At 54.1% G+C, this 115,343-nt stretch carries 99 protein-coding genes, 1 pseudogene and 1 riboswitch (2 of these 101 only partly in view); of the genes and pseudogenes, 54 read left to right on the top strand and 46 right to left on the bottom strand.

Annotated features, from left to right (window positions below; translation table 11 throughout):
• The 4 genes in view from KGP16_RS25265 to KGP16_RS25250 are tightly spaced (at most 18 nt apart) and all read left to right on the top strand, a layout consistent with a single transcriptional unit that may run on beyond the window.
• Positions 1 to 1,296: the end of a fimbrial biogenesis usher protein gene (locus KGP16_RS25265; RefSeq protein WP_223500517.1), read on the top strand. It extends 1,314 nt beyond the left edge of the window; only the last 1,296 of its 2,610 coding nucleotides appear in the window; its start codon lies off the left edge, out of view; the stop codon is at positions 1,294 to 1,296.
• Positions 1,296 to 1,817 carry a fimbrial protein gene (locus KGP16_RS25260; RefSeq protein WP_021807393.1) on the top strand — a complete coding sequence of 174 codons (522 nt, stop codon included), beginning with the start codon at positions 1,296 to 1,298 and terminating at the stop codon, positions 1,815 to 1,817. The genes KGP16_RS25265 and KGP16_RS25260 overlap by 1 nt, the downstream gene beginning before the upstream one ends.
• A gap of 18 nt (positions 1,818 to 1,835) precedes the next feature.
• On the top strand, positions 1,836 to 2,339 hold the full coding sequence (locus tag KGP16_RS25255; protein WP_037376519.1) for a fimbrial protein: 504 nt from the start codon (positions 1,836 to 1,838) through the stop codon (positions 2,337 to 2,339).
• A gap of 15 nt (positions 2,340 to 2,354) precedes the next feature.
• Positions 2,355 to 3,281: a fimbrial protein gene (locus KGP16_RS25250; RefSeq protein ID WP_223500516.1), complete on the top strand. Its 927-nt coding sequence runs from the start codon at positions 2,355 to 2,357 to the stop codon at positions 3,279 to 3,281.
• Positions 3,282 to 3,431: 150 nt separating this feature from the next.
• Here the strand turns inward: KGP16_RS25250 and KGP16_RS25245 are convergent, their stop codons facing one another.
• From KGP16_RS25245 to KGP16_RS25190, 12 genes are all read right to left on the bottom strand, one after another.
• Positions 3,432 to 4,796, bottom strand: a complete 1,365-nt coding sequence (locus tag KGP16_RS25245; protein ID WP_209530091.1) for a cation-efflux pump — start codon at positions 4,794 to 4,796, stop codon at positions 3,432 to 3,434.
• A gap of 149 nt (positions 4,797 to 4,945) precedes the next feature.
• The gene (locus KGP16_RS25240) at positions 4,946 to 5,113 is read right to left on the bottom strand and encodes a hypothetical protein (protein WP_181817539.1); all 168 of its coding nucleotides are present in this window, start codon (positions 5,111 to 5,113) and stop codon (positions 4,946 to 4,948) included.
• Positions 5,113 to 5,184: a protein MgtS gene (gene mgtS / locus KGP16_RS25235; protein ID WP_235166922.1), complete on the bottom strand. Its 72-nt coding sequence runs from the start codon at positions 5,182 to 5,184 to the stop codon at positions 5,113 to 5,115. The genes KGP16_RS25240 and mgtS overlap by 1 nt, the downstream gene beginning before the upstream one ends.
• Before the next feature lie 286 nt (positions 5,185 to 5,470).
• Positions 5,471 to 5,642: riboswitch (M-box (ykoK) riboswitch) on the bottom strand.
• A 239-nt stretch (positions 5,643 to 5,881) separates the two neighbouring features.
• Entirely contained in the window at positions 5,882 to 7,234 is a 1,353-nt protein-coding gene (gene gorA / locus KGP16_RS25230; protein ID WP_021181790.1) for a glutathione-disulfide reductase, read from the bottom strand.
• A gap of 123 nt (positions 7,235 to 7,357) precedes the next feature.
• Entirely contained in the window at positions 7,358 to 8,146 is a 789-nt protein-coding gene (locus tag KGP16_RS25225; RefSeq protein WP_024527643.1) for a DeoR/GlpR family DNA-binding transcription regulator, read from the bottom strand.
• A gap of 128 nt (positions 8,147 to 8,274) precedes the next feature.
• Positions 8,275 to 9,324, bottom strand: a complete 1,050-nt coding sequence (gene gatD / locus KGP16_RS25220) for a galactitol-1-phosphate 5-dehydrogenase (protein WP_059199418.1) — start codon at positions 9,322 to 9,324, stop codon at positions 8,275 to 8,277.
• A gap of 51 nt (positions 9,325 to 9,375) precedes the next feature.
• Positions 9,376 to 10,758 (bottom strand): galactitol-specific PTS transporter subunit IIC, encoded by a 1,383-nt coding sequence (locus tag KGP16_RS25215; protein WP_021807401.1) that lies wholly within the window; start codon positions 10,756 to 10,758, stop codon positions 9,376 to 9,378.
• Between the two features lie 3 nt (positions 10,759 to 10,761).
• On the bottom strand, positions 10,762 to 11,046 hold the full coding sequence (gatB, locus tag KGP16_RS25210) for a PTS galactitol transporter subunit IIB (RefSeq protein WP_021181786.1): 285 nt from the start codon (positions 11,044 to 11,046) through the stop codon (positions 10,762 to 10,764).
• A complete protein-coding gene (gene gatA / locus KGP16_RS25205; RefSeq protein WP_021807402.1) occupies positions 11,043 to 11,540 on the bottom strand; it encodes a PTS galactitol transporter subunit IIA in 498 nt (165 codons plus the stop codon). Before gatA ends, gatB begins: the two co-directional genes overlap by 4 nt.
• Entirely contained in the window at positions 11,533 to 12,834 is a 1,302-nt protein-coding gene (gene gatZ / locus KGP16_RS25200; protein WP_094982418.1) for a tagatose-bisphosphate aldolase subunit GatZ, read from the bottom strand. Before gatZ ends, gatA begins: the two co-directional genes overlap by 8 nt.
• Before the next feature lie 450 nt (positions 12,835 to 13,284).
• Positions 13,285 to 14,139 (bottom strand): tagatose bisphosphate family class II aldolase, encoded by an 855-nt coding sequence (locus KGP16_RS25195; RefSeq protein ID WP_223500515.1) that lies wholly within the window; start codon positions 14,137 to 14,139, stop codon positions 13,285 to 13,287.
• A gap of 192 nt (positions 14,140 to 14,331) precedes the next feature.
• The gene (locus tag KGP16_RS25190) at positions 14,332 to 15,174 is read right to left on the bottom strand and encodes a 23S rRNA (adenine(2030)-N(6))-methyltransferase RlmJ (RefSeq protein WP_021181782.1); all 843 of its coding nucleotides are present in this window, start codon (positions 15,172 to 15,174) and stop codon (positions 14,332 to 14,334) included.
• Between the two features lie 302 nt (positions 15,175 to 15,476).
• Between KGP16_RS25190 and KGP16_RS25185 the strand changes: the two genes are divergently transcribed.
• From KGP16_RS25185 to KGP16_RS25175, 3 genes are read left to right on the top strand one after another with little or no spacing between them, the layout of a single operon-like run.
• Positions 15,477 to 16,352, top strand: a complete 876-nt coding sequence (locus KGP16_RS25185) for a hypothetical protein (protein WP_223500514.1) — start codon at positions 15,477 to 15,479, stop codon at positions 16,350 to 16,352.
• A complete protein-coding gene (locus KGP16_RS25180) occupies positions 16,349 to 16,834 on the top strand; it encodes a hypothetical protein (RefSeq protein WP_223500513.1) in 486 nt (161 codons plus the stop codon). Before KGP16_RS25185 ends, KGP16_RS25180 begins: the two co-directional genes overlap by 4 nt.
• Before the next feature lie 30 nt (positions 16,835 to 16,864).
• Positions 16,865 to 17,341: a DUF1240 domain-containing protein gene (locus tag KGP16_RS25175; protein WP_094982414.1), complete on the top strand. Its 477-nt coding sequence runs from the start codon at positions 16,865 to 16,867 to the stop codon at positions 17,339 to 17,341.
• A gap of 31 nt (positions 17,342 to 17,372) precedes the next feature.
• Here the strand turns inward: KGP16_RS25175 and KGP16_RS25170 are convergent.
• Positions 17,373 to 17,853: pseudogene (locus tag KGP16_RS25170) on the bottom strand (Hcp family type VI secretion system effector).
• Between the two features lie 443 nt (positions 17,854 to 18,296).
• Here KGP16_RS25170 and prlC point away from each other — a divergent pair.
• From prlC to KGP16_RS25155, 3 genes are all read left to right on the top strand, one after another.
• Positions 18,297 to 20,339 carry an oligopeptidase A gene (gene prlC, locus KGP16_RS25165; protein WP_223500511.1) on the top strand — a complete coding sequence of 681 codons (2,043 nt, stop codon included), beginning with the start codon at positions 18,297 to 18,299 and terminating at the stop codon, positions 20,337 to 20,339.
• 8 nt (positions 20,340 to 20,347) lie between these two features.
• Positions 20,348 to 21,094, top strand: coding sequence for a 16S rRNA (guanine(1516)-N(2))-methyltransferase RsmJ (gene rsmJ, locus KGP16_RS25160; protein ID WP_094982413.1), 747 nt, complete (start codon positions 20,348 to 20,350; stop codon positions 21,092 to 21,094).
• Positions 21,095 to 21,224: 130 nt separating this feature from the next.
• The gene (locus KGP16_RS25155) at positions 21,225 to 23,117 is read left to right on the top strand and encodes a bifunctional UDP-sugar hydrolase/5'-nucleotidase (protein ID WP_223501569.1); all 1,893 of its coding nucleotides are present in this window, start codon (positions 21,225 to 21,227) and stop codon (positions 23,115 to 23,117) included.
• Between the two features lie 68 nt (positions 23,118 to 23,185).
• On the opposite strand, the gene gdhA is transcribed toward KGP16_RS25155, so the two are convergent.
• Together gdhA and uspA are read right to left on the bottom strand one after the other, a co-directional pair.
• Positions 23,186 to 24,529: an NADP-specific glutamate dehydrogenase gene (gdhA, locus tag KGP16_RS25150; protein WP_021807409.1), complete on the bottom strand. Its 1,344-nt coding sequence runs from the start codon at positions 24,527 to 24,529 to the stop codon at positions 23,186 to 23,188.
• A 182-nt stretch (positions 24,530 to 24,711) separates the two neighbouring features.
• Positions 24,712 to 25,146, bottom strand: coding sequence for a universal stress protein UspA (gene uspA, locus KGP16_RS25145; RefSeq protein WP_021181773.1), 435 nt, complete (start codon positions 25,144 to 25,146; stop codon positions 24,712 to 24,714).
• A 553-nt stretch (positions 25,147 to 25,699) separates the two neighbouring features.
• Here uspA and uspB point away from each other — a divergent pair.
• Positions 25,700 to 26,029 carry a universal stress protein UspB gene (uspB, locus tag KGP16_RS25140; RefSeq protein ID WP_223500509.1) on the top strand — a complete coding sequence of 110 codons (330 nt, stop codon included), beginning with the start codon at positions 25,700 to 25,702 and terminating at the stop codon, positions 26,027 to 26,029.
• A gap of 69 nt (positions 26,030 to 26,098) precedes the next feature.
• Here uspB and pitA read toward each other — a convergent pair whose 3' ends face one another.
• Positions 26,099 to 27,604 carry an inorganic phosphate transporter PitA gene (gene pitA / locus KGP16_RS25135; RefSeq protein WP_179245982.1) on the bottom strand — a complete coding sequence of 502 codons (1,506 nt, stop codon included), beginning with the start codon at positions 27,602 to 27,604 and terminating at the stop codon, positions 26,099 to 26,101.
• Positions 27,605 to 27,908: 304 nt separating this feature from the next.
• Between pitA and KGP16_RS25130 the strand changes: the two genes are divergently transcribed.
• The 7 genes from KGP16_RS25130 to fetB all read left to right on the top strand — a co-directional run bounded on the left by KGP16_RS25130 (position 27,909) and on the right by fetB (position 34,706).
• Positions 27,909 to 29,111, top strand: a complete 1,203-nt coding sequence (locus KGP16_RS25130; RefSeq protein ID WP_223500508.1) for an NAD(P)/FAD-dependent oxidoreductase — start codon at positions 27,909 to 27,911, stop codon at positions 29,109 to 29,111.
• Between the two features lie 177 nt (positions 29,112 to 29,288).
• Entirely contained in the window at positions 29,289 to 29,633 is a 345-nt protein-coding gene (locus KGP16_RS25125) for a helix-turn-helix transcriptional regulator (RefSeq protein ID WP_059201935.1), read from the top strand.
• Positions 29,620 to 30,882 carry a type II toxin-antitoxin system HipA family toxin gene (locus tag KGP16_RS25120; RefSeq protein ID WP_321147196.1) on the top strand — a complete coding sequence of 421 codons (1,263 nt, stop codon included), beginning with the start codon at positions 29,620 to 29,622 and terminating at the stop codon, positions 30,880 to 30,882. Before KGP16_RS25125 ends, KGP16_RS25120 begins: the two co-directional genes overlap by 14 nt.
• Positions 30,883 to 31,086: 204 nt before the next feature.
• Positions 31,087 to 31,827 (top strand): lipoprotein, encoded by a 741-nt coding sequence (locus KGP16_RS25115; RefSeq protein WP_021807411.1) that lies wholly within the window; start codon positions 31,087 to 31,089, stop codon positions 31,825 to 31,827.
• Between the two features lie 619 nt (positions 31,828 to 32,446).
• A complete protein-coding gene (locus tag KGP16_RS25110; RefSeq protein ID WP_094982411.1) occupies positions 32,447 to 32,749 on the top strand; it encodes a hypothetical protein in 303 nt (100 codons plus the stop codon).
• Positions 32,750 to 33,268: 519 nt separating this feature from the next.
• Positions 33,269 to 33,946, top strand: coding sequence for an iron ABC transporter ATP-binding protein FetA (fetA, locus tag KGP16_RS25105; protein ID WP_021181766.1), 678 nt, complete (start codon positions 33,269 to 33,271; stop codon positions 33,944 to 33,946).
• The gene (fetB, locus tag KGP16_RS25100) at positions 33,933 to 34,706 is read left to right on the top strand and encodes an iron export ABC transporter permease subunit FetB (RefSeq protein WP_021807413.1); all 774 of its coding nucleotides are present in this window, start codon (positions 33,933 to 33,935) and stop codon (positions 34,704 to 34,706) included. The genes fetA and fetB overlap by 14 nt, the downstream gene beginning before the upstream one ends.
• Positions 34,707 to 34,772: 66 nt before the next feature.
• Here fetB and KGP16_RS25095 read toward each other — a convergent pair whose 3' ends face one another.
• Positions 34,773 to 35,609 (bottom strand): TIM barrel protein, encoded by an 837-nt coding sequence (locus KGP16_RS25095; protein ID WP_223500507.1) that lies wholly within the window; start codon positions 35,607 to 35,609, stop codon positions 34,773 to 34,775.
• Between the two features lie 27 nt (positions 35,610 to 35,636).
• A complete protein-coding gene (locus KGP16_RS25090; RefSeq protein WP_021807415.1) occupies positions 35,637 to 37,073 on the bottom strand; it encodes a sugar porter family MFS transporter in 1,437 nt (478 codons plus the stop codon).
• Between the two features lie 560 nt (positions 37,074 to 37,633).
• Here KGP16_RS25090 and KGP16_RS25085 point away from each other — a divergent pair.
• Both KGP16_RS25085 and iolB read left to right on the top strand, forming a co-directional pair.
• A complete protein-coding gene (locus tag KGP16_RS25085; RefSeq protein ID WP_024482786.1) occupies positions 37,634 to 39,139 on the top strand; it encodes a CoA-acylating methylmalonate-semialdehyde dehydrogenase in 1,506 nt (501 codons plus the stop codon).
• A 110-nt stretch (positions 39,140 to 39,249) separates the two neighbouring features.
• Positions 39,250 to 40,059 (top strand): 5-deoxy-glucuronate isomerase, encoded by an 810-nt coding sequence (iolB, locus tag KGP16_RS25080; RefSeq protein WP_021807417.1) that lies wholly within the window; start codon positions 39,250 to 39,252, stop codon positions 40,057 to 40,059.
• 46 nt (positions 40,060 to 40,105) lie between these two features.
• Here the strand turns inward: iolB and KGP16_RS25075 are convergent, their stop codons facing one another.
• A complete protein-coding gene (locus KGP16_RS25075; RefSeq protein WP_021807418.1) occupies positions 40,106 to 40,942 on the bottom strand; it encodes a MurR/RpiR family transcriptional regulator in 837 nt (278 codons plus the stop codon).
• Positions 40,943 to 41,149: 207 nt separating this feature from the next.
• Positions 41,150 to 43,090 (bottom strand): 5-dehydro-2-deoxygluconokinase, encoded by a 1,941-nt coding sequence (iolC, locus tag KGP16_RS25070; RefSeq protein ID WP_218520169.1) that lies wholly within the window; start codon positions 43,088 to 43,090, stop codon positions 41,150 to 41,152.
• Positions 43,091 to 43,683: 593 nt separating this feature from the next.
• On the opposite strand from iolC, the gene iolD reads away from it, so the two are divergent.
• The 3 genes from iolD (at position 43,684) to iolE (ending at position 47,705) form a co-directional block, all read left to right on the top strand.
• A complete protein-coding gene (gene iolD / locus KGP16_RS25065) occupies positions 43,684 to 45,624 on the top strand; it encodes a 3D-(3,5/4)-trihydroxycyclohexane-1,2-dione acylhydrolase (decyclizing) (protein ID WP_223500506.1) in 1,941 nt (646 codons plus the stop codon).
• A 109-nt stretch (positions 45,625 to 45,733) separates the two neighbouring features.
• A complete protein-coding gene (locus tag KGP16_RS25060; protein WP_059199437.1) occupies positions 45,734 to 46,747 on the top strand; it encodes a Gfo/Idh/MocA family protein in 1,014 nt (337 codons plus the stop codon).
• A gap of 61 nt (positions 46,748 to 46,808) precedes the next feature.
• Positions 46,809 to 47,705, top strand: coding sequence for a myo-inosose-2 dehydratase (gene iolE / locus KGP16_RS25055; protein ID WP_021807422.1), 897 nt, complete (start codon positions 46,809 to 46,811; stop codon positions 47,703 to 47,705).
• 72 nt (positions 47,706 to 47,777) lie between these two features.
• Here the strand turns inward: iolE and KGP16_RS25050 are convergent, their stop codons facing one another.
• On the bottom strand, positions 47,778 to 48,275 hold the full coding sequence (locus KGP16_RS25050; protein ID WP_021807423.1) for a GNAT family N-acetyltransferase: 498 nt from the start codon (positions 48,273 to 48,275) through the stop codon (positions 47,778 to 47,780).
• A gap of 387 nt (positions 48,276 to 48,662) precedes the next feature.
• Between KGP16_RS25050 and KGP16_RS25045 the strand changes: the two genes are divergently transcribed.
• Positions 48,663 to 49,358: a pirin family protein gene (locus KGP16_RS25045; protein ID WP_021807425.1), complete on the top strand. Its 696-nt coding sequence runs from the start codon at positions 48,663 to 48,665 to the stop codon at positions 49,356 to 49,358.
• 135 nt (positions 49,359 to 49,493) lie between these two features.
• Entirely contained in the window at positions 49,494 to 50,489 is a 996-nt protein-coding gene (gntR, locus tag KGP16_RS25040) for a gluconate operon transcriptional repressor GntR (protein WP_071681484.1), read from the top strand.
• Between the two features lie 36 nt (positions 50,490 to 50,525).
• On the opposite strand, the gene KGP16_RS25035 is transcribed toward gntR, so the two are convergent.
• Positions 50,526 to 51,032, bottom strand: a complete 507-nt coding sequence (locus tag KGP16_RS25035; RefSeq protein WP_021807427.1) for a gluconokinase — start codon at positions 51,030 to 51,032, stop codon at positions 50,526 to 50,528.
• A 305-nt stretch (positions 51,033 to 51,337) separates the two neighbouring features.
• Here KGP16_RS25035 and gntT point away from each other — a divergent pair, with 305 nt between their 5' ends.
• Positions 51,338 to 52,654, top strand: a complete 1,317-nt coding sequence (gene gntT / locus KGP16_RS25030) for a gluconate transporter (RefSeq protein ID WP_021807428.1) — start codon at positions 51,338 to 51,340, stop codon at positions 52,652 to 52,654.
• Between the two features lie 43 nt (positions 52,655 to 52,697).
• Here gntT and KGP16_RS25025 read toward each other — a convergent pair whose 3' ends face one another.
• A complete protein-coding gene (locus KGP16_RS25025; RefSeq protein ID WP_181817540.1) occupies positions 52,698 to 53,291 on the bottom strand; it encodes a YhgN family NAAT transporter in 594 nt (197 codons plus the stop codon).
• Positions 53,292 to 53,493: 202 nt separating this feature from the next.
• On the opposite strand from KGP16_RS25025, the gene asd reads away from it, so the two are divergent.
• Positions 53,494 to 54,600: an aspartate-semialdehyde dehydrogenase gene (asd, locus tag KGP16_RS25020; protein WP_021181748.1), complete on the top strand. Its 1,107-nt coding sequence runs from the start codon at positions 53,494 to 53,496 to the stop codon at positions 54,598 to 54,600.
• Between the two features lie 204 nt (positions 54,601 to 54,804).
• Here asd and KGP16_RS25015 read toward each other — a convergent pair whose 3' ends face one another.
• Complete coding sequence (locus KGP16_RS25015) at positions 54,805 to 55,290, bottom strand: heme-binding protein (RefSeq protein WP_021807430.1); 486 nt, start codon at positions 55,288 to 55,290, stop codon at positions 54,805 to 54,807.
• Positions 55,291 to 55,916: 626 nt separating this feature from the next.
• On the opposite strand from KGP16_RS25015, the gene glgB reads away from it, so the two are divergent.
• The 5 genes from glgB to glgP all read left to right on the top strand — a co-directional run bounded on the left by glgB (position 55,917) and on the right by glgP (position 65,363).
• Positions 55,917 to 58,100, top strand: coding sequence for a 1,4-alpha-glucan branching protein GlgB (gene glgB, locus KGP16_RS25010; RefSeq protein ID WP_094982404.1), 2,184 nt, complete (start codon positions 55,917 to 55,919; stop codon positions 58,098 to 58,100).
• Positions 58,100 to 60,085 carry a glycogen debranching protein GlgX gene (gene glgX, locus KGP16_RS25005; RefSeq protein WP_223500504.1) on the top strand — a complete coding sequence of 662 codons (1,986 nt, stop codon included), beginning with the start codon at positions 58,100 to 58,102 and terminating at the stop codon, positions 60,083 to 60,085. The genes glgB and glgX overlap by 1 nt, the downstream gene beginning before the upstream one ends.
• Before the next feature lie 12 nt (positions 60,086 to 60,097).
• Positions 60,098 to 61,375 (top strand): glucose-1-phosphate adenylyltransferase, encoded by a 1,278-nt coding sequence (gene glgC / locus KGP16_RS25000; RefSeq protein WP_094982402.1) that lies wholly within the window; start codon positions 60,098 to 60,100, stop codon positions 61,373 to 61,375.
• 82 nt (positions 61,376 to 61,457) lie between these two features.
• Positions 61,458 to 62,891 carry a glycogen synthase GlgA gene (glgA, locus tag KGP16_RS24995; RefSeq protein ID WP_179253241.1) on the top strand — a complete coding sequence of 478 codons (1,434 nt, stop codon included), beginning with the start codon at positions 61,458 to 61,460 and terminating at the stop codon, positions 62,889 to 62,891.
• Positions 62,892 to 62,915: 24 nt separating this feature from the next.
• Positions 62,916 to 65,363 carry a glycogen phosphorylase gene (gene glgP, locus KGP16_RS24990; RefSeq protein ID WP_218520172.1) on the top strand — a complete coding sequence of 816 codons (2,448 nt, stop codon included), beginning with the start codon at positions 62,916 to 62,918 and terminating at the stop codon, positions 65,361 to 65,363.
• A gap of 96 nt (positions 65,364 to 65,459) precedes the next feature.
• On the opposite strand, the gene glpD is transcribed toward glgP, so the two are convergent.
• From glpD to ulaG, 7 genes are all read right to left on the bottom strand, one after another.
• A complete protein-coding gene (gene glpD, locus KGP16_RS24985) occupies positions 65,460 to 66,968 on the bottom strand; it encodes a glycerol-3-phosphate dehydrogenase (protein ID WP_021807436.1) in 1,509 nt (502 codons plus the stop codon).
• A gap of 363 nt (positions 66,969 to 67,331) precedes the next feature.
• Entirely contained in the window at positions 67,332 to 68,090 is a 759-nt protein-coding gene (locus KGP16_RS24980) for a DeoR/GlpR family transcriptional regulator (protein WP_021181740.1), read from the bottom strand.
• 33 nt (positions 68,091 to 68,123) lie between these two features.
• Entirely contained in the window at positions 68,124 to 68,960 is an 837-nt protein-coding gene (gene glpG / locus KGP16_RS24975; RefSeq protein ID WP_021807440.1) for a rhomboid family intramembrane serine protease GlpG, read from the bottom strand.
• A 158-nt stretch (positions 68,961 to 69,118) separates the two neighbouring features.
• Positions 69,119 to 69,445 carry a thiosulfate sulfurtransferase GlpE gene (glpE, locus tag KGP16_RS24970; RefSeq protein ID WP_021807441.1) on the bottom strand — a complete coding sequence of 109 codons (327 nt, stop codon included), beginning with the start codon at positions 69,443 to 69,445 and terminating at the stop codon, positions 69,119 to 69,121.
• 114 nt (positions 69,446 to 69,559) lie between these two features.
• Positions 69,560 to 70,489, bottom strand: coding sequence for an autotransporter outer membrane beta-barrel domain-containing protein (locus KGP16_RS24965; protein ID WP_094981675.1), 930 nt, complete (start codon positions 70,487 to 70,489; stop codon positions 69,560 to 69,562).
• Between the two features lie 300 nt (positions 70,490 to 70,789).
• The gene (gene ulaR, locus KGP16_RS24960) at positions 70,790 to 71,545 is read right to left on the bottom strand and encodes an HTH-type transcriptional regulator UlaR (protein WP_094981674.1); all 756 of its coding nucleotides are present in this window, start codon (positions 71,543 to 71,545) and stop codon (positions 70,790 to 70,792) included.
• Positions 71,546 to 71,688: 143 nt separating this feature from the next.
• On the bottom strand, positions 71,689 to 72,753 hold the full coding sequence (ulaG, locus tag KGP16_RS24955; protein ID WP_094981673.1) for an L-ascorbate 6-phosphate lactonase: 1,065 nt from the start codon (positions 72,751 to 72,753) through the stop codon (positions 71,689 to 71,691).
• A gap of 410 nt (positions 72,754 to 73,163) precedes the next feature.
• On the opposite strand from ulaG, the gene ulaA reads away from it, so the two are divergent.
• Genes ulaA through KGP16_RS24925 form a run of 6 tightly spaced genes read left to right on the top strand, consistent with a single transcriptional unit; the run spans position 73,164 to position 77,592 of the window.
• Complete coding sequence (ulaA, locus tag KGP16_RS24950; RefSeq protein ID WP_021181734.1) at positions 73,164 to 74,561, top strand: PTS ascorbate transporter subunit IIC; 1,398 nt, start codon at positions 73,164 to 73,166, stop codon at positions 74,559 to 74,561.
• A 14-nt stretch (positions 74,562 to 74,575) separates the two neighbouring features.
• Positions 74,576 to 74,881 (top strand): PTS ascorbate transporter subunit IIB, encoded by a 306-nt coding sequence (gene ulaB, locus KGP16_RS24945; RefSeq protein ID WP_094981671.1) that lies wholly within the window; start codon positions 74,576 to 74,578, stop codon positions 74,879 to 74,881.
• Positions 74,882 to 74,891: 10 nt separating this feature from the next.
• Entirely contained in the window at positions 74,892 to 75,374 is a 483-nt protein-coding gene (gene ulaC / locus KGP16_RS24940; RefSeq protein WP_021181732.1) for a PTS ascorbate transporter subunit IIA, read from the top strand.
• A 5-nt stretch (positions 75,375 to 75,379) separates the two neighbouring features.
• A complete protein-coding gene (locus KGP16_RS24935; protein ID WP_021181731.1) occupies positions 75,380 to 76,036 on the top strand; it encodes a 3-keto-L-gulonate-6-phosphate decarboxylase UlaD in 657 nt (218 codons plus the stop codon).
• A gap of 5 nt (positions 76,037 to 76,041) precedes the next feature.
• Entirely contained in the window at positions 76,042 to 76,893 is an 852-nt protein-coding gene (locus tag KGP16_RS24930; RefSeq protein WP_021181730.1) for an L-ribulose-5-phosphate 3-epimerase, read from the top strand.
• 12 nt (positions 76,894 to 76,905) lie between these two features.
• Complete coding sequence (locus KGP16_RS24925) at positions 76,906 to 77,592, top strand: L-ribulose-5-phosphate 4-epimerase (protein WP_223501567.1); 687 nt, start codon at positions 76,906 to 76,908, stop codon at positions 77,590 to 77,592.
• 122 nt (positions 77,593 to 77,714) lie between these two features.
• On the opposite strand, the gene malT is transcribed toward KGP16_RS24925, so the two are convergent.
• Positions 77,715 to 80,429 (bottom strand): HTH-type transcriptional regulator MalT, encoded by a 2,715-nt coding sequence (gene malT, locus KGP16_RS24920; protein WP_223500503.1) that lies wholly within the window; start codon positions 80,427 to 80,429, stop codon positions 77,715 to 77,717.
• A 593-nt stretch (positions 80,430 to 81,022) separates the two neighbouring features.
• On the opposite strand from malT, the gene malP reads away from it, so the two are divergent.
• Together malP and malQ are read left to right on the top strand one after the other, a co-directional pair.
• Positions 81,023 to 83,428, top strand: coding sequence for a maltodextrin phosphorylase (malP, locus tag KGP16_RS24915; protein ID WP_059199448.1), 2,406 nt, complete (start codon positions 81,023 to 81,025; stop codon positions 83,426 to 83,428).
• 9 nt (positions 83,429 to 83,437) lie between these two features.
• Positions 83,438 to 85,519 (top strand): 4-alpha-glucanotransferase, encoded by a 2,082-nt coding sequence (gene malQ / locus KGP16_RS24910; protein WP_223500502.1) that lies wholly within the window; start codon positions 83,438 to 83,440, stop codon positions 85,517 to 85,519.
• A gap of 72 nt (positions 85,520 to 85,591) precedes the next feature.
• Here malQ and nfuA read toward each other — a convergent pair whose 3' ends face one another.
• Together nfuA and gntX are read right to left on the bottom strand one after the other, a co-directional pair.
• The gene (gene nfuA / locus KGP16_RS24905; protein WP_021181724.1) at positions 85,592 to 86,167 is read right to left on the bottom strand and encodes a Fe-S biogenesis protein NfuA; all 576 of its coding nucleotides are present in this window, start codon (positions 86,165 to 86,167) and stop codon (positions 85,592 to 85,594) included.
• Between the two features lie 58 nt (positions 86,168 to 86,225).
• Positions 86,226 to 86,909: a DNA utilization protein GntX gene (gene gntX / locus KGP16_RS24900; RefSeq protein ID WP_223500501.1), complete on the bottom strand. Its 684-nt coding sequence runs from the start codon at positions 86,907 to 86,909 to the stop codon at positions 86,226 to 86,228.
• 31 nt (positions 86,910 to 86,940) lie between these two features.
• Here gntX and bioH point away from each other — a divergent pair, with 31 nt between their 5' ends.
• Positions 86,941 to 87,711 (top strand): pimeloyl-ACP methyl ester esterase BioH, encoded by a 771-nt coding sequence (bioH, locus tag KGP16_RS24895; RefSeq protein ID WP_021807448.1) that lies wholly within the window; start codon positions 86,941 to 86,943, stop codon positions 87,709 to 87,711.
• Positions 87,712 to 88,011: 300 nt separating this feature from the next.
• Positions 88,012 to 88,296: a YdgH/BhsA/McbA-like domain containing protein gene (locus KGP16_RS24890; RefSeq protein WP_021181721.1), complete on the top strand. Its 285-nt coding sequence runs from the start codon at positions 88,012 to 88,014 to the stop codon at positions 88,294 to 88,296.
• Positions 88,297 to 88,338: 42 nt separating this feature from the next.
• Here KGP16_RS24890 and KGP16_RS24885 read toward each other — a convergent pair whose 3' ends face one another.
• The 6 genes from KGP16_RS24885 to greB form a co-directional block, all read right to left on the bottom strand.
• A complete protein-coding gene (locus KGP16_RS24885; RefSeq protein WP_021807449.1) occupies positions 88,339 to 88,578 on the bottom strand; it encodes a FeoC-like transcriptional regulator in 240 nt (79 codons plus the stop codon).
• A complete protein-coding gene (gene feoB, locus KGP16_RS24880; protein ID WP_071681371.1) occupies positions 88,578 to 90,890 on the bottom strand; it encodes a Fe(2+) transporter permease subunit FeoB in 2,313 nt (770 codons plus the stop codon). The genes KGP16_RS24885 and feoB overlap by 1 nt, the downstream gene beginning before the upstream one ends.
• 75 nt (positions 90,891 to 90,965) lie before the next feature.
• Entirely contained in the window at positions 90,966 to 91,190 is a 225-nt protein-coding gene (gene feoA / locus KGP16_RS24875; RefSeq protein ID WP_021807451.1) for a ferrous iron transporter A, read from the bottom strand.
• 590 nt (positions 91,191 to 91,780) lie between these two features.
• Complete coding sequence (locus tag KGP16_RS24870; protein WP_115159399.1) at positions 91,781 to 92,323, bottom strand: RNA 2'-phosphotransferase; 543 nt, start codon at positions 92,321 to 92,323, stop codon at positions 91,781 to 91,783.
• Positions 92,324 to 92,585: 262 nt separating this feature from the next.
• Positions 92,586 to 94,916 (bottom strand): Tex family protein, encoded by a 2,331-nt coding sequence (locus KGP16_RS24865; RefSeq protein WP_021807455.1) that lies wholly within the window; start codon positions 94,914 to 94,916, stop codon positions 92,586 to 92,588.
• Between the two features lie 125 nt (positions 94,917 to 95,041).
• Positions 95,042 to 95,524 (bottom strand): transcription elongation factor GreB, encoded by a 483-nt coding sequence (greB, locus tag KGP16_RS24860; protein ID WP_021181715.1) that lies wholly within the window; start codon positions 95,522 to 95,524, stop codon positions 95,042 to 95,044.
• A gap of 377 nt (positions 95,525 to 95,901) precedes the next feature.
• On the opposite strand from greB, the gene ompR reads away from it, so the two are divergent.
• On the top strand, positions 95,902 to 96,621 hold the full coding sequence (gene ompR / locus KGP16_RS24855; RefSeq protein WP_004709363.1) for a two-component system response regulator OmpR: 720 nt from the start codon (positions 95,902 to 95,904) through the stop codon (positions 96,619 to 96,621).
• The gene (envZ, locus tag KGP16_RS24850) at positions 96,618 to 97,988 is read left to right on the top strand and encodes a two-component system sensor histidine kinase EnvZ (protein ID WP_094981664.1); all 1,371 of its coding nucleotides are present in this window, start codon (positions 96,618 to 96,620) and stop codon (positions 97,986 to 97,988) included. Before ompR ends, envZ begins: the two co-directional genes overlap by 4 nt.
• Positions 97,989 to 98,172: 184 nt before the next feature.
• Here envZ and pckA read toward each other — a convergent pair whose 3' ends face one another.
• From pckA to KGP16_RS24825, 5 genes are all read right to left on the bottom strand, one after another.
• The gene (gene pckA, locus KGP16_RS24845; RefSeq protein WP_021807458.1) at positions 98,173 to 99,792 is read right to left on the bottom strand and encodes a phosphoenolpyruvate carboxykinase (ATP); all 1,620 of its coding nucleotides are present in this window, start codon (positions 99,790 to 99,792) and stop codon (positions 98,173 to 98,175) included.
• Between the two features lie 200 nt (positions 99,793 to 99,992).
• Positions 99,993 to 100,871 (bottom strand): Hsp33 family molecular chaperone HslO, encoded by an 879-nt coding sequence (gene hslO, locus KGP16_RS24840; RefSeq protein WP_021807459.1) that lies wholly within the window; start codon positions 100,869 to 100,871, stop codon positions 99,993 to 99,995.
• A gap of 25 nt (positions 100,872 to 100,896) precedes the next feature.
• Complete coding sequence (gene hslR / locus KGP16_RS24835) at positions 100,897 to 101,304, bottom strand: ribosome-associated heat shock protein Hsp15 (RefSeq protein WP_021181711.1); 408 nt, start codon at positions 101,302 to 101,304, stop codon at positions 100,897 to 100,899.
• Complete coding sequence (yrfG, locus tag KGP16_RS24830; protein WP_218520175.1) at positions 101,301 to 101,981, bottom strand: GMP/IMP nucleotidase; 681 nt, start codon at positions 101,979 to 101,981, stop codon at positions 101,301 to 101,303. Before yrfG ends, hslR begins: the two co-directional genes overlap by 4 nt.
• Before the next feature lie 84 nt (positions 101,982 to 102,065).
• Positions 102,066 to 104,198, bottom strand: coding sequence for an intracellular growth attenuator family protein (locus KGP16_RS24825; protein WP_223500500.1), 2,133 nt, complete (start codon positions 104,196 to 104,198; stop codon positions 102,066 to 102,068).
• Positions 104,199 to 104,646: 448 nt separating this feature from the next.
• Between KGP16_RS24825 and nudE the strand changes: the two genes are divergently transcribed.
• Positions 104,647 to 105,201 (top strand): ADP compounds hydrolase NudE, encoded by a 555-nt coding sequence (nudE, locus tag KGP16_RS24820; RefSeq protein WP_021807462.1) that lies wholly within the window; start codon positions 104,647 to 104,649, stop codon positions 105,199 to 105,201.
• 104 nt (positions 105,202 to 105,305) lie between these two features.
• On the opposite strand, the gene mrcA is transcribed toward nudE, so the two are convergent.
• Entirely contained in the window at positions 105,306 to 107,864 is a 2,559-nt protein-coding gene (gene mrcA, locus KGP16_RS24815) for a peptidoglycan glycosyltransferase/peptidoglycan DD-transpeptidase MrcA (protein ID WP_059199458.1), read from the bottom strand.
• 121 nt (positions 107,865 to 107,985) lie between these two features.
• Here mrcA and pilM point away from each other — a divergent pair, with 121 nt between their 5' ends.
• The 9 genes from pilM to dam all read left to right on the top strand — a co-directional run.
• Positions 107,986 to 108,828 carry a type IV pilus biogenesis protein PilM gene (gene pilM / locus KGP16_RS24810; protein ID WP_021807464.1) on the top strand — a complete coding sequence of 281 codons (843 nt, stop codon included), beginning with the start codon at positions 107,986 to 107,988 and terminating at the stop codon, positions 108,826 to 108,828.
• Positions 108,828 to 109,364 carry a PilN domain-containing protein gene (locus KGP16_RS24805; protein WP_094981662.1) on the top strand — a complete coding sequence of 179 codons (537 nt, stop codon included), beginning with the start codon at positions 108,828 to 108,830 and terminating at the stop codon, positions 109,362 to 109,364. Before pilM ends, KGP16_RS24805 begins: the two co-directional genes overlap by 1 nt.
• The gene (locus KGP16_RS24800; RefSeq protein ID WP_218520178.1) at positions 109,357 to 109,866 is read left to right on the top strand and encodes a hypothetical protein; all 510 of its coding nucleotides are present in this window, start codon (positions 109,357 to 109,359) and stop codon (positions 109,864 to 109,866) included. The genes KGP16_RS24805 and KGP16_RS24800 overlap by 8 nt, the downstream gene beginning before the upstream one ends.
• Positions 109,859 to 110,215 (top strand): DNA utilization family protein, encoded by a 357-nt coding sequence (locus KGP16_RS24795; protein ID WP_166733580.1) that lies wholly within the window; start codon positions 109,859 to 109,861, stop codon positions 110,213 to 110,215. Before KGP16_RS24800 ends, KGP16_RS24795 begins: the two co-directional genes overlap by 8 nt.
• A complete protein-coding gene (gene hofQ / locus KGP16_RS24790; RefSeq protein WP_223500499.1) occupies positions 110,215 to 111,462 on the top strand; it encodes a DNA uptake porin HofQ in 1,248 nt (415 codons plus the stop codon). Before KGP16_RS24795 ends, hofQ begins: the two co-directional genes overlap by 1 nt.
• A gap of 552 nt (positions 111,463 to 112,014) precedes the next feature.
• Entirely contained in the window at positions 112,015 to 112,536 is a 522-nt protein-coding gene (gene aroK, locus KGP16_RS24785; RefSeq protein WP_005271698.1) for a shikimate kinase AroK, read from the top strand.
• A 94-nt stretch (positions 112,537 to 112,630) separates the two neighbouring features.
• Positions 112,631 to 113,728, top strand: coding sequence for a 3-dehydroquinate synthase (gene aroB / locus KGP16_RS24780; protein ID WP_094981658.1), 1,098 nt, complete (start codon positions 112,631 to 112,633; stop codon positions 113,726 to 113,728).
• A gap of 281 nt (positions 113,729 to 114,009) precedes the next feature.
• Entirely contained in the window at positions 114,010 to 115,002 is a 993-nt protein-coding gene (locus KGP16_RS24775; RefSeq protein WP_223500498.1) for an SPOR domain-containing protein, read from the top strand.
• A gap of 84 nt (positions 115,003 to 115,086) precedes the next feature.
• On the top strand, positions 115,087 to 115,343 hold the 5' portion of the coding sequence (gene dam, locus KGP16_RS24770) for an adenine-specific DNA-methyltransferase (RefSeq protein ID WP_021807471.1). It continues 565 nt past the right edge of the window; the window shows 257 of its 822 coding nt (coding positions 1–257); its start codon is at positions 115,087 to 115,089; the stop codon falls past the right edge of the window.

The following is a 115,343-nucleotide window of genomic DNA, read 5'->3' as shown; positions in this document are numbered from 1 at the left end:
CTACCCGACGACAGCGAGTATCAGGGGCAGTCGCTACGTTTCCTCTACAACAAGTCGTTTAATGAGACCGGTACAAATATTCAGTTAGTGGGCTATCGGCACTCGACACGGGGTTACTACAGCTTTGCAGACACCACTTACCGGCGAATGGAGGGCTACAGTATAGATACCCAGGATGGGGTTATACAGGTGCAACCCAAATTCACTGATTACTACAATCTCGCCTGGAACAAACGCGGCACATTACAGGCCAGTTTGACCCAGCAGTTGGGGGGGGCAGCCACCTTCTATCTGAGCGGCAGTCGCCAGACCTACTGGGGGACCGGCAAGGCTGACGAACAGCTGCAAATGGGACTGAATGCCGCAGTGGACAACATCAACTGGACGCTGAGTTACAGTCTGACCAGAAGCGCCTGGCAGACAGGCCGCAACCAGATGTTGGCTTTCAACGTCAACATCCCCTTCAGCTACTGGCAGCGCTCCAACAGCCAGTCAGTATGGAACAGTGCCAGTGCAAGTTACAGCATGTCCCATGATCTGAACGGTCGGATGAACAACTTTGCCGGCCTCTACGGTACGCTGCTGGAGGATAACAACCTGGGTTACAGCGTGCAGACCGGTTACGCCAGCGGAGGCGATAGCCGTAGTAACGGTACGGGCTATGCGGCGCTGAACTACCGTGGCGGTTACGCTAACACCAATATTGGCTACAGCCGCAGCGACGGTTTTAAGCAGCTGTACTACGGCGTCAGCGGTGGTGCACTGCTTCATGACAATGGCGTCACCTTGAGCCAGCCGCTGAACGATACGGTGGTGCTGGTGAAAGCGCCTGGCGCGGGCGGCATCAAAGTTGAAAACCAGACCGGTGTTCGCACGGACTGGCGCGGTTACGCCGTACTGCCTTATGCCACCGACTATCGCGAAAACCGGATAGCGCTGAATACCAATACTCTGGCCAATAACGTCGAGCTTGATGATCCGGTGGTCAGTGTTGTACCTACCCACGGCGCGGTAGTGCGCGCTGATTTCAACGTCAGAGTCGGGATAAAAATTCTGATGACGTTGATATACAACGGCAAGCCAGTGCCATTCGGTGCCCTTGTAACATCCGAAACCAACCAGGGCGGCAATATCGTCGACGAGAACGGTCAGGTTTATATGAGCGGTATGCCGCTAGTGGGCAAGGTTCAGGCAAAGTGGGGCCATGGACAGGACAACAGTTGTGTGGCTGATTATCGCCAGCCGAAAGATAGCCTGAACAAAGTGCTGAATCAACTGACGGTGGTGTGTCGTTGATGAAACTTAACCTGTTTAGTGCGCTATTGGCTTGTTACATATGCTCGGCCGTTGCCACCGATAACTCCATTTCTCTTTACGGAAACATCCTGAATAACACCTGCGCAGTGGCAGGTGAATCGAAAGATTTTACTGTCGATCTGAGGCATAACGTCGCTAAACAATTTCACACAGTAGGCGCGACGACATCACCAGTACCATTCCGTATCGTGCTTTCCCCGTGCGGAAGCTCGGTAACGGCGGTAAAAGTCAGTTTTACCGGTACTGCGGATAATGACAACACAAGTCTGTTAAAGCTCGACAGTGGCGCGGCTGCTGCTGCGGGAATAGGCGTACAAATTCTGAATAGCCAGCAGACGATGTTGTCGCTCAATGCCACATCGTCATCAATATCATGGACGACGCTGACACCAGGACAAACCAACGTACTTAATTTTTATGCCCGTTTGATGGCTACCCGGATGCCGGTCACCGTCGGGCATGTCAATGCAACGGCAACCTTTACGCTTGAATTTCAGTGACAGGAAACTGATATGAATATGAAAAATAGGAATGTGTACCCTCTGCTATTGTCCGGGCTACTGAGCCTCGCCAGCCCATTACAGGCTGCTGACGTGACTATCACGGTTAGCGGTAAAGTGGTAGCCGGCCCTTGTACCGTTTCAACCTCCAAAGCTTCTGTTGCACTAGGTGACATATACAGTTCGGATATGATCTCCGCGGGTGCCGCATCGGAGTGGAAACCCGTTACCCTAAGCCTGACGGGTTGCCCCATCGGAACGTCACAGGTGACAGCGACATTTAGCGGGACGGCTGATGCGACCGGTTATTATAAAAATATGGGGACCGCGGGTAATATTCAGATCGAACTGCAGGACGATAAAGGAACCAAGCTGAATAATGGCATTAAAAAGGCAGTATCGGTCGTCGATGCTACCAAGTCGGCAAGTTTCCCACTCAAAGTCAGAGCACTGTCTGTAAACGGTGCGGCTACCCAGGGAACTATTCAAGCGGTAATTAGCATTACCTATACCTATGCCTGATTGATGAGTGTTTTTATGGAAAAAATCATATTAATAATATTATTGATGGGATGCTCTTTTAATAGTTTGGCAACTACGTGTATAGATTTGACTGGTCAGACTATAAGTGATAAAGACGAGAGCGTCGTGAATGTCTATGTTGATATTAGGCCGAGTATTTCTGCTGGGGAAAACATGGTAGTAAACCTTTCCAACTCTATCAGTTGTAAAGATCGCTACAAAATTAATGGTGGGAACGGGAGCCAAGTTTTTTTTTATTTTGCACGCAACTCAGGCTTCACGGGGGAACTATCTAAATATGCTGGTTATTTAGAATTCGTTAGAACTAAGTATTCATTGCCGTTAGGTACCGAAACTTTCTCATATTATTCTTCTAACTATAATTATACACCACTCTCCGCTAAGCTTATTATTACGCCTGACTCATCTGCCAGAGGAGTTGTGATACCAGCTGGGAGCAATTTTGCTGTTTTGTATGTGCATATGATGGATAGAGGCCCTGATAATAACGGCCCTGTAACACTCGAAACGTACACATGGAATCTAATAGCTAATAACAGTGTCGTCATTCCTACAGGAACCTGCGATGTTTCAGCACGTAATGTTACGGTCTCATTACCTGATTATCCTGCTAGTACTCCTGTGCCCATTTCTGTGAATTGTTTGAAAAATCAACAGTTGAGCTACTACCTTTCAGGAACGACTGAGGATGCCGGCAACACCGTTTTCCGCAATACGGCTTCAGCCTCTGCCGCACAAGGGGTTGGCATACAGATAACGGGCAACGGCAAGGTTATCCCTGCGAACAGTAATGTATCATTGGGTAACGTTGGAGAATCGTCAGTGGAGCTTGGGTTAACGGCGAGCTATGCACGTACCAGTGGGCCGTTGACCGCAGGAAACGTTCAGTCAATCATTGGGGTGACGTTTGTTTACCAGTAAATGTTAGCGAATATTCCATGGCTATTTAAACCTTCTTAACCCCCTGATGCTGGCTGCTCAGCATCGGGAGGCTTGATTTTTGGGGCACATCACACCGGCAATTTCTACTTCGATGCTGACTGTGCCCACTCCCTATTCCGCTGTGAGGGATCACAGCGGTTCAACATGCCCCACCACCCGAGATACCATCGGGAATTGTATTCTCAATTGCCGTTCAATATGGTCCACCGCATCGTGCACCGCAGAAATCGACAAGGCCGGAAGGGCCCGACAGTGAAAATTCACAATCACGCCCTGTGGCGTTTCTCGCGCCCGGATATCATGGATGTCTTGCACCAATCCGCTGTTTTGCGCCGAAACCGTCAATGCTTGTTCAATCTTTGCCAGTTCGCCGTGTTCCACATCCTGGCTAGTCAGCCAATCCAGCATCTGGGGCTCCAGGTGGGTTTCGATCTCGGTATTTTCGCCCAAGGTCTGGCGTAGAGCCTCCTCCACCTCGCTGGCAATATCATGCGCCTGCTCTACGCTGGCATTGGCCGGAACCAGCAGATCCATCCCGATCGCCACACGGTCTGCCAATTGTTGTAGCGAAAGGCTCTGCACCACGGCCCCATGGTTGGCGGCCAGCATGCGAATACGGGTTGCCAGATCTTCATCACTTCTGGCTTGAGGGAGGGCAATCACCCTCACTTCCGAGTTGGCGTATTGCTGCGCAAGTTTGGCGGTAATCGCCAGCTTCAATTCCTTGATCCGCTCTAGCGGTAGCGTACGGCATACCCCAACGCTCACCTCGATAAACAGCGTGGCTCCGCCACTGCGCAGACGAATATTCTCCGTAGACAGCACCGCGGGGAAGTCATTAAGTATGGCAGCTATATCTTCCCGCGTGCCAGCAGGTGCAGTATCAATCAGGGAATCAAAGGAGCGTTTCCCCAGCTTCAATGCGGCAGTCAGGATAAAGCAGGCGACGATCAATGCTGCCAGCGCATCTGCACGGGCAAAACCAAAAAGCACAAAAACCATGCCCAACAGCACCACACCAGAAGACAACATATCGGAGAAGAAATGCAAAGCATCGGCTTCCAGAGCCGCGCTGTTGGTGGCTTTGGCCACGCGGTTCAAGGCTCGGACACGGAAGAAATCAACCACAATGGACACCAGCAGTACCGCAATCACTACCGGTGCAGCTACAATCTGGTTGGCCTCACCTATCAGGCTGCTTACTGCTTCAAAGACGATCCAACCGCCTGCCGCCAACAGGAGCAGTACCTCAAACAGTGCGGCCAGATTCTCAACCTTGCCATGACCGAAGTGATGGTCATCATCAGCAGGTTTATCGCTGACGCTCACCGCCCACCAGGTGATGCTGGTGGCTATAAAATCGGTAAATGAATGAATGCCTTCGGAGATCAGGCCAATACTGCCGGTAAATATACCTGCGATAAATTTACCTAACGCCAACAATCCGCTGATAATCATCGAGTTTCTGGCGACGGCCTGTTTTTTATTTTGCATAGCACAGCTCATAGTTGAATTAAAAAAATCAGCGTTTGGTTTTTACGGAACATTGCCAGACAAAAGCGACGAGCAGCAAGCTTGCGGTCGCTGTCAGCAATAAACAGGAAAGAAAGGCAGTTTGACCGGTGGAATACAAATAAATCTCATTAATACCTACCGAGATCATAAAAATAGCGTACAGCAACCCAAGAATAAAAATTATCATCATTATCACGCGCGGTAAATACCGTCCGTTTATTGCGGTTATTCATCCTCCCCGCAATGATTGATGAGGCTACGGGGAGGATGATGCTAGGCGGATCTTTTTCGTTCATTAGTCATCCCATTTGGTGCTCAGATAGGCTGCGATCAGCCCCAATGAGCTGACGAAAAACAAAAATCCCATAAAAAACATCATATTTCCCATAATCTTATCCTCGGTTAACTGTAATCGATAACGACCTCTGTGGTTAAAAGTAAGTGTGTAACGTAGTCTCTGGCTTCATTCACCGTCCTGGTGCCAGCGGCGGTGAAAAAGTCAGCGTTCAAAGCGTTAGCAATGGCTGATCCGCCTGTGCTGCTGGCGTGGTAGCGGTCATCGCTGAGGAGTCTGGAAGTGATTGACCCTATTGCTGTTTAAACTTCAACAGTGCATCGCATAGGGGAGTAAACCAAAGAGGGGGAGTGCAGAAAGCCTATCTCCGCGTCCAGGTTTTAGCACTATACAACGTATCTGAACAATCTCAGAAGTTACCTTGGGCTGAACCTTAATCCGATAAAGCCTGTCTTAACCTTGGGCATCTCTCGATGTCGTCAGATCAGTAACCTGTGTTTGTATAGGAGCCTCGCCAAACGAGATACTGCATATAACTACGCGGTGATTATAGGCGCGTTGGGAGCGATTGTGCTCGAAAATCGGCATCTCGTTGAGGTTATATTTAAGAAGTTATATTTAAAAGAACGATTTATCTTAATGAATGCTAATTTTGCAGTGATAAAAACATTATGGCGGGGATATTCAATTGCCTTAATCAGCATTTATAAGCTGAATAAAAGCAAAAACCGACCTTTTACAGTCGGTTTTACAGTAAGGAATGCACCATTTACCGCATGGTCACGAATTCTTCCGCAGCGGTTGGGTGGATCGCCACGGTGTTGTCAAAGTCTTTCTTGGTCGCGCCCATCTTGATTGCCACGGCGAAGCCCTGCAGGATTTCATCCATGCCGAAGCCAATCCCGTGCAGACCAACAATCTTCTCTTCTTCGCCCACACACACCAGCTTCATACGGCATGGTTGGCGATGCTGAGTCACAGCGCTGTACATGGCGGTAAAGGACGATTTATAGACCTTCACTTTGTCCTCACCAAACTGCTCTTTCGCCTGCGGTTCGGTCAGGCCGATGGTGCCAATTGGCGGGTGGCTGAACACCACGGTGGCGATATTGCTGTAATCCAGGTGTTCGTCCGGCTTGTTGTTGAACAGGCGCTCAGACAGTCGACGGCCAGCGGCAACGGCAACCGGGGTCAGCTCAACCGCACCGGTGTTGTCACCTACCGCGTAGATGCCTTTCACGTTGGTGTTCTGGAATTTGTCGACCTCGATGTAACCTTTGGCATTGGTTTTCACGCCGGTGACCGCCAGGTTCAGATTGTCGGTCGCTGGTTCGCGGCCGATGGCCCAGACCAGGCTGTCCACGGTGAACTCTTTGCCGTTTTCCAACGCCAGCGTCAGGCTGCCGTCGGCATTCTTGACGATGGATTTTGGAATGGATTCGGTGTGCAGGGTTGGCCCTTCGGTGTTCATCACCTCAACCAGGGTTTCTACAATCATCGGATCGAAGGTACGCAGCGGGGCGTGTTTACGCACGAACAGATGCGTTTCTGCTCCCAGCGCGTTCATCACACCGGCAATTTCTACCGCGATGTAGCCAGCACCCACTACTGCCACGCGTTTTGGCATGGCATCCAGTTCAAAGAAGCCGTCGGAGTCGATGCCGTATTCGGCACCTGGGATCGACGGATGGCTCGGGCGGCCACCGGTCGCGATCAGAATATGGTCGGCGGTGATTTTCTCGCCGTTGACTTCTACGGTATGCGCGTCGATAAAGCGGGCAAAACCTTTGATCACGTCGACCTTGTTTTTGCCCAGCACGTTGTCGTAGGAAGTATGAATACGATCGATGTAGGCGGTGCGGTTGGCGATCAGGCGTTTCCAGTCGAAGGCGTTAACGGTGGTATCGAAGCCGTAATCCGGGCCGTACTGGTGAATGGCCTCGGCGATCTGTGCCGCATGCCACATGACTTTTTTCGGGACACAACCCACGTTAACGCAGGTGCCGCCAAGCTCTTTGGCTTCAATCAGTGCGCATTTCTGACCATACATGGCTGCCCGGTTGATCGATGCGATACCGCCGCTGCCGCCGCCAATTGCTAGATAATCGTAATGTTTCGTCATCTGGGTTTTCCATGAGTTGTGTGATTCGAGAAGGGTAAGAGTTTAACGCCTGACTGGGGGTTGTCGCAAAGATTGCGTCGATGGCTGTAATAGGCAGAGGCTTGATCCTCTGCCCGGTTGATTTTACACGATAACCAGTTCGGGTTTTGCCCGATCGAGCGCTTGGCGATCGGCACTGCTGATGCCGGTATCGGTAATGATCATGTCGATCTGGCTCATCGACAGTACCAGGTTGAACCCCCTGCGGCCGAACTTGGTAGAGTCGACCACCGCGACTACGCGCTTGGCTGCCTGAGCCATCACGCCGCTGATAGAGTAGCCTTCATTAAAGGTGGTAATGCCGTTGGTGGCGTCCAACCCGTCGGCCCCGACGAACATCACGTCACCGGCAATGCCCTGTAAGGAGAGCTCCGCGATGGAGCCGTGCATGGAGCGCGTCTTATGGCGCAGCGTGCCACCACACAGCACCAGCGTGATGTCTTTATTGTCGGAAAGCGCAAAGGCGGCGGGCAGGTTATTGGTGATCACCGTGATATTGCCCATCTTCACCAGCTCTTCGGCGATCAGCATGGTGGTGCTGCCGCTGTCGAGGATCACCGTATCGCCGGGATTGACCATGGCCGCCGCTTTTAACGCAATGCGCTTTTTCGGGTCTTTAGCCAGCTGGTAGCGTTCCTCCAGGATGACTTCACCGGTGGTTTTCGGTACCTCGGCTTCCTGCTCCAACTGGCTGCCCGGCCTGGCGGCACCGCCGTGGAAGCGGATCAGCAGGCCTTTTTCTTCCAGCAGGCGCAGGTCAGCGCGGATGGTAACCTCAGAAATTCCGAAGGAATTCGAAAGATCGCTGACCAAGATGCTGCCGTTCTGCTGAACCAAGTCGACAATTTTGTTTCGTCTTTCAAAAGAGTTCATCATCCTGACCTATCGAAATGTTTTGCTTTTATTTTATGCGAAAGGGATATGAAAGGGGAGCATAAAGATCAAGGAGATGGGATTTGAGGCAAAATAATGGCTGCACCAGGGCAGCCATTGGCTAAATATCACTCTTCGCCGAGCTTAAGCATGATTTTTCCCTGCATCGGCATACCGGCCAGGGCCGCAACGCTGGCGGCGTATTGCTGCGGGCGATCGATGCTGGCAATCAACGGCTCCAGAGCCAAATCTGCCGATTGGAACAGCTTCATGGCCTGCTGCCACTCTTCCCCTGGCCACGGGGCCGAATAGTTCATCCAACTGCCCAGCAGCGTTAGCTCCTTGCGCAGGATCTGGCTAAAGGTGCTGTAAGACAGGTGCAGGTCCTTATGGAGAGTCCCCACCAGCGCGATTTGTGCCCGTGGCCCGGCGATATCCAGCGCCAGGCCAACCGTTTGTGGCGTGCCGGCGGTTTCCAGGATCAACTGATCAAAACGCCTTTCCTGCAAGCGTTCGGCTATCTGGGCGGGACTGAGTTCTGCGCTGTTAAACGCGTTTTCTGCGCCGATCTGGCGTGCCAGCTTGAGCCGGTCGTCATTGATATCGATCGCCGTGACGCTGCGTGCGCCCATCGCGCGGGCACATTGGATCGCCAGTTGGCCGATGGTGCCGGCACCAATGATGATCACCTCTTTGCCTTGGCAGCCCCCAGCCAACTGAATGGCATGCAGGCCGACGGTGATGGGCTCAATAAACGCCCCCTGCAACAAGCTGACGTTGGCAGGCAATTTCACCAGATTGGCGCGTTTGACTACGATAAACTCGGCGTTGCCGCCATGGCTGCGTGAACCGACGAACTGGTAATGCTTGCACAGCGAATAGTAATGGCGCTGGCACTCCGGGCAGTTAAAGCATGGCAACAAAGGAACGCAGGCCACGGCATCATGCTGTTGCAGATCGGTAACCCGATCGCCACAGGCCACGACCCGGCCACTGAACTCATGCCCCAGGGTAATCGGGTAGAAATGCGCTCCCTTGGCGAATATGCGGGGGATATCCGAACCGCATAGCCCGGAATAAGCCACCCGAACCAACACCTCATCGGCGGCCTCAATAGCAGGGGCGGGGCGTTCTTCAACGCGCACTTCTCCCTCCGTGTGGATCACGACTGATTGCATAACTTGAACTCCGTAGAAATAGAGAGGGGGGAGATAAGCTCCCCCGAAGGATCAGGACATAGCGTTGAGGCTTTGGGCGGCCTGTTGCTTGGCGGTGGCTTCAGCCTGGGCAAATTGACGGGCACGGCGCCAGGTGAGGAACACCCCAATGGCGTAAATGACGCCGATAACCACCAGACCCACCACGTTTTGCCAGGTGAGCAGTTGGATCAGCAGGTAGGTGATCGGTGAGCCGCCTTGGTCCATGGAGGCCACCACTCCGCCCGCTTTCAGGGCACCGGCATTGGCCGCCAGTTGGGTATGTAGCCCGATGGTTTGGGTCGCGATCCACAGCGTGATGCTCATGATGATAAAGCCCGAGATCAGCGTGCGGAACAGGTTGCCCTGATGTACCGCGACGGCGAGGGCCACAAAGAAGCCGATGGTTGCCAGATCGCCGAACGGCAGCACCTGGTTACCTGGGACGATCACGGCGATCAGAATGGTCAGCGGGATAAAGATCAGGCTGGCGGAGACCACGGCGGTATGGCCCAGCAGCAGCGCCGGATCGAGGCCGATAAGGAACTCCTGGCCACCAAAGCGTGCTTGCAGGCGTTTACGAGCGTGCTTGGCGATCGGCGTCAGGCCATCCATGATCGGTTTGATCACCCGTGGCATCAGCAGCATCACGGCAGCGGTTTTCACCGCCAGTTGCAGAATGCCCTTCAGGTCATAACCGGCCAGCGCACCGATAATCAGCCCCATCACAAAGCCGACGGTCACCGGCTCGCCGAACGGGCCAAAGCGTTTCTGTACGTCGTCCGCGCTGAAGTGAATACGGTTCAGGCCGGGGATCTTCTCGATAATGGTGTCCACCAGTACGGCGATCGGCCCCATATAGGCGGAGGTGCCGTGCGGAATGGCAATCCCTTCCAGCCCGAAGAAGTCGCGGGTGTCTTTGGCGAACCAATCCCCCAGCTTGTAGACGAAGGCGGCATGCACCACCACGCCCAGCATACCCAGCCAGTATGAGCCGGTGGCCAGATGCACCATGGCACCGGTAAAGGTCATATGCCAGATGTTCCAGATATCCACGTTAACCACGCGGGTCATACGCATCAGCAGCATCACGATGTTGACCGCAATCGCAACCGGGATGGCGATCAGGGCAATCTGTGAGGCCCAGGTCATTGGTGATGAGCCTGGCCAGCCGATATCCACCACGTGCAGGTTGATCTGGAACTGTTCGGCCATCGATTTTGCTGCGGGGCCGATCGAGTCCAGCATCAGGCCGATAACCAGCCCGATACCGACAAAGCCAATGCCGATATGAATGCCGGATTTAAATGAATCCCCTAACTTCATCCCTAAAATCAGCGAGAAGATGATGATCACGATGGGCAGCATCACCGTAGGGCCGAGATCGAGGATGTAACGCATGATGTCGGTAAACATGGGCTACTCCGTCAGAATGGTCAGTATTTTTTGTTTCAGCGCATCGATGCCGACGCCGGAAATAAACGGCATGCCGTGGACCAACGGTATATCGCCAAACTGCCGGTCGACACGGGCGGTGGTGCAGATCAAATCGGCATCGTCCATATAGGTTTCAATCTCGGTCACGCGGCACTGCACCAAATCCAACTCGATGTTGTGCTCCGCGCACAGCTCTTTGATCTCTTCTGCGGCCATGGTCGAGGTGGCAACGGCACCGCCGCAGGCAACGATAATTTTACGTTTCACAGTGTGGCTCCTTCATATTCTGTTTTTTGTTGTGGTCGGGAGGGCGGAGTGAAAACCCGCTGGGCAAAAATTTCGCCCAATTGGTCCTCGGGGGCGGTCAGTAGCGCAGTGATAAACTCGGGGTGCTGCAACTGGCCAAACAGCGTGCGCAGTAAAACCAACTGCGCAGCCGGGTCGGTGACGATCAGCGCGATAATCAGCGCAACGTCGATCGTGCCGTCATCATCCGCCTGAGCGAAGGGAACGGCATGGTCAGGGCGGATCAGATAAATAGCCGGAGCACGTGCATGCTCCGCTTCACAGTGGGGGATGGCGACCGCGTGCTGCTCAAGGGCTATGCCGGTGGGATAAGCGCTCTCACGCACCAGCAACGCCTGCGGGTAGCTGTTGTGAACGACCCCGGCGTTGAGCATGGTGACGCCAATGTGCTCCAGCGCCTGCTGCGCGTCGGCAAAGCTGATGCCAGTGCGAACGAACAGTTGGCTGTTATGCATGGACCATCTCCTCGGCGTTTTTAGCCCGCTCTGCGGGGGCACAGCCGAAGCGATAAGCGCGCAGCACATCCTGAATCTTGTCGATCATCAGTGCGTGGGGTTGCTTCGCCAGTTTGCGCTCCATCACGCGCTGATATTGCAGCGGGAAGTATTGGCTAAGCAGGCCCGCGGGGATCTCTTGCTGGTCGAGGTTATTGAGCAGCGTCGTCATACTTTGGGCAATACGCGGATGAGGCCAGTAGTAGCGGATACGATCCGACAGGCTGAAATGCAGATCGATCAGCGAGCGGCTGAACGTCGGGTGATAATACTTTTTCCAGTAATCCGGTTCGTCGAGCATTACGGCGTCAATCACCGCCAGGATCTGGCTGCGTTTTTCCGGGGCAATCAGGGCCTGTTCGATATTGGCCAAGGCAAACACCGCTTCGCGTAGGGCAAACGTAAGAGCCGGGCCAACCTTGAGAATGGCGAAGTGATCGCGCACCAGTTGCTGATAGGCTTCACGCGTTTGATAATCGGTAGAGTGCGCCTCATAAACCAACGGCGTGGTGGTAATAAATTGGGAGAGCTCACGGGCAAGCTGTGGTTGGTAGGCGATCACTTGTGAGTGGTCGAACTCCACCCCTGGCTGCACTACCACGGCGATGATCCTCGGGATCGCCGCTGCCAACCCAGCCTTGCGGAACGCCTGATAGTGAGTTTCCAGCGTGGCGGCGGCATCCGTCGCGTGAGTGATATGTACGCTGCCAATGGCGGAAGACTCTCCGCCTGGAACCGGCACCTCGGTCCCAATCACATAGGTTAGCTGCTGTTTTTGCTCTGGGGTAGCGACCCGTTCGGCGACCTGGCACAAACGGGCGGCGCGTTCTGCCACCACATTGGGATCTAACGGGATCGGATCGTCGGCGCAGGACATGGATGCATCCAGATGGATCTTGCTGAATCCGGCGGTAACGTAGTCGGCGATCAGCACTTCCGCTTTCGCCATTGCGCTGGCGGCGGGTTCATTTTGCCAACAGTTCGGGCCTAGATGGTCGCCCCCTAACAGCAGCCGGGAGAGCGGAAAGCCGACGGTTGCCGCAATATCGCAGACAAACTGCCGGAAATCCGCCGGTTTCATGCCGGTGTAACCGCCAAACTGATTAACCTGGTTGGATGTGGCCTCGATCAGCACCTGGCGATCGCTGTGCAGATCCAGGCGTAATGCGGCCTCAATGACTAATGGGTGTGCCGAACAGACAGAGCAGATCCCGATCGGCTCCCCTGCTTTATGTCGTGCGATGATATTTTTCATTCTACCCTCCGTTTTCTTACGAATATAATCGTAATGTTTCGAAAGGTTAGCAATGCACTTTTCTATTATTCGTGATCAAGATCGAAAACTTTACCGCTATTTTTCCGTGCTAGTGCTTTCAGTGTGAGGAAATAAGTTAACGAGTAGGATAGGTTTAGTTATTTAAAATCAGTTAATTATAGAGGATTGATAAAGAGAGGCGTCGGCATACGCAATAAAGTGAAAGCCGTTATTGTGACGAGAGGATGCCCTCACTCCAACCCTCTCCCATAGGGAGAGGGAGTGGTCCGGCGTTGTGGTTGGGAATGGAGTGCATTGTTGGATCGCCTCAATTGCCCTTCTTTGTGGGAGTTGGTGAGGTAGTATGCAAGGCTTAATTTGTAGCACGTGCTGTCCCCTCTCCCTGTGGGAGAGGGTTAGGGCGAGGGGCCGTTACCATGCTGGTGTATTTCACAGCCTGCCTTCGCAGCCACAAACCTGAATCACCTTTTGCACCACCTGCTGCATCGCCAGCTTGGCGGGCTGCATATAGTGGCGCGGATCGTTGGCCTGCGGATGCTCCGCCAGATGCTGTTTCAGCGCATCGGAAAAGGCGATTTTAAGCTCCGTCGCCACGTTCACCTTGCAGACACCCAGCCGAATCGCCTGCTGAATATCGGCGTCCGGCAAACCCGACGCACCATGCAGCACCAATGGCACGCTGACCCTGTCGCGGATCTGTCCAAGGCGGATGAAATCCAGCTCTGGCTTGCCCTGGTAAAGCCCATGTGCCGTACCAATCGCCACCGCCAGTGAATCGATACCGGTGGAACGCACAAACTCCTCGGCCTGTTGCGGCGAGGTATAGCGGGCATCCTTGGCATCGACGCTGATGCCATCTTCAACGCCACCAAGCCGCCCCAGCTCTGCCTCAACGCTGACATCATAACGATGGCAAAACTCGGTCACCTGCCGCACCAGGGCGACATTTTCCGCAAAGGGCAGGTGTGAGCCATCAATCATGGCCGAGCGGATCCCAGCATGCACTTTAGTTTCAATATCTTGCAGGGTTTCATGGTGATCCAGATGTACCGCCAGCGGGATGCGGTATTCGGCGGCCAGCTGTTTGACAATGGCGACCACGTTAGCCGTTCCCGCATAGAGATAGGTGCCCGGTGTACCGGCCAGGATCACTGGCGAGCGCATGTGTGCGGCGGTTTCTGTCACCACCTGCATGGTTTCCAGGTTATGAATGTTGAAGGCAGGTACGGCATAGCCCTGTTGTTGTGCCTTCTTCAGCATATGGTTGGTCGAAATGATATACACCGCCTGCCTCCTGTTTTCTTTTATTACGGTATCTTTCGATATTCATCATCTGATCGAAAGGTAAAATAAGCAAACAGTTATTTTGCGGTTGTGATGAGGATCGGCAAAAGATCGGGGGAAAATGAGGCTGAAGCAGGGGGGATGGAGAAGGGAAAAGTGGATGGCCGCCCAGGCAGGCGACCATCATCGAACTTATTCTGGTACGACCCAGTTCACCAGGTGGTGACCGATACCGGACGGCACCAGTACCTTGTGTAGCCACGGCAGCACGTTGTTCATCTGCTGTTCCAGCTTCCAAGGTGGGTTAATCACGATCATGCCTGAAGCCGTCATCCCGCGTTGATCGCTGTCGGGTTTCACCGCCAGCTCAATTTGCAGGATACGGCGGATGCCGGTCGCTTCCAGCTCTTTGAGCATGCGTTTGATCTGCTGGCGCATCACCACCGGATACCACAGGGCATAGGTGCCGGTAGCAAAACGTTTGTAGCCTTCCTGAATACCTTTCACCACGTCTTGATAATCGGTTTTCATCTCATACGGTGGGTCCATCAGGATCAGGCCACGGCGTGACGGAGGTGGCAACTGCGATTTTAGCTGCTGGTAGCCATCGGCACGCTGCACTTTGGCGCGCTCGTCTTTCTGGAATTCGTTACGCAACAGCGGGAAATCACTTGGGTGCAGCTCTGTCAGATGGATTTTATCCTGCGGGCGCAGCAACTGGCGGGCGATCAGCGGTGAGCCTGGGTAGTAACGCAGGGTGCCGGAACGGTTGAAGTTGTGCACCACGCTCATGTAGGCCGCCAGCTCTTCTGGCAGATCGTCACGTTGCCACAGTAGGCCGATGCCTTCCAGGTATTCCCCGGTGCGCTCGGCATGCTCACCGCTCAGCTGATAGCGCCCGGCACCGGAGTGGGTATCCAGATACAGCAGCGGCTTATCTTTTTCTTTCAGCGCCTCAATGATCAGGCTCTGAACGGTGTGCTTGAGCACGTCGGCGTGGTTGCCGGCGTGAAAACTGTGGCGGTAACTTAACATGGCGTTTTGTGTTTCCTGATTTTCGAGTTATTTTCAATAAAATCAACTCATTAAATGCAAAAGAGTTCTGCGTGTTTACTGCAAACTCGTAGATCAACGAATTTAAGCTACCAAGTATAAACCGCCTTGCTGGTAAAAAGCGAAAAGCGTTGCAGCCTGCAGGGATCTACGCCGGTATAGTCAAGAATAGGTGATAGCTATGAGGAATTTGCCTTGATTGTTCTTTATACAATGCCGAATTTCAATTATATTAGTGGATGAGTAAATGGAAATACTTTCTTATAAGGCAACCGGAGGCCGCGATGAAAGATAGAATATACCCCAACTATCTCACGGGAAATAATTCCACTCTCTTCCCCACACCACCCGATCATGGCGCCTATGTCCGACGAATTGCGGAAGAAAAATTCCAGGCTTGTATGAATGCCGAACAGCGCCACATCATGCTGCTTACCAAAGAAGAAGCCTATGATGTTCTGGAGTGCTTTGGAGAGTTTGGCAGAGGCGATCGGCAGCATGATGAGGGTTTTCTAAATATCACACGTGATGAAGGGTTGGACTATCTGGGATATGCTGCAACCTATAGCGGCAACGCAAAGGATTTCTACTCTGCGGCGGACCTGGTCAGGAAGTTGGGGGGCTTTGGGATTGCCGCCATCATTTATGTCGGAAGAAACGGCGAGAAGTTAATCAAGATCACCGGCTACCCAGGTATTAGACGGATCTTAAATGGAACGCGTTATTCGTTAAATAATATGCAGGTTGTACAAACTGGGGTCGGGGTAAAAGGGCTTAATCATACTGCTATACAGGGCATGAAATGGAGTATATATGTCTCTTTGGCCTACCGTAGCCTGGAGTTTATACTAAAGGATGAAAGCACTGCGGCTAGTTTTTTAGGAAATGTAACTAGTGATATTGTCAAAGCGGTTGTCGTTACTGTTATCATGAGAGCAACATCGTCCGCGTTGTTAATAGGGGCGGCTGTTTCCTTAGGTGGTGCTATTATTGGTGTCGCCATTGTAGCGTTTTTTATTACGATGGGTCTAGAGTATTTAGACCGGGAGTATGGAATCACTAATAAAATTATAGAAAAAATAAAGGAAATGGAAGCGCAGACACCAAGGGTTTCAAGTGTGTTAGGAACAAATAGCCAAATTTTATACAATAAACCATGAAAAATAAATCAATAACCAACGTGGGCGAGACAGTTACAGTAAAAGAGCGTTTAAGTTCTTTGCTTGTCGCCGGGATTTTTTCTTTAGGTTGCATTTTTGCACCAAGTATTATTAGCAACTATATCATCAGCTTTACCTATCCTGATGTTGTTTCATTTAACAGGTTGGAAACTTTCATTTTAGCAATTATTCCTGCAAGTGCCGTATATTTCCTTATGTTTTTCCATTTGTCTATTACCGGCAAAAATTATCTAGCTAAATTCAAGCCTATACTTATATACTCTTTACGCCTTACCGCTTTTTTGCTTGTTGTCGCCTTTATTTTTAATTGGCATTTTACCACAGTGTTGGATCAGCATGGCTATGGCACCTGTTGGAAAAGAAGCTTGTATTCGGAGACGCTCTATATTAAAGATGCCGAGGAATGTAAAAAAAGAGGATCAGAGGTACTTAGAAAGCCAAGACCAGCTTACCAAAAATAGAATCACCGGTTGATATGATGATAGTGAAGTATGAAAAATAAAATTGATTTAGAAATAACCTTTACTGAGATACTTAGCTTTCTCTTTACCTTTGTTTTTGGGTTGCTTGGGGTTTTATTTACACCATATATTTTAAAAAACGAACTATTACCTTACTTATCATACCCAGATGTTGTGTCATTTTATCGAATGGCGAATTATATGGTGGCAGGTTTCTTTGGATTCGTAATGATGATGGTGATGTCAGGTTATATCTTGGTTACAAGAAGGAAAGATTTAACGAAAATAAAGAAATTTAGCATGTTGTGTATATATTTAACGGTTTTATTGTTTGTGCTTGTGACTGTTTTTAATTTTTATTTTACTAGCTCCCTATATCAAAAAGGTTATGGCACTTGTTGGAAAAAAAGTTTATATTCGGAGGCGCTCTATATCAAAGATGCCAGTGAATGTAAAAAAAGAGGAACCCAAGTGCTTAAAAGACCCAGCGCTGTTTATAGCCGTTAGGGCCTCTTGGTAAGAGAGACCCTGCTAGTCGTTAATAAACTCTGTCGTCCCATACGCTATAACCTGAGGTGCCAGCGATATGGTGTTGGCAAATAATATCTTTATAACGTACGGAAATAATTTCTTCGGGTTGTGCACTGGAATGCGTTAAGCTGTGGGGATAGTTTATGTTGAAATCTACGATGGTTGCCTCTCTGAGTTCGATCGTGTAGTACAACTCTTGGGCACCATTTTGTGATGTGCGGTAAAAATCAAATTTAAGGTTAAGCAAACTCGTTATTAGAAATAGCCAGCAAAAACAAAGGAGATGATTTATCCTGCGGTTTAACAAAAATCACTGGGTTATGCATCACATTCTCGCCCCGGCTGATGTTATGCGCGAGTTTAAGAACCAGTATCTGGTTTTCGTGGCCTAATTGGTGCTTGTTACCGATCGAATCCGCTGTAGAACACCCTGCCGATATCAACCCTTGTTGTTTTCCATTAATCGTTGCGTAGATATTATTTGCCATGATGAACTCCTTGTCATGTAATTCGTGGCTGGGGTTGGTTAAAAATAGACCGAACCATTTTGTATCAAAACAACTTCAATTAACATGGTTTTTAGCGCACAGGCTGATTTTTTAGCTAGGAATAATAATATTCATCAATAAATAAAAATGACTCATAAAGTATGCTGTATGTATGTGAGCGTGTTTGAAACGTGTATTAACGCAAATGAGAGCATTTTATAGGTACTTAGCGGGGAGGTATTCTTGTCGCTTTCCTACTTAATCTACTTAATGCAATTGTGGCCTATCTTCCTCACTAAACGATCCGCGTGAGTGAAGAAACAGGTTCAATCACACGCATGACCATTGATTTTCCCGCTGGTTGGCACCATGTTAGAAAGAAGCTTATCTTTGTCTGGCCTGATGTGCGCATCGGGTCCACCACCCTAATCAGGACTGCCTCTATGACCAATGCGTTGCTGACACCGTTTGCCTTACCGCCGTTTTCTGCCATTCGCCCTGAAGATATCGTCCCTGCGGTGACATCCGCACTGGCCGACTGCCGTGCTGCGGTTGAGCGTGTCGTGGCACAACCAGGGCCGTTTACCTGGGAAAATCTGTGTCAGCCGCTGGCCGAATCTGACGATCGCCTGTCACGCATCTGGTCACCTGTTGGTCACCTAAACTCGGTGAAAAACAGCCCGGAACTGCGCGAAGCTTACGAGCAGGCGCTGCCGCTGCTTTCCGAATACGGTACTTGGGTGGGCCAGCATGAAGGGCTGTACCAGGCCTATCGTAATCTGAAAGACGGCGAAGGCTTTGCCAAACTGACCGCGCCACAGCGCAAGTCGGTAGAAAACGCGCTGCGTGATTTTGAGCTATCGGGCATTGGCCTGCCAAAGGAAAAACAAAAGCGTTACGGCGAGATCGTGGCGCGTCTGTCTGAACTGGGTTCGACCTACAGCAACAATGTGCTCGATGCCACCATGGGCTGGAGCAAGTTGATTACTGATGTGAATGAGCTGAGCGGCCTGCCGGAAAGCGCACTGGCCCAAGCCCAGGCGATGGCACAGGCCAAAGAGCAGGAAGGCTGGTTGCTGACGCTGGACATGCCGAGCTATTTGCCGGTGATGACCTATGCCGATAATCAGGCGCTGCGTGAAGAGATGTATCGCGCCTTCACCACCCGTGCCTCCGATCAGGGGCCGAATGCTGGTAAGTGGGATAACAGCGAAGTGATGGCGGAAACGCTGGCTCTGCGCCACGAACTGGCACAGCTGCTGGGTTTTGCCAGCTATGCGGACAAATCATTGGCGACCAAGATGGCAGAAAGCCCGGAGCAAGTGCTCGGTTTTCTGAGCGATCTGGCCAAGCGCGCTCGCCCACAGGCAGAGCAAGAACTGGCACAGCTACGAGCCTTTGCCAAACAGCACTATGGTGTGGATGAGTTAGAGGCTTGGGATATCAGTTATTACGGAGAAAAGCAGAAGCAACATCTGTTCTCCATCAGTGATGAGCAACTGCGCCCCTACTTCCCGGAACAGCGCGTGCTGGAAGGGCTGTTTGAAGTGGTTAACCGTATTTACGGTATCACCGCCAAAGAGCGTCAGGGTGTTGATACCTGGCATCCAGAGGTGCGTTTCTTCGATCTGTTCGATGCCAAAGGTGAACTGCGCGGCAGCTTCTATCTGGACTTGTATGCCCGCGAGAACAAGCGCGGTGGTGCATGGATGGATGATTGCGTCGGTAGCCTGCGCAAAGCCAATGGCGAATTGCAAAAGCCGGTTGCCTATCTCACCTGTAACTTTAACCGCCCGCTGGGTGACCAGCCGGCGCTGTTTACCCATAACGAAGTCACCACGCTGTTCCATGAGTTTGGCCACGGTCTGCACCATATGCTGACGCAGATCGATACCGCCGGGGTTTCTGGCATCAACGGTGTGCCTTGGGACGCGGTGGAGCTGCCAAGCCAGTTTATGGAAAACTGGTGCTGGGAGCCGGAGGCATTGGCGTTTATCTCTGGTCACTTCCAGACCGGCGAACCACTGCCGAAAGCCCTGCTGGACAAAATGCTGGAAGCGAAAAACTATCAGGCGGCGCTGTTTATCCTGCGTCAGCTGGAGTTTGGCCTGTTCGATTTCCGTATGCACGCCGAATACAGCCCGGAAAAAGGGGCGCAGATCCTGCCAACCCTGGCCGAGGTGAAGAAAATGGTGGCGGTGATCCCTTCGCCGGGCTGGGGCCGTTTCCCACACGCATTCAGCCATATCTTTGCCGGTGGCTATGCGGCGGGTTACTACAGCTACCTGTGGGCGGAAGTGTTGTCGGCAGACGCCTACTCGCGTTTTGAAGATGAAGGGATTTTCAACGCTGAAACCGGTCAATCCTTCCTCGATAACATCCTGTCACGCGGGGGTTCCGAAGAGCCGATGGAATTGTTCAAACGCTTCCGTGGCCGTGAACCGAAGCTGGATGCTATGCTGCGCCATTACGGTATTAAAGGGTAACCCGCCAAGTGAGCGTGTTTTTATTGTGTGAAGCAGGCGCCGATCCCGGCGCCTTGTCTATTTTGGCCGATCGTTGGCAGCTAACCAGCGACGAAAATGCGACGATGGCGCTGGTGCTGACGCCAGAACGGTTGGAGCTGCGCAAGCGCGATGAGCCAAAGCTTGGCGCTATCTACGTCGATTTTATCTCTGGCCCGATGGCCCATCGGCGGCGTTTCGGCGGTGGCCGTGGTGAAGCGGTGGCCAAAGCGGTAGGCATCAAAGGCAGCTATGTGCCTAACGTGGTGGATGCCACTGCCGGGTTAGGGCGTGATGCGTTTGTGTTGGCATCGCTGGGTTGCCAGGTTCGCATGTTGGAGCGTGATCCGGTCGTCGCTGCGTTGCTGGAAGATGGTTTGCAACGGGGCTATCAGGACGCGGAGATCGGTCCTTGGCTGCGTGAACGCATGACGTTGCTTCATGCCTCCAGCCTGACGGCGCTGAGCGATCTCGATCCACGCCCGGAAGTTGTGTACCTCGACCCAATGTATCCGCATAAGCAGAAGAGTGCGTTGGTGAAAAAAGAGATGCGGGTATTTCAGTCGCTGGTGGGCAGTGATGATGATGCCGACGGCTTGCTGGAGCCTGCCCGCAGGCTGGCGACCAAAAGGGTCGTGGTGAAACGACCGGACTATGCCCCTCCGCTGGCCGATGTTCCCGCTCATGCTGCCACGACCACCAAAAATCACCGTTTCGATATTTATATGCCGCTGTAGGATAAACGTGAGGGGGCATTCATTGAGCCTCCTCACATTTCCCATGTTCATTCTGCAATGTCACTGGTAACGCTGAGATGTGCGTCGCATAATCCTGTTTAATTACAATCAACTATAATGAAACAACATGATGAAAAAGACGCTGCTTTCCCTGCTGCTTTGCTTGAGTACCTCTGCCATGGCCGCTGAACCGGTAAATATCACCATTCTGGGCACCTCCGATCTGCATGGCACCTTTGTGCCTTGGGATTACTCTACCGACACCGAGAACCTGGCGGGCAGCCTCAGCCAGATAGCCACTCAGGTGCATAAAGTTCGTGCCCAGCAGCCGAACGTGATCCTGGTCGACGCCGGGGACACCATTCAGGGCAATTTTGTAGAAACCTTCAAGAACGACAAGACCAGCCCGATGATCCTCGGCTTTAACGCGCTGGACTATGACGTGTGGGTGATGGGCAACCACGAGTTCGATTTTGGCCTGAAGGCGCTGGCAACCCCACTCAGCCAGTTCAAAGGCACCGCGCTGGCGGGCAATATCGTCTGGGACAGCGGCAAGCCTTATCTGCCTGCCTATAAGATCGTTGAGCGCCAGGGGGTGAAGATTGGCATTATCGGCATGGATACGCCGATGACCGCTGAGTTTGCCAAGGGCACCGATCGCATCGACGGCCTGACGTTTACCGATCCGGTGCAGGCGGTGAAAAAGGTGATCCAGCAGATCCACGGCCAGGTGGATGCCATCGTGCTGGTGGCCCACATGGGGATCGATAATGAGAACCAGCGGCCGGGCACTGGCGTGGGCGATATCGCTCGAGCCAACCCGGAGCTGGCGGCGATCGTGGCCGGGCATATGCACGTCAAGGTGGATAAAGAGGTGATCAACGGCGTGATCGTCACCGAGCCGGACAAATACGGCCGTGCGCTGTCGCGTATCGATCTGCAATTTGAGCAGCAAAATGGCAAATACGTACTGATCAATAAAGACAGCTACACCTATCCGATCAAAGGCATCAGCTCCGATAAAAAGCTCGAAGAGATCTACCAACCGTTCCATACCATCCTGCGTGCCAATGCCAACCGGCCGATTGCGCAACTGACCGGTCAGGATCTGGTGCCGCCGGATGCGGTAAAAGGTATTCCACAGGTACATATTCAGGATACCGGCATCAGCGCCCTGTATCAGGAGGCTGCTCGTCACTACGCACCTAAGGCGCAGGTGATCGCGTTGCAGATTGATAACGACAGGCCGAAGCTGAACGTGGGCACCATCACCGCCAAGGATATCGCCTTCAACTATCAATATGCCGGTGGTGAAATCACCGTCTACCAGTTGACCGGTAAAGAGCTGAAAAAGTACATGGAGTGGTCAGCGGACTACTTCAACCAGCAGCATGATGGCGATGTCACCTACAGCTTTAATCCACAGCGCCGATCGTCCAAATACTCAACCAATGACTTCTTTGATGGTGTGACCTATACCATCGATCTGCGTAAACCCGTTGGGCAGCGCATCACCGAGTTGAAGTTGAACGACGGTACCCCGGTGACCGACAACACGCCGATCCAGTTGGGGATGAACAGTTATCGCATGGGCCACCTGACACAAAAAGGCGGCGTACTGGAAGGTATGCAGTTCCCGGTGCTGTCAGATACCAAGGCGGAATTTGGTGAGGAAGCGGGGACTATCCGTAATCTCACCATTCGCTATCTGACCGAGGTGAAGAAGGGTGAATACCAGGGCAAAGCGATGCACCGCTGGAAGCTGGTGGGGCTGGAAGGGTATGAACGTGAGCGCAAGATTGTGGACAAGTTGCTCAATGACGGCAAGATCAGCGTACCAACCACCGATGATGGGCGCTATACCAACGTAGCCTCCATCAACGTCAAAGAATTACTGTTTAGCGATCCGCAAAAGATGAAGCAGCAGGTTGCGGCACTGCAACAACAGGCGCAAGCAGCGACCGATCCGGTCATCAAACAGCGGCTCAACGATCGGTTGGTGATTATCGAAGCCATTAATTGAGGTAATACTCAGTTAACCAGATAAAAAAATGCCGGCGAATCTGCCGGCATTTTTCATTCAGGATAAGGTTAGAGCACGCCCTGAGCCAGCATCGCATCGGCAATCTTAACGAACCCGGCAATGTTGGCGCCGTGAACGTAATGCGTTTGCTTGCCTTCGCCGCCGTATTCGACGCAGGACTGATGGATATCCGCCATGATGTGACGTAAACGGATATCGACCTTCTCTGCCCGCCAGTTAAGGCGCGCGGCGTTTTGCGCCATCTCCAACCCGGAAGTGGCAACACCACCGGCGTTGGCGGCTTTGCCCGGTGCGAACAGCACGCCCGCTTCCAGGAAGGCATCGGTGGCCTGGATGGTGGTTGGCATATTAGCGCCTTCTGCCACGGCTTTGACCCCGTTGCGGATCAGCACCTGTGCGGCTTCCAGATCCAGCTCGTTCTGGGTGGCACAAGGCAGGGCGATATCCACCGGCACGTTCCACGGGCTTTCACCGGCCAGATAGGTCAGGCCACGCTCGCGGGCGTAATCGGCAACTCGGCCATAGCGCTGGTTCTTGATTTCGGCCAGATGCGCCAGTTTTTCAGTGGTGAAGCCAGCTTCATCCACCACGGTACCGCCGGAATCGGAAACGGTGATCACCCGCGCGTCCAGCTCCAACGCTTTCTCAATGGTGTATTGCGCCACGTTACCGGAGCCGGAAACCGCGACACGCATCCCTTCAAAGCCCAGGCCATGGCGCTGCAGCATTGAATCGGTGAAGTACACCAGGCCGTAACCGGTCGCTTCCGGGCGGATCAGGCTGCCGCCGAACGACAGGCCTTTACCGGTGAATACGCAGCTGGTGTTGTTGGACAGCTTTTTCATCATGCCGGCCATAAAGCCTACTTCGCGGCCACCTACGCCAATATCCCCGGCTGGCACGTCGGTATCTGGGCCTAGGTGACGATAAAGTTCGGTCATCAGCGATTGGCAGAAGCGCATGATTTCGCCCTGGCTTTTGCCTTTGGGATCAAAGTCTGAACCACCTTTGCCGCCGCCCATAGGTAGCGTGGTCAGGGCATTCTTGAAGGTCTGCTCGAAACCCAGGAACTTCAGAATGGAGGTGTTAACCGAAGGGTGGAAACGCATCCCCCCTTTATACGGCCCAATGGCGGAGTTGAACTGGATACGGTAGGCGCGGTTTACCCGTACTTTGCCCTGATCGTCGACCCAACTGACGCGAAACTGAATGATACGCTCAGGCTCTACCAGGCGCTCTAACAGGGCATGGTCACGATAATGAGGGTTACGCTCGATGAATGGCCACAGAGAGGTAAAGACTTCACGCACTGCCTGCAGATATTCCGGTTGATGCGAGTTATGACGTTGTAAGGATTTTAGAAAGGATTCTAGCGATACAGCCTGTTCCATGGATAGCTCCTGTTTAGCATATTGGTTCCCCTGTTTTTATGATGTGTCTCACAGTTGGGGAGGATGTTGTGTCTACCTCGACTATATCACTGTGGGGTGGCTGATTAACAAGCAATAAATAGCAGGAAACCATGAAAAACGCCCGCGCAGGGCGGGCGTTGGCCAAACAGGTTAGCGAATACTTACTTTTCTTCGTCGCGCAGCGGCACAATCAGCATATCAATATGTACCGTATTGATTAACTGGCGCGCAGAGGACATCAACTTGCTCCAGAAATCCTGGTGGTGTCCACACAATACCAGGTCCATATCGTATTTCTTAATCGCATCAACCAGCACCTGCGCCAGATCGCCGCTGCCGCTCAGGGTTTCGGTGATGGGATAGCCCGCATTTTGCGACAGCTCGGTTAACGCATGGTGGGTTTCTTCGGAAATACGCTTTTGCATATCGCCAAGGTTGACGTCGATCAGGCCGGTATACAGATCGGAATAGTTTACATCAACGTGGATCAGAGAGACTTTGGCATTGTACGGCCGCGCCATTGATACCGCTTTCTCGACCAGGATTTTACTTTCCGGTGATAGGTCAACCGCAATCAGTATGTGTTTGTAAGCCATGAGAATACTCCTTCCATATAATGCCGATTAAAGGGGGCAGGCATTCAGTGTTCCAGCTTGGCGCTTTCGCCTTACCTGCATAGTACCATCCAGATAACACAATGATATGTTGGGGCGATCACACTGCACCGCATCAATCACCCTTGTTTATACGTTTACCCCACCCGTTTTACACCGACGGGGCAAAAAATCCTATGGCTTATACGGCTATTCGCCGTTTGAACGATTGAATTATAAGCATTGTTGCTCAAAGTATAGCTTATGACGGTTATCCGAGCGGAGAGTGGGTAGATGAAGAATTTGGCCCTGACTGTAAATTTTATGCGGCACCGGGATCTGTTTGCGTTTCATTATTCTACACTAGTGAATGTGGACCCCACTTATTTCCTCTGATCGCTGTAAGGCCTGTTCATCAAGCGGTCAGAGGTTGTGGGTAGCAACGGGTCCGTAAGATGCTAGGGGGATGGGAGCCAAGGCTCCGGCAGCATAAGGTATGAAGTAGGGCCGTTGGCCCGGCGGGTGTCCGGGATAACAACGCCTTGAGGGGGCTATCATGATTAGTACCGTCGCGCTGTTTTGGGCATTGTGTGTGGTCTGTGTGATTAACATGGCCCGGTATTTTTCTTCTCTGCGTGCGCTGCTATTTGTTTTACGCGGCTGCGACCCGTTACTTTACCAATACGTCGATGGCGGAGGGTTCTTTACTTCGCACGGCCAGCCGAGCAAGCAGATACGGCTGGTGCGCTATATCTTTACGCAACGCTATATGGAGCACCACGACCCGGAATTCATCCGCCGCTGTCAGCGTGTTCGCAGCCAGTTTGTGCTGACTTCATCGCTGTGTGGGCTAGTGGTGATCAGCCTGGTGGCGTTGGCCATCTGATATTAGCTGGCGATAGCAAGGCAAAAAAATGGCGGCCACTTTGGCCGCCATTGTTGTATCGAGCAATCGTCAAATCACTTTCAGCGCCAGCCAATACAGGCCACCGGAAAGCAAAATCGAGACTGGCAGGGTCAAAACCCAGGCCAACAAGATGCTCTTGATGGTTTTGCTCTGCACGCCACCGCCATCTACCAGCATCGTTCCGGCAACCGCCGAAGACAGTACTTGGGTAGTGGAAACCGGCATACCGGTATAGCTGGCCACGCCAATCGACAGGGCGGCCGTCATCTGTGCCGACACCCCCTGAGCGTAGGTCATGCCTTTCTTACCGATTTTCTCACCGATAGTGGTAGCAACGCGTCGCCAGCCCACCATGGTACCGAGGGACAGCGCCAGGGCTACCGCGACGATAATCCAGGTTGGTGCATATTCAACGGTTTCCAACAGGTCTGAACGCAGGTTCTTCAGGAAGCGTTGATCATCCACTGAGGTTTCTGGCAGCTTGGCCACCTTGTCTGCAGTCTCGGTCACGCACATCAGCAGGCGGCGCAGATGGCTGCGCTGCTCTACCGTCAGTTGATCGTAGTTTTGCAGATTGTTCAGCAGGTCCAGAGAGCGCTCAACGGCGATCAGGGCACGTGAGCTGTCGCAGTGGAACTCAACCGGTTGATCAGACGTTGGAGCCGCATTCTGAGGCGCAGGAACCAACGGCGTCTGTGTGGCCACATGTGCCAGAGAATCGCCATGCTTTTGGTAGAATTGCTGCAGGTGGCTCACGGCATCGCGGGTACGGGTGATGTCATAACCGGTCGCGCTCATGTTGAGGACGAAGCCGGCAGGGGCAACACCGATCAGCACCAGCATAATCAGGCCGATACCTTTCTGACCGTCATTGGCACCGTGTGAGAAGCTCACGCCGATAGCCGACAGGATCAGAGCGATACGTGTCCAGAACGGTGGCTTACGTTTGCCATCGACCTTTTCACGTTCCGCCGGTGTCATATGAATACGCTGACGTTTTTTGGTATTGCTCCAATAGCGGCGCAGCATGAACACCATCAGCCCGGCAATGATCATCCCGATCAACGGGGAGAAGATTAACGACAGGAAGATGCTGATCATTTTTGGCACGTTCAGCGCGTCGACCACGGAGGTGTTGGTCACCAACGCATTGGTCAAGCCGACACCGATAATGGCGCCAATCAAGGTGTGGGAACTGGAGGCCGGTAACCCAAGATACCAGGTACCGAGGTTCCAGATAATTGCCGCCAACAACATGGAGAAGACCATGGCTAACCCATGTGCTGAACTGACGTTCAACAACAGATCGGTTGGTAGCAGGTGCACAATGGCGTAGGCAACACTCAAACCGCCGAGCATCACGCCAAGAAAGTTGAACAGGCCAGCCATAACGACCGCAAGTTGCGAGCGCATAGCACGGGTGTAAATTACAGTAGCGACCGCATTGGCCGTATCATGGAAGCCGTTAATGGCCTCATAGAACAGCACGAACAACAATGCGAGAATTAACATCAGGCCGGTATGGAAATCCAGGCCAGTGAACAAATGCAGCATAAGCGTTACGCCAGGTTTGTGGACATGAACGCCGCGCATTATCGGCGACAACGGGTGTCGGGGAAAAGGAAAATATGACGTTTTTTTGATTTCTCTGATGTACAAGGGGTTTGAACACTGTTGAATCGATGCAATTTCAGCATGTTACTGCCGTTTATGTCCGTTACATTTTCTTACGTTGGCGTTGTCCTGCCGATGCCTTTACAATCCCCCACCGCGGATTTAGCGGTATACAGGCACGTAAAAGGCGTAAAATACGCTCTTGTTGCCGCGATTGTTGTGGTTATTGCAAAGAGAGGTTTGGGTGGAACAGTTTGATGTTGTCGTCATTGGCGCGGGTGCCGCAGGGATGTTTTGTGCTGCGCAGGCAGGGCAACTGGGTTGCCGGGTGCTATTACTCGACAACGGCAAAAAACCGGGCCGCAAGATCCTGATGTCTGGCGGTGGGCGCTGTAACTTCACCAACATGTCCGTTGAACCGGCGGCCTACCTCTCGCATAACCCCCATTTCTGCAAATCGGCATTGGCACGCTATACCCAATGGGATTTTATCGATCTGATTAACCGCTACGGCATCGCCTACCACGAAAAAACCTTGGGGCAGCTGTTCTGTGATGATTCTGCACAGCAGGTCGTCGATCTGTTGGTGCAAGAGTGCGAACTGGGTCAGGTGGTAACGCGCCTGCGCAGCGAGGTCCTGAGCGTAGAAAAAACCGACCAAGGCTTTGAATTGGCACTTAATGGCGAGAGTGTGAGTGCTCACTCACTTGTGGTGGCGAGCGGTGGGCTTTCCATGCCGGGTTTGGGGGCCACCCCCTTTGGTTATAAGCTGGCGGAACAGTTTGGCCTGAAAGTGTTGCCGACCCGGGCCGGTTTGGTGCCCTTTACGCTGCATAAGCCGCTGTTGGAGCAATCCCAGGCGCTGTCTGGCGTTTCGGTTCCCGCAGTGGTCACAGCGGAAGATGGCACCAGCTTTCGTGAAAGCATCTTGTTTACGCATCGGGGGCTTTCTGGTCCGGCTATCTTGCAGATCTCCAGTTACTGGCAGCCTGGTGAGTTTGTGAGCATTAACTTACTTCCAACGCTAGACCTGGTGGGCTTCCTTAACGAACAGCGCCAGGCACATCCTAACCAGAGCCTGAAAAACACCCTGGCTTTGCACTTGCCAAAGCGCCTGGTGGAATTGCTGCAAGAATTGGGGCAACTGCCGGAAGCGACGCTCAAGCAACTCAATCCAACGCAGCAGGCGGCGTTGGTTGATAGTTTGCAAAACTGGCGTGTACAACCCAATGGCACTGAGGGTTACCGTACAGCAGAGGTAACTTTGGGTGGAGTGGATACCAATGAGCTTTCTTCCAAAACCATGGAGGCGAGTAAGGTACCTGGCCTGTACTTTATCGGTGAGGTGGTGGACGTCACGGGCTGGCTGGGGGGTTATAACTTCCAGTGGGCCTGGAGTTCTGCTTGGGCCTGTGCACAGGCTTTGTTTGCTATACAAAGATCTTAAAAGTGATTTGCGATAAGCTCACATTAATGAGCTACATATGATTCATTAAGAGACTTTTTGGTTCATATATGACTCACTGCATACAGTTGATAGGGTGACCATTTAATCCTCATATGGTTTACATATAGCCCATTATCACCTTTAATGAACCTTATATGAATCATGTGGGGCATAAGAATGCCAAAGTCTATTGTAAGAGCCTATTCGCGTTACACAGAGGAAGCTCTGGGGCTGCTTGCTGTGTCTATTCGTGCGGCAAGGCTCGAGCGAAAGCTGACGACCAGTGAGGTAGCTGAACGCGCGGGCATTTCTAGAGGCCTACTGCAGCGCATTGAGAAAGCGGATCCTCGCTGCGGGATTGGCGTTGTCTTCGAGGTGGCCAAAATTGTCGGAGTCAGCTTATTTGACGAAGACGCCGAGGTGAGCACGATTATCGGTCACCGTACCCGAACTGAAGAAAAGCTTAGCCTTCTGCCACGGCGCGCCAGGAAAATATCCAAGGAGGTGAATGATGATTTCTAATAGGGAATATAACGAAGCTTATGTCTGGATCTGGTTACCGAATGAAACTCAACCCGTTGTCGCAGGATTAGTCACCCGGGAGGGGGAAAGTCTGCTATTCAACTATGGTAAAAGTTATCTGGAGCGCATTCGTGATGAGCCTCGTGCTATTTCCATCTATGAACCTGAACTTCCTTTGAAAAAAGGGTTTATCCCTCTGCTGCCAGGGTTGAGTATGCCAGGCTGTCTCAGAGATAGCTCTCCTGACGCGTGGGGACGGCGGGTTATTCTTAATCGCAAACTCGGAAGAAAAGGTGCTGATACTGATACAGCCGCTTTGGATGAATTAACCTATTTACTTGAATCAGGCTCGGACAGGATCGGGGCTCTGGACTATCAACGCTCCCCCTCAATTTATGAACCCCGCTCAGCGATTAATGTCACCGTTGAAGAGTTAATGCATTCTGTTGAGCGAGTTGAAAAAGGGATACCTCTGACTCCTGAGCTTGATCAAGCCCTCTTTCATGGGAGTTCTATTGGTGGGGCGCGTCCAAAAGCGCTGATCGAAACGGAGGGTGAAAAGTACATAGCAAAATTTTCGGCCAGTTCAGATCTCTATAGTGTGGTTAAGGCTGAATATATTGCCATGCGGCTAGCTGCGTTGGTTGGTTTGAACGTAGCGCCGGTTAGTCTGCTCAAAGCGGCCAAAAAAGATGTGCTGCTCATCAAGCGATTCGACAGGGAGAGAACAAAGCGGGGATGGACACGTCGCTTGATGGTATCTGCGCTGACTCTGTTTGAGCTGGATGACATGATGGCGAGATATGCGAGTTATGAAACACTGGCAGAAATCATTCGTACGCGTTTTCAACAGCCTAAGGAAACGCTGAAAGAGCTGTTTTCTCGATTGTGCTTTAATATTTTATGCGGGAATACGGACGATCATGCCAGAAATCATGCGGCGTTCTGGGATGGTAGCACCCTGACACTCACCCCCGCTTACGACATTTGCCCACAAGGCCGCGCAGGAAACGAAGCATCACAGGCGATGCTCATTGTTGGCAATACCCGGCTCAGTAAGCGAAGTTGTTGCATTGAGGCGGCCCATGCTTTTCTTTTGACCGCGTCGGAAGCAGAAAACATCTTTGATCAGCAGTGTTCAGTCATTGAGAATCATTGGCAGCAGGTATGCGATGAGGCTGAGGTTTCAGAGGTTGATTGTAGGCTGCTGTGGCACCGGCAATTCTTAAATCCTTTTTCAAGGTTATGATCCTACATTGATGGGATCGCAGGGTGTCTGCATTGGCAAAGTGGAAGCCAATTTTCTCTATTAATTGATCATTATCAGTTTTGGATCGCCCACTTTAGGAGCTTTGGAGATAGAAACATCAGAAATAACTCAGAATAATGGGCTCGGCTTGTGCGTTGAGGCAAGCGCACTCTTATTCAAATAATAACAAGGAAAGTTCTGCTGATGAAAATCAAATGCGGTTTGGCATTACTGGCTTCTCTGGTGCTGGTTTCCGGCTGTAGCCAAAAGATTTCCTCTTCACGCGTGGCGGCTGATCCTGCCGCTGCACCGGCTCCAGTCGCCCAAGAACATAAACTGGGAACGGCATGGGGTGAGGACGTTTACTCCAAAGTGACCACTGTTGACGCGAAGCGTTTGCATTCCTCTCCAGACAGTGTCGCCAAAGTGTTGTACAGCGCGGCCGCTTCCAATAATGGGCAGTACACCAATGAGATCGTGTTGTCTTCCGTCAGAATGCGGGTGCAGACCGAAAACAATCGGGATTTCGCGCTCAATCGCTATAAAAATGGCGAGTTTTCATTCTCTGCCAATGACGGCGAGCGCTACCAGCTGTTCTTCTATAACACCAGCCCCAGCAAAACCTATGAGGTGGTAACCGCTGTTGACGGTCTGGACGTGATTTCTGGCCGCAGTGGTTCACTGCGTAATTCCGGCTATCTGGTCTCCCCAAAAGGAACCCTGGTGATTGAGGGCTTCCGTAAAAGTGATTCGTCCGTTGCCGCATTCCGTTTTGCAAAACCGGATGACTCCTACGCTGCGAGTTCACTGGCGGGGGAAAAAGAGAATGTCGGCGTGATTGGTGTGGCGGTTTATGAAATGGCCCTGCCGGGCCTGCCTGATTGCCAACCGCAGGCGTTCCCTGCGGATGCTAAATACGCCCCTGCTCCCTGCAAGAAACCGTAATTGCGTGAACGTGGCCTCAAAATCTGAGGCCACGTTCAGGCTTCGGGCCTGTTTACAGCTTCCTCAGACACCCTAGACATACCGGCAGCTCCTGATCCCCGTAGCGGCTATCGCCTCATCGCAGGGTGAACGCTTACCTTTCGGCCAGCAAGACCTTGCTCTTGGCCGTTTTCGAGACAATAAATGGCGTACAGGAATAATCTGGTTGGTAATAACTTTACAATTACAACTATCGTGTTTATTCAGAATATCCTTCTGCATCATGCGAACGCATTTTCCTATTGTTTTTAATCGGTAATTTACCGAAAAGTCTGGTTTTTTTTACCCAATTTAGGTTAGGGATAGATAGATTTCGCAGTAGGAATTTTATCTTTTCTAAGTGAAAAATGTGGCGTTATAGAAATTCTGCGAATTATCTTAGCCATTGACGGGATATAAAAATTTGGCGATCTTTATGCAATGTGACCTATATCAATAAACCATGGCCGGAAAAACCTATCTTGTATAGGGCCAGCTTGGTTAGGGGCGTTTGTGGTTTGTTGTTAGTCGTTAATGCATGTTAACGTGCTGATTATTAATCATATCTAGGCAAGGCAATCAGTCTCAGAGGAAAGTGGTTATGCCATGGAGTCATGAAATTCAACAGGCAATTACCTTGTTACAGGCATGCCAACATCGCCATTCGGACAGCCTGCCCTGTCCGGCCAGGGGGGATGAACCTGGCGCAGTAGGCACTTGCGCAGAAAAAATCATGCCGTCAATCATCCTGCTTAATGCGTTTGCCGATGTACTTCCGCAGCATCAGGAATTACATCGTCTTGGTATGGTGCTGGAGGCCCAGGGCCGGATCAACAAATTGACTCAAGGGGAGAGCTACAGCCAAAGCGCACTGGCGTATTTACGTGCGCAAATCGAACCCTGACAGTTCCATCTCTACCCCTTGTATTTTAGCGAGGGGTTGCTTTTTGGTTCGTATGGTACCGGCTCATTATTAACGAGCTATTTATTTCACCGTACTTTGAACTTATGCTGTTGGATAAGGGGGGAGGGCCAATATAGGGTAGAACGCCCGGGTATTTTATCGATATAATTCTATTTCCGCAGAAAGTATTATTAATTGCTTTTACACGTATACCTATTATCGTGCCGTTGGGGGCGAATGGGGCTAAACTACTACATTATTAACACGGCCAGCCGTACATGCGTAGTATTATTAATGTGCCAAGAGCGACCTTGACTCCTCTCGGCTCAGCAACATTTTATTCAGCTTGGTTCTATACTGCATCAACCGCTCTCCACATGCGCTGAGCTGGCCGGTTTGCAGAGCGATTAACAACTTGCCTGAATTTTTTTACTGGCAGAAAATACCCTCATGGATTTCAGCTGGCAGCCAGCAGTTCGCCGCTGAAAGAGGAGAGTCGCGCAACAAGCCGGAGTGAGCATGAAGGGCAGTAATGAATTACTGGTATTGGAAGGCATCCATTATCAAATTGACGAGCAGGTTATTCTGGATGCCGTTTCTTTCACCCTGAAGTCGGGCGAATTTAAGTTGATCACCGGGCCTTCGGGGTGTGGCAAGAGTACTTTGTTGAAGATCGTTTCCTCATTGCTTAGCCCAACTCGTGGCAACATCATTTTCAACGGTAAAAATATTGATGACGTTGCCCCAGAAGAGTACCGCAAGCAGGTTTCTTACTGCTTCCAAACGCCAGCCCTGTTTGGTGACACCGTCTACGATAACCTCGCGTTACCCTATCAAATTCGTAAACTGAAACCCGATGAGAAGAAAATCCGCCAGGATCTGACACTGTTGGCCTTGCCGGATAGCATGTTGAAAAAAGGTATCAACGAGCTCTCCGGCGGTGAGAAACAACGTATTTCCTTGATCAGAAATCTGCAATTTATGCCAAAGGTACTGCTGCTTGATGAGATCACCAGTGCTCTGGATGAAGATAACAAACGTAACGTCAATGAGTTGATCCGCCGCCTGGTGGCCGAGCAAGGTCTGGGGGTACTATGGGTTACACACGATAAGGATGAAATTGCGCATGCGGACGAGGTGATCACCCTGCCGCTGAGCCGCATCGATAGCCAGGAGAAAGCTCATGAGTCAGCATAATATCACCAACGAATCATTAGGCTTGTCGATGCTCCTGGTGATTGTCGCCATTCTGATCAGCCACAAAGAGAAGCTGGCACTGGAAAAAGACATTATCTGGAGCATTTGCCGTGCGGTGGTACAGTTGGTTATCGTCGGCTACGTTTTAAAATATATCTTTGATTTGGATAATGGACTATTAACGGTGTTGATGGTGCTGTTTATCTGCTTCAATGCAGCATATAACGCGAAAAAGCGCAGTAAGTATATCGATAACGCGTTTACCATTTCGTTTATTGCCATTACTGCAGGGGCGACGTTGACGCTGGTAGTGCTGGTACTGAGCGGCTCGATTGCCTTTACGCCAATGCAGGTGATCCCCATTTCCGGCATGATTGCTGGCAACGCGATGGTGGCGGTGGGTCTGTGCTACAACAACCTTGGGCAACGTTTTAAAGACCAACAGCAGAAGATCCAGGAAATGCTCAGCCTGGGAGCATCCCCCAAATTCGCTTCTGCGGCTCTGATCCGTGACAGTATTCGTGCATCGCTGATCCCGACGATAGACTCCGCTAAAACGGTTGGTCTGGTAAGCCTGCCAGGAATGATGTCCGGTTTGATCTTTGCTGGTATCGATCCGGTAAAAGCCATCAAGTATCAGATTATGGTGACATTTATGCTGCTTTCTACCGCCAGCCTGTCAACCATCATCGCCTGCTATCTGGCTTATAGGAAGTTCTACAACCAGCGTGAGCAACTGGTGGTTCATACGCTCAAATAGGCACTTCTCGCCCTACGCAGTATGTGTAAAGCGAGGCTCTCTGTAGCCTACGGGCAGCTTGTGCGTTTATCCTTGCAGCAATGCAATACTGTGGCGTATCTCGCGTTCGATATCGCCCTCTGTCCAGGTGTTTAGCTGTGACGAGAACGGCTCGAAGGCATAGATCCCCCGGTAGCCCAAACGTTCCAGGTTCTGTACCTGGGCTACGCTTGCCAACCGATCTTTATCGCTCAGCATAATGCGTTGTTCATCGCTTAATGCGCCTTTGACGAGCGGATCCTCAACGTCAGAGAGATGCACCAAACCAATCTGCTCAACCCGGATCTGAGCATCAAACTCTGGTTGTGCTACGTCGCTCAGATAGTGGTGGAACGTATCCAGCACTATCTTATAGGGTGCGCCAGAATCACGAATGATTGCCTGTGCCAGCAAGGAAGAGCGCAGTGAACTTATGCCAAACCCCAATGGTTCCACGTAGCCCTCAACGCCGTACTGTTTGAACAGCGGAGCGAGTAACCGTAGTGCAGCCAGCGTATCTTCCCTCTTTTGTGATTCACTGCGCCGGTCGCTCGCGTTGCAATGTGGGCACATCACCACCGCCTTGCTATGGATGGCTTTTGCCTGAACCAGCAACGCTTCAGCGTTTTTCAGCAATGCTGCTTGATCTTCCAGCAGGTTGAACATTCCCAGCGCGTTGATGGTGACGATCTCAATGCCGAACTCTTCGGCCAGCGCGTTTAACTGCTCGTTGCTCAGGTTGTCGGACACTTTGCCACCCGACATATCGTTGCGCAGTTCGACCTTGTTTAACCCACATCTTTTCACCAGGCGGAAGAAGTTCTCCAGAGTGAGGTTGGGGGCTATCTTACGGTTGATACAAAAACGTGCTAACGCAATGGCCATGTTGCATCACTCCTGGATTTGTGGGCTTTAGGCTTTGCCATCTTCTGCCGTGACGATTTCAGATAGCGGTTGGCGATAGCGTTTTGCCATCACGACGTCTTCCATTCTTTCCAGTGAAACGCCCTTGGTTTCTGGAATAAAGCGGGCAATAAACCAATAGCTGAACAGGCAGCAGGCGGCAAACACCCACATTGGGAACGCCCCGTGGAAGGTGGAGAACAGATAAGGTTGGTCATTGATCATCGGGAAGCTCTGGGCCACGACGAAGTTGGCCAGCCACATACAGCCAACGGCAATGCTCATCCCCTGTGAACGCATGCGGTTGGGGAAGATTTCGGAAACCAGCACCCAGGCACCCACGCCCCATGACATGGCGTAGAACACCATAAAGAACAGCATGCCAAACAGCGCAAAGTAGCCAGTTGCCTGGGTATACAAGGCATAAGAGGTGATCAGCAGACCAACGATGGTGCCCAGGGTGCCCCAGCGCATCAGTGGAATACGGCCTAAGCGATCCATCAACATCGCGCCGATCACCGAGCCGACCAGTTGCAATACGCCGATCCAGATGGTCTGGAACAGGGCTTCTTGCGCGTTTTCGGTCACGGTTTTCAGCACCACCGGGGCGTAATACATCATGACGTTAACCCCCGTCACCTGTTGCAGCATGGCGATCATACAGCCGACAAACAGAATGAAGCGTACGCGCACGTCGCCATAATTCAGCTTTTGCTTGCGGTGCTGCTCGTCCTGGCGAAGCGACTCCTTGATTTCTCTCAAAACGCTTTTAGCATGCTCAGCATTTGAAACTCGGGTCAGCATGGCTAAAGCCTGATCGTCGCGGCCTACCATTACGCTCCAGCGTGGTGATTCGGGGATGACAAAGACCAAGGCGGTGAACAGCAGGCAGGGGATCACCTCTGAGCCAATCATCCAGCGCCAGCCCATCTCAATCAGCCAGGCTTCGCTGGCATAGCTGGCAATCTTGAAGTTAACGTAAAAAATCACGATCTGACCGAACACGATGGCGAACTGCTGCATGCTGAGCGCCCGGCCCCGCATATCCTTCGGTGAGACTTCTGACATGTACATGGGGGATACCGTTGCGGCCAGCCCGACGGCGAGACCCCCGATGATGCGATAGATAACAAACCAGGTGAAGGTGGTGGCCAAAGCGGCACCGACTGCAGAGACGGTAAACAGGAGGGCGGCGACCACCAGGGCCTTTTTTCGGCCATAGCGCCCGGCCAGCGGCCCAGCGCCGAAGGCACCGACCACGCAGCCGATCACTACGTTGGACACGGCCCAGCCGGTTTCTGCCGGGCTGAGGTCAAAGTAGGCTTTAAGGGCCTCGATAGCGCCAGAAATCACGGCGGTGTCATAACCAAACAGAATGCCGCCGAGTGCCGCAATCCCGCAGATACGCAGAATATACCCAGTATTGTGTTTACGCTGATGTGACATATGTTGCTCCGATTTTTATCCAGGCTTCTGCCTACTTAAGTGACTTGTAGGGGGTAGGGAGGCAGAAGGGTGAACCGTGCCTGTCATCAAGGCGGTGTTTTTCAGGGGGCCTTTGGCAGACAAGAACATTTATTTCATATTTAGTGAATAATGAAATATTGATTTTTAGATCCAGTTCAAAAAATTGAGCATAAATAGGGCAAATGTTCTGCCCGATTTGCATAGCAGATTGGAAAATTGACTCCTCCAGGCGGGCAAGTGTATCTGTTTAAAAAATAGAGATTACTGCGTAAGGCCACGCAGCTGGCGGATCGCGGATAGCATCGTTTGCCATCATCCGCTCTGCCTACGGGAATGGCAAATTTGCGATCGGCGGCACTAAAAACAAATTTTCTAAAAACTTTTATTTGAAACTTTTTTTTCAATAGAATAGAGTTTGATTCATCTGGTCAGGATTTAATCTGCCTGTGGGCCGTACTCTTGCAGACGGCACGATGAACGTCACGGTATGCGGCAATGCTTCAGGTCGTGGCGATAGCGGACTTAAAAGAGGGTGAAACATGAAAACCGTGGGTAACTTTATTGGTGGGCAGGTTTGCCTGAGCAGCAGTAATCAAACCGTCGACGTGCACAATCCGGCTAGTGGCCAGGTTGAACGCCGGGTGACGCAGAGCACCGCCGCCGAGGTGAAACAGGCTATTGATGTCGCCCATCAGGCATTTACCGACTGGGCGCGTACCACGCCGCTGCGCCGGGCGCGTATCATGTTCAATTTCAAAGCATTGCTAGAGCAGCACCGCGAAGAGTTGGCGCAACTGATCGTCAGTGAACATGGCAAAGTCTATTCCGATGCGCTGGGTGAATTGACCCGTGGCATGGAGGTGGTGGAGTTTGCCTGCGGTATTCCGCACCTGATCAAAGGGGAATACTCACCGGATGTCGGCACCGGCGTGGACAGTTTCTCGTTGATGCAGCCACTGGGTGTTGTGGCCGGGATCACGCCGTTTAACTTCCCGGCTATGGTGCCGATGTGGATGTTCCCTATCGCGCTGGCCTGTGGTAATACCTTCGTCTTGAAGCCTCCGGCGTTGGTGCCTTCGGCCTCCGTGCGCCTGGCAGAACTGCTGAAAGAGGCGGGCCTGCCGGATGGGGTGTTCAACGTCGTGCATTGTGGCAATGAAGAGGCCTCGCAGCTATGCACCGATCCACGCATTCAGGCGGTGAGCTTCGTTGGCTCATCTACGGTTGCAGAGCATATTTACACCACCGCCAGTGCGCATGGCAAGCGTGTACAAGCCTTTGGGGCCGCCAAAAATCAGGCTATCGTCATGCCGGATGCGGATCTGGATGCCACGGTCAATGCGCTGATGGGAGGGGCATTTGGCTCGGCCGGTGAACGTTGCATGGCGCTGCCGGTGGCCGTCGTGGTTGGTGATAGCACCGCGGATAAACTGATTGCCAAACTCAAACCGCTGATCGCCCAACTGCGGGTTGGCCCCGGCATGCAGCAAGGCGGCGAGGAAAATGAAATGGGGCCGTTGGTCTCATCCGCCCATCAGAAAAAAGTGCTGGGGTACATTGATATTGGCGTTAAAGAGGGCGCAACGCTGGTGGTCGATGGCCGCGATTATCAGGTGCCGGGTTATCCAGAGGGTTACTACGTGGGCGGCACCCTGTTCGACAACGTACAACCTGATATGCGCATCTATCGCGAAGAGATCTTTGGGCCGGTGTTGGGCATTGTGCGTGTGGCCGATTACCAAACGGCCATCGATACGGTGAACAGCCACGAGTTTGGTAACGGCAGCGCCATTTTCACCAATAACGGCCACTATGCTCGCCAGTTTGTGCATGAGGTTCAGGCGGGGATGGTGGGGGTTAACGTGCCGGTACCGGTGCCGATGGCTTTCCACAGCTTTGGCGGCTGGAAACGTTCAGTATTCGGTGCGCTTAACGTACATGGCACTGACGGAGTGCGATTCTATACCCGCATGAAGACGGCCACCGCACGTTGGCCAACCGGCCAGCAAACGGTATCCGAATACAGTATGCCAACGCTGGGCTAAACCGCAGCCAGGTATGCCGAGGCCGTTATTCCATCGGGATAGCGGCCGTTGTCGCTGGTATCAATGCATTGCAGCCACACTCACAAGCACGGGATTTAAGGAGCATTGTCATGTCATCATTACTTGCGAAATGTCAGCAACCGGATGCGCAGGGGCGTATTCAGTCCGTCACCCCGGAAAATGCCGGCTGGCGTTTTGTCGGGTTTGAGGTCTATCGGTTAGCGGCCGGGCAGTCGTTGCGGTTGGAGAGTGGCGACAAGGAGCTTTGCCTGGTGCTGGTGGCGGGAATTGCCTCTGTGGTAACGCAACGAGCGGAGTATCCACACATTGGTAAGCGGATGAGTCCGTTTGAGCGCACTCCACCTTACTCCGTTTATGTACCGCATCACGACCATGCTGAAGTCCGGGCAGAAACCGATCTGGAATTGGCGGTATGCAGTGCACCGGGTAACGGACATCTGCCTTCACGCTTGATCACCCCGGCAGACGTCGGCGTGGAGCGGCGGGGTAAAGGCCGTAACCAACGGCTGGTACACAATATTCTGCCTGATAGCCAACCGGCTGACAGCCTGCTGGTGGTTGAGGTTTATACCGACGAAGGCAATACCAGCTCCTACCCAAGCCATAAGCACGACCAGGAAAACTCGCCGGACGAAACCTACCTGGAAGAAACCTATTACCACCGTCTTAACCCTGAACAAGGGTTCTGCCTGCAACGTGTCTATACCGACGATCGTTCGCTGGATGAGTGTATGCCGGTCTATAACCGCGATGTGGTGAAAGTGCCGCGCGGTTACCATCCGGTGGCAACCCTGGCCGGATATGACAATTACTATCTCAATGTGATGGCGGGGCCGGTACGCCTGTGGAAGTTCACCTGGGAAAAAGATCACGCCTGGATCAACAGCGAGAGCTATTGATACTGACAAGGTAGGGGCCGCCGCACACTGCGGCCCTTTTCGAATATTACAGCTCTTTGGCGTTATTCAGTGCCAATGATACCGCCAGCGTCTGTGCCAGACACATGGAGGCCACCTGCGAGCGGAAACCATCTACCTGCGCTTCGCGCACTACAAAACAGACATCGCTGAAGGCGGCAAGCGGGCTGACCTGGCTGTCGGTAATGGCGATCAGCTGTGCGCCCTGCTTGGCACCCAACTCCACCAGTTCTACCGCTTCTTTGGCATAAGGCGAATAGCTTATGGCGATCACCACGTCCTTGGGCTTCACCATGCTGAGCTGTTCGGTAAACATCCCGCCTAACCCGTCGATCAGGAAGGCGCGCCTTTCCAGGTGGCGCAGGGCATAGGTGAGATATGAAGCCACGCTGAACGAGCGGCGCAGGCCGATCACATAGATATTTTCCGCGCTATTCAGCAGCTCTACCGCCCGATCCAACTGCTCGGCACTGGTTTGCATCGCCAACTGTTGCAGCGCCTGCGAGTTGACCATCGTAAACACGTTAAGGATTTCTGCCGGCTTTTCCGGGGCAACGCTGTCGTCGGTAGAGGTTTGGCGGAACAGGCGTGCGCGCTCGGTATAGTTCACCGTTTCTTCCATCAGATGCTGGCGGAAAACCTGCTTCATTTCGTTGAAGCCGCTAAAGCCAAAGGCGTTGGCGAAACGGATCAGGGTAGATGGCGGCACGCTGGCCTGTGCGGCGATGGAGGCAACGGTATCGAAAGCAATGCTGTTACTGTTATCCAGAATGTATCGTGCTACCTGTTTCAAGCGCTTGCTCAGCGTTTCATAACGGCGGCGGATCTCGTCCTGTAACAGCGAAAGTTGAGTTGGGTTAGTCATCCATTCGGCTCGCAGTATTGGCTGAGGCGTATTGGGTATACGCTGAAGATATTGTCCGGTTATTCTAACAGATGGAGTGGACATTTCATTTCTACAAAAAGCGATTTATTTCGTCGCCAGTTGCGTTACTTCACAGAAAATGGGCAAAAAAATCCCCTTAAAGCAGCGAAAATCACTTTAAGGGGCAGGTTCATTAACAACGCCAGCTTAACTCCGGCTGGTTTTACTCGCAGGCTGCGGGCGATATTGCCGCCAGAAACCGATCAGCGTCAGGTATTTCTGTTTCACCTGTTCGACCAGCCCGAGGTCATCGATCTCACCTTGTAGCCAAAGGCGTGAAGAAGTGCCAAAAATGGTGCGGCCAACCGCGAAACCTTTTACCCAGTGGGCATCTGCGGCTGCGGCGAACCCGGCTTTCAGCGTTTCCTGTGGGGAGTCTAGCCCGAGGATCAGCACCCCGCGGCAGAATGGGTCGTGAGTTTCAATCAATTCCCCCACTTTTTGCCAGTTGGCGGCACTCAGCGGCGGCAATTTCCACCAGTCTGGCAGAACGCCCAACCGGTAGAAATGTTCCATCACCTGCAGATAGTTGCGCTCGTCTTTGTCGGCATGACCTTCTGGCAAAATGACTTCCAGCAACAGCTCATGGCCCGATTTGCAGCAGCCACGATACACGTCAACGATCAGCTCATCCTGCTCACGGCGCAGCGTTTCGGCATCCTGTGGATGATAAAATACCAGGCATTTGACCACGTGCTCTTGGGGCCAGTCGATCAGCTGCGAGCCAATGTTGCCGTGCTCCAAACGCAAAGGGCGGGAGCTCGGCAACTCCACCGGGCGGCCAATCCACCAGCCTTGGCCAGTAATGGCATTCAACGCCGCCTGGCCGTAGGTAGTATCTGCCAGAATACCGCTGTTGCCGTGTAACCCCGCTTCGGCAGCTGCAGCCTGTGCGGCGGCCAACAATAACGTTTTTAACTGTGGGATCCGCTCTGTACTCACTCCTGCCTCTCGCGCCATTTCTGCCAACTGCTTGCGATGATCAAAGGCAAATACGCACAGTTCCGGCCACTGCTGTTTACGTGTGGTAACGCGGTGTAAATGGTTCAGACGGGCATCCAGATCCGGGCGTTTCACCTCTTGTTCGCGTTGCAGGTAATCGTCCAGCTCCAGCTTGGTCGGCATCGCGGGGGCGCAGCCGTGGCGTGACACTACCAGCGCACCGCAGGCATTGGCGTAACGGCAGGCCTGCTCCCAACCCTCATCATTAAGATAGCCACGTAGCAGGCCAGACATAAAGGCATCACCCGCGCCGAGCACGTTTAAAACGTCAACGCGAACGCCAGAATGCAGTTTGACTTGCTGCCAATCTGTGGGGATATCCCCTTCAAATACCGAGCACCCCTGCGCCCCTCGCTTGCACACCAACGTGGCCTGGGTGACCTTACGGACGTTTTGCAGCGCGACCAGCGTATCGGTGCTGCCGCCAGCGATATGGAACTCTTCTTCAGTCCCCACGATGAGATTGAAATGGTGCAGAACTTCCTGCAACTCGCGGGTCACCTTTTCCGATTCGATAAAGCGGGTCTCGCCATCGCCTAACGAGGTCAACCCCCACAGCACTGGCCGATAATCGATATCCAACGCGGTACGCAGCCCGTGGCGGTGGGCGTATTCCAACGCTTGAAGTACCGCTGCGCGCGTTTTGGGATGGGAAAGGTGGGTGCCGGTGATCGCCAGGGCCCGTGATGATGCGATGTAGTTTTCATCGATATCTTCGGGTGTCAGCGCCATGTCGGCACAGTTTTCGCGGTAGAAAATCAGTGGGAAGGTTTCCTGATCCTTGATGCCCAGGATCACCAGGCCAGTCAGGCGCTGCTTATCGGTGATCAGACTCTGCGTGTCCGCGCCGACGCGCTGGAGTTCTTCACGCAGAAAGCGGCCCATGTGCTCATCCCCTACGCGAGCCAGCATGCCGGATTTTAACCCTTGGATCGCGGTGCCATAGGCCACGTTGCCGGAGGAGCCGCCAAGATATTTGGCGAATGAGCTGGCATCTTCCAGGCGTGCGCCGATTTGTTGAGCATAGAAATCGACAGCGATGCGCCCGAGGCAAATGACATCAAGCTGCTTTTGTTGTGTGGCCATACCCGTTTCCTTCTGTCATTAAGCAAAACCGATTGCGACCCGGTAAAGGAGCTAAGTAGGAAGCATGGTTCGAAGTATGAGGAATAAAAATTTCAATTTCAATACGAAATGAAATTTACACCCCGTAAACGTGATGCATTTAAAAGCAGCCTATAACGGACGGCCTGCCGATCTGGCATATTATTATTGATATAACAGTACATTGCGGAAATTTCCTGCACAAGCGAGCGCCATCTTGATGGTTGCTGGTTCGATCGGCGAGTGAGCGCATCGATCGAAAGAGAGTGATGATGAATTTATACTTAATCAATTGAATTATATAAATAACTTAAGCTTGGGTGGTTTGGTAATATGCGATCTTTATCGCAAAATGAAATGTTTTTTCTGTATTGATATTTTATGAAAAATATATTTGTTTATAATCAATGCACGTTTCAAACCGCTTATTGCATGAGCAGTGTGTAACAACCCAGACAAGATTATCACTGCTTTTGTGTAACGACGTCAGCGCTACGCCACCGGCTACACCTGTCTGCTCGCACACCACCATCTGCAGCAGGCTCGGGATAACGCCAAATGAAAGGGTGAGTAAAATGGGTAAGATCAAGTTGACCATGGCACAGGCGTTGGTCAGATTTCTCGACAACCAGTACCTGCTGGTAGACGGTGTCGAAACCAAATTCGTCAAGGGTATCTTCGCCATTTTCGGCCACGGTAACGTACTCGGCCTGGGGCAGGCTCTGGAGCAAGACTGTGGCGATCTGCTGGTGCATCAGGGGCGCAATGAACAGGGAATGGCGCATGCCGCTACCGGGTTTGCCAAGCAGAAGCTGCGCCAGCAGATCTACGCTTGCACTTCTTCCATCGGCCCCGGCGCAGCCAATATGATTACCGCTGCGGCCACTGCCACGGCTAACCGCATTCCTTTACTGCTGCTACCGGGCGATGTGTACGCCTCTCGCCAGCCCGATCCGGTATTGCAACAGATCGAACAATCCTACGATTTAAGCATCAGTACCAACGACGCATTTCGCGCTGTCAGTAAATATTGGGATCGCATTGTGCGCCCAGAACAGCTGATGAGCGCCTGCATTAATGCCATGCGTGTGCTGACCGATCCGGCAGAAACTGGTGCCGTCACGCTTTGCCTGCCGCAGGACGTTCAGGGCGAAGCCTACGATTACCCAGACTATTTCTTCCACAAACGGCTGCATCGCCTTGAGCGCCGTCCGGCCAGCCAAGAATCTCTGGCAGAGGCTTTGGCGTTGGTGGTGGGTAAACGCAAGCCGTTGATAATCTGCGGTGGCGGGGTGAAGTATTCGCAGGCTGGGCAGGCGTTGCAGCAGTTTGCTGAACGCTTCCATATTCCGTTTGCCGAAACTCAGGCTGGTAAAGGTACGGTGCTTTCCGCTCATCCTTATAACGTGGGGGGCATCGGTGAAACCGGCTGTCTGGCGGCCAACACGCTGGCGAAGCAGGCAGACCTGGTGATCGGCATCGGTACCCGTTACAGCGATTTCACCACCTCGTCCAAATGGCTATTCCAAAATCCGGATGTGGCCTTCCTTAACATCAACGTCAGCGCGTTTGATGCTGGCAAGCTGGACGGTCTGCAAGTCTTGGCAGATGCCCGTGCGGCTCTGGCCTCTCTCAGCCCGCTGTTGGCTCAGGCGGATTATCGTGCTGATTGGCAAGACACTATCAGCAAGGCGCTTGGCGAACAGCAGAAAGAGACCGAGCGTGTCTATCAAGTGACCTATACCGGCGAAGGCTTTGTGCCGGAAGTCGACGACAGCCTCGATCGTGAACAGGTGTTTGCCGAGTTTATCGAAAAAACCGGCTCCGTATTAACCCAAAGCCGAGTGCTGGGGGTGCTGAATGAGCATTTACCGCAGGACAGCGTCATCGTTGCCGCCGCTGGCAGTTTGCCGGGCGATTTGCAGCGAGTGTGGCAAAACCGGGGTGAGCACGGCTATCACGTGGAATACGGCTACTCCTGTATGGGCTATGAGGTTAACGCCGCGTTAGGCGTCAAGCTTGCGGAGCCGCAGCGCGAAGTTTACGCCATGGTGGGGGATGGGGCGTTCATGATGCTGCATTCTGAGCTGGTCACCTCGATCCAGGAAGGTTGCAAAATCAACGTGGTGTTGTTCGACAACATGACCAACGGCTGTATCAACAACCTGCAGATAGGGCACGGCATGGTGAGCTACACCACCGAGTTCCGCTTCCGTAATCCGCAAGGCAACAAACTGGATGGCAAGCTCGTTCCGGTTAACTTTGCCATGTTGGCGGCGGCCTATGGTTGCAAAACCTACAGCATTACTACAGAACAACAGCTGATCGATGCGCTGGCAGATGCCCGTAAGCAACAGGTTTCCACTCTGCTCGATATCAAAGTGCTGCCAAAAACCATGGTCCACAACTATCTCAGTTGGTGGCGCGTGGGGGGGGCCCAGGTGGCTGAAAGTGAAAAAATTATTGCCGTCGCCCGCAAGCTGCAGGAGAACATCGATAAAGCCCGCGACTACTGATAACGCAATGCCTTGGCAATCGTAGGTGCGGCGGAGAACGCCGCGCATAAATAATCCGATCTACTTCAGACCTTGCGTCTGCCGTTTACAGTCCACGAGGATAACGAAAATGACATTGAACATTGGGGTTATTGGTACCGGTGCTATTGGTAGGGATCATATCCGCCGTTGCAGCCAGGTGTTGCAGGGTAGCAGAGTGGTTGCGGTGAATGACATCAATCGGGACAGCGCGGCCAAGGTGGTCAGCGAACTGAAACTGGACGCCAAGGTTTATGACAATGCTCACGATCTGATCAACTCCTCAGACGTCCAGGCGGTGTTGGTCACGTCATGGGGGCCGAGCCATGAAGAGTTTGTGCTGGCCGCCATTGCTGTGGGTAAACCCGTGTTTTGCGAGAAACCGCTGGCGGTCACGGCACAGGGTTGCAAAAACATCGTGGATGCCGAAGCCAGGCATGGCAAACGCCTGGTACAGGTGGGCTTTATGCGCCCTTACGATCAGGGCTACCGGGCGCTGAAACAGGTACTAACCAGCGGCCAGATCGGCGAACCGCTGATGCTGCATTGTGCCCACCGTAATCCAAGGGTCGGTGAAGCCTACACCACGGATATGGCCATTACCGATACGCTCATTCACGAGTTAGACGTGCTGCGTTGGCTGCTGGACGATGATTACGTCTCGGTGCAAGTAGTGTTCCCACGCAAGAGCAGCAAAGCCCTGCCGCATTTGAGAGACCCGCAGATTGTGCTGATGGAAACGGCCAAGGGCACCCGTATTGACGTCGAAATTTTTGTTAACTGCCAATACGGCTACGACATTCAGTGTGAGGTGGTGGGGGAAACCGGCATTGCCAAGCTACCAGAACCTTCCGCGGTGCAAATGCGCAGCGGTGCCAAACTGTCCACCGAGATCCTGGTCGACTGGAAAGACCGCTTTATCGGTGCCTATGATGTTGAACTGCAAGCCTTTATCAATGACGTTCAGGCCGGCAATCTCACCGGGCCTTCTGCTTGGGATGGCTTTGCCGCTGCGGTGGCGGCGGATGCCTGTATCGCCGCGCAGACCAGTGGTGAAGTGGTGCCAGTGACCTTGCCTGCCCGTCCTGGCTTCTATGGTAAATAACTTTCTTGGCCAAGCCGGTGGGAAAGATAGCCGGTAAGTGCCAACATGACTGAGGCTGAAAATGAACAAAGACCACGTAAAGCTGGCAATCGCCCCGATTGGTTGGACGAATGACGATATGCCTGAGTTAGGGGACGAGAACACGTTCCAGCAGTGCGTCAGCGAAATGGCGCTGGCCGGGTTCACCGGCAGCGAAGTGGGCAGCAAATACCCGCGCGATCCCAAGGTGCTGAAGCCGATGCTGGATATCCGCGGGATCCAGATCTGTAATGCCTGGTTCAGCACGTTTTTTGCCGATGGGCTGAAGGAAAAGACTATCGATGAGTTTATTAACCACATGAATTTCCTGCATGCAATGGGGGCCAAAGTGATTGGCTGCTCCGAGCAGAGCAAGAGCATTCAGGGCACCACCAAGGCGGTATTTGAAGAGAAGCCCTATTTTAGCGATGAAGAGTGGCAGCGGGTGGCGCAGGGGTATAACGAGCTGGCGAAAATTGCCGCCGGAAAGGGGATGCAGGTCTGCCTGCACCATCATATGGGCACGGGCATCCAGACCACCGAAGAGATAGACCGCTATATGAGTATGGTGAACGACGATGTTTACCTGCTGTTTGATACCGGGCATGCCTATTACTCCGAAGGCAGCCAACAGGCAATGTTGGCAATCCTGGAGAAATACCTGCCGCGCATCAACCATGTGCACTTGAAAGACGTGCGTGACGAGGTGGTGGCAGAGGTTAAGGCCAAGCGCCTGAGCTTCCTGGACGGGGTGAAAAAAGGCACCTTCACCGTGCCGGGGGATGGCGTGATCGATTTCCGGCCGATATTCAAGCTGTTGGATGAGCGTGGCTATAAGGGATGGATGGTGGTGGAGGCCGAGCAGGATCCGGCGCTGGCCAATCCTTTTGAATACGCTGTGAAAGCACGCCGCTATATTCGCGAAACGGCCGGGCTTTAAGTTAGTTGTTGGTTTGCTGAGTCTAACTGGTGGGGCGTTGGTATTAGCGCCCCACCTACAAAGCAGTTCTGATTACGGGGTTTTAAACCGAGCCATATGATAAGCATCCACCAACTCGCCATCGCGCATGGCAAAGCGGCGGCTGGTGCCTTCAATCTCAAAACCGAACTTACGATACAGCGCAATGGCACCCTGATTGTCGGTGAATACCGTGAGCTCAATGCGCTCAATACCGGCCCAGTTGTCGCAGATATCGATCATCGCCTGCATCAGCGCGCTGCCAACGCCTTTGCCGTGGTAACCGGCATCCACGCTGATGCCAATAGTGGCCACATGGCGGCGGCGCACCCGCTGATTGAGTTCCACGAACAGCTGCCCCACCACGCGATCGTCAATGCAGGCCACCATGTTGTAGGTTCCGGGTTGCACGTTAGCAATACGTTGCTGCCACATGGCTTTTGACGGTAGCGGTAGTTGTAGCGTGTCACGGTAAACGGCCGGGTGGGAATATAGCTGGTGCAAGGCTTCAGCATCGTTACTTTCCACGTGACGAACTACAATCTCGCTCATTCTTTCCTCTCTTTGGCGTTTACCGTTTGAATAACCTCCCAAATTATCCGTTTACTCCCCTGAGTCAATATAATTTCCCATTGGTCAAAAAAACGCTTTACAGGTGCGAATGATAATGATTATTATTGTCATGCGTTCAGAGAGAGTATCAACCTTTGATACTGTTTGCTGAAGGCACGACATTGCTCACATTGCTTCCAGTGTTTACTTAGCCAGCTCGGGTGCTGGCTTTTTTTTTGCCCAAATTCAGCGGCTAAACCATCCCACAAATCCTTTGCTACGTGCTGGCAAACTCCACCTAATTTTTTGAACAGAGGGGTGAGATTTTTGCGCTTTCATATTCCTCCGTCAGGTCTAGACTGTAGAAAACGTTGAGGAGAGTTGAATATGATTTATTTACGTAAGGCACAAGATCGCGGTCATGCCAATCATGGTTGGCTCGACAGCTGGCACACTTTCTCATTTGCTGACTATTACGATCCCGACTTTATGGGGTTCTCGGCGCTGCGAGTGATCAACGAAGACGTGATTGATGCAGGCCAGGGGTTCGGTACTCATCCCCATAAAGACATGGAAATCCTGACCTACGTGCTGAGCGGCACGGTGGAGCATCAGGACAGCATGGGCAACAAAGAACAGATTAATGCCGGTGAGTTCCAGATCATGAGTGCAGGGACCGGTGTGCGTCACTCTGAGTACAATGCCAATAGCGATCGGCCATTGCATCTCTACCAGATCTGGATTATTCCGGATCAGGTTGGGCTGGAGCCACGTTATGAACAACGGATGTTTGATGCGCCTCAGGGCCGCCAGTTGGTGCTGTCGCCAGACGCCCGTGAAGGTTCGCTGAAGGTGTTCCAGGATATGACGTTGTCTCGCTGGGCGCTGAAGAAAGACGAGCAATCGGTTTATCCAATCCAGGCAGAACGCCGCGTTTGGATCCAGGTGGTGCATGGCAATGTCTCTATCAATGGCCACAAAGCAGGTATTAGCGATGCGTTTGCCATCTGGGATGAGACAGCACTGTCTATCCATGCTGATGAAGACAGCGAGATTTTACTGTTCGATCTGCCGCCGGTGTGATGACAAAGTAATGGCGAGGGCTTGGTGCAATGCCGGGCCCTTTTTTGTGTCTGCTGGCCGGATAACCAACAATATCGGAAAGGCGTTTTATTTGCTAAAATGGCCGCCCATTCACGGTTAGCCAGTTCAGTGATAATGAAGAAAAAACGGCCGGTGCTTCAAGATGTTGCAGATCAGGTTGGCGTCACCAAAATGACGGTGAGCCGCTATTTGCGCAATCCCGATCAGGTTTCTGCCGCTTTACAGCAAAAAATTGCGGTAGCGCTGGACGAACTTGGCTACATTCCCAATCGTGCCCCGGATATCCTTTCCAATGCGACCAGCCGGGCAATTGGCGTGTTGCTACCGTCGCTGACCAACCAGGTATTTGCCGAAGTGTTGCGGGGTATCGAAAGCGTTACCGATGCACACAACTATCAAACCATGCTGGCGCACTACGGCTATCTGCCGGAGCGTGAGGAAGAGCGTCTGACGTCGCTGTTTTCTTATAACATCGATGGGTTGATCTTGTCCGAACGCCACCATACCCCACGTACCCTGAAGATGATTGAAGTTGCAGGCATTCCAGTGGTGGAGCTGATGGACTGTGTGTCACCCTGTATCGATCTGGCGGTCGGGTTCAACAACTTTGAAGCGGCCCGCCAAATGACCCAGCAGATCATCGCTCGCGGCCATCGTCATGTGGTGTACTTTGGCGCGCGTCAGGATGAACGCACCATTATCAAACAGCAGGGCTACGAACAGGCCATGCGTGAGTCTGGTCTTGAAGCCTACAGCATCATGACCTCACGTTCTTCTTCCTATTCGGCCGGTGGTGAGATGTTGCGCGAGGCGCAGCGAGATTATCCGCAGGTTGACAGTATCTTTTGTACCAACGATGACTTGGCGATCGGTGCGGCATTCGAGTGCCAGCGCCAGGGGTTATCTATCCCGCAGGATATGGCGATTGCCGGTTTCCACGGCCACGATATCGGCCAGGTGATGGTACCAAAGCTGGCGAGTGTGCTGACGCCGCGTGAGCATATGGGGCAGATCGCCGCTGAGCGCCTGTTGGCACGGCTGCGTGGAGAGGTTGTTTCCCCACGTATGGTGGACGTGGGCTTCACCGTGGCACCCGGTGGCAGCATCTGAACCTGGGCGCAACAGCCAGCGCCCAGCACGGCTAACTTATTGCTTTAGCGCTGCAACACAGCGGCCAACTACGCCTTCAACGTCGGTATCGATATCCACGCAAATCACATCTTTTTCGTCGGCCCCTGGCTCTTCTAATGCCTCAAACTGACTTTTTAGCAGCTCGGTGGGCATAAAATGCCCAGAGCGGGCTTGCAGACGGGCCAGGATCGTCTCGAAGCTGCCTTTTAGATAGATAAACACCATATTGTCATTGTCTTTGCGTAGCAGATCGCGATAGCGGCGCTTTAGTGCCGAGCAGACAATAATCCCGCTCTCGTTCTTGTGATTAAGGCTGTACGCGGCGTCGTTGAGGCGTTGCAGCCAGGGCGCGCGGTCCTCGTCATTCAGCGGCTGGCCGCTGGCCATCTTCTGGATATTGGCGCGTGGATGCAGATCGTCGCCATCGATAAATTTTGCCTTGATTTCCCGTGCTACCGCCGCGCCAATCGTGGATTTGCCGCTGCCGGAGACGCCCATCAGGATGATGCTTTTTCCCGCCATAAGTTTGATCTCTATCTCAGAATGCGAATTTTGCTGGGTTACCTGGTTCCGGATCTTATCATGTTACCGGTATCATGATACGGGTAACAAATGGAGATGTGATTGTCATCACACAGCACAGAACAGGGAACATGCCCGGCGTTTTCATGTCGCCACGTGGCGGGCTGCAATCTGCATCCATTGGCTACCACTGTACTCAGCTGCCTACTTAGACCACCAGGATAGGGTCGTACAATAAAACAAAGCACCTTCTTTCGCTGCCGTTGCGTAAAGAGGCCAAGTGATAAAAGGGTTGGAGAAAAATTATGCCACTAGTGATTGTTGCCATCGGCGTAGCCATGCTACTGCTGCTGATGATCCGCTTTAAGCTGAACGGCTTTATCTCGTTGATTCTGGTCGCTCTGGCGGTTGGTATCATGCAGGGAATGCCGGTAGACAAAGTGATTGGTTCTATCAAGGCCGGCGTGGGCGGAACGCTGGGCGGTCTGGCGCTGATCATGGGCTTTGGTGCCATGCTCGGTAAGCTGCTGGCGGACTGTGGTGGTGCGCAGCGGATTGCGACCACGCTGATCGACAAGTTCGGTAAACAGCATATCCAATGGGCCATCGTGCTGACCGGTTTTACCGTCGGTTTTGCTCTGTTCTACGAAGTGGGCTTCGTGCTGTTGCTGCCTTTGGTGTTTACCATTGCTGCCTCTGCACGTATCCCGCTGCTGTATGTCGGCGTGCCGATGGCTGCGGCGCTGTCCGTTACCCACGGTTTCCTGCCGCCACACCCAGGCCCAACAGCCATTGCTACCATTTTCCATGCGGACATGGGTAAAACCCTGTTGTATGGCACCTTGCTGGCAATCCCAACCGTGATCCTGGCAGGCCCGGTGTATGCCCGCTTCCTGAAAGGTATCGATAAGCCGGTTCCAGTCGGTCTATATAACCCAAAAACCTTTACCGAAGAAGAAATGCCTGGGTTTGGCGTCAGCGTAGCGACTGCACTGGTGCCGGTGATCCTGATGGCGTTGCGTGCCGTGGCGGAAATGGTGTTGCCAAAAGGCCACCCGATCTTGGCTTACGCCGAGTTCTTTGGTGACCCGGTAATGGCAACGCTGATCGCGGTGCTGATCGCCATCTTTACCTTCGGCCTGAACCGTGGCCGCACCATGGACGAAGTGATGGGCACCGTCAGCGACTCCATCAAAATCATCGCCATGATGCTGTTAATCATCGGCGGTGGTGGGGCGTTCAAACAGGTGCTGGTGGACAGCGGCATTGAGCAATACATTGCTGGTATCATGCATGGCAGCAATGTGTCACCGATCCTGATGGCCTGGTCAATTGCCGCAGTGCTGCGTATTGCACTGGGTTCCGCGACCGTAGCGGCAATCACCGCCGGGGGCATTGTGGCTCCGCTGATTGCTACCACCGGGGCTAGCCCGGAGCTGATGGTTATCGCCGTTGGTTCGGGCAGCGTGATTTTCTCTCACGTAAACGATCCAGGCTTCTGGCTGTTCAAGGAGTATTTCAACCTGACCATTATGGAAACCATCAGGTCCTGGTCCGTGTTGGAAACCATCATTTCAGTCTGTGGCCTGATTGGCTGCCTGCTGTTGGCGATGGTGGTTTAAGTCTTAACGGCGGGGCGCAGCAATCTCTGCTGCGCCCTGACTGCTAAAGGTTCAGATAGGCCCGAACGCCGTCCAGGAACATCTGGGTGGACAGCATCACCAGAATCAACCCCATCAGTCGTTCCAGTGCACTCACCCCTTTGCTACCCAGTAACCGCAGGAACACGTTCGACATCAGCAGGATCGCCGCCGACAATCCCCAGGCAATCAGCAAGGCCACGACCAGATGCGAAATCTGGTTGGGGTACTGGTGTGAAAGTAACATCAAGGTTGCCAGAATCGACGGCCCGGCCACTAACGGAATAGCGAGCGGCACCAGGAAAGGCTCCTCTCCTGCGGAAAGATCGCTGCCGCTGCCCTCCTGCGAAGGGAAAATCATCTTGATAGCGATCAGGAACAGGATTATCCCGCCGGAGATCGACACGGTTTCGGTGCGCAGGTTGAGGAACGCCAAAATATGTTCGCCCGCGAACAGGAAAATCAGCATCAATATCAAGGCTATCAGCAACTCGCGGATCACCACCGCCCGGCGACGGCGCGGTTCCAGGTGTTTCAGCACCGACATGAAAATCGGCAGGTTACCCAGCGGATCCATAATTAAAAACAGCAACACCGTTGCCGCAATCATTTCTGTCATTTAAGGCCTCAAAATCAGAAAAAACGACGGATATAAGCGGCGTTACTGAGAATTGCCTGCTCATTGAATAAATTCACTTTGCGCTCGCGCCGACTTTTTGTAAGGTGGGTAGATATTGCACACAACATATAACTTAACTCTATCTCATATCCTTCCTGAAAGGGTATAGAGCATAGCCATCCTCCAAGGCAGGACAGTAAATATGAAAAACGTTGGTTTCATTGGTTGGCGTGGTATGGTCGGCTCGGTTCTCATGCAACGCATGACTGAAGAGCGCGATTTTGACGCCATTCGCCCGGTATTCTTCTCCACTTCGCAGCTCGGTGCTGCCGCCCCGGCTTTCGGTGGCCAGCAGCAAGGTACGCTGCAAGATGCGTATGATGTCGAAGCATTAAGCGCTCTCGATATTATTATTACCTGCCAGGGCGGCGATTACACCAATGAAATCTATCCAAAGCTGCGGGCTGCCGGCTGGCAGGGCTATTGGATTGATGCGGCCTCTTCTCTGCGTATGAAAGACGAGGCGATTATCATCCTCGACCCAGTGAACCATGCGGTGATCCAGGAAGGGCTGAACAAAGGCATCAAGACCTTTGTTGGCGGTAACTGCACCGTCAGCCTGATGCTGATGTCGCTGGGCGGCCTGTTTGCCAATGACTTGGTGGAGTGGGCCTCTGTTGCCACCTACCAGGCTGCCTCTGGCGGGGGCGCGCGCCATATGCGTGAGCTGTTGACCCAGATGGGCATGCTGCATGCGGATGTAGCGAAGGAGTTGCAGGACCCGGCCTCGGCGATCCTGGACATCGAACGTAAAGTCACGGAGGCCACCCGTTCCGGTAAGCTGCCAACCGATAACTTTGGCGTTCCTCTGGCAGGTAGCCTGATCCCTTGGATCGACAAGCAGCTGGATAACGGCCAAAGCCGCGAAGAGTGGAAAGGCCAGGCGGAAACCAACAAGATCCTCAGCACCTCAAGCATCATCCCGGTTGATGGTTTGTGTGTGCGCGTCGGTGCGCTGCGCTGCCACAGCCAGGCATTTACTCTGAAGCTGAAGAAAGACATCCCGCTGCCGGAAATCGAGCAACTGTTGGCCACGCACAACGACTGGGTACGGGTGATCCCGAACGACCGCGAACTGACCATGCGCGAGCTGACGCCTGCTGCCGTAACCGGTACTTTGAACACGCCAGTTGGCCGTCTGCGCAAGCTGAATATGGGGCCGGAATACCTCTCCGCCTTCACCGTTGGCGATCAGCTATTATGGGGCGCGGCCGAACCCCTGCGCCGCATGCTGCGTATCCTGCTGTAGGATATTTAGTTGCGTTGCATGAAGGATCACTAAGCTGCAAAAAACCGATAGCCCGCATAAAAGCGGGCTTTTTTATGTGGATAGCATTACTAAAACGCACATTTAGATTATCCCCAAGACCGTACTTTGGGGACAGGTCGATTGGCGGCAACGTAATGCAGGGGCCATGTTGGCGGTATATCATTGAAACCGCGGCCCATCGTGTTATTTCGTCAGCACCTTTTCTAATGCGGTAAGCGCGCATTGCTGATCAAGGTGTCCACCCGGTGCGCCGCCTACCCCAATAGCGCCAACGACTTCTTCACCGCTTTTCACCGGTACGCCACCGGCCAACAATAAAAATCCAGGGATATCACGCAGATTTTCTGCCCCGGCGTTGGTCTGGGCATTTTTCATCACATTTTCGGTAGGGTTTTTGGTGGTCAGCGCGGTAAATGCTTTCATCCGGCTGGCTTCCACCGTATGAGGACCCGCGTTATCCATCTTCTTAATAACCAGAGGAATACCGGCGCGGTCTACCACGGTAACGGCAACATTGTAGTTATTGGCGCTACAGGCCTGGATGGCACTTTGCGCCAACTTATCAGCCAATTCGAGGGAGAGATTCTTTTCGGTCAGAATGCCACTGGCTGCACTGGTGAATGACAGCATACTGCTAAATAAAATGGCGGATGAGATTATACGTTTCATCTTGGCTTGCTCCTGAATAGACCTTTGGTGTAACAAAGAGAATAGAGGGTGTCATTGAAGCAATCCATTGTCTTGATTACCTACTTGGCTAGGTGTTTTTACTGAGTAAGGGGATATGCAACCCTGTGAAAGGGTTGGAGCGTTGTTTGATCTGACGTTCGGTGAGCCCCAACACTGTATGTTACTGCTATAACCTTGAACTTCCTTGAGGCTGATCTCTTTCAGCCCTCCAATGTGCTGTTTTCCACATTTCTGGTCTCAATTGCTGTAGCAGTAAAGGCGATGCAGGCAAGGTGACGTCACGCCTGTCGTATATCAGACGCGGCCAGCGAAGGTTGCCCGCTCCGCCGGTTTTCCGGCTGAAAATTTTCCTTGGTAATGTCACCGTGTTTTTAGCAGACATAGCTATGCTTATTAGGTGGATGAAAAGTTTTCCATCAATGGTGAAAATTCGCCTAAAAATTAAGCATAAAGAGCGAAACTGCGAGCATGAAGGCGATCGATTAATCAATAACCGACTGAAATCACGCTTTAGGTAGCAAATGAATTGCATGATAGGTGCAACGGCTGCTTTTTGTTCAGCGTAGCCTTTTAAAAGTCATGCTCTTAATCAAAGGAAGAATGCTATGCCTGTACTTCCCGAACGTGACGTGATCAATCAGCTCATCTCCGGTCACTATGCCGATCCCTTTTCCTTGCTCGGCATGCATGTAACCGAAAACGGACTACAGATTTGTGCGCTGTTGCCGGATGCGGGCACCGTGTGGCTGGTAGAGAGTAAAACCGGTAACCGTCTGGTTCAGCTCAATTGCGATGACGCTCGTGGTTTTTTCAGCGCTCTCGTACCGCGTCGTAAAACCCCTTTCCGCTATCAGCTTGAAGTCAGCTGGCGCGACCATCAACAACTTCTCGAAGACCCTTACCGTTTTGGCACCCTGCTGCAGGATATTGACAGTTGGCTGCTGGCCGAGGGCACCCATCTGCGGCCTTATGAGCGGCTGGGGGCGCATCCTGGCTCGTTGGATAATGTGGATGGGGTCAGCTTTGCCGTTTGGGCACCGAATGCCCAGCGCGTGTCGGTAGTGGGGGAGTTCAACTTTTGGGATGGACGGCGTCATCCCATGCGCCTGCGTAGAGAGAACGGGATTTGGGAGCTGTTTTTACCGGGCGTGAAGGCCGGGCAACTGTATAAATACGAGATTATCGATTGTTACGGCAACGTGCAGCTGAAAGCCGATCCTTATGCTTTCGAAGCGCAGATGCGGCCGGAAACGGCCTCGTTGATCACACCGCTGCCTGCGGTGGTGGAAAATACGCCGGAAAGGCAGCGGGCCAATGACTTTGACCGTCCGATTTCCATCTATGAAGTGCACCTGGGCTCCTGGCGCCGCCATACCGACAATAATTTCTGGCTCAGCTATCAAGAACTGGCCGAGCAACTGATCCCCTACGTTAAATATATGGGTTTCACCCATATTGAACTGTTGCCGATCAACGAGCATCCGTTCGACGGCAGCTGGGGCTATCAGCCGTTGGGAATGTATGCGCCAACCCGCCGTTTTGGCACGCCAGCGGAGTTCAAGGCTTTTGTCGCCGCGGCTCATGATGCCGGGATCAACGTGATCCTGGATTGGGTGCCGGGGCATTTCCCCAGCGATGCCCATGGCCTGGCCAACTTCGACGGCACCGCGCTGTATGAATATGCCGATCCTCGCGAAGGATTCCATCAGGACTGGAACACGCTTATCTACAACTATGGCCGCCACGAGGTGCGTAACTACCTGGCGGGAAATGCGTTTTACTGGCTGGAGCGCTTTGGTATCGACGCCCTGCGCGTCGATGCGGTGGCGTCGATGATTTACCGTGATTACAGCCGTGCCGACGGTGAGTGGGTGCCGAACTACTATGGCGGCAATGAGAACCTGGAAGCGATCTCCTTCCTGCGTTACACCAACCAGACGCTGGGCAAAGAGCGGCCAGGGGCGGTGACGCTGGCGGAAGAATCCACGGATTATCCGGGCGTTACTCTACCGCCAGATGCCAACGGCTTAGGCTTCCACTACAAGTGGGATCTCGGTTGGATGCATGACACGCTGAATTATATGAAGTGCGATCCGGTGCACCGTAAATACCATCACAACCTGATGACCTTCGGAATGCTTTACGCCTATACCGAAAACTTCGTGCTGCCGATTTCGCACGACGAAGTGGTGCATGGCAAAGGCTCCGTGTTGGATCGGATGCCGGGAGATGCCTGGCAGAAATTCGCCAACCTGCGGGCCTATTACGGTTTTATGTGGGCGCACCCGGGCAAAAAACTGCTGTTTATGGGCAGCGAATTTGCTCAAGGGCGTGAATGGAATTTCGATAACAGTCTGGACTGGCATCTGCTGGATGGATTGGACGGTTGGCACCACGGCGTGCAACGGCTGGTACGCGATCTCAACCACTGCTACCAGGAGAATGCGCCGCTGTATGAGCGCGATTATCGTCCAGATGGTTTTGAATGGCTGGTAGTCGACGATCACGATAACTCGGTATTTGCCTTCGCACGCTACGACTCGCAGGGCAATGAGCTGATTGCCATCAGCAACTTTACCCCGGTGCCGCGCCCCCATTACCGTATCGGTATTGGGCGCGCTGGCGAATATCAGGAGATCCTCAATACCGATTCACACCATTATCACGGCAGCAACGCGGGTAATCAGGGGCGGGTGATTTCGCAGCCGATCGGCAGCCACGGTCGTGAACATTCGATCAGCGTGATGGTGCCACCGCTGGCTACGGTTTATCTGCGGCGGGAGGTTTGATGGTAGAGCTGACGCCGGGTCTTGCCGCGCCTTTAGGGGCTTATTACGACGGTAATGGCATCAACTTTACCCTGTTTTCTGCGCATGCCACTCAGGTTGAGCTGTGCCTGTTCGATGCGCAATATCGTGAAACACGCCTGCCGTTGCCTGCCCGCAGCGGTGATATCTGGCATGGATATCTGCCAGGGGGCGAGTTGGGGCAACGTTATGGTTTTCGGGTGCATGGCCCATTTGAGCCGCATCTTGGGTTGCGCTTTAACGCCAACAAGCTGTTGCTCGATCCGGCGGCGCGGGCAGTCGAAGGGCCGGTTGCCGACCATGTGCATTTGCATGGGGGGTACGATCAACCGGACCCGCAAGACAGCGCCCCGTTGATGCCAAAATGCATAGTGATCGACGAAAGCTACGATTGGCAAGACGATCGCCCGCCAGCCACCCCTTGGGGCAAAACGGTGATCTACGAAGCCCACGTCCGGGGGCTGACGTTAACGCACCCGGAGATCCCGGCCGTATTGCGTGGCAGCTTTGCCGCTCTTGGCCACCCGGCGATGATTGCCTACTTCAAGCGGTTGGGGATCACGGCGCTTGAGCTTTTGCCGGTGCAACAGCACACCACGGAACCGCGTTTGCAGCGCCTGGGGCTGATCAATTACTGGGGATACAACGTGCTGGCTCCTTTCGCGCCAGACAACCGCTACAGCAGTTTGAGCACCGGGACGACGCCGCTGCGTGAGTTCCGCGATGCGGTGAAAGCGCTGCACCGGGCGGGGATCGAAGTGATTCTGGACGTGGTGTTCAACCACAGTGCAGAGCTGGATGTGGATGGGCCAACGCTGTCGCTGCGCGGTATCGATAACCCCAGCTACTACTGGCTAACCCCTGACGGTGGCTACGATAACCTCACCGGCTGTGGCAATACGCTGCGGTTGGATCAGCCGGCGGGCGTGGCGTGGGTGATGGATTGCCTTCGCTTTTGGGTTCGGGAGTGCCATGTCGACGGTTTTCGCTTCGATCTTGGCACCGTGTTAGGCCGTACACCGGCGTTTGACCGCGATGCACCGCTGTTTCAGGCGATGCTGGCGGACGATACGTTGGGGCGCTGCAAACTGATCGCCGAGCCCTGGGACATTGGCCCGGGCGGCTATCAGGTTGGCGCGTTTCCAGGCCGTTTTGCTGAGTGGAATGACCATTTCCGTGACGATATCCGCCGTTTCTGGCTGCGGGGCGATCTGTCACTGGGTCAGTTTGCCCAGCGTTTTGCTGCCTCCAGCGAGGTATTCAACCAACGTGGGCGCGCGCCTTATGTCAGCATCAATATGCTGACGGCCCACGACGGATTTACCTTGCAGGATGTAGTGAGTTTCAAGGAGAAACATAACCAGCCTAACGGAGAGGGAAACCGTGATGGCAGCGACCAAAACTTTAGCTGTAACCACGGGGTTGAAGGCCTGATTGCCGACGAAACCGTTTTGCAACGCCGCCAGGCCAGCCAGCGAGTACTGCTTGCCACGCTGCTTCTGGCACAGGGGACACCGATGCTGCTGGCCGGTGATGAGCACGGAAATAGCCAGCAAGGCAACAACAATGCTTACTGTCAGGATAACGCAACCACCTGGCTCGACTGGGCCAATGCGGATGAGTCACTGACCGCCTACACCGCCGCGCTGATCCGCTTGCGCCAGCAAATTCCTGCTTTGCAGGCAGACCGCTGGTGGCAGGAGGGAGACGGCAGCGTGCAGTGGTTAAACGCGCAGGGGCAGCCGCTCAGTGCGCAACAGTGGGAACAGGGCGATCGCTGCTTGCAGATCCGCCTGTCGCAACGCTGGCTGATGGTGATCAACGCCACCCAGCAGACCGTTGAGATGACGTTACCCGAGGGTGATTGGCAGGTTGTCGCCCCCTTTACTCAGGAAGATTCACGGGCGGTTCTACCCGCCTGGTGCCAGGTTGCGCATTCGCTTTGCGTGCTGGTAGAGAAAAATTAAAAGGAGTCAGTTATGGTTAAGCACGAAAATAAAGACCCTCTGATGTTGGCGCGCCAACTGCCGAATAAATCCGTTGCCCTGATATTGGCAGGCGGCCGTGGCTCGCGTTTGAAAGATTTAACCTCTACCCGCGCCAAGCCAGCCGTTCACTTCGGTGGCAAGTACCGCATCATCGATTTTGCCATGTCCAACTGCCTGAACTCAGGGATCCGCCGTATGGGGGTGATCACTCAGTATCATTCCCATACGTTGGTGCAGCATATTCAGCGGGGCTGGTCGTTCCTGAACGAAGAGATGAATGAGTTTGTCGATCTGCTGCCTGCCCAGCAGCGCCTCAGCACCGAACACTGGTACAAAGGCACCGCAGATGCGGTCTACCAGAACCTCGACATCATTCGCCGCTATGAAGCGGAATACGTGGTGATCCTGGCAGGCGACCATATTTATAAAATGGACTACTCGCGCATGCTGATCGACCACGTCGAGAAGGGAGCGCAGTGTACGGTGGCCTGTATTCCGGTACCGCGCAAGGAAGCCAGCGAGTTTGGCGTGATGAAGGTGGACGATAACGACCTGATCCTCGAATTCCTGGAGAAGCCAGCCAATCCGCCGGCCATGCCTGGCAACCCGGATATGTCACTGGCCAGCATGGGCATCTATATTTTCAACGCCAGCTACCTCTTCCAACTGCTGGAAGAGGATATGTCGACTCCTGACTCCACCCACGATTTCGGTAAGGATCTGATCCCCAAAATTACCGCGCAGGGTGCTGCCTGGGCGCATCCGTTTACGCTTTCCTGTGTGGGGTGTGGTCCCGATCTGCCGCCATATTGGCGTGATGTCGGGACCTTGGAAGCCTACTGGCGCGCCAACCTCGATCTGGCTTCGGTCACGCCTGAGCTGGATATGTACGACCGCTCCTGGCCGATCCGTACCTATATGGAGCCACTGCCACCGGCCAAATTTGTGCAAGATCGTTCCGGCAGCCATGGCATGACCATGAACTCGCTGGTGGCTGGCGGGTGCATTGTCTCCGGTTCGGTGGTGGTGCATTCAGTGCTGTTCTCGCGAGTACGGGTGAACTCCTTCTGCACTATCGACTCTTCTGTATTACTGCCCGATGTCAACGTTGGCCGCTCCTGCCGCCTGCGCCGCTGCATTATCGATCGCGCCTGCCATATTCCCGAAGGCATGGTGATTGGTGAAAACGCCGAGGAAGACAGCAAGCGCTTTTACCGTTCGGAAGAGGGCATCGTGCTGGTAACGCGCGAAATGTTGGCAAAACTGTAGCCATTCCGGCTGGGACCTTGGGCGTGGCAAGCTGCGCCCGTTATCTCTGTAAAGACGTTTTTACCGAATTTCAGGAGTGATAATGCAGGTTTTACACGTATGTTCCGAGATGTTCCCACTGCTTAAAACCGGCGGGCTTGCAGACGTGGTTGGCGCATTACCGACGGCGCAGATTGCCGCAGGAGCTGATGTTCGGGTGCTATTACCGGCTTTTCCTGACGTGCGCAACGGTATCCCGGACACGGTACTGGTTGCCGAAATCGACTCTTTTGCCGGGCGCGTAGGCCTGCGTTATGGCACCTACCATGGCGTGGGCGTTTACCTGATCGATGCCCCTTGGCTGTACGATCGGCCGGGCAGCCCGTATCACGATCAGTCGATGTACGCCTACCCGGACAACCATCGCCGTTTTGCCTTGCTGGGCTGGATGGCCTGCGAGTTGGCGAAGGGGTTGGATCATTACTGGCGGCCAAAACTGGTCCATGCTCACGACTGGCATGCTGGCTTGGCCTGCGCCTATCTGGCTGCTAATGGCCATCCGGCACGCTCAATCTTCACCGTACACAATCTGGCCTATCAGGGGCTATTTTCCGGCCACCATATGGCGGAGCTGTGGTTGCCACCGTCATTCTTGAATATCTATGGCCTGGAGTTTTATGGCCAGATGTCTTTCCTGAAAGCAGGCTTGTACTACGCTGACCATATCACCGCCGTCAGCCCGACCTATGCGCGTGAAATCACCCAGCCTGAGTTTGGTTACGGGATGGAAGGATTGCTCCAGGAGCGGCAGCGGCAGGGAAGATTGAGCGGCATTCTCAACGGTGTTGATGACAAGATTTGGGACCCGTCACACGATGCGCGCCTGGCGGCACGCTATGACGCCAGCAGCTTGAAAAACAAGGCAAAGAACAAGGTTCATCTGCAAAAAGCCATGGGGCTGCAGGTGGATGAATCGTTGCCACTGTTTGCGGTGGTCAGCCGTTTGACCAACCAGAAAGGGTTGGATCTGGTGCTGGAAGCCCTGCCAGCGTTGCTGGAACAAGGGGGGCAGTTGGTGCTGCTGGGGGCGGGGGACGCAGTATTGCAGCAGGCTTTCCTGGCCGCGGCGGCCGATTATCCGGAACAGGTCGGCGTGCAGATTGGCTACCACGATGCCTTCTCACACCGCATTATCGGCGGAGCGGACGTGATCCTGGTGCCCAGCCGCTTTGAACCTTGCGGGTTAACACAGCTTTATGGCCTGAAATATGGCACGTTGCCGCTGGTGCGCCGCACCGGTGGGTTGGCAGATACGGTGGTGGACTGTGCGCTGGAGAACCTGGCCGACGGCACTGCCAGCGGGTTTGTGTTTGATGATTGTAATGCTGTTGCCCTGGGCAATGCCATTCGGCGTGCTCTGGTGCTGTGGAGCAGGCCGAGACATTGGCATCACGTACAACGCCACGCCATGAGTCTGGATTTTGGCTGGCAAGTCGCGGCAAAGGAATATCTGTCGCTTTATCAACGCTTGTTGTAATCACGTACTTGGGATTGAATTACTATGACTTCACCGTTTAGTTACACCTCACCCACGGTCAGTGTTGAAGCGCTGAAACATTCCATCGCCTATAAACTGATGTTTATTGTCGGTAAGGATCCGGCTATCGCCACTCAGCACGACTGGCTTAATGCCGTGTTGTTTGCGGTGCGCGACAGGATGGTGGAACGTTGGTTGCGATCCAATCGCGCCCAGCTTTCGCAAGATGTCCGGCAGGTGTATTACCTGTCGATGGAGTTTCTGCTTGGCCGTACGCTGTCGAATGCGCTGTTATCGATGGGGATTTACCAGGATATTGAAGACGCACTCAATGAGATGGGCCTGAACCTGAGTGAACTGCTTGAGGAAGAGAACGATCCTGGCCTGGGCAATGGCGGCCTGGGGCGCTTGGCCGCCTGTTTCCTGGATTCGTTGGCTACGCTGGCGCTGCCTGGCCGGGGTTACGGTATCCGCTATGAATACGGCATGTTCAAGCAGAACATCGTCGATGGCCAACAGATGGAGTCGCCGGATTATTGGCTGGAATACGGCAACCCGTGGGAATTCCCACGCCACAATACCCGCTATAAAGTGCGTTTTGGTGGCCGCGTTCAGCAGGAAGGGGCGAAGGCCCGCTGGGTGGAAACCGAAGAGATTATCGCCATCGCCTACGATCAGGTGATCCCGGGTTTCGATACCGATGCCACCAACACGTTGCGTTTGTGGAGCGCTCAGGCCAGTAATGAAATCAACCTGGGTAAGTTCAACCAGGGGGATTATTTTGCCGCAGTGGAAGATAAAAACCACTCCGAGAACGTCTCGCGCGTGCTCTATCCCGATGACTCCACCTATTCCGGGCGTGAACTGCGCCTGCGGCAGGAGTATTTCCTGGTTTCAGCCACTACCCAGGACATCCTCAACCGCCATTGGACGATGCACAAAACCTTCGACAATCTGGCCGACAAGATTGCCATCCACCTCAACGATACCCACCCGGTGTTGTCGATCCCTGAGCTGATGCATCTGCTGATCGATGAGCACAAATTCAGCTGGCTGGATGCCTGGGAAGTGGTGGAAAAGGTATTCTCCTATACCAACCATACCTTGATGAGCGAAGCGCTGGAAACCTGGCCGGTCGATATGCTGGGCAAGATCCTGCCGCGCCACCTGCAGCTGATCTTCGAAATCAACGACCATTTCCTCAAGCAGGTACAGCAAGTGGTGCCGGGGGATGATCAATTGCTGGCACGGGTCTCCATCATTGATGAAACCAACGGGCGTAGGGTACGAATGGCGTGGTTGGCCGTGGTCGCCAGCCATAAGGTGAATGGCGTCTCGGCATTGCACTCCGAATTGATGGTACAGTCGCTGTTTGCCGATTTTGCTCGCGTATTCCCCGATCGCTTCTGCAATAAAACCAACGGGGTAACGCCGCGCCGCTGGCTGGGGTTGGCTAATCGGCCGCTGTCCAAAGTGCTGGATGACAGCATTGGCCATCACTGGCGTACCGATCTCAGCCAGCTTGGCGAAATCAAAGCGAATGCGGATTACCCGAGCTTCTTGCAGGCCGTACAGGTTGCCAAACGGCAGAACAAAGAGCGGCTGGCGGCGTATATCGCGAAAAAGCTCAACGTGGTGGTGAACCCCGACGCGTTGTTCGACGTACAGATCAAACGGATCCACGAATATAAGCGGCAACTGCTGAACGTATTGCATGTGATCACGCGTTATAACCGTCTGCTGCAGGATCCTGATGCCAAACGCGTACCGCGCGTGGTGATCTTCGCGGGTAAAGCGGCTTCGGCCTACTATGCCGCCAAACAGATCATCCGTTTGATCAATGACGTAGCGAAGGTGATCAACAACGATCCGCGAGTGCATGATGATTTGAAGGTGGTGTTTATTCCTAACTACGGGGTAAGCCTGGCCCAGATGATCATTCCGGCGGCCGATCTCTCCGAGCAGATCTCGCTGGCGGGGACAGAGGCTTCGGGCACCAGTAATATGAAGTTTGCTCTCAACGGTGCCTTGACCATAGGCACGCTGGACGGGGCCAACGTCGAAATGCTGGAACACGTGGGTGAAGAGAACATCTTTATCTTTGGCAATACCGCCGAACAGGTGGAGGCGCTGCGCCGCGATGGGTATAACCCACGTCAGTATTACGAACAGGATGAAGAGTTGCATCTGGCTTTGACGCAGATCGCTACCGGTGCGTTCAGCCCTGAAGAACCCCAACGCTACAGCAACCTGTTCGATTCACTGGTCAATCTTGGCGACCACTATCAGCTGTTGGCCGACTACCGCAGCTATGTGGATATGCAGGATAAGGTGGATGAGTTGTATCTCAATCAGGACGACTGGACCCGGCGCGCGATACTCAATATCGCCAACATGGGTTACTTCTCTTCCGACCGCACGATCCAGGAGTACGCGGACGAAATTTGGAATATCAAACCGATAAAGCTGTAATAGCCAAGGGCCGGATCACCGGCCCTTGAATTTAACTTATTACGTACCGTATGCCATAGGGGCGCTGCGTGCTGCGCCCGTCTACTCACACCTCAATCAAGATGCCAATGACAACGCTTTTGGTTTGGCATTGTCTGCCAACCAGGTTTTCACCCGCGCCTGCTGCTCTTCGCTGAGCCACATCCCCAGTTTGGTACGGCGCCACAGGGCATCATCCAGTTCGACAACCCACTCTTTCTCTACCAGATAACGCAGTTCAGCCTCGTACAGGTCATGGCCAAAGTCTTCACCCAAATCGCTCAGGCTATTGGCATTGGCCAGGATCATTTCGCTGTGGCTGCCATAGGTGCGAGCGTAACGGCGAGCCAGAGACTCCGTCATCCAGCCGTGCTGACGGCGCAGTTTAGCGGCATAGCTATCGCGATCGCCGTCAATATTGCCCCCTGGCAGGGAACCGTTTTTGGTCCACGCCGGGCCACAGCCAGGATAGTAGTGAGCCAATTTCTCCATCGCATGCTCGGCCAGCTTGCGGTAGGTGGTGAGTTTGCCACCGAACACGGAAAGCAGTGGGGCTTTGCCCTGCTCGTCATGCACATCCAGCGTATAGTCGCGAGTGACGGCCTGCGGTGAATCAGATTCATCATCACACAGCGGGCGTACGCCAGAGTAGGTCCAGACGATATCGTCACGGCCCAGCTGTTTTTTAAAGTGATCGTTATACACCTTCAACAGATAGTTGATTTCGTTATCGTCGATCTTCACGTCTTTCGGATCACCGTGGTATTCCACGTCGGTGGTGCCGATGATGGAGAACTCATCCAACCACGGAATGACAAATACGATACGGTGGTCTTCGTTCTGCAAGATATAAGACTGTGGCTGGTTATGTGCCCGAGGTACCACGATATGGCTGCCTTTGATCAGGCGGATACCGTAAGGAGACTTGAGCTTCAGGCCATCGTCGAAGAAATGTTTTACCCATGGGCCGGTGGCATTTACCAGGCCTTTGGCGCGCCAGGTAAAGGTTTTGCCACTGTCGACGTCGATGGCTTCCACCATCCACAGACCATTTTCGCGCCAGGCGCGGGTCACTTTGGTGCGGGTGCGCACTTCGCCACCGCGTTCGGCCACGGCTTGGGCATTCAGCACGACCAGGCGCGCATCGTCTACCCAACAATCAGAATATTCGAAACCGCGCTTTAATTCCGGCTTCAGGACGGAGTCTGGTCCAAAGCGCAAACCTTTACTGCCTGGCAGGCTGGTGCGTTTGCCCAAATGATCGTACAGGAACAGGCCGATGCGGATCATCCAGGCCGGACGCAGATGGGGCTGGTGCGGCAGGCGGAAACGCATTGGGAAGGCGATGTGCGGTGCCAGTTTCAGCAGCACTTCACGTTCGGCCAGCGCTTCGCTGACCAGACGAAACTCGTAGTGTTCCAGGTAGCGCAGGCCACCGTGGATCAGTTTTGAACTGGCGGAAGACGTAGCACAGGCCAAGTCTTGCGCTTCAAGCAGCAGTACGGACAGCCCACGCCCGGCTGCATCGGCTGCGATGCCGGCTCCGTTGATACCGCCACCGATAACGATCAAGTCTTTGGTTTCCACGTTAACTTCCTCCTGGTGTTCGAAATAGCTCTTTTATGTTCGTTTTCGCTCATTATTGTAATCGGAAACCAACAAGCAAGCCAAGAGTTAACCAAACAAAAACATTCTTGCGTGATAGAGGTAACAGTTTGGTGATAGTAGGTATACAAATAGAAGGGGTATTAGGGGCATTGGTGTTGGGGAAGCCCCTCACCCCAACCCTCTCCCACGGAGGGATCGAGAACGCCATAAGCTCTTGTTAGAGGGAGAGGGAGTCAGTCCGGTGTCGTGGGTAAGCCGGTGCTGCTGCGGAAAGTGTGGGGGAGGTTCAGCGGACTCGATCGGTTCCCTCTCCCTGTGGGAGAGGGTTAGGGTGAGGGGCGATCAGCAGAGTTCCAGTTGTACGTCGTACTGCTCGATAATCTTCATCACGCTGGGTGGCGGAGCCTGATCGGTAAACAGATAGTCGATCAGGTTCATGTTCCCCAGGTTCACCATCGCGTTACGGCCAAACTTGGAGTGGTCAGTAACCAACATTACGCAGCGGGAGTTTTCGATAATCGCGCGTTTGGTTCGCACTTCGTGATAGTCGAATTCGAGCAACGAGCCATCCATATCGATACCGCTGATGCCGAGAATGCCGAAATCAAGGCGGAACTGGGAGATAAAGTCCAGCGTGGCTTCGCCCATGATGCCGCCATCACGGGTACGGACCTCACCACCGGCCAGGATCAGGCGGAAGTCCTCTTTGGCGGTGAGCAGGGTGGCCACGTTCAGATTATTGGTGACGACCCGCAGATTTTTATGGCCCATCAAGGCGTGGGCTACCGCTTCCGGGGTGGTACCAATATCGATAAACAGTGTGGCACCGTCCGGTATCTGGCTGGCTACGCGCTGGGCGATACGGGCTTTCTCTTCCGACCACATCACCTTGCGATCGTGATAAGCGGTGTTTACCGAACTGGACGGTAACGCAGCGCCACCGTGATGACGCTGTATTTTGTTCTGATCGGCCAGGTCATTCAAATCACGGCGAATGGTTTGCGGGCTGACGGCAAAGTGCTCCACCAGCTCTTCCGTACTGACATATCCCTGTAGGCGCACTAATTCGATAATTGCGTCATGACGCTGTGTTTGCTTCACGATATTCCCCTAATACACCGATGTGCCTGGTTGTTATTGTTCGTTGTGCGCGCGATGCCGCGTATCCCAGAATGCCATTAATAACCCTATCACTAAACCGGCAACGTGTGCCGCATTGGCGATCGACATTCCTAAAATATCGAAATAACCGGCCACCAGCCAGAGCGCGGAAAAGACCATCAAGCCCCTTGGCAGGTTCAAACCGCGTTCCGGTGCGCGTTCACCGCTCAGCCAGACGTAGCCCATCAGCGCGTAAACTACCCCGGAAAGCCCGCCGAACAGCGCACCGCTGAACAACGACTGCGCCCAGCCGCTGAAAAAGGCCGACACTACGGCGATCACAAACAGCTTGCCGGTGCCGAGGCGTTTTTCCAGTGGACCACCAAGATACCACCACCACATCAGGTTAAAGGTAATGTGCAGCAGCGAGAAGTGCAGAAACGCATGGCTGACCCAGCGCCACAGCTGGCCATATTGCGAGCTGTTTTGCGGCCAGGAGAGCCAGAACATGACGGTATCATCACCCAGCACCTGCATCAGGATATAGACCAGAATACACAGGCTCATCACCGTCAGCGTCAGTGGCCCGGCCTTGCTGCGGATGATTTGCAGGTAAGAAAACTGTTGATACTGTAGACCGGCATCGGTGCTGCCTGCCTGCCAACTGGCGGCCTGATAGCGGCGGTTGAACGGATCGAGCAGGAACTGTTGCAATTCGTGTTGCACCTGTTCCAGATGGGCTTCATCCGCCAGCCAGATTTCGGCTGCATCGCCCGTTGCGCGGACTTCAAGTACAACCCCCTGCGTTGCCATGTAATCGACAAAGGCCTGCGCCAGGCGAGGGTTGGAAACGGCGATCACTCGAACCATAGATTTTCCGTCTAAGTAGATGACTTTGGCCACGGGCAAAACCGCCGATGGCATTGGCGGCTGATTATACCGTTGAAATCCTGAGCGCAGGGAAGGGATCTGACAAAAACAGTGCAGAATTCAGCAATTGGCCGCCCAGAAAGGCGGCCAAAAGGGGATTAGGCGGAGGTCTCGACGTCCTGTGGGAACTGGCGGGCCCAGGCCTCAAAGCCGCCATCAATACTGTAAACCGCGTCAAACCCCTGATGCAGCAGATACTGCGCGGCGCTGCGGCTGCTGTTGCCGTGATAGCACATGACCATCACCGGGCGATCGAACTCGTTCTGCTGCATAAAGGCGGACAGGGTGGCGTTGGTCAGATGAAAAGCGCCTGGCGTATGCCCAGCTTCAAAGCTTTGTGGATCGCGGATATCAACCAGTGCGGCGCTACCGTCTTTCAGGCGTTGGTGTGCTTGCACAACGTCGATCGTTTCAAACTGTTCCATAACTGCAAAATACCGGGTAATGGGGAATGCCGGTATTGTATCCAACTTTGGCTGGATTTAGACCAGAGCAACAGCAGGGACTTTATCCCCGCCGACTTACAAGCCTTAGCGTTATTACCAGCGATAGCTCACACCCAAGGTGCCGCCGTAATCCTGGTAGCTGTTGGCTCCCAGGGTGATCCCGCCTTCAAACCACAGCTGCATGTTGTAAGTACTAGGCGAATGCAGGCCTAACTTGACCTCAAACAGATCATCCAGGGAGTTGGATTCTACCCGCGTATCATTAAAGTTGACCGCGTTCTTGCCACTATTATGCCACCAGTTGGTGGCGAGATAGGCGGTGGTATAATCGTCTTGATCGCTATACCAGCGAATGCCGACGCGTGAAGTAAAGTTTGGCGCATCGGCCTGATGAATATAGACGCCCGCTGGGTCCTGATAATTATCGGCATCGAAGCGGTTATAAATAATCTGCAGCTGTGGTTCGATAATTAATTCGAGTGCCGAAAACGGCTGCAAGGCATAGCCGGTTTCCAGCGAGGCGCTAAAACCGGTGCTGTCATAATTCTGCTTGCCTTGGGCATAGGTCACGCTGTTGTTAAACCAGGCATATTGCAGCCAGGAATCCACATACGCCCCAGAATGCTTTTTCTTATCCTGATACCAGGTGCTGTAAGCGCCGATAGAATAGCCGTCGACTTTACCTTCGGATGAGAGGGTGGCGTTGTTAGCGCTGCTCTTGGCGTGGCCGTAGCCGGTCATCAGGCCTGCCGTCCACTCTTCTTTGTTGTTATCCAAGGCCAGCAAATCCCCGCCAAGCATAAAGACCTGACGATCCATATCGACGGGCAAGCCGTTATCGCCCGCGCTCAGATCCTTACTGTGATAACCCGAAACGCGCATCCAGAATTGACTGTCCCCTGGCGCGGTCTTTCTTTGGTGCAAGGTATGAGAAAATAACGTTGATGCGGCAACCTGATTCCCCAGATAAACCCCGGCGTCGGGCCGAGAACTATAATCGATGAGGGTATCCGTGCTCGCCATGGCTTGAGAGCCAATAAGATAAATTCCGGCTGTAATAAGTGTTTTGCTGTTTATTGCCACAATCCCAACTCCCTATGGAAATTTGCCGCAATAGTACCCAGATGAAACGATAATGTCATGAGAAAACAGGCGGGCTTTAGATTGACCGCCAGTGATATTGCTCGACCTATTTATTTGGTGGATATATCCAGCTCTATACATTCTCTAAACTATAGGTTGCTGAACAAAAGGAGGATTAATGCTCATCTTGGGAAATCCCCCAAGATGACAAAAATAGATAGCAGGGCAGCGGCATAGAGGTTAAACCAGCTGTACATCCACCCCTTGCAGGCGCAGTTGCTCGACTATCGCCGGATCGGCATCGCGCCCGGTAATGACGATGCCGATCTGCTCGGTGCGGCTGAACAGCATACCCGCGCGTTGCCCGACCTTGCTGCTATCGACCAACACTACCAACTTACCGACGTAGTTCAGCATCTTCTGTTCGGCCATGGCGGTGAGCATATCGGTTTTATACAGTCCGTCGCTGGTGAGGCCGATACCGCTGGTGAACATCCAATGCCCGGCATACAGGGTGGCATCGCCGTCCTGCGGTGCCAGGGTGATCGACTGACTTTTATTATACTGGCCGCCCATAATCACCACGCTTTCGTGTTCACGCTCGATCAGGTAATTGGCCAGCGGCAGGTAGTTGGTGATCACCTGTACCTCTTTACCGCACATCTCGCGCCCCAGCAGGAACGCAGTGGAACCGCAGTTGATCACCACGCTCTCCCCTGCCTGGCAAAGCTGGGCGGCCGCTTTGGCGATACGCATCTTTTCATCTAGATGCTGAGTCTGATGGATATTGAGCGGTGTCCAGGTGGGGCGCGGGGTGCTGGTGGCTTCGGCACCGTTACGCACCTTGCGCAGTTTGCCGGTCTCATTGAGCTTATTGATGTCGCGGCGCGCGGTTGCCGGTGAGATCTCAAAGGCGCTAATCACATCAGCCACGGAGATTTGCCCCTTACGCTGTAAGAGATCGAGAATGGCATTATGGCGCTGGGATTCGGTCATGCAGGCTCCGTCGAGAAATGAGAACGTTACCCCATCGTCAGGGGATATACCGTGATTATATGCTCACCTGCTGATGATTTGAATCATTCATGTGCAGAAGTGCGCATAAAGCTGCACCGGCGTCCCGTTCTCATGCCTAACCGTTACAGGAAGGATTTAAACGGCAGATCCGGCTCAAGGGTAAAGCAATCTTCAAAGCCGCGTGGATAGTGGTATTCAAAGTTGTCTTTATCCAGCGGCCAGGTGAATTTGCCCCCCACCTGCCAGATAAACGGCTTGAAGCCATATTTCAGCCGGTCCTTTTTCATTTCCCACAGCACGCGGATTTCCTGTGGATCGGCCTGGAAATTCGACCAGATATCATGATGGAACGGGATCACCACCTTGGCATTGAGCGATTCCGCCATGCGCAGAATGTCGGCGCTGGTCATTTTATCGGTAATGCCGCGTGGGTTTTCGCCATAGGAGCCGAGCGCCACGTCGATCTGGTGATCGTTACCGTGCTTGGCGTAATAGTTGGAGTAGTGGGAATCCCCGCTGTGGTAAAGATTGCCGCCAGGGGTCTTGAACAGGTAGTTGACCGCCCGCTGATCCATACCGTCTGGCAGCATACCCGCTGCTTTTTGCTCCACCGGCAAGGTGATCAGCGCTGTGCGGTCGAAGGCATCCAATGCGTGGATTTCTACATCTTTGATTTTGATGACATCACCAGGTTTCACCACGATGCAACGCTCTGCCGGTACTCCCCAGCCAAGCCAGATGTCCACGCAGCTCTGCGGCCCAATAAAGGGCACCGTGGCGGCACAGTTCTGCATCACTGCCGCAGCAACGTTGACGTCGATATGGTCATTATGATCGTGAGTGGCTAGCACCGCATCAATCTGTTTGATGGCAAAGGGATCGAGGACGAACGGCGTGGTGCGCAGATTAGGCTGCAGCTTTTTTACTCCGGCCATGCGTTGCATCTGGTGGCCGGTTTTCATCAGCGGATTAGCATGGCTCTGCTTACCGGTACCGCACCAGAAATCGACACACAGGTTGGCATTTTCCTCTGATTTTAACCAGATACCGGTACATCCCAGCCACCACATGGAGAAGGTGCCGGGGGCAACCTGTTCCTGCTCAATCTCTTCATTCAGCCAGGAGCCCCACTCCGGAAAGGTATTCAGGATCCATGACTCGCGGGTAATGGTGGCGACTTTACTCATGATTTATTCCTCATTTTCAGGGGTGGCTACATCATATTTAATCACAAATTATCATTTAATGATTTGTTGTGACTTGTTTTGCTGAATTTAGCACCGTTTATGCGCGCTGGCAACCAGTGTTTAATCGCTAGTAAACCGGCTTTTCGGTGCCATTCACCGGCCTTATGTTCAGTGGTTTAATCATTAACTTGTATTTAATTCAATGGGTAATGGAATGCTTCTCAACTCGGCTCGTTGAATGCACAGACTTTTTCCATATAACTTGCGAGGTTGTTCACAAATAATCATTTATGATCTTTTGGTGATTCACTGTGATTGCTATGGTAAGCCTGTCCCTGCGTTACGGTGACGCACTGTTCTAGCGACCAGCGGCGTTCCCTACGGCGCATAAACGCTACATGGAGAGCCGTATGGAAACCCTCTACACCATCTTCACCGTCTTTTTTAATCAGGTGATGACCAATGCCCCGCTACTACTGGGCCTGGTTACGCTGCTGGGCTATCTGTTGCTGCGCAAAAGCGCGGCGGTGATCATCAAAGGCACCATCAAGACCATCATCGGCTTTATGCTGTTACAGGCCGGTTCGGGCATCCTGACCGGCACCTTCAAACCCGTGGTGGCCAAGCTTTCTGAGGTTTATGGCATCAACGGTGCCATCTCCGACACTTATGCCTCGATGATGGCGACCATTGAACGGATGGGGGATGCTTACAGCTGGGTGGGCTATGCGGTATTGCTGGCACTGGCGCTGAATATTGTCTACGTCTTGCTGCGGCGCATCACCGGTATCCGTACCATCATGCTGACGGGCCATATCATGTTCCAGCAGGTGGGGTTGATCGCGGTGTTCTTCTACATCTCGGGCTACGACATGTGGACCACCATATTGTGTAGTGCCCTGATCGCCTCGCTGTATTGGGGGATCACTTCCAACATGATGTTCAAGCCAACCCAGTCGGTGACGGAAAACAGCGGTTTTTCCATCGGTCACCAGCAGCAGTTCGCCTCCTGGGTAGCCTATAAGGTGGCACCTTATCTCGGTAAAAAAGAGGACAGCGTGGAAGACCTCAAGCTGCCCGGCTGGCTGAATATCTTCCACGACAATATCGTTTCTACCGCCATCGTGATGACGGTGTTCTTTGGCATCATCCTCTGCTCTTTCGGGCTGGATACCCTGCAACAGATGGCGGGTAAAACCCATTGGACGATCTACATCCTGCAAACCGGCCTGATGTTTGCCGTCGCCATCTTCATCATCGTTCAGGGCGTGCGGATGTTCGTTGCCGAACTGACCGAAGCCTTCAACGGTATCTCTCAACGCCTGATCCCTGGGGCCGTGCTGGCCATCGACTGCGCCGCCATTTACAGCTTTGCGCCCAATGCCGTGGTGTGGGGCTTTATGTGGGGCACGGTGGGGCAACTGATCGCCGTGGGCGTACTGCTGGCGGTCGGCTCCTCCATCATGATCATTCCCGGTTTTATTCCCATGTTTTTCTCCAACGCCACCATCGGCGTGTTTGCCAACCATTTCGGCGGCTGGCGTGCGGCGATGAAGATTTGCCTGGTGATGGGGATGATCGAAATCTTTGGCTGCGTGTGGGCCATCAAACTGACCGGGCTCAGTGCCTGGATGGGCATGGCGGACTGGTCAATCCTGGCTCCGCCGCTGATGCAGGGCCTGAGTTTCGGCCTGTGGTTTATGGGCGTGGTGGTGATTATTGCGCTGCTGTACATGTTCTTCGCCGGGCGCACGCTGCGCGCGGAGGAAGATGCGGAAAAACAACTCACCGAATCAGCTTCAAATTAACTGGAGAGCACATCATGACAGTACGAATTCTGGCGGTATGCGGTTGTGGGCAAGGCAGTTCCATGATCATGAAAATGAAAGTCGACCAGTTCCTCACCCAGCAGGGCGTAGACCATACGGTCAACAGCTGCGCAGTAGGGGAGTACAAATCCGAACTGAGCGGTGCCGACATCATCATTGCTTCCACCCACGTGGCGGATGAAATCACCGTCAGTGGCAACAAGTATGTCGTGGGGGTGCGCAATATGCTGTCTGCCGCCGATTTCGGCCCCAAGCTGATGGAGGTGATTGGCGCTCACTTCTCCAAAGACATCAAGTGAGGCAACGGTAATGAAACTGAGTGATTCGCTGGTGCACAATCAGTCGATTTTGTTGCAGGCAGAGGCGCAAGACTGGCAGCAGGCGGTGAAGATTGGTGTCGATCTGCTGGTGGAGGCCGGCGTAGTCGAGCCGCGCTATTTCAACGCCATTCTGGCCGGGGTTGAGCAGTTTGGCCCGTATTTTGTGTTGGCTCCGGGGCTGGCAATGCCTCACGGCAGGCCGGAGGAAGGGGTATTAAAAACCGGTTTTGCTCTGGTCACGCTGAAAACGCCGGTCTGTTTTGGCGATGAGGACAACGACCCCATCGATATCTTGATCACCATGGCGGCGGTGGATGCCAAAACGCATCAGGAGGTCGGCATCTTACAGGTGGTTAACCTGTTTGAGGATGAGGCCAACTTTGATCGCCTGCGAGCCTGCCGTACGCCACAGCAGGTAGTGGATTTGATTAACCTGACTTCTGCCGCTGTGGCAGAACACCAAGGAGAGTAAGCAAGATGGCAAACACTTTACCGATGTTGCAGGTCGCGCTGGATAACCAGTCGATGGATGATGCTTATCGTACCACGCGCCTGATCGCCAACGAGGTCGATATCATCGAGGTTGGCACCATTCTGTGTGTGGCCGAAGGGGTGCGTGCGGTGCGCGATCTGAAGGCGCTTTATCCAGACCGCATCGTACTGGCGGATGCCAAAATTGCCGACGCTGGCAAGATCCTCTCACGCATGTGCTTTGAGGCTAATGCCGACTGGGTTACGGTGATCTGCTGTGCCGATATCAACACCACCAAAGGGGCGTTAGAGGTAGCCAAAGAGTTTAACGGTGATGTGCAGATTGAGCTGACCGGTTTCTGGACCTGGGAACAGGCGCAGGAGTGGCGTGATGCGGGGATCCTGCAAGTGGTTTACCACCGCAGCCGTGATGCGCAGGCCGCCGGGGTTGCCTGGAGCGATGCGGATATCAGCGCCATCAAACGCCTGACCAGCATGGGCTTCAAGGTCACCGTGACCGGCGGATTGGCTCTGGAAGATCTGCCGCTGTTCAAGGGCATTCCAATCCATGTGTTTATTGCTGGCCGCAGCATTCGTGATGCCGCCGATCCCGTGGCCAGCGCCCGCGAGTTCAAACGCGCCATTGCACAACTGTGGGGCTGACGATTATGTTGCAGCAAACCGTTCCTTTGGGCATCTACGAAAAGGCACTACCTGCGGGTGAAAACTGGCTCACGCGCCTGAATCTGGCGCGTGAGCTGGGGTTTGATTTTGTCGAAATGTCGATCGATGAAAGCGACCCGCGTTTGGCCCGCCTGGGCTGGAGCCAGGAACAGCGTTTGGCGCTGGTGAATGCGGTAGTTAGCAGTGGAGTGCGTGTGCCTTCTCTGTGCCTGAGCGCTCACCGGCGCTTTCCGCTGGGCAGCGAAGATGATGAGGTACGCGAGCAAGGCTTGGCGATCATGCAACAGGCCATCCGGCTGGCGCAAGACACGGGTATCCGGGTGATTCAACTGGCGGGCTACGATGTTTACTATCAGCAGGCCAACGATAATACCCGGGCCAGATTCCGCGCGGCGTTGCAGCAGGCGGTGGTCATGGCTAGCCGGGCGCAGGTCATGCTGGCAATGGAGATCATGGATTATCCGCTGATGAATTCCATCAGCAAGGCTCTGGGCTACGTCCATTTCTTGAATAACCCCTGGTTCCAGATCTACCCGGATGTCGGCAATCTATCGGCCTGGGATAACGACGTGCCGATGGAGTTAATGGCTGGGCGCGGTCATATTGTGGCGGTGCATGTGAAAGATACGCAGCCCGGCGTGTTCAAGGGCGTACCTTTCGGAGAGGGGATCGTGGATTTTGAACGCTGCTTTACCGCGTTGTTGCAAAGCGGTTATTGCGGCCCATATCTCATCGAGATGTGGAGCGGGGAGGCTGCAGACCCGATCCGTGAAGTAAAGGCAGCGCGTGCTTGGGTGGTGGAGAGTATGGCCAAGGCCGGGATGGTTATTTCATAGGAGAGAATGATGCTGGAGCAGCTGAAACTGCAGGTCTATGCCGGCAATATGGCTCTGCCTGCACAAGGTTTGGTGACCTACACCTGGGGAAACGTCAGCGGTATAGATCGTGAGCGCGGGGCAATAGTGATCAAACCGAGCGGAGTGCCCTATGAGCAGATGCAGGTTGAAGATATGGTGGTGGTGGACTTGGCGGGGCGAGTGCTGGAAGGGCGCTGGCGTCCATCATCCGACACGCCAACTCACCTGGCATTGTATCGGCGCTATTCGCAATTGGGGGGAATTGTTCATACCCATTCCACGCACGCTACCGCCTGGGCGCAGGCAGGCAGCGCGATCCCGGCGCTTGGCACCACGCATGCTGATTACTTTGCGGGAGATATTCCTTGCACTCGTGGCTTAACGGTGGCGGAGGTTGAAGGGGAATATGAACTGGAAACCGGGCGGGTAATTGTGGAAACGTTGGGTGAACATGACCCCATGCATACGCCCGGCATTGTGGTTTATCAGCATGGCCCGTTCAGTTGGGGCTCTACCGTGGACGAGGCGGTACATAATGCGGTGGTGCTGGAAGAGGTGGCGCGCATGGCCTGGATCAGTTGTGGTATCAACCCGGCATTACGCCCTCTCGATGCCCATTTACAACACAAGCATTTCAGCCGTAAGCATGGGTCTGATGCCTATTATGGGCAGCGATGACATCACCAGTTGGCAATCGTGGCGCTGCAGTTAAAAGCAAAGGCTACACTGTGGCAGGAATAGCCCCTTTTCCTTGGGAATGTACAGGGGAGAGGGGCGTGTTACCTTAAGAATACGTTGGTCTAAGCGCCATAACCCATCATTTTCAGCAACTGCTGTGCTTGCTGCACCGCTTCCTGGCGATGTGCGACCCCCAGTTTCTGATACAGATTACGGATATGGGTTTTGATGGTGGTGGCCGCCACGGCCAGTTCCCCGGCAATCTGATCGTTGCTGTAACCGGAGTAAATCAGGCCCAGCACCTGCCATTCACGCTGTGTCAGCGGGCTCGTGCGGATCAATTCTGGTACTTGCGGGTGAGTTAGCAGCTTATCAACGAAGTTCTCGTCAAAATGAGCGAACTTGTGTCGGTGATGCTGGTTGATATCGCGCAGAATACGCTGGGCGCGATGCTGTTCCATCTCCGGCAGCGTGTTGAGCTGGATCAGTTGACGCAGTTGCTGCGCCATGGCCTCTCCCTCGATCACAAAGTGGCTGATAAACCCGGTGCGGTTAGCCAGTGAGAGCGACTCTATCAGCGCGCGCTGGGCGTCCACTTTGCGGTCCATCTGCCAGTAGAGGTGGTTACTGAGCAGCAGGTTACGGTTGAGATCGCTCACCAACCGCAGGCGGCGGGCATTTTCGTTCAGCTCGTCCAACACCACTTCGGCTTCTTCGTACTGCCCAAGCAGGATCTGGACACGGGCGATATTACGCCATTGCCCCTGCGTAAAGTGGTTATTGGCCATCCCCGGTTTTTCGGTATTGCGCAGCCAATTGGCCGCTGCGGTGGTATCCCCGGTCATCTGCCAGTGGATCACCCTGGGTTTATCGGCATTGGTCAGCCAGTCTCGGTGATACTGCGAGCCATGCAGCAGGACTTCGCTGCGCAGCAGGTGAGCATTGGCATTATCCAGATCGCCACGCGCCAGCGAGCATTTCGCCAACATCGCCAGGCATTGCAACTGCTGCTGCGGCTGGTAGTTAGCCAACACCTTTAGCCCTTCACGTGCCGCTTCTTCGGCTTCGTCCAACCGTGACCAAGACCAGAGCACCTGTGAGCGGATGCGCAGCAGGAACTCGTGCATCGGTAACTGCTCCAGATGCTGTTCACGCACCAGTTCGAAGGCCTTATCCTGGGTTTCATAGGCGGCTTGCAGGAACCCTTGCGCGATCAGAATTTCGCTCTGCTGCAACAGTGCCCACAGCGCATAGTGATAAGCCTGATGGCGGCGAGCCATCTGTTCGGTTTGCTGCATCATAGGCAACGCCCGGGCCAATTCCCCCTTGCAGTGGTGAACCTCACCGGTAACGGAGGTGGCCACAATGCGGCTGTAATAGCTGGATAGCGGCAGGAATTTCAGCGCCTCGGTGGCCAGGCGTTCGGCCTCTTCCGGTTTACCGGCGTTGATCGCCACCTGAGCACGCAGCGCGTCAAATTCAGCATGCAGAGTCTGGTCAATGACGATCTTTTGCTGGAGCATGGCCTGTTCGGCGCGTTCCAGTTGGGTATTCACTTCGCTGTAACGGTGTTGGCTTTGCGCCAGCCAGGCTTGCAGCAGCGCCAGTTTCGGGTTCTGGATCAGCCGTTCGTACGGCAGGGCATTCAGACACTCCTCCAGCAAGGCCAGTTCGCTGTGATGGAACAACGACCAGGCATGTTGCAACAGGATATCGCGCAACATGCTGACATCGCTGGCTGCCAACGCATGGTGAATGGCTTCCGCCGGGTACCCGAGCGCCAGCCATCCTTCTGCCGCCGCATGGTGCAGGCCTGGCAGTTCCAGCGCCAATTCCCACTGGCAACGCTGGCGCAGGAACGAGGCAAACAGCGGGTGGAAACAGAACCACTCGCCTGTGTCGTCCATACGGTGAATAAACAGGCCCTGGCGCTCAAGCTCTTCCAGGCGCTGCTGGCCGTTGTCTTCCCCGGTCAGGCGAACGATCAACGCGTCGTTCATCGAACGCAAAACCGAGCAGCGCAACAGGAACGCGCGGGCATCGGTATCAACGCGATCCAGCACCTCATCCACCAGATAATCGGACAGGTGGCTGGCGTTCAGCCCGGCCAGACGTTTGGCAGATTGCTGAGCGGAAGAGGTGGATTGGCGGGCGGAGAGCGCGATTAGCTGTAAGGCGGTTGCCCACCCCTCCACTTCGTCACACAGACGGCTGCTGTCATTGTGCTCCAGCGGGGAGGTAAGGCGGCAGTCAAAGAACTGTTTCGCCTCCTGATGATTAAAAGCCAATTGGCGCGTGCTCAGCTCTAACAGCTGATCGCGTACGCGAAGATTGGCGATCCCCAGGGGAGGCAGAGTGCGGGAAAGGATCAGCAGCGTCAGATTTTCTGGCTGGTGGCGCAGGAAGAAACGCATTGCTTCATGGATCTGGTCATTGGTGATCAGGTGGTAATCGTCGATCACCAGGTACAGCGGCTGGTGCCAGTCAGACAGCTCGATAAACAGCTGGGCAAACAGCGCCGAAAGGTTGGCGTATTGGTGTTTCTGGCTTAATGCCTCGCTTTTCACGCAGTGGCCAGTGGTAGCCTGTTGCAGCGCGGCGATCAGATAGCTGGCGAAGCGCTCCGGCTGGTTGTCGCTCTCGTCCAGGGAGTACCACCCCAGATCCGATTTGCCCGCGGCCCATTGTGCCACCAGCGTGGTCTTACCGTATCCTGCCGGGCAATTGACCAATGTCAGGCGATAGTTAGCCGCACCAGCCAGCTTCGCCAGCAGACGATCGCGTACCACGGTATTTTGCAGCCGTACCGGACGGCTCAGTTTTGATGGGATCAGCATAATATTCCAGGTGTAAAGTGCGGTTCCCGCCGCCGAAGGACTGCCCGAAGGAATTTATTTCACCGTGTTCCTGTCTCGGGACCGGGTTGAGTTAATTATTTTGTAGCTCGTAATTAATCCCCCTCTTTAACTTCGAACATCGTCAACGGTAATGCAACAAGCTTGCGCTTTGGCTTGAAGTTAAATTGCTATTGATCACACTTTTTTATGTTTGCCCTCGGTTCAGCTCTAACTGCGCTTTACATCGCGCCTGATTACCCTCAGAAATTACCCTGTTTTTCGGCCGTTAGTGGACGAGTACAAAACTTCATCAGCTATCATAACTGTGCTAACGTCCTGAGGTTTGCCGTCGATTTTATGCTCACCGGTGATATCGATGGGCTTTCTTACCGCACGCAAGGGGGCTTAAAAAGTGCCTGAGATCACAGTTTCAGCTACGCCCCAATCCTCCTCCCCAGCTAATCCCCAGGCGGGATGATGCCATTGCGGGTTCTCCCCGGCACGATAGTGAAAAAATTGGCCCATTTACTACCCAATGGAACTCAAGTTGCCGCTTGAAAGACGACGGGTACACCGGATAGAGAGTTTTACCTATGTCACAGCCTATGCTCAAAAAGGACGTTTTTCTGGCTGCACTGACTCGTCAGTGGCAGCGTTTTGGCCTCAGCTCCGCACAGCAGATGACTCAGCATCAATGGTGGGAGGCCGTAAGTGCCGCTCTCGCCGAACAGCTGGCCGCGCAGCCTGCACCGCGTAAAAGCAGCAAGTCGTTGCGCCATGTAAACTACATCTCGATGGAATTCCTGATTGGCCGCCTGACGGCCAATAACCTGATCAACCTTGGCTGGTATGACACCGTTGAGGCGGCGTTGGCAGAGCAGGACGTCAAGCTGGCCGATCTGTTGGAGCAGGAAACCGATCCGGCGTTAGGTAACGGTGGCCTGGGGCGTTTAGCCGCCTGTTTCCTGGACTCGATGGCCACGGTGGAGCAACCGGCTACCGGCTATGGGCTGAACTATCAATACGGGCTGTTCCGTCAGTCGTTCAAAGAGGGGCATCAGCAAGAGGCGCCGGATAACTGGCAGCGCGAGAGCTACCCGTGGTTCCGCCATAATGCGGCGTTGGCCGTGGATGTCGGGATTGGTGGTAAGGTAGAGAAACTGGCCGATGGCCGCGAACTGTGGCACCCGGAGTTTACCCTGCGTGGGGAAGCTTGGGATCTGCCGGTGCTGGGCTTCCGTAACGGAGTCACTCAGCCGCTGCGACTGTGGCAGGCAACGCATAGTCATCCATTCGATCTGGGGGATTTCAACGACGGCAAATTCCTGCAGGCGGAAAAGCAGGGCGTAGAAGCCGCCAAGCTGACCAAAGTGCTCTATCCGAATGACAACCATCAGGCTGGCAAACGCCTGCGCCTGATGCAGCAGTATTTCCAGTGTGCCTGCTCGGTGGCCGATATTCTGCGTAAGCACCATCTGGCCGGGCGCAAGATTGAAGAGTTGCCGAAGTACGAAGTGATCCAACTCAACGACACCCACCCAACCATCGCCATTCCAGAGCTGCTGCGTATTCTGCTCGATGAGCACCAACTGGATTGGGATGCGGCCTGGGCGATCACCAGCAAGACCTTTGCCTACACCAACCACACCCTGATGCCGGAAGCTCTGGAGTGCTGGGATGAGAAACTGGTCCGCAGCCTGCTGCCGCGCCACTTCTCTATCATCAAGCAGATCAATGCCAACTTTAAGCGGTTGGTAGACCAACACTGGCCGGGCGATGAGGCGGTGTGGGCCAAGCTGGCGGTGCACCACAACAAGCAGGTGCGCATGGCCAACCTGTGCGTGGTCAGCGGCTTTGCGGTGAACGGTGTGGCCCAGCTGCACTCGGACCTGGTGGTAAAAGATCTGTTCCCGGAATATCACCAGCTGTGGCCGAACAAATTCCACAACGTCACCAATGGTATTACGCCGCGTCGCTGGCTCAAGCAGTGTAACCCGGCATTGTCAGGCCTGATCGATACCACCCTGAAAGTGGAGTGGGCCAACGATCTTGATGCGCTGAAGGGCTTGGAAAAATACGCTGAAGACGCCGCTTTCCGCGAGAAGTACCAGCAGATTAAACGCGATAACAAGGTGGTCCTCGCCAACTACGTGCACAGCGTAATGGGGCTGACGCTCAATCCAGACGCGATCTTCGACGTGCAGATCAAACGCCTGCACGAGTACAAGCGCCAGCATCTGAACCTGCTGCACATTCTTTCGCTGTATCGCCAGCTGCGGGATAACCCGGATCTGGACATCGTGCCACGCGTATTCCTGTTTGGTGCCAAAGCCGCGCCGGGCTATTACCTGGCGAAGAACATCATCTATGCGATCAATCAGGCCGCAGAGAAGATCAATAACGATCCGATCGTCAAAGATCGCCTGAAAGTGGCCTTCATCCCTGATTACCGCGTTTCCGTCGCTGAACTGATGATCCCGGCGGCGGACATTTCCGAGCAGATCTCCACCGCCGGTAAAGAAGCGTCGGGCACCGGGAATATGAAGCTGGCGCTGAACGGCGCACTGACCGTTGGCACGCTGGACGGAGCCAACGTCGAGATCGCCGAGCAGGTCGGCGAGGACAACATCTTTATTTTCGGCAACACCGTGGAGCAGGTCAAAGCGCTGTTGGCCAAGGGTTATGATCCGCTGAGCTATCGCAAAAAAGACAAACACCTGAAGGCAATCCTGGATGAACTGGCCAGCGGCGCATTCAGTCACGGTGACAAGCACGCCTTCGATATGATGCTGCACAGCCTGTTGGAAGGTGGCGATCCGTATCTGGTGCTGGCGGACTTTGCTTCCTACTGCGAAGCTCAACGGCAGGTAGACAAACTGTATCGTGACCGCGACGAATGGACGCGCCGCACTATCCTTAACACCGCGCGCGTAGGCATGTTCAGCTCGGATCGTTCGATCCGTGACTATCAGCAACGCATTTGGCAAGCCAAGCGTTAAGGAGTGCGAATGAGTAAAGGTATCGATCAGGTAGCAGCCCAGGCTGGGATTGCTGCCGATTACATCAATGCCCACGGCCAACGCCAGGCGATTTCGCCGGAAACCAAACGCAAGCTGTTGGCGGCGATGAACCCGGCGTCGTTGCAGCCGTCAACGGCTCCCTTGCCGCTGGTTAAAGTCTTTTATCATGGTAACCCGGTGGCGCTGCCGCTGGGGGGAGATGGCGAGTTTCAGTGGGTATTGTTGCGTGAGGACGGTAGCCAGCAAGAAGGCCGTGCCAGTGCGCACAAAACCCTGACTCTGCCTGGCAAGTTACCGCTGGGTTATCACCAGCTCACGTTGTCACAGGGGGAGCAGCAATGGGCCTGCCGGCTGATTGTCGCCCCCAAGCGTTGCTACGAGCCGGATGCCTTGTTGACCGGCAAGAAGCTGTGGGGAGCCTGTGTACAGCTCTACACGCTGCGTTCCGAGCGTAACTGGGGGATTGGCGACTTTGGCGATCTGCGGGCGATGGTCGGTGAGGTGGGTGAACGCGGCGGCGCCTTTATCGGGCTCAACCCGATCCACGCGCTGTATCCGGCCAGTCCGGAAAGCGCCAGCCCTTATAGCCCGTCTTCGCGCCGCTGGTTGAACGTGGTGTATATCGACGTCAACGTGGTGGAGGATTTCCAGCTCAGCCAGGCTGCGCAAAAATGGTGGCAGAAGGCTGCGACGCAGAAGCTGTTGGCCAAGGCGCGTAGTAGTGAGCTGGTGGACTACAGCACGGTAACGCAGTTGAAGCTGGCGGCGTTGAAGCTGGCTTTCCCGCATTTCCAGGCCCGCAAGCCGCAGGATGCGCTGAAGCAGGAATTTGAGCGCTTCGTCGGCGAAGGAGGCAGCAGCCTGTATCAGCAGGCAACGTTCGACGCGTTACATGCCCATCTCAGTGCCAAAGACAGCACTATGTGGGGATGGCCAGCCTGGCCGGAGGAGTATCAGCAGGGCAACGACCCGGCAGTGGAAACCTTCTGTAAGCAGCATGAGGATGAGGTTACCTTCTACCTGTGGCTGCAATGGTTGGCGGCCAGCCAGTTTGCCGAGTGCTTCGGCCAAAGCCAGCAGTGCCAGATGCCGATTGGCCTGTACCGCGATCTGGCGGTCGGGGTGGCAGAGGGCGGGGCGGAAACCTGGTGTGAACGCGAGCTGTATTGCATGCAAGCCTCGGTGGGTGCTCCGCCGGATATTCTCGGGCCGCTGGGGCAAAATTGGGGCCTGCCGCCGATGGATCCGCATGTGATGGTGGCGCGGGGTTATCAGCCGTTTATCGATTTGCTGCGGGCCAACATGACCAGCTGTGGCGCCTTGCGTATCGATCACGTGATGGCGATGCTGCGTTTATGGTGGATCCCTTATGGTGAAACGGCCGATCACGGTGCCTATGTGAAATACCCGGTTGACGATCTGCTGGCGTTGTTGGCCTTGGAGAGTCAGCGCCATCGTTGCATGGTGATTGGGGAGGATTTAGGGACCGTGCCGGTGGAGATCGTCGGCAAACTGCGTGATAGCGGCGTCTATTCCTACAAGGTGCTGTATTTCGAGCACGATGCGGAGAAGCAGTTCCGTGCGCCGCAGTCTTATCCGGTGCAGGCAATGGCGACCATTACCACCCACGATCTGCCAACGCTGCGTGGCTATTGGCAAAGCGGCGATCTGACGCTCGGCAAGCAACTGGGGCTATACCCGGATGCGGAAGTGCTCAAAGAGCTGTTTGCCGATCGTGAACGGGCCAAGCAAGGGCTACTGGACGGGCTGCATCGTTACGGCTGCGTACCGCAAAAGGTCGGCAAGAAAGCCTCGTTGTTGAGCATGAGCCCGTTGCTGAACCGGGGTCTGCAACGCTATGTGGCAGACAGCGCCAGCGCGCTGCTGGGCCTGCAACCTGAAGACTGGCTGGATATGGCGGAACCGGTCAATATTCCCGGCACCAGCGATCAGTACCCGAACTGGCGGCGCAAGCTGAGCCAGACCTTGGAAGCGATGTTTGACGATGCTGAGGTCAACCGTTTATTGAAGGATTTGGATAAGCGACGCAGGAAGGTTTCGGTAGGCTAAATGCATCGGGGCGGCTTACCGACCGCGATGGAGACAGGCAGGGCGCAAAACGGAATTGCGCCCTGACAGTTATCAGTAGTAGGAGTGTTCGCCGCGCTGGTGCTCGGTGAGATCGCGCACGCCTTTCAGTTCCGGGAACTTTTGCAGCAGCTCTTTCTCGATCCCTTCCTTCAGCGTCACGTCGACCATTGAACAACCGTTGCAACCGCCGCCGAACTGCAGGATGGCCAACGCGTCGTCGGTGATTTCCATCAGCGTCACACGGCCACCGTGGCCAGCCAACTGCGGGTTGATCTGCGATTGCAGCACGTACTCAACGCGCTCCATCAGTGGCGCATTGTCGTCCACTTTGCGCATTTTGGCGTTCGGCGCTTTCAGCGTCAGCTGTGAGCCGAGCTGATCGGTGACGAAGTCGATCTCGGCGTCGTCCAGATAAGGCGCGCTCAGCTCATCGACGTAAGCGGACAGCTTCTCGAACTTGAGTTCGGTATCTGTCGCTTCCACCGCGTCTGGCGGGCAATAAGAGACACCGCATTCGGCCGTCGGCGTACCCGGATTGATCACGAATACGCGGATTTGGGTGCCTTCTTCTTGGCTTGCCAACAGCTTGGCAAAGTGTTCCTGTGCAGCATCTGTTATACGGATCATAGCATTAGCTCAATAGTTGACTTCTATAGTAGGTTATAATACGCCCATTGCCGTGGTACTACAACGTGCGGCAAACGCACCAAATCTGCAATGATGCGACGCCCTGCTTCTGTAACAGTGTAGCGATTTCCGCTATGGTGCTGCCAGTGGTAACCACATCATCCAGCAGCGCCACATGTTTTCCTGCCAGGTTCTCATCACAACGAAAAGCCCCACGCAGATTACGCCGCCGCAGGCGCGCTATCAATTGCTGTTGTGGCGCGGTTGCCCTGATGCGGCGTAAGGCCGCAGGGCGATATTCGCAGCCCAACCAGCGGGCCAGTGGCAGGGCCAACAGCTCGCTTTGGTTATAGCCACGTCGCCAGCAGCGTTTATCCTGCAAGGGTACCGCTAAAATCACCTCCGGTCTGTTCAGATGTTGCTCTCGCTGCGCCTGCAGCCAGTGCAGCAGGATCAAACGAGCCAGAGTGGGAGCCAGTGCGGGTGTCTGCTGGAATTTGAAATTTTTCACCAGGGTGCTGATGGGCGGGCGATAATCCGAAACAAATACCAAGGCTTGCCAAGGGGGCGCCTTTTGCAGACATCGTCCGCAAGGCTGATGGGGAGCGCCACTGGGCAAACCGCAAACCGGGCAGCAACAGGGTTTGGCGGGCAACGTGCGTAGGCAGTAGCTGCAGATACCCTGTTGCATCAGCCGTAATGGTTGCCGGCATAGCCAACAGCGGCTGTGGATTGGTAGCATAGTCACCTCCGTTTTAGCAGGACAATAACTGATGACTGAGCTGTATTGGAAAACACTGGGAGAGGGCGATCGCGATCTTGTGCTGCTGCACGGATGGGGATTGAATGCCGAGGTCTGGGGTTGCACATTGGAGCGATTGGCTCCGCATTTTCGCCTACATCTGGTGGACTTGCCTGGCTATGGCCGCAGCCAGGGCTATGGGGCCGTCTCGTTAACGGAGATGGCAGAGATACTGCTGGCCGCAGCACCCAAGCAGGCTTATTGGCTGGGGTGGTCCCTTGGTGGATTGGTTGCCGGGCAGATCGCCCTTATGCAGCCTGAGCGGGTAACCGGGCTGATCACCGTAGCTTCTTCGCCCTGCTTTACGGCGCACGACCCGTGGCCGGGGATCCGCCCGGAGGTGCTCAGTGGCTTCCAGCAGCAGCTCAGCCATGATTTCCAGCGCACCGTGGAACGTTTTCTGGCGTTGCAAACGTTGGGCACGGAAAGCGCTCGTCAGGATGCGCGCCAGTTAAAAACCGTAGTGCTTAATCAGCCGATACCGGGCGTTGAGGTGCTGAACGGAGGCCTGGAGATGCTACGTACGGTGGATCAACGCCAAGCGTTGGCGGCACTGACGATGCCGGTACTGCGTATTTATGGTTACCTCGACGGGCTGGTGCCGCGCAAAGTGGCTAGCCTGTTGGATGAATTGTGGCCAAACTCCACCTCGGAGGTGATCGCCAAAGCGGCCCATGCGCCGTTTATCTCTCACCCCGAAGCATTCGCTAACATTATTAATCAATTTGTTGCAACCGAGTAATGGCGCGGTCTGGCGGCGATATCTCATTGATTACAGATTATAAACGCACAAAACGACGGTAAATTTTTAACCAATAAGTGGATAAAAACTAAACCTGTTCGATACTTGAAGGGGTAAATGCGTGGCTACAAGGTGAATATAAGCTTATCAATCTTCACTTTGGCGATTTGTTTCTGGGCAGAGGGAGCTTCGTCAGGGAAAGCAACGAAGCTGTTAGACGTCGCAGTAGCCAAGCTCGATGACGCATTTGTTGTGAGTCGCTTTCATAAAAATCCAATTTATCCATTGAGAGGTATTATCATGAAATCATTGAAGATGATCGTTGCGGCGTTGATTGTAGGTTCAGTGTCTTTCGGTTCGATGGCTGCAACCTTGCTAACTAAGGACGAGCTGGATAAGAACCCAGGCAAGTATGAGAAAATTGGTACCGTGTCTTCAACAGCACAGGCCACCGATCCGATGGACTTGAAAGATGAATTGTCCAAACTGGCCGATGAGAAAGGGGGCCAATACTATGTCGTGCTGGCTGCCCGTGAGCACGGCAAGTTCAGCGCCGTAGCGGATGTGTATAAAGACAAGCAATAATCTTCAAGTAGGGGGTGCAGGCAAACTATTGCGCCCCTGTATTCACCCCTTCAAACGATAAATCACCGTGTTACAAGCCAGCCCTTCTGGGCAACTCTTACAGCTGCCGCTCAGGCATTCGCTGCTATCGAGCTCAATACGTTCAACTTTCCCCATGGCGGTCAAACGTTGCAGCATTGCTTCAACCAATGGCAAGGGCGTTGCCAACTGCTGACTCAGTTGTTGCGCCTGAGCGCTGCCCCGAAGGGCAAGCGCATCACGGATTTGCAGCAGGCTGGCCATTAGTGGCAGTCACCCGAACTTTGACAACAGGACGCCGAGGTGGTGCTACGCAAACGGATCGTTACGCGGCTACGAGCCTTGCGCAAGCCCAATAGTACCAGCGCATTGAACAGCAGCACGATCAGGATCGCTGTCGCGCTGTATTGCGGATGCTGGCTGAAGGTCGCGATCTGATAGAACAGCGTTGCCAGCGAATAGGCCACGTTCAGCCCCCACAGGATGGAGAAGGTCATCCAACCCCGGCTGGACTCACGTGCAATAGCGCCCATCACCGAAACGCAGGGAACGTAAAGCAACACGAAAATCAGATAGCTGTAGGCAGAGATTGAAGTGCCAAATTTGCTACTCATAACGCCCATTGAGCCCACGCCCATCTCACCATCACCCTTGCTGGCTTCGATAGGGTTGGAGAGTACGCTCAGGCTGAAGGTGCTCTTCAGGCCCTGCCAGGTTTCATTGACGGCGGCGCCGAGCTCATCAAGCAGGTTGAAGTTGGCGGCATCGAAGTGCTCATTGGTGATGTTCTCTGCGGTGTACAGCGTGTTGAGCGTCCCGACCACCACTTCTTTGGCCATCGCCCCGGTTACCAACCCGACGGTTGCTTGCCAGTTATCATTGTGTACGCCCATTGGCTGCAATAATGGCGTCAGCACTTTGGAAACCGAGGCCAGCGCTGAATCATTGATGCTGTCTACCGGCTGCCCGCTGAACGAGAAGCTGTTCAAGCCGCCAATAAAGATGCTGGCAATCACGATCACTTTCCCGGCGCGCAGCACAAAACCTTTCAGGCGTTGCCAGGTTTGCAGCAACAGGCTTTTCAGATGCGGCACGTGATAAACCGGCAGCTCCATCACGAACGGTGATGCTTCGCCGCGCATGATGGTGTATTTCAGCACCAGGCCGGTGAGGATCGCCACCACGATGCCGAGCATATACAGCGAGAACACCACGCCCGCGCCATCCTGGCCGAAGAAGGCCGCGGCGAATACGGCAAAGATTGCCAAACGCGCGCCGCAGGACATAAAGGGGGCCATCATGATGGTGATCAGGCGTTCACGTGGGGCATCCAAGGTGCGTGCGCCCATAATGGACGGCACGTTACAGCCAAAGCCGACGATCAGCGGCACAAAGGATTTACCCGGCAGCCCGAGCGCCTGCATCAGGCGGTCCATCACAAATGCCGCTCGCGCCATATAGCCGGAGTCTTCCAGGAATGACAGGAACAGATACATCATGCCGATCTGGGGAACCAGCGGCAGCACGGTATTGATACCGCCCCCCACGCCCTGCGCCAGGAAGACGGTCAGCCACTGCGGGAAATGCAGGGTATAACCGATCCACTGGATGCCCTGAATAAAGATGGCCGCCGAACCGAGATCGAAGATTGGTTGCAGTGCGCCACCGATGTTGATCGCCAATACGAACATGATGTACATCACCAGCAGGAAGATCGGCACCCCCAGCCAGCGGTTGAGGATCACCCGATCCAGTACCTCCGTCAGGCGGTTTGGCAATGCCAGCTTGGAGTTGCTGACCGCATCGCAGATAGTGGCGATCGACTGGTAGCGGGCATCGGCAATTACCAGCGCGGGATCTTCCTGCTGCTGCTGTTGCAGCGCTTGCCTGGAATGAGCCAGCAGATCGGTGGCGTTCCCGGCTAACTGATGGCTGTAGATGTCGCCCTCCAGCATTTGCAGGGCCAGCCAGCGGCGTTGTTCGGTGGGCAACTGTTGAGGCATGGCCTCGGTCAGCGTAGCGATTTCGTCTAACAGCAGCGGCGGATAGGCTACCAGCGCTTTTAACTCATTGAAGCGGTGATTGTCGATGGTCTGTTTCAGCAGGCCAATGCCGTCGGCCTTGGTGGAAACCATGGATACCACCGGGCAGCCAAGGCGCTCGGCCAGGGCGGCGACATCGATCTCAATATTCTGGCTCTTGGCAATATCTTGCATGTTCAAGGCCACGATGCACGGAATACCCAGCTCCAGCAGTTGCAGCGTCAGGTAGAGGTTGCGTTCCAGATTGGAGGCATCGACCACGTTGATCAGCATATCCGCATCGCCGCTCAGGATGTAGTGACAGGCGATCTGCTCATCCAGCGAGGTTTGTTCGGAGATGGTGGTGAGCGAGTAGGTGCCTGGTAAATCAACCAGCGTAACCTGCGACTGCGGCGTCGTAAACTGGCCCTCTTTACGCTCAACCGTCACCCCGGCCCAGTTACCGACCCGCTGGCGTGCTCCGGTGAGCTGGTTGAACAGCGTCGTCTTGCCCGAGTTCGGGTTACCGATTAAGCCAATAGTGATTTTTTTCATAAACCAACGTGATATCAGTAAATTAAGTATCGGCCGTGTTTGCACACGGCAACTGCCTGAGGCGGGGACAGCGCGTTACGCTTGGCTATCTAGCAGGATCAGGTCTATATCTTTTTTCCGCAGTACCAGGCTAACGCGGCGAGTCTTTATTTCTATCGGATCGCCAAATGGTGCCACGCGTACCACATCAAACTGCGAGCCGGGCAGCATGCCAAGCGACAGTAATTTCTGGCGGTAGGCCGGGCTAATCTCGCTGGAGAAACCGGTAATTTTATAGGTATGTTTAGGAAGCAGCTGCATATTGCCTTCTCAATGCGTTGAGCATTCCCACAGGAATGACACCTTCAGAACATTTGCTGCCCAGACTACCTGTGAAAAGGTGTATGGGGCCAGGAGCGCCGAGCCAAAAACAGAGCAATGAATACACAGAATCATAGTGATAACAATTATCGTATTCAATACGGAATGTATGGGCAATTGTAAATGCTGTCATATCTGCAATGGACGCCTTGCCAGCTCCTGTTTTAGCACTAAGCCAAACGCACTGCAAATGAGTGCAAAAGGTTAATTAAGTTGCAAGTTTGTGCATTTTCTTGCGGTAATGAAACAGTTGTAGCTCTATTGGCGTGGCTGAAAGTTTTATGGCGCAGATCTGGCAACATCGCCTGCTGTAAATGAGAGGGGTAAGTATTTGTGTTTACGACACAATCGACGAACTGAAAAGGTGGTGTTAATAAGGGTGTTAACAACGGAGTATTTTTACCGGAGTGCGGGCTTTAAGCGATAGCTCGAAATCGGGTGGCAAAATAATCGCCATTTTATTGCGGTAGGTCAAAATTGTTGGGGTGGCGCTAGAAGGGCAACTGGCAAAATTGCCTTCATTTCTGCCATCACTCACCTATAAACTTCACTGGCACAGCCGTCGTCAACCAGACCCCATTATCAGCCTGATAAAATCTAAAACCATTTTGGTACATTGCCAGGGCATCAATGGTTAACACAATAGGCTTGCCATGCCGTTGGCCAACGGCGGTCGCTGTAGTGATATCAGCGGATAGATGCACATACTGACGGGAGCCAGCGAGCAATCCGTCTTGATTAATTGAAGCGATAAAACGTGTTGCCGTGCCATGGTAAAGGTACTGTGGCGGGGTCTGTTCCTGATAGCTGATATCAACCTGTTTTGAGGAGTGCCCCTGTACAGCGCGGATATAACCACCATCATCAGAAATAGAGAAGCGCTTCTTGTCGCTGTTCTCTACAACCGATCTTAGTAGCTGCAGGTCAAGTATCCTACCCTTTTTAGCTGCACAGGCGATAAGCGAGTCGAGATTTGCCCATCCTTCACTGTCCAGCGCTAAACCGATAGATTCTGGTTGGTGGCGTAATACATAGCTTAAAAACTTGCTCACTTCCTGATTTTGATGACTCATTTCACATTCCTTGTTGTTAGTATCCGCATATTACTGGGTAATCTATGGCTGGTGTCAATCAAGAGAGCAATTTTGCTGACGCTATGTAAGGTGGGATGCCATCCCCGCTAGTGGATTGATGACTAATTTACCTACGAACTCCAGAAGTCCATAGTTGAATACATGGATCTCATCGACCGTAATAAATCCGCGCTGTCTCTTGAGCGCAGAACCGATCAAGAGACAGCCGAAGGAGGGGATAAGGGTTTATCCCCTCAGCTCATTATTTCTTGCCAAATGCGGCGGCCAGCGCGTCACCCATAGCGCTGTTACCTGCCGGGGTGCTGTTGCGTGGTTTAGGCTTATTAGCCGCTGGGCGTGAGTTTTTATCGCGAGCTGGAGCGCTATTATTGCCCCCGCCACGGCGTGGTGAACCTTCACCCGGTTGCTCATCCAGGCGCATGCTCAGCGCGATACGCTTACGCTGCAGATCCACCTCCATCACCTTCACCTTGACGATATCACCGGCTTTTACCACGGTATGCGGATCTTCAACGAACTTGTCCGCCAGTGACGAGATGTGCACCAGGCCATCCTGATGGACGCCGATATCAACAAAGGCACCAAAGTTAGTGACGTTGGTGACCGAACCTTCCAGGATCATACCCACTTGCAGGTCGTTGAGGGTTTCCACCCCTTCGGCGAAGGTAGCCGTTTTGAATTCCGGGCGTGGGTCGCGGCCCGGTTTTTCCAGCTCTTTCAGGATGTCGGTGACCGTTGGTACGCCGAATTTCTCATCGGTAAAGTCGCTGGCTTTCAGGCTGCGTACCGCGCTCGGGTTGCCCATCAAATCTTGCAGAGCCTGGCGGGTTGCGGCCAGAATGCGTTCCACCACCGGGTAGGTTTCCGGGTGAACGGTTGACGCATCCAGCGGGTTATCGCCGTGGTTGATGCGTAGGAAGCCCGCGCATTGCTCGAAGGCTTTTGGCCCCAAACGGCTCACTTTCAGCAGCTGTTCACGATTGCTGAAGCGGCCATTCTCATCACGCCAGGTGACGATATTCTGCGCCATCATGCGTGTCAGACCAGCTACACGGGTCAGCAGCGGCACGGAGGCGGTGTTCAGATCAACGCCAACGGCGTTCACACAGTCTTCCACCACCGAGTCCAGTTTCTTGGCTAACTGGCTTTGGCTGACGTCGTGTTGGTATTGGCCCACGCCGATAGATTTCGGATCGATTTTCACCAGTTCCGCCAACGGATCTTGCAGACGGCGGGCGATGGAAACCGCACCGCGCAGCGAAACGTCCAGGTTTGGGAACTCCAACGCGGCCAGCTCGGAAGCGGAATACACCGAAGCTCCGGCCTCGCTGACGATCACTTTCTGGGCTTTAACGTCTGGGAACTGCTGTTGCAGCTCGGCAAAGAAACGCTCGGTCTCGCGGGATGCGGTGCCGTTACCGATGGCAACCAGCTCAACCTTGTGTTTGATACACAGCGCGGCAACGACCGCAGCGGCTTTGGCTGCCTGCCCGGTGTGCGGATAGACGGTATCGGTGGCAACCAGCTTGCCGGTGGCATCTACCACCGCCACTTTAACGCCGGTGCGCAGGCCTGGATCCAGGCCCATGGTGGCGCGCATACCGGCCGGAGCGGCCATCAGCAAATCGTGCATGTTGCGGGCGAAAACGTTGATCGCTTCGTCTTCCGCGCGCTCACGCAGGGTACTCATCAGCTCGGTTTCCAGATGCAGCAACACCTTGATACGCCACGTCCAGTTAACCACGGATTTACGCCAGGCATCTGCCGGCGCGTTGTTCAGGCGCAGGTTGAGATGGTTGGTGATAATCAGCTCGCCCTGGCTTTCACGCGGGGTTTCTTCAAACTGCGGATCGGCGTTCAGCGCCAGTTGCAGCACGCCTTCATTGCGGCCACGGAACATCGCCAGCGCACGGTGCGAAGGCACTTGCGCAATTGGTTCGTGGTGATCGAAGTAGTCACGGAATTTCGCGCCTTCCTCTTCTTTTCCCTCGACAACCTTGGACACCAGATGGGCGTTTTTCCACAGGTAGTCACGCACCTTGGCCAGCAGGGCAGCGTCTTCGGCAAAGCGTTCCATCAGGATGTAGCGTGCGCCGTCCAGCGCCGCTTTGACGTCTGCCACACCCTTCTCTGCATCGACAAACCCTTCGGCCAGTTGCTCTGGCTGCTGTTGCGGATCTTGCCACAGGGAGTCTGCCAGCGGTTCCAGACCAGCTTCAATAGCGATCTGCCCACGGGTGCGGCGTTTCGGTTTGTAGGGCAAGTAAAGGTCTTCGAGTTCGGTTTTGCTTTGCGTGGCGTTGATTGCCCCCGCTAACTGCTCGGTCAGTTTACCCTGATCTTCAATGGACTTGAGAATGGTTTGGCGGCGATCTTCCAGTTCACGCAGATAGCCCAGACGAGTCTCCAACTGACGCAGTTGGGTATCATCCAGGCCCCCGGTGACTTCCTTACGATAGCGTGCGATAAACGGCACGGTATTACCTTCATCCAGCAGACGGATGGCGGAGTCAACTTGCTCCGGGCGGGCCTGCAGTTCGGTTGCAATAATGCGGCTCAGTGGATCAGTCATAAGTCAGGTATCTGTTAGCAGCGATAATCGATAGGGGGATAGTTATACGTTTTGCAGGGGGAAAATGCCAGTCCAGAGGGCCGAGGTTTTGATGGGCGCAGCATGCGGCGCCCCTAAGGTCTCAACTATTCTTCGTCTTTGATATATTCGATCTCGTTGACCGTCCAGTAGGCAATACCTGCCGGGGTCTCAACCGTAGCCGTATCTCCCACCTCTTTTTTCAGCAAGGCGCGAGCCATGGGTGAGTCGATGGAGATGTAGTCTTTACGGCCAAAGATTTCGTCGTAACCCACGATGCGAAAGCGTTTGGTATCGCCATCGTCATTCTCGATCTCTACCCAGGCCCCAAAGAACACCTTGCCCGCCTGCTGCGGCGAATAATCGACAATTTTCAGTTGCTCAAGGCACTTGGTGAGATAACGTACTCGACGATCGATCTCACGCAGCCGCTTCTTATTGTATTGGTAATCGGCGTTTTCACTTCGGTCGCCCAGGCTGGCGGCCCAGGTGACTTTCTTGGTCACTTCCGGGCGGTCTTCACGCCACAGAAAATCCAATTCTTTTTTGAGCTTGTTGTAACCCTCACGGGTGATCAGCAATGTTTTCATCGTCATCCATCATCAAATCACAGGAGCAGTGGCATTCTCGCATAAAGCGGCCACCATATCCGTTGGCGTTTTTTTTATAAACCTGAGGTACACTGCCAATTCGCCAGTCTTGCGGTTTTCTGCCAAGAGTGTACATCATACGCAGCGGGAAGTTGTTTACCGATTTGCCGCTCCGGTTTAAGTGAAAATTGTTGATATTTGGGCAAAAGAATAAGCTTTGTAACAATTTCGGCTAGAATATATACCATTAAACGCTGTCAGTAATGATGGAGTTTTTGAACAATACGAGGCTGTTGCCAAATAGCCGCCAGCGGTGCCAATGCATAAGTGCGGGCCACAGTCTAGAATCAGGCAATACAGCCTTTGGGAGTCAGACAATGCAAGAGAATCACAAGATTCTGGTCGTCGATGATGACATGCGCCTGCGCGCGCTTTTAGAGCGTTACTTAACCGAACAGGGCTTCCAGGTTCGCAGCGTTGCCAACGCTGAGCAAATGGATCGTTTGCTGACGCGTGAGTCTTTCCATCTGATGGTATTAGACCTGATGTTGCCGGGTGAGGATGGGCTATCCATTTGCCGCCGCCTGCGCAGTCAAAGCAACCCGATGCCGATCATTATGGTGACCGCGAAGGGTGAAGAAGTGGACCGTATCGTCGGGCTGGAAATCGGTGCCGATGACTATATCCCTAAGCCGTTCAACCCGCGTGAACTGCTTGCCCGTATCCGTGCCGTGCTGCGCCGTCAGGCCAACGAACTGCCGGGTGCGCCTTCTCAGGAAGAGGCGGTGATAGCCTTTGGTAAATTCAAACTGAACCTCGGCACGCGCGAGATGTTCCGTGAAGATGAGCCTATGCCATTAACCAGCGGTGAATTTGCCGTGCTGAAAGCCTTGGTCAGCCACCCACGCGAACCGTTATCGCGCGATAAGCTGATGAATCTGGCCCGTGGCCGCGAATACAGCGCGATGGAGCGTTCCATCGACGTGCAGATCTCGCGCCTGCGCCGCATGGTCGAAGAAGATCCGGCACATCCACGCTATATCCAGACCGTTTGGGGTCTTGGCTACGTCTTCGTCCCGGACGGCAGTAAGGCATGAGGCGATTACGCTTTTCACCGCGTAGCTCGTTTGCCCGAACTTTGCTGTTGATCGTCACCTTGCTGTTCGTCAGCCTGGTGACGACCTATCTGGTGGTGCTTAACTTCGCCATCCTGCCCAGTCTGCAGCAGTTCAATAAGGTATTGGCGTACGAAGTTCGTATGCTGATGACCGATCGGCTGCAACTGGAGGACGGTACCTTGCTTGAGGTGCCGCCAGCGTTCCGCCGCGAGATCTACCGCGAGCTGGGCATTTCGCTTTATACCAACGCGGCTGCTGAAGAGAGCGGCCTGCGCTGGGCACAACACTACCAGTTCCTTAGTCAGCAGATGGCGCAGCAACTGGGTGGCCCGACCGACGTCCGCGTCGAGGTGAATAAAAACTCCCCGGTGGTCTGGCTGAAAACCTGGTTGCAGCCGGATATCTGGGTGCGCGTCCCGCTGACCGAAATCCATCAAGGCGATTTTTCGCCGCTGTTCCGCTACACCCTGGCGATTATGCTGCTGGCGATAGGCGGCGCCTGGCTATTTATCCGCATTCAGAACCGCCCTCTGGTGGAGCTGGAGCACGCCGCCTTGCAGGTAGGCAAAGGCATTATTCCGCCGCCGCTACGTGAGTATGGTGCCTCTGAGGTGCGCTCGGTAACCCGGGCCTTCAACCAGATGGCCTCTGGGGTGAAGTTGCTGGCCGACGATCGCACGCTGCTGATGGCGGGGGTCAGTCATGACCTGCGCACGCCGTTGACGCGTATCCGTCTGGCGACGGAAATGATGAGCGAGCAAGACGGTTATCTGGCGGAGTCGATCAATAAAGATATCGAAGAATGTAACGCCATCATCGAACAGTTTATTGATTACCTGCGTACCGGCCAGGAGATGCAAACCGAAATTTGCGATTTGAATTCCATTCTGGGCGAAGTGGTGGCCACCGAAAGTGGCTACGAGCGGGTGATTGAAACCGATATTCTGCCGGGTGAGCTGATGGTGGATGTGCATCCGCTCTCGATCAAACGTGCGGTGGTGAATATGGTGGTGAATGCGGCGCGCTATGGCAACGGCTGGATCAAGGTCAGCAGCGGGCGAGAACTGCAGCGCGGCTGGTTCCAGGTGGAGGATGATGGCCCCGGTATCAAGCCGGAAGAGCTGAAGCACCTGTTCCAACCTTTTGTGCGCGGCGACAGTGCGCGTAGCACCAGCGGCACCGGGCTAGGGCTGGCGATCGTGCAGCGCATCATTGACGCTCATGCTGGCGTGCTGGATATCGGCACCAGCGAGCGTGGTGGGCTGCGTATCCGAGCCTATCTCCCAATACCGATCGAGAAGAAAGAAACTTCCAGCGGGAATCCGCCAGCCAAAGAGAACGCCTGATATCCTGACTTAAGGCCGCAGCATTGTGGCCTGGTCAATATTAACGGGCGCAGCATGCAGCGCCCCTACAAATTGACCACAAGTGCAAGTCAGCCACGAATTCAAACCAACCTCAAGTGCAAATCAGCCAAAAATAGAAAAGGCGCGGAATTCCGCGCCTTGGCTTAGGAGGTAATCAACGCTATTACAGTTTCGGACCCGAGCTGACCAGTGCAGCGCCTGCCGGGGTATCGGTGTATTTGTCGAAGTTGGTGATAAAGCGGTTCGCCAGATCGTGCGCCTTCTCTTCCCACTGTTCTATGTTGGCATAGGTGGCACGTGGGTCGAGGATGGCCGGATCAACGCCTGGCAGGGCGGTAGGCATCGACAGATCGAAGATTGGCAGCGTGATGGTTTCTGCCTTATCGATTTCACCGTTGAGGATGGCGTCGATAATGCCGCGGGTGTCTTTGATCGAGATACGCTTACCGGTGCCGTTCCAGCCGGTATTGACCAGGTAAGCCTGGGCTCCGGCTGCCTGCATGCGCTTGACCAGCACTTCTGCATACTGGGTTGGGTGCAGTGACAGGAATGCCGCGCCAAAGCAGGCAGAGAAGGTTGGCGTTGGCTCGGTAACGCCGCGCTCGGTACCGGCCAGTTTGGCGGTGAAACCGGACAGGAAGTGGTACTGGGTCTGGTTGGCCGTCAGGCGTGATACCGGTGGCAGTACGCCGAAGGCGTCCGCAGTCAGGAAGATCACCTTGGTAGCGTGGCCTGCTTTGGACACCGGCTTGACGATATTGTGGATGTGGTAGATCGGATAGGAAACGCGGGTGTTCTCGGTTTTCGATCCGTCGTTGAAGTCCACGGTGCCGTCGGCCAATACGGTGACGTTTTCCAGCAGCGCATCACGCTTGATGGCGTGATAGATATCTGGCTCGGCTTCTTCCGACAACTTGATGGTCTTGGCGTAGCAGCCGCCTTCGAAGTTGAAGACGCCATCGTCATCCCAGCCGTGTTCGTCATCGCCAATCAGTTGGCGTTTCGGATCGGTGGACAGGGTGGTTTTACCGGTGCCGGACAGGCCGAAGAACACCGCCACGTCGCCTTTCTCGCCCACGTTGGCCGAGCAGTGCATGGAGGCAATGCCTTTAAGCGGTAGCAGGTAGTTCATGATGGAGAACATACCCTTTTTCATTTCGCCGCCGTACCAGGTGCCGCCGATCAGCTGCATACGCTCGGTCAGGTTGAATGCCACGAAGTTTTCCGAGTTCATTCCCTGCTGCTGCCAGTTCGGGTTGGTGCACTTGGCGCCGTTCATCACCACGAAATCAGGCTCAAAGCCCTGCAGTTCTTCATCGCTCGGGCGGATAAACATGTTTTTGACGAAATGCGCTTGCCAGGCCACTTCTGTGATAAAGCGGACTTTCAGGCGGGAGTCTGCGTTAGCACCGCAGAAGGTATCGACCACGAACAGGCGCTTGCCGGAAAGCTGCTCGGTGACCAATTTTTTCAGATCTGCCCAGACTTCAGGGCTGAGAGGTTTGTTATCGTTCTTGCCTTTACCTTGATCGGCCCACCAGACGGTGTCCCGGGTGATATCGTCACGGACGATGTACTTATCTTTTGGCGAACGGCCGGTGAAGATGCCGGTATCGACGGCAACGGCACCCAGATTGGTTACTACACCACGCTCAAACCCTTGCAGTGAAGGGTCCGTTTCTTCCTTAAACAGTAATTCATAACTCGGATTGTGAACGATTTCACCAACGTTATGAATTCCATAAGCGGCAAGATCCTGGTGGGTTATACCATTAACACGCATGTCACTACTCCTTGATCACAGAATTTCTGGCGACAATTGTAGGGATCCATGGCGATGTAACCGCGATAGGTATCAAATATTTAACGTATTAAACGTTTTTTAGTTACGTTATGAGATGTAGACCACGGAATAAAGCAAGCGTGCAAACGGCGAGGGCTGACGTGCGTCACAACTCGACGCACGTCACACCGCGGTGTTGCTTAATGCAGTTGGGTGTTGCTGTCGGCATTGCCGTTGTGGAGGGCGGCGATGTCTAACGCATCGAATACATAATGATTACCACAGTAATCACAGTGCATATCGATGTTGCCATCCTGTTCCAGCATATCGGCCACTTCTTCCGCTGGCAGCGTGATCAAGGCATCGGCACAGCGCTGGCGTGAACAGGTACAGCGGAAGATCACGTCCTGAGGTTCGTACAGCGTAACCTCTTCCTGATGATAGAGGCGATACAGCACTTCGTTGGCCGGCAGGGTGAACAGCTCGTGATCCTTGATGGTGGCGGTCAGCTGCACCAGATGGTCGAAATCATCGGCATTGCCATCCTGAGCTGGCAGTACCTGCAGCAGCATACCGGCAGCCGCAGGTTTGCCTTCAGCTTCACCGGTACGGATAAACAGGCGCGTTGGCAACTGTTCGGACTGGCGGAAATACCCTTCCAGACACTGGGCCAGCGTTTCACCTTCCAGACCCACCACGCCCTGATAGCGTTCACCTTCAGACGGGCTGATGGTGATCACCATAATGCCGTTACCCAGCATCTGGTGCAGGGTGCTGTCGGCCACAATCTCGCCTTCGACACGGGCTACACCACGCATCTCCTGGCGATTATTGCCGTTGATCACTGCCAGTTTCAGCGGGCCGTCGCCTTGCACCTGAACGGTAATGTCACCGTCGAACTTCAGCGTGGCGGTCAGCAGGCTGGTGGCTACCAGCAACTCGCCCAGCAGTTTTTGTACCGGTGCCGGATAATCATGGTTGGTCAGGATGTGCTGATAGGTTTCGCTGACGGTAACCAGCTCACCGCGCACCGCGTAGTTTTCGAACAGGTAACGGTGTAATTGGTCATGGTTGGACATAGTTTTCTCTCATTGAGGCGAGGGATTATTCCTGCTCGCCAAATTTAAATTTAATCAAATCGCGCCGCTCTTTCTTGTCCGGACGACGATCCGGATGCGGCATGGTCAGCGCATTCATCTTGCGTGCCAGCGCCACTTTCTCGCGATTGGCAATGCTGGCCTCGGTTTCCTGATACATCAGCTGCGCCTCGTCGGCTCCACGCCGTTGGCTATTGATGGCCAGCACGATGACAGTGCGTTCGTCGTTGCCCTGACGCAGCTTGATTTCGGCATTGATTTCAACGGCTTTACTCGGCTTGCCGCGCTGCCCGTTGTAGTGCACCTTGCCGCCGTCGATCATGTCACGGGCCAGTGCGCGGGTTTTGTAAAATCGGGCGGCCCACAGCCATTTATCCAGGCGGACGGCCTCATCCGGTGTTGCTTTGGCTTTCATTGCTCCCTCCGTTCCAAGGCCGGTATCAACTGGCGGTAGTCGCTCATTGACGGATAACGCTGGAAAGTTTTACTCGCCATGCTGGAATCCGGGTTCTGCACGCCTAGGCAGTAGCGGATACCAAACTTGCTTGCGGCATCCAGGATCGGTTCACCATCATCCACAAACAGCGTGCGCTGCGGGTCAAAGCCGGTTAGTTGCTGAACTGCCTGCCACAGACGCTGATCTTCCTTTGGATAACCAAATGTGTGGGTGGAAAGTAATAAATCAAGGTGTCGATCCAAACCGGTGTGCTCAACCTTCACCGCCAGACTGTGTGGATGCGCGTTGGTGAGCAGGATGGTGCGCTGCCCGGCATCGCGTAACGCCTGCAAAAATGGTTGGGTATCTTCACGCAGCCGAGCGCGGTTACCGACTTCGCTGGTCATTTGGTAGATATTCAGCCCTAGGCGTTCGCTCCAGTAATCAAAGCAATACCAGTTCATGGTGTGTTGCACGGCCAGGTATTCCTGGTGAATGATTTTGCTGGCGTCGTCGAAGGGAATGTCTCGTTGCTCACTCAACGCCTGCGGTACCAGCGTTAGCCAAAAATGGCTGTCGAATTCAAGATCCAGCAGGGTGCCGTCCATATCCAGCAGTACGGTATCAATATCGTGCCAGTCAAACTCAGGAACCATGTACCAACTCCATAGGCGGGATAGCGGTATCCCGCGGATGATAAAAAACATACAGCCTAGTATAGGCGGATGGCAGGTTGGAGGCTACGCCATCGGGCGTATGGACATCGGGGTGAGCTGCGGGTTGAAGCAACTGTCGTAATAGCGCTGGATATCGGCGAGGCGATGTTGGTTTTTGCGCCTGCGTTGTACCAACCGCCAGGAGTTGTAACCCAGCACGACGACCAACACCAGCAACAGCAGGCTGGTGCCAAGATAGCGCCACAGGGTCACGATATCCGGTTCACTATGCAGGGCGATATGCCGAGTGCCGTTGGCATCGACAAAGATATTGGTGATCACCCCGTTTGCCCGGAACGGCGTATGTAGCAACATGCTGCTAAGACGCTGTAGTTCTTTCCATTGGTCGAGTGAGTTGTATTCGTTCAGCGGCTGTGTGGGCAAGGGATAATCCACCAACTGCTTGCCTTCGTCACTGGTAATCAAAAAACCGCCCGGTGGTGGGCTGTTGAGGGCCGCAGCTGCCTGACGGGTTTCCCGCACCACGAAGGCAGAGGTAGCCGCGTTACTCAGGTTTTCCAGCGATTCAGCACTGACCGGACGCAGCAGGACGTTAACGCCTTCCAGCGCCCCGGATTTGGCCCGTTTCACCAGGTTGGCCCAGTTCTTGACGTTACCCAGATTGACCAGCGCATTCTTCAAGCGCACACAGTCGGCCTCCGTGCCACACAGGTCCTGCGTTTTCAATACGATATCCGCAAAGTCATCCAACAGGATCATGCCTGACTTTTCAATGGCGCTGGCCAACTGTGGGTTCACTTTCTGCTCGGCACCGCTTGGGTGCAGTTGCCGGTTGATGGTGGCCATCAGCGCAGCCGCTTTATCGATCACTTCCGATTCGGGCTGTGGCAGCGGGGTCGCCGTATTCCAGTAGATCCCAGAACAATCGAAAGGCATAAAGCTTGGCGCAGTGGCGCTGTTGTTGCCCGAAGGAACGTAGCACATGCCGTTGCCCTGAATTTTCAGCCTATCGCCGATATGCAGTGGAATGGCCTCCAGCGCCTGAACGCTGGTGACTTCCGTTTTCTGTGTGCCCTGTAACCACGCGGTGCTCAATTTAGCGGGTAGGCTGAGTGGAATGTAGATTAACAGTAACAACAGCACCACGAGCGAACTGGCCGCTAATACGGCGTTCTTGCCCCAATGCTGCAAGGGGAAGTTTTTCACTTCGTCATGCAGGGAAAGATAGTGCCCTTGACGTACCACCTGCCGGTTGAGGTAGATATCCACATTGGTGGTTTTACCCAGGTCTGCATTCAGGTAAGGCAACCAGTGCGGGGGGTAGATCAAATCGATAATGCCAAAAGAGATATTACTGATTTGCCCCTGATTGGACTCACCGAATAACCCCCAGCGCTTTGGCGTGCCGCGCAGACAGTGCACCTCTTTCAGCTCTTTTTCGCTCGGGCGGCGCAACAGATGCCAGCAGCTCCAGACGATCATCAGCACCGCTACCAGAATGATCCAGGGGATCACTACCACCGGACTGATCAGGCTAAGGAACAGCAGCAGTAGGGCAGCAGAGATGAGGGCCGCTTCCTTGACGCCGTTCGGCCGGTTAAGCTCATGTTCCTCGCGGGTTTCCTTGCGAATGTTCACCAACTCAATATGTTCGCTCTCTTCTTTGCGGATGGAGGCGTTCCTTGTCGGGGTTGTAGTCACTACCGGCGAAGGTGGGCTGTCGTAAATATGATCCAGCAGCGAATGGCCGTTGAGTGAGATCACCAGCGGTAGAGTCTGGGTCTTGATCACTTCGACATGGTTATCGGCGCTGATGTACTGCTCCCAAAACGGAGGAAGATGGATCTCTTCCGAGTCGAGATAGTAGCGCCAGTTGTTGGGTTCATCGCTTGCCAGACCATAGCGGGTAATGGCATGGGTGATCGGGTAAACGTTGTCGCTCTGTGCGGTCAACGCCAGCCTGGCAGAAGGCAGGGAAGCGGAACCTGACAGCAGTTTGTTGCCCAGGCGGTTTTGTTGGTTGAGGTAATTCTCGATAGCTGCCCGCTCTGGCGCGGTCAGTTTGCGGTGGTTAGGTTTGACGAACGGCTGGATACCAGCCAAGGCTGGCTGGGGGCGGAATTTAAACCACAAGTAGAGGCCAGCAGCGATCAGGCAGGCTAGCGCTAAGGCCAATATCAACGCTATTGTGCTCATGCTATTCTCGTCCTACACCCATGAAACCGCCAATCTTACGCAAAGCCAGACATTATACGGAGTTAACCGCCCAGAGATAGAATGACCCACCGTTTAGTTGTTATCCGGCTCTCATTCGTGGCTATCGTTAGGCATTTACCGTACGATTTTTTAACCTGCACGAGCATAGCAATCCTCATGGTGTCCGGATATCAGGATTATCCTATTTGCCTACCTGTTTTTTTATCCACCGGGATAGCTGCTGGTCAGGTTTGTTAAAAAAAAGTAAATTACAGGCTAAGCTCGTTGCGGAAATGGTTCCCATTAACGCACAATGTGATCAAGATCGAGTTTAGCCAGTGGTTGACCCTTTTGCTGTCTGCCACAACGCGCATATTATTATCCTGGTTACCTGCCTGAGAGTACTGAGTATTCAGTGTATTATGCGGTTAACCTATTTGAGGCAATCATGGATAAACAGCTGCAAAAACCTAAAATTCTGAAAGTAGAAACGGTCGCGCGCTCGCGTTTATTTAACGTGGAGTCGGTCGATCTGGAGTTCAGTAACGGTGTGCGGCGGGTCTATGAGCGTATGCGCCCTTCGGAACGCGAAGCGGTGATGATTGTGCCGGTGATAGGGGATGATTTGCTGCTGATCCGTGAATATGCGGTGGGCACCGAATCCTATGAGCTGGGCTTCCCCAAAGGGCTGATCGATCCTGGCGAAGGGGTGTTGGAAGCCGCTAACCGCGAACTGATGGAAGAAGTCGGCTTTGGGGCCGGGCGCTTTGATTTCCTCAGCAAACTGACGATGGCACCTTCCTATTTTTCCAGCCAGATGAATATCGTGCTGGCACACGACCTCTATGCGCAAAGCCTGGAGGGGGACGAGCCAGAGCCGTTACCCCAGGTACGTTGGCCGATAGCCAACATGATGGCACTGCTGGCGGAACCGGACTTTCGTGAGGCGCGCAATGTCAGCGCATTGTTCCTGGCAGAGGCATTCCTGCGCGGTTCACGCTAACCCTCCATCGATTCATCTGCTGACAAATCCGCCTGGGCTCACAACATACGGCGCCCGCCGGTTAAGATAAAAAAATGGCCAGATTGCTCTGGCCATTGTCGTTTTTAGAACAGCTCGTGACTTTCGCCACCAGGGTCTGTCAGGGTGGTTCCGGCATCATGTACCGAGAACTCCGTGGGTTGAGTGCCTTCGATAAAGTACTCGGAACGGCTACCTCCGCCCCCGTTGGACAGTTTGCCAGTGCTCTTGTCGATGGTCACGCTGACAATCCCCGGCGGTGGAGTGACTTTCTGCTCTGGCAGGCCTTCCAGCGCCACCTTCATAAAATCATCCCAAGCCGGTTGAGCACTCTTCGCTCCACCTTCACCACCGGAAATCTGATCCGGGATGGCACCCGAAGCGGAGGCACGGCCAAGATTGCGGCGGTGATCGTCGAAACCGATCCACACCGATGTCACTGTTTCTGGGCCGTAGCCGGAGAACCAGGCATCTTTCGAACTGTTGGTGGTACCGGTTTTGCCGCCGATATCATGGCGTTTAAGATCGCGGCCTGCGCGCCAGCCGGTACCCATCCAGCCCGGTTCACCGAAGATATTGGTGTTCAATGCATCACGGATCAGGAACGACAGCGGGGTGCTGATCACATGTGGTGCATACTGCTGGTCGTTATCTTGCTGCATCTGGGCCGGGGTTACCTGCTCAAGCTGTGGCATCGGGACGTTGGCATTGTTGCCTTCCTGCGATACCGCCACGTTCTCGACGTTATCATCGGAAAGCATGGCTGAACGATGCGTATCGCCGTAGATCACCGGCAGGTTGCAGCTATCGCAGACCACTTTCGGTTTGGCTTCGAATACCGCGTTACCCGTATCGTCTTCGATCTTGGTGATGAAGTACGGGTCAACCAGATAGCCACCGTTGGCCAACACGGCATAGCCGCGAGCCACCTGTAGCGGGGTGAACGAAGCTGAACCCAGCGCCAGCGATTCCGAATGCACGATGTTTTGCGCAGGGAAACCAAAGCGTTGCAGATATTCAGCGGCATAGTCCACGCCCATGGCGCGCATTGCCCGCACCATCACCACGTTTTTCGATTGGCCTAGGCCTTGGCGTAGTCGGATAGGACCGTCGTAAGTAGGTGGCGAGTTTTTCGGCCGCCAGTCGGTACCGGCACCGGCATCCCAACGGGTGATCGGCAGATCGTTGAGGATGGTGGCCAGCGTCAGGCCCTTATCCATCGCCGCGGTATACAGGAACGGTTTGATGTTGGACCCCACCTGGCGCAGCGCCTGGGTTGCGCGGTTGAACTTGCTCTGGTTGAAATCGAAGCCGCCGACCAACGCCTTGATAGCGCCAGTATTAGGATCGAGCGACACCAGCGCCGAGTTCACGTCCGGCACCTGTGACAGCCACCAGTTGTCGTTAACTTTACGCACCCAGATCTGTTGGCCGGGCTGCACCACGTCGGTGACGCGCTTCGGCGTAGGGCCTTGCAGCGTATCGCTCTTGAACGCACGTGCCCAACGCATGCCAGACATGGGGAGCGCAATGCGGCTGCCATCGGCCAGCATGGCGGTAGCCTGTTCGGCATCCGCCTGCAGGATCACCGCAGGAGACAGCGGGCCGTAGTTCGGCAGGTTCTTCAGTGAATCGACAATCTGTTTCTGATCCCAGGCAGGCTCACCCACTTTCCACAGCACGTTTGACGGGCCGCGATAGCCGTGGCGCATGTCGTAGTTGAGGATGTTGTTACGTACCGCCTCCTGCGCACCTTGTTGCAGCCGCTTGGTGATGGTGGTGTAGACCTTGTAACCGTCGGTATAGGCGTTTTCACCGTAACGCTTGATCATCTCCTGACGCACCAGCTCTGAAAGATAAGGGGCAGAGAAGCTGATTTCCGGCGCATGGTAATTGGCTACCAAAGGTTCACTGCGGGCCTGATCGTACTGCGCCTGTGTGATGTAGCGCTCATCCAGCATTCGCGATAGCACCACGTTACGACGCGCTACGGAGCGATCGTGGGAGTACAACGGGTTAAAGGTAGAAGGTGCCTTGGGTAATCCGGCAATGGTGGCCATTTCGCTCAGCGTCAGTTGGCTGACATCCTTACCAAAATAGACGTGCGCGGCAGCACCCACGCCATAAGCGCGGTAACCCAGATAGATTTTGTTCAGATACAGTTCAAGAATTTCATCCTTGGTCAGCATCTGTTCAATGCGGATCGCCAGGAAGGCTTCCTTGATTTTGCGCATCAAAGTGCGTTCCGGGCTCAGGAAGAAGTTTCTGGCCAACTGCTGGGTGATGGTACTGGCCCCCTGCGAAGCATGGCCGGAAACCAGCGCGACCGAGGCGGCACGGAAGATACCAACGGGATCGACCCCGTGATGATCATAGAAACGGCTGTCCTCTGTGGCGATGAAGGCATGCACCATCACCGGTGGGATTTGGTCCAGCTTGAGAGGAATACGGCGTTTTTCACCATATTGGGCGATCAGTTCGCCCTCCGCGCTGTAAACCTGCATCGGGATTTGTAGCCGCACGTCTTTCAGCGTTGCGACATCGGGCAGCTGTGGCTCGACATATTTGTACAAGCCAAAAATCGAGGCTGCTCCCAGCACGATGCAAAACACTGCAAGGATTAAAAGATACTTTACGAACTTCACCTGAGATTTCCCATTTCATGTCAATTGGGCAGTTTATAAACAACCGCGCGGTAGTATAAAGGCAAGCCTGCAACATGGATATGTTCTTTTGTTATCTGAGGGTACGGAGGTGGGGTGAAATATGTTTTCTCAAACGTGGCAGGTGGGGTTGGATATCCAGGATCACAGCATCAGAGCGCTGGCTGCGCAGCGTCGGCGTAACGGTTGGCAATTGCGCCACTGGTGGCAACAGGCATTGCCGTATTCGGCGCTGCGGGCCGGGCATTTAGAGAGTTCTGCGATGCTGGTGGCGGTCCTCAAGCAGTGGCGTAGCCGGTTACCAAGACATATTTCCTTACGTATTGCTTTACCCGCACAGCGGGTTTTACAGCAGACGTTACCCCTGCCGGATCTGCGCTTGCAGGAGCCGGTTCGTCATGACTACATCACTACCCAGGGGCTGAAACAGTTCCCGTTAGACAGCCAGACGTTAGCATTGGATTACCGCCAAGCGCAGCCCAATACCCATCAGTTGCTGCTCACCGCGGCCCGCCAGCAGGAGCTGCAACAATGGCTGCATTGCCTGCAACAGGCGGATCTGCATCCCCAGGTGATCGATATCGCCCCCAATGCGCTAAGTATGATGGCCGCCTTTGCCGGCTTGGCTCCTGATGCCGGGCTGCTGCATCGCCTGGAATCGGAATGGTTATGGGTAGCACCGCGAGCGATGTCCTTTGCTTATGGCGTCTTGCCTGCGGGGGAAGCCGTCGGCGTCAAGCAAGCGTTGGCAGCCCTGCGTTCAGCTTGCCCAGCCATGGGGGCTAAAGAGGTGTATTACAGCAGCGTGCTGGACGAGGCCGCGCCAGAAGGTGCCATGCCTTGGTCACCGTTCACGGCTTTCAGCCGCTTATACCCGCCGCTGCCCGCTCAGCCAATGGCGTTTGTTCTGGCTGGCGGGTTGGCTCTGCGCCGCGAGGATGCCTGATGTATCAGGTCAATCTGTTGCCCTGGCGCCTCAGACGGCAGCGGCAGCGCTACATCTTCTGGTTACGCTGCTTCGTTGCTCAATTGCTGCTGATGCTGGCTATGCTCACGGCAGCCTACTTTTTGCTGTTCTTCCAACAGGCCAGTCAACATTTGATATTGCAGGACTTAACGCAGCAACACACTGAGCTGGCAGAGCGTATTCAGCAGACTCAGCAAAAGATGGCCGAACTGGCCCGTTTGGCCGCAGAAAGCACCCGTTACCAGCATAATCGAGCGCACAACCTGCGTTACCTGTCGCTATTGCAGCAGCTCTCGGTAACGCTGCCGGACACTTTGTGGCTCACGGGGTTTGAAGAGAACCCCAAGGGGATCTCATTGTGGGGGCAAGGTGGGGCCTATGCGGAGATCGTCACCTTTGAACGGCGGTTGGCCGCGCTACCTTTGTTGCAGGGTTGTCGCCTGGTTGAAGTCACACAGCGCAAGGAGGGAGGGTTGGCGTTCACTCTAACGGCACGCTGGGGGCAGGATGGATAAGCCCCTGCCAGACTGGTTGATCCCCTGGCTCGCCAGGTCTGGCTGGCAACTGCTGGCGGCTCAATGGCTGGTATTAGCCGGGGTTGGGCTGTTGGCCTGCAGTGGGCTGATCTCGGGGGAATGGCAACGGTGGGAAAGGCTGGATGAGCAGCGTCAGCAGTTGGTACACCAGATTGCAGAGCGTCAGCAGCAACTTAGCCAGCTACCGCCGTTAGCAGAGCTTGAGCAGCGGTTGGGGCATCAGGTGTTGATCGTGCCTGATGAGCCGGGGGATTTGGGTACTCAGCTCTATCAGCTTGGGGGGCGGCTGCTACGTTTCCAGCAGCAGGAGAAACCAGCCCAACAAAAGATAAGGTTACAGCTAGATTTCGAGGGCTTGCTGCGCTTGCTGGAGGCGCTGCCCTCCACCCGCAGGATTGGGCAAATGAAGATCGAGAGGCAGCCCGAAGGGTTAACCACTCAACTGACTCTGATTAGCTCAGAAGAGGCGGTGGATGAATAAGGCGTGGTGGTTTTGGCTGTTGCTCTCGGCCCCGCTGTGGGCTGAACAGTATCGCGATCCGTTCCAGCCACCGCTAACGGCGGTCTGCGCCGATCCTACCGTTTCACCGGAGGATTGGCGGCTGAAAGGGATTATTGGCACGCCGGATTTGCGCTATGGCTGGGTGGTCACCCCGCAGGGGCAGTGGTTGGGGTTATTGCCCCAGCAGCGGGTGCTGGATGGGGATTGGCAAGTGATGCAGATCCAGCCCCGGCAGCTTGAACTCGTTGCGCAGGATAGGGCCGAAGCATGTCGGCCACGCACGGGTAGTGTGGTGCTCACGTTGGGAAAAAACCGTAAGGAAAAGTGATGAAAGGATATCAGTGGCTTTTGGTGGGGTGGCTGGCTCTCCCTTTGGCGGTGATGGCGGGTGTGCAGCAGGAAAAGCCGGTGTCACTGGTGTTCCATGATACTCCGGTCAGCCTGATTTTAAAGGCGCTGGCGGAGTATCAAGATCTGAACCTGGTCGCTGCCGAGGGGGTCGATACCAATCTGACGCTGCGGTTGGACAATGTTCCCTGGCAGCAGGCGTTGGCCGTGGTATTACGCATGGGCAAGCTGACGATGACGTTGGAGGGCAATGTGATGATGGTTTTCCCACTGCCGGATGAACAGGAGCTGCTTCGTCGGCAGCGGGAGTTGGCGCAGCAGGAGTCGCTGCACAACCTGACGATCACGCTGCAAAACGCGGAGGCCAGCGAGATAGCGCAGAGCCTGGATAGCCAACGTGGCAAATTATTGACCGAGCGTGGCAGCGTCGTGGTGGATAGACGCACCAACGCGTTGCTGCTGCGTGACACCGCTCAGGCGCTGGCCCAGTTGAAAACCTGGGTGGCAGAGATGGATACCCCGCTGGAACAGGTGCAACTGGCTGCCCATATTGTCACCATCAGCAGCGAGAATTTGCGGGAGCTTGGCGTAAGGTGGGGCCTGGCGGCAGAAGAAAGGCCAGCCAAAAAGCTGCGGATAGACAATTTCAGCGTTGGTCTGCCGGTAGAGAACAGCGCCATAACGGCCGGTTTCCACCTGGCACGCATCAGCGGGCGCATTCTGGATCTGGAGCTGTCGGCGCTGGAGCAGGAAAATCAGGTGGAGATTATCGCCAGCCCGCGCCTGCTTACCGCACATCTGCAAACCGCCAGCATTAAGCAGGGCACGGAAATCCCCTACGAGGTGTCGAGCGGTTCCAGCGGTGCCACCTCGATCGAGTTCAAGGACGCGGTGCTGGGCATGGAAGTCACGCCGAAGATTTTACCCAATGGCCGCATCACCCTGACGTTACAGATCAGCCAGAATATGCCCGGGCGTTCGATCAAACAGGGCGAAGGAGAGGCGCTGGCGATCGACAAGCAGGAGATTAAAACCCAGGTGACGGTGAAAGATGGTGAAACCATCGTCTTAGGGGGCATTTTTCAGCGTCAGCGCAACCAAACGGCCGATAAAGTCCCTGGCGTGGGCAATATCCCCTTGCTGGGATCGCTGTTCAAACATAGCAACCAACAGCATAAAAGGCGCGAGTTGGTGATTTTCATCACGCCCACACTGGTTAAAGTCTAAATTGTCTCGATCGTGATGTTTGGCACGGTGGTGACGCCAAGTCCAAATGAGGGAAACCGACGAAAGTTGCCGTTAATCTGCCAAATCACGACATCCCGTGACTTTTTCAGATAAACTCCAGGCGGAGATCTCGCTGCAATGCTCGGTTCATGAGGTCTTGGTCCAAAATCCTAGCCGTTGAAAACGCTTAAAAGTTGGCAAGCAAATGCACTTTTTTTCGTGCCTTAGAGGCATCTGAGTTTGACGCTGCGGCCGATTTAGCTTACAAGGGTTACCGAATTGAGCACCGAGGTTTTTTTGTTAATGCTGTACCCGTCGTCTTCCAGGCTGAAACCTGGGATCCATAGGGTATAAGACGCCGTTAAAAACGTATGGTTTCCCTCCTGCGGCGTGGATAGTGATTTATTCGGTTGCCAAACTACCAAGAGTGTTGAGATAATTTTTCGTCTGATCTCGCACTATCGCTCATGAGGTTTCAGTTTAGGTCCCGCCGCTAATTTGATTGGCGGGGCGGGTTATCATTAACGAATTGTCTTAGTAATACCGAAAAACATGGCAGAGAAACGCAATATCTTTCTGGTTGGGCCTATGGGTGCCGGCAAAAGCACTATTGGCCGTCAGTTAGCTCAGCAACTCAATATGGAGTTTTTCGACTCCGATCAAGAAATTGAGCGACGTACCGGAGCTGACGTGGGCTGGGTATTCGACGTGGAAGGGGAAGAAGGTTTCCGCGATCGTGAAGAAAAAGTCATTAATGAACTGACGGAAAAGCAAGGGATTGTGCTGGCTACCGGCGGGGGCTCGGTTAAGTCGCGTGAAACGCGTAACCGCCTGTCGGCGCGTGGTGTCGTGGTCTATTTGGAAACCACTATCGAGAAGCAGTTGGCCCGTACTCAGCGCGACAAGAAGCGTCCGCTGCTGCAGGTAGACTCTCCTCCGCGTGAGGTGCTGGAAGCGCTGGCTAGAGAGCGCAATCCGTTGTACGAAGAAATTGCAGATGTCACTATCCGCACCGACGATCAAAGCGCTAAAGTGGTTGCCAACCAGATTATCAACATGCTGGAAAGTAACTGATAGCGGGTTCCGTGTTGGCCGCGGGCAAATGCGGAAATTCTGATTGTGTTCCCCGCGTTGGCGGGGATAAACCACACCGAGAACTGAGCGCGACATGGAGAGAATTACCGTAACGCTTGGGGAGCGTAGCTACCCGATTACCATAGCCGCCGGATTGTTTGACGATCCGGCTTCTTTTATGCCGCTAAAGGCGGGTGAACAGGTCATGCTGGTCACCAACCAGACTTTGGCACCGTTGTATCTGGAGCGGATCCGGTCGGTGCTGGAACAGGGCGGCGTAGTGGTGGATCAGGTGATTCTACCTGATGGCGAACAGTATAAATCTCTGGCCGTACTCGAGCAGGTGTTCTCGGCGCTGCTGGAAAAGCCCCACGGTCGCGATACCACGTTAGTTGCCCTCGGCGGCGGCGTGATTGGCGATCTGACCGGCTTTGCTAGCGCGTGCTATCAACGCGGTGTGCGTTTTATCCAGGTTCCTACCACGCTGCTCTCGCAGGTGGATTCCTCCGTTGGCGGCAAAACCGCCGTCAATCATCCGCTCGGTAAAAATATGATCGGCGCCTTCTACCAACCGGCTTCGGTGGTGGTAGATTTGGACTGCCTGCGTACTTTACCGGCGCGTGAACTCTCCTCTGGTCTGGCGGAAGTGATCAAATACGGGATTATTCTCGATGGTGATTTTTTCGTCTGGCTGGAAAATAATATTGATGCGCTGGTTGCGCTGGATATGGACGCGTTAGCGTACTGCATCCGCCGCTGTTGCGAATTGAAGGCCGAAGTGGTGGCTGCCGATGAACGTGAAAACGGTCTGCGGGCGTTGCTCAATCTGGGCCATACCTACGGCCATGCCATCGAAGCCGAAATGGGCTACGGTGTCTGGCTGCACGGTGAAGCCGTGGCGGCTGGCATGGTGATGGCTGCGCAAACAGCACGTCGCCTGGGCCAGTTCTCGGCTGACGATATTGAACGGATCAAGGCGCTGCTGCTGCGCGCCGGGTTGCCGGTTTGCGGGCCGCAGGAAATGACGCCTGAGGCCTATCTGCCACACATGCTGCGTGATAAAAAAGTGTTGGCGGGGGCGTTGCGTTTGGTATTGCCGAAGGGCATTGGTGAAGCAGAAGTTCGTGGCGGTGTCGCCCATGAGCTGGTGCTGGCATCCATCGCTGACTGTTTACCAACACAGCGCGCGTAAGTCGGTTACACTCAATAACGTTAATGTTTCGCCAGGTCGATATGCAGCCGTTGCTCTGCTGCTATCCGGGCTGTACCTTGCCCGCCGGGCAATTCCATGGATGGCGTAATTTGACGCAGGTCGACAGCGCTTGAGCTTGCGGGCTATAACAGTAGCTTGGCTGCTGTTAGACTCTATAAAAATTGTGCGTAAGGCGAGACAGATATCGCTTTGCCGTCATCGGGTTAATAGTCTCGAACCACCTGGGTGGCGAGATTTTGCCTCTAGTTGGAGGGTTTCAGATGGATGAATTTAAACCAGAAGACGATCTCAGGCCTGATACCAGCGATCGCCGTCCTTCGCGTTCACGTCGGCCAGCCGCAACTGGGCCGCGTTTTGCCGTTTCACGCCAGCATATGATGATTGGGATTGGCATTTTGGTGCTGCTGTTGCTGATCATCGGTATCGGTTCGGCGCTGAAGGCCCCCACCAAGCATGAGGTTGCGCAACAAGGGGCAACCCGCGACATCAATCTGTCGGGCTCATCGTCGCTGACCACCAGCAACAACGGTGTTGCGGGCGGCACTACGGATACCAACGATAACAATGGTGTCAGCACCTCTCAGCCTCAAACTGTTAGCGTCCCACCTATCTCCAGCACGCCGACCGAAGCACAACCTGTAGTACCACAGGGCGGTGCTGGTGAGCGTGTCGATCTGCCTGGTAACATGGCCGATGCCTTGTCATCACAGCAAGGTCAGGTTGACGCAGCTGCCGCGCAAAATATTAATGCCCCAGCTTCCGCTTTGCCAACCGCTCCGGCGACCGTGATGAACGGTGCTACCGCGCGTCCGGCGGCGAATAACAATGCTACCGCTGCGACGCAGCCGCATAAAACGCCTACCTCCAAGCCAGCAGCCACCAAGCCGACAGCATCGGTCAAACCTTCTGCGACTACCACCACGGTTTACACCCCACCGGCCAAAGGCAAGAGTGGTGTGGTGAGCGGCAGCGGAAGCTCACTGAAAACCGCACCGGGTAGCCATTACACGCTGCAGTTGAGCAGTGCCTCACGCTCCGATACGTTGAATGCCTTTGCCAAGCAACAGAATTTGCCACACTTTATGGTGTACGAGACCAAGCGTGATGGTAAACCCTGGTATGTGTTAGTGAGCGGCAACTACGCTTCTTCGGCGGAGGCCAAGCGTGCTATCGCCACACTGCCGGCGGAAGTTCAGGCGAAAAAACCATGGGTCCGCCCTGTACAGCAAGTACAGCAAGACCTGAAAAAATAATCATTAATTTTGTGCGCTGATGTGCTGTCTGAAGCAGAGTACATATCCGCCGCTCTGAATTGTAATAAGTAGCTAACTGACGGCATGAAGAAAAACCGCGCTTTTTTAAAATGGGCTGGTGGAAAATACCCGCTGATAGACGAGATCCGTCGTCATTTACCAGAGGGTAACTGCTTAATCGAGCCCTTCGTGGGCGCGGGTTCAGTCTTCCTGAACACAGAGTACGAGGCTTATATTCTCGCCGATATCAACAGCGACCTTATCAGCCTGTATAACATCGTTAAGCTGCGCACGAGTGATTTCGTGCGCGATGCCCGCTTGCTTTTCACCGACGAATTCAA

Source organism: Serratia sp. JSRIV006 (assembly GCF_019968685.1).
Classification (GTDB): Bacteria; Pseudomonadota; Gammaproteobacteria; order Enterobacterales; family Enterobacteriaceae; genus Chania; species Chania fonticola_B.
Note: the sequence above shows the minus strand (reverse complement) of the source record. Positions and strands in the feature narration are given on the sequence as shown.

Coding starts and splice junctions, on each gene's coding strand:
- KGP16_RS25260 (WP_021807393.1), top strand. CDS start 1,296: ATGAAACTTAACCTGTTTAGTGCGCTATTGGCTTGTTACATATGCTCG.
- KGP16_RS25255 (WP_037376519.1), top strand. CDS start 1,836: ATGAAAAATAGGAATGTGTACCCTCTGCTATTGTCCGGGCTACTGAGC.
- KGP16_RS25250 (WP_223500516.1), top strand. CDS start 2,355: ATGGAAAAAATCATATTAATAATATTATTGATGGGATGCTCTTTTAAT.
- KGP16_RS25245 (WP_209530091.1), bottom strand. CDS start 4,796: ATGCAAAATAAAAAACAGGCCGTCGCCAGAAACTCGATGATTATCAGC.
- KGP16_RS25240 (WP_181817539.1), bottom strand. CDS start 5,113: ATGAACGAAAAAGATCCGCCTAGCATCATCCTCCCCGTAGCCTCATCA.
- gorA (WP_021181790.1), bottom strand. CDS start 7,234: ATGACGAAACATTACGATTATCTAGCAATTGGCGGCGGCAGCGGCGGT.
- KGP16_RS25225 (WP_024527643.1), bottom strand. CDS start 8,146: ATGAACTCTTTTGAAAGACGAAACAAAATTGTCGACTTGGTTCAGCAG.
- gatD (WP_059199418.1), bottom strand. CDS start 9,324: ATGCAATCAGTCGTGATCCACACGGAGGGAGAAGTGCGCGTTGAAGAA.
- KGP16_RS25215 (WP_021807401.1), bottom strand. CDS start 10,758: ATGTTTACCGACATCATGCGTTACATCCTCGATCTCGGCCCTACGGTG.
- gatA (WP_021807402.1), bottom strand. CDS start 11,540: ATGCATAACAGCCAACTGTTCGTTCGCACTGGCATCAGCTTTGCCGAC.
- gatZ (WP_094982418.1), bottom strand. CDS start 12,834: ATGAAAAATATCATCGCACGACATAAAGCAGGGGAGCCGATCGGGATC.
- KGP16_RS25190 (WP_021181782.1), bottom strand. CDS start 15,174: ATGTTAAGTTACCGCCACAGTTTTCACGCCGGCAACCACGCCGACGTG.
- KGP16_RS25185 (WP_223500514.1), top strand. CDS start 15,477: ATGAAAGATAGAATATACCCCAACTATCTCACGGGAAATAATTCCACT.
- KGP16_RS25180 (WP_223500513.1), top strand. CDS start 16,349: ATGAAAAATAAATCAATAACCAACGTGGGCGAGACAGTTACAGTAAAA.
- KGP16_RS25175 (WP_094982414.1), top strand. CDS start 16,865: ATGAAAAATAAAATTGATTTAGAAATAACCTTTACTGAGATACTTAGC.
- prlC (WP_223500511.1), top strand. CDS start 18,297: ATGACCAATGCGTTGCTGACACCGTTTGCCTTACCGCCGTTTTCTGCC.
- KGP16_RS25155 (WP_223501569.1), top strand. CDS start 21,225: ATGAAAAAGACGCTGCTTTCCCTGCTGCTTTGCTTGAGTACCTCTGCC.
- gdhA (WP_021807409.1), bottom strand. CDS start 24,529: ATGGAACAGGCTGTATCGCTAGAATCCTTTCTAAAATCCTTACAACGT.
- uspA (WP_021181773.1), bottom strand. CDS start 25,146: ATGGCTTACAAACACATACTGATTGCGGTTGACCTATCACCGGAAAGT.
- uspB (WP_223500509.1), top strand. CDS start 25,700: ATGATTAGTACCGTCGCGCTGTTTTGGGCATTGTGTGTGGTCTGTGTG.
- pitA (WP_179245982.1), bottom strand. CDS start 27,604: ATGCTGCATTTGTTCACTGGCCTGGATTTCCATACCGGCCTGATGTTA.
- KGP16_RS25125 (WP_059201935.1), top strand. CDS start 29,289: ATGCCAAAGTCTATTGTAAGAGCCTATTCGCGTTACACAGAGGAAGCT.
- KGP16_RS25120 (WP_321147196.1), top strand. CDS start 29,620: ATGATGATTTCTAATAGGGAATATAACGAAGCTTATGTCTGGATCTGG.
- KGP16_RS25115 (WP_021807411.1), top strand. CDS start 31,087: ATGAAAATCAAATGCGGTTTGGCATTACTGGCTTCTCTGGTGCTGGTT.
- KGP16_RS25110 (WP_094982411.1), top strand. CDS start 32,447: ATGCCATGGAGTCATGAAATTCAACAGGCAATTACCTTGTTACAGGCA.
- fetA (WP_021181766.1), top strand. CDS start 33,269: ATGAAGGGCAGTAATGAATTACTGGTATTGGAAGGCATCCATTATCAA.
- fetB (WP_021807413.1), top strand. CDS start 33,933: ATGAGTCAGCATAATATCACCAACGAATCATTAGGCTTGTCGATGCTC.
- KGP16_RS25095 (WP_223500507.1), bottom strand. CDS start 35,609: ATGGCCATTGCGTTAGCACGTTTTTGTATCAACCGTAAGATAGCCCCC.
- KGP16_RS25090 (WP_021807415.1), bottom strand. CDS start 37,073: ATGTCACATCAGCGTAAACACAATACTGGGTATATTCTGCGTATCTGC.
- KGP16_RS25085 (WP_024482786.1), top strand. CDS start 37,634: ATGAAAACCGTGGGTAACTTTATTGGTGGGCAGGTTTGCCTGAGCAGC.
- iolB (WP_021807417.1), top strand. CDS start 39,250: ATGTCATCATTACTTGCGAAATGTCAGCAACCGGATGCGCAGGGGCGT.
- KGP16_RS25075 (WP_021807418.1), bottom strand. CDS start 40,942: ATGACTAACCCAACTCAACTTTCGCTGTTACAGGACGAGATCCGCCGC.
- iolC (WP_218520169.1), bottom strand. CDS start 43,090: ATGGCCACACAACAAAAGCAGCTTGATGTCATTTGCCTCGGGCGCATC.
- iolD (WP_223500506.1), top strand. CDS start 43,684: ATGGGTAAGATCAAGTTGACCATGGCACAGGCGTTGGTCAGATTTCTC.
- KGP16_RS25060 (WP_059199437.1), top strand. CDS start 45,734: ATGACATTGAACATTGGGGTTATTGGTACCGGTGCTATTGGTAGGGAT.
- iolE (WP_021807422.1), top strand. CDS start 46,809: ATGAACAAAGACCACGTAAAGCTGGCAATCGCCCCGATTGGTTGGACG.
- KGP16_RS25050 (WP_021807423.1), bottom strand. CDS start 48,275: ATGAGCGAGATTGTAGTTCGTCACGTGGAAAGTAACGATGCTGAAGCC.
- KGP16_RS25045 (WP_021807425.1), top strand. CDS start 48,663: ATGATTTATTTACGTAAGGCACAAGATCGCGGTCATGCCAATCATGGT.
- gntR (WP_071681484.1), top strand. CDS start 49,494: ATGAAGAAAAAACGGCCGGTGCTTCAAGATGTTGCAGATCAGGTTGGC.
- KGP16_RS25035 (WP_021807427.1), bottom strand. CDS start 51,032: ATGGCGGGAAAAAGCATCATCCTGATGGGCGTCTCCGGCAGCGGCAAA.
- gntT (WP_021807428.1), top strand. CDS start 51,338: ATGCCACTAGTGATTGTTGCCATCGGCGTAGCCATGCTACTGCTGCTG.
- KGP16_RS25025 (WP_181817540.1), bottom strand. CDS start 53,291: ATGACAGAAATGATTGCGGCAACGGTGTTGCTGTTTTTAATTATGGAT.
- asd (WP_021181748.1), top strand. CDS start 53,494: ATGAAAAACGTTGGTTTCATTGGTTGGCGTGGTATGGTCGGCTCGGTT.
- KGP16_RS25015 (WP_021807430.1), bottom strand. CDS start 55,290: ATGAAACGTATAATCTCATCCGCCATTTTATTTAGCAGTATGCTGTCA.
- glgB (WP_094982404.1), top strand. CDS start 55,917: ATGCCTGTACTTCCCGAACGTGACGTGATCAATCAGCTCATCTCCGGT.
- glgX (WP_223500504.1), top strand. CDS start 58,100: ATGGTAGAGCTGACGCCGGGTCTTGCCGCGCCTTTAGGGGCTTATTAC.
- glgC (WP_094982402.1), top strand. CDS start 60,098: ATGGTTAAGCACGAAAATAAAGACCCTCTGATGTTGGCGCGCCAACTG.
- glgA (WP_179253241.1), top strand. CDS start 61,458: ATGCAGGTTTTACACGTATGTTCCGAGATGTTCCCACTGCTTAAAACC.
- glgP (WP_218520172.1), top strand. CDS start 62,916: ATGACTTCACCGTTTAGTTACACCTCACCCACGGTCAGTGTTGAAGCG.
- glpG (WP_021807440.1), bottom strand. CDS start 68,960: ATGGTTCGAGTGATCGCCGTTTCCAACCCTCGCCTGGCGCAGGCCTTT.
- glpE (WP_021807441.1), bottom strand. CDS start 69,445: ATGGAACAGTTTGAAACGATCGACGTTGTGCAAGCACACCAACGCCTG.
- KGP16_RS24965 (WP_094981675.1), bottom strand. CDS start 70,489: ATGGCGAGCACGGATACCCTCATCGATTATAGTTCTCGGCCCGACGCC.
- ulaR (WP_094981674.1), bottom strand. CDS start 71,545: ATGACCGAATCCCAGCGCCATAATGCCATTCTCGATCTCTTACAGCGT.
- ulaG (WP_094981673.1), bottom strand. CDS start 72,753: ATGAGTAAAGTCGCCACCATTACCCGCGAGTCATGGATCCTGAATACC.
- ulaA (WP_021181734.1), top strand. CDS start 73,164: ATGGAAACCCTCTACACCATCTTCACCGTCTTTTTTAATCAGGTGATG.
- ulaB (WP_094981671.1), top strand. CDS start 74,576: ATGACAGTACGAATTCTGGCGGTATGCGGTTGTGGGCAAGGCAGTTCC.
- ulaC (WP_021181732.1), top strand. CDS start 74,892: ATGAAACTGAGTGATTCGCTGGTGCACAATCAGTCGATTTTGTTGCAG.
- KGP16_RS24935 (WP_021181731.1), top strand. CDS start 75,380: ATGGCAAACACTTTACCGATGTTGCAGGTCGCGCTGGATAACCAGTCG.
- KGP16_RS24930 (WP_021181730.1), top strand. CDS start 76,042: ATGTTGCAGCAAACCGTTCCTTTGGGCATCTACGAAAAGGCACTACCT.
- malT (WP_223500503.1), bottom strand. CDS start 80,429: ATGCTGATCCCATCAAAACTGAGCCGTCCGGTACGGCTGCAAAATACC.
- malP (WP_059199448.1), top strand. CDS start 81,023: ATGTCACAGCCTATGCTCAAAAAGGACGTTTTTCTGGCTGCACTGACT.
- malQ (WP_223500502.1), top strand. CDS start 83,438: ATGAGTAAAGGTATCGATCAGGTAGCAGCCCAGGCTGGGATTGCTGCC.
- nfuA (WP_021181724.1), bottom strand. CDS start 86,167: ATGATCCGTATAACAGATGCTGCACAGGAACACTTTGCCAAGCTGTTG.
- gntX (WP_223500501.1), bottom strand. CDS start 86,909: ATGCTACCAATCCACAGCCGCTGTTGGCTATGCCGGCAACCATTACGG.
- bioH (WP_021807448.1), top strand. CDS start 86,941: ATGACTGAGCTGTATTGGAAAACACTGGGAGAGGGCGATCGCGATCTT.
- KGP16_RS24890 (WP_021181721.1), top strand. CDS start 88,012: ATGAAATCATTGAAGATGATCGTTGCGGCGTTGATTGTAGGTTCAGTG.
- KGP16_RS24885 (WP_021807449.1), bottom strand. CDS start 88,578: ATGGCCAGCCTGCTGCAAATCCGTGATGCGCTTGCCCTTCGGGGCAGC.
- feoB (WP_071681371.1), bottom strand. CDS start 90,890: ATGAAAAAAATCACTATTGGCTTAATCGGTAACCCGAACTCGGGCAAG.
- feoA (WP_021807451.1), bottom strand. CDS start 91,190: ATGCAGCTGCTTCCTAAACATACCTATAAAATTACCGGTTTCTCCAGC.
- KGP16_RS24870 (WP_115159399.1), bottom strand. CDS start 92,323: ATGAGTCATCAAAATCAGGAAGTGAGCAAGTTTTTAAGCTATGTATTA.
- KGP16_RS24865 (WP_021807455.1), bottom strand. CDS start 94,916: ATGACTGATCCACTGAGCCGCATTATTGCAACCGAACTGCAGGCCCGC.
- greB (WP_021181715.1), bottom strand. CDS start 95,524: ATGAAAACATTGCTGATCACCCGTGAGGGTTACAACAAGCTCAAAAAA.
- ompR (WP_004709363.1), top strand. CDS start 95,902: ATGCAAGAGAATCACAAGATTCTGGTCGTCGATGATGACATGCGCCTG.
- envZ (WP_094981664.1), top strand. CDS start 96,618: ATGAGGCGATTACGCTTTTCACCGCGTAGCTCGTTTGCCCGAACTTTG.
- pckA (WP_021807458.1), bottom strand. CDS start 99,792: ATGCGTGTTAATGGTATAACCCACCAGGATCTTGCCGCTTATGGAATT.
- hslO (WP_021807459.1), bottom strand. CDS start 100,871: ATGTCCAACCATGACCAATTACACCGTTACCTGTTCGAAAACTACGCG.
- hslR (WP_021181711.1), bottom strand. CDS start 101,304: ATGAAAGCCAAAGCAACACCGGATGAGGCCGTCCGCCTGGATAAATGG.
- yrfG (WP_218520175.1), bottom strand. CDS start 101,981: ATGGTTCCTGAGTTTGACTGGCACGATATTGATACCGTACTGCTGGAT.
- KGP16_RS24825 (WP_223500500.1), bottom strand. CDS start 104,198: ATGAGCACAATAGCGTTGATATTGGCCTTAGCGCTAGCCTGCCTGATC.
- nudE (WP_021807462.1), top strand. CDS start 104,647: ATGGATAAACAGCTGCAAAAACCTAAAATTCTGAAAGTAGAAACGGTC.
- pilM (WP_021807464.1), top strand. CDS start 107,986: ATGTTTTCTCAAACGTGGCAGGTGGGGTTGGATATCCAGGATCACAGC.
- KGP16_RS24805 (WP_094981662.1), top strand. CDS start 108,828: ATGTATCAGGTCAATCTGTTGCCCTGGCGCCTCAGACGGCAGCGGCAG.
- KGP16_RS24800 (WP_218520178.1), top strand. CDS start 109,357: ATGGATAAGCCCCTGCCAGACTGGTTGATCCCCTGGCTCGCCAGGTCT.
- KGP16_RS24795 (WP_166733580.1), top strand. CDS start 109,859: ATGAATAAGGCGTGGTGGTTTTGGCTGTTGCTCTCGGCCCCGCTGTGG.
- hofQ (WP_223500499.1), top strand. CDS start 110,215: ATGAAAGGATATCAGTGGCTTTTGGTGGGGTGGCTGGCTCTCCCTTTG.
- aroK (WP_005271698.1), top strand. CDS start 112,015: ATGGCAGAGAAACGCAATATCTTTCTGGTTGGGCCTATGGGTGCCGGC.
- aroB (WP_094981658.1), top strand. CDS start 112,631: ATGGAGAGAATTACCGTAACGCTTGGGGAGCGTAGCTACCCGATTACC.
- KGP16_RS24775 (WP_223500498.1), top strand. CDS start 114,010: ATGGATGAATTTAAACCAGAAGACGATCTCAGGCCTGATACCAGCGAT.